The sequence below is a fragment of the Brasilonema angustatum genome (genome assembly GCF_059505445.1).
Window position 1 is genome coordinate 27,625 of record NZ_JCACKO010000125.1, and the last position, 115,343, is coordinate 142,967.

Genomic DNA, 115,343 nt, shown 5'->3' on the forward strand with positions numbered 1-115,343 from the left:
CAACCTCAGCGGTTCCAATCTGAGCGGTTCCAACCTCAGCGGTTCCAATCTGAGCGGTTCCAACCTCAGCGGTTCCAATCTGAGCAATTCCAATCTGAGCGGTTCCAACCTCAGCGGAGCCGACCTGAGCAATTCCAATCTGAGCGGTTCCAACCTCAGCGGTATCGACCTGAGCGGTGCTAACCTGAGCGGTGCTAACCTGATTAATGGCAATCTGCGTCGTGCTATTGTTGTGTATGCCTTATTTATAGGAAGTAAAGGTCTTACAGAGGACAACAAGCGTGACCTAAAGCAGCGAGGGGCAATTTTTGGCGATGAGCAGCGAAAGACTATCTTTAGCGATTCCTCTCCAGTTCCAAAACCAAAATAACTTAAAAATCTGTTAAGTAGGTCAACATGAAAAAACATAAAATACGATTCTTGCGATTACTTCGCTTCACTTCGTTCCGCTCGTAATGACATTTTATGTTTAATTAGGTTGAGCTAATTATCTACATCCCGAAGCGCGATACGCTTAACGTATCGCACTCACCCCACTACGTCAAAACCATTAAGGCTGTACCTCAACATCCCAAGGTCGAACCACTCTTGTCATTCCTTCAACATTCACTTGGACAAGCCAAGAGGTTCCTCCGCGCCGCACATCAGTTACAATTCCCTCTTTACTTTCACCAAAGAGTTTTTGGTTAATGACTTTAATTCTTGCTCCTATCTGAATTTCGTATGGCGGTGCGTAAGCTTTGGAAACTGGATCAACATTTTTATTAGGAATAGCCAATTTGCCCTCTTTGATACGCTCTAGAGCATCGGACATTTTTTCCAAAGCAAGCGTCTGGCGAAGTTGAAGTTGAAGCAATAAACTTATTTGATCTGATGTCATAATTTTTTATTGTAAGTTTGCTAATAATTATTAGATTTCCCCTCAGTGCTTCAGCTGCAGGAAAGAATTGTATTAGGCTCCACCAAAAAATAAATTCTCAGCCTTTAGTCATAAACAGAGACATAAAACTTACGCACGAGGTACAAAAGTAGGACTTATATCAAGTCCGGATGATCACTTGTCATTGCGAGCGGAGCGGTAGCGTAGCGTGGCAATCTCAAACCCCTGCGATTGCTTCACTCCACTTCGTTGCGTTCGCTGCGGACTTTTGATAACTAATTAACCGGACTTGATATTACGTACGCGCTACTAAAAACAGTATGTTGCGATTGCTTCCCTCCGGTCGCAATGACTATAGTTACGTTGTTCGTGCGTAAGTCCTAAAAAGAACAAGACAGTGAGATTGCTTCCTTACGTCGCAACGGGTGCAACTACATTTTCCTTGCGTAAGTCCTAAGATAATGTGTATCACTTAATTCTCACAAATCCAGCCTTTTGAATCAGTTCTTGACCTTGAGGTGTCAGCAGCCAGTTTGCATAAGCATCCCCTGCTTGTTGCTCTGTTTGATTATTTTGTTTTAAAATCACAAACAAATTGCGGGTAATTGGGTAGTCCCCACTACGAAATGCCAGAGCATTCAACTGATTATGTTTGCCAGGACATTGAGACAGAGGTATAAACGGTTCTTGGTAAGGAGGTACAAATTGCCCGGAAATACGCCCTACTGGCAAAGACTTAACTGTGCATTGGGGCACAACCTCTGGCGCTGAAGCATAGTAAATTCCACCAGGACTCGAAGCCAGTTTTCTCAGAGCTTCAGTAGTCGTGTTAATATAACTTACGTTATTCCCAAAATTCTCTTTATTTAGAATATTTTCGACAAAGAACTCCACTGTACCGCCAGCTTCTTTGCTGCGAGTGTATGGTATGATGGGTAAATCTGAACCGCCCACTTGTTGCCAGTTGGTTATCTTGCCAGTGTAAATGTCTTTGATCTGGGAGACGGTTAAACCAGGAATGTTAAGGCTTGGGTTGACGGCGATCGCAATACCATCAATTGCTACTGGAATTTCTTTAAGACTAAATCCTTTCTGTAGTGCTTTTTGGTTTTCTTCACCCTGAATTGAGCGAGAAGATTGAGAAAAAGCGAGTTGATTATCTATCAACATCCGAATGCCAGTGCCAGAACCTGGTTTTTCAGCAGCTGGTTGAACGTAGCGTAAAGTAAACTGAGGGCAGATGCTTTGAAGCACTGGGTCTACGTCTCTACGGATGGGTGCCCATGTTGTACTACCACCGTAGTTGAATGTCCCCGCTGGTAGATTTGGTACACTACAACTTGTTGTCGTAGGGTTTTGAATAGCAGAGTTATTAACTGGATTATTATTTACCGAAGGATTGACAACAAGATTAGAATTAACTTGGTTTGTATTACTTATTTTAGCCCAGCGTTCTATAAGAAACCATAAGCCAACAAAGGTTAAGCCAAGCGTTATAACAATGGCTAGGAAAAGGCTAAGCGTTTCGTTTTTCGGAGACATAAATGGGTGTTAGCAGCAGAAGAAGTTTATAGCAGCAGAGATAATAATTTGTAAATAAGACGAAATAGTGCTGTTACTGCGATCGCCATTAAAGCAGCTGCAACAGACAAAATAATAACTTGCTGAATGGTTAAACCGCCCCGTAACAAGAATAAAACAATCGGTAATGTGATTGCAGGAAAAATTAATAAATCAGATCCTCCAATCCATCGCCTCGATTGAGCAAAAATTAACCCTGATAAAATGACACAAGCAGCAGCTAGGGTTATTATTGGCGATCGCAGCAAACTGAAAAGACCAATTGTTATCAATGCTCCTTCAAACCCACTAAACGCTGCTCTAGCTAATAATTTAATTAAAGAAAATTGTTGTTTAACTGGTCCAGTCGCAGGAAGGGATTGCTTTTGTACTGGGGGTTGAGTCTGTATTTGCTGTGATTGTGGTTGTGGGGTGACAGAAGGCTGAGGGGGATTAACGTATGTAGAAGGTATATGCTTTTGAGGTGCTTTGAGGGCATCTAGAACCTCCTGGGCCGACTGATAGCGTTGATTAGCCGCGCTTAGAAGCATCTTATCTAAAATATCAGCAAGGTGTGGGCTGACACTCACATGACCCCGCCATTTCCACTGGTTACTATACGCATCGAACAGTTGAGTTATCTCTGTTTCGCCCGTTAATAACATCAGGATTGTCACAGCCAAAGCGTACAAATCTGTAGATGGAAATACTTGACCTCCGGACATTTGTTCGGGTGGAGCAAATCCCATAGAATATATATTAGTGGAAGGAGCAGATGCACCAATGGGAGTATTTGTAACCAGTTTAACTGCGCCAAAATCTAGCAAGAAAAGTTTGCCATAGCGATCGCGCATGATGTTAGAAGGTTTGATGTCTCTGTGGATAATATTTTTTTGATGAACAAACTTGAGTATTTTGAGAATTTCTTGCAGAATTTCTAAAACTTCTTGTTCTGAATACTTGCCTTTTTGGGCTAATTCTTCCTCTAAGTTTTGTCCGTCAATATATTCTTGTACTAAATAAAAGAACTGGTCTTGCTCTCCTGCTTGTAAGCTGGGAATGATCACTGGAAAGAAAGCGTATAAGTCTGGAATTTGGTCATGTTGACGTCCAATGTCCTCTAAGACGACTGCTTCTCGTTCAAATAGATCTTGTGCTAGTTGTAGTTGAGTTGGACTTAAATCTCCCGCAGGTTGAAATTGCTTCACTACACATTGGCGCATTCCAGGGGTACGGCGATCGCGTGCCAAAAACGCTGCTCCAAATCCGCCCCGCCCTAAAAGCTTTATTGGCAAATAGCGTCCATCTAGCATGAGCGGCATTCCACATGCAGTACAGTATTTCTGCTGCACTGTTCTGATGGTTCCATGATCATCTAAATCTGAAAAATAATTTTGTGGGCGGGGGCAGCGTGGACGAGTACAATAAATTTCCATACTCAACACTCAATACTCAAATTCCATACTCAACACTCAATACTCAATAGTCAAGAGCGCTTAACTAATAAACATCACTTGTGCGCCTCCTGCTGCAGCTGCCCACCACAGCTACAGCGTAAACATTGCTCTTGTACAGGAGGCACGCGAACAATGGGGAAACTCGGGGTTTCTTGTGCGGATGAGCAGCAAGGGGGGTTTTCCCCCCTGGGTTCGCCGGCAGAGCCGGTTCCCTCTGTCGTTGGGCGTTGGAAACCCTCCTCTGAACTGCTCGCTGGCTCACTTAGGACTTACGCAGGAACTCTCTAAAACTCTTATTCCTTTGTGTCCTTTGCGTCCTACCCTGCGGGAAGCCGCTCCGCGTCTATGCGGTTCGTTTTTTCATAATTTTGCGTAAGTCCTGTCACTAATAACTAATGAACGGCACATGCTACAAGTCGGGGAACCCGCCCAACGCAGTGCCTCCTAATGAACGGCACATGCTACAAGTCGAGGAACCCGCCCAACGCAGTGCCTCCTAATGACTACATCTTAATCATCGTCATCAAAATTATGCGCTCCTACATCCACTGTACTAACCATTACGGGTTTACGTGACGTTTTTAACATTTCTAGATTCCATCCTGGTGCAGCAAACAGGGGTAGAATTTCCCGACTAAACGCTTCTGCTGCCTTAGATCTGTAACGATTGGGATTAAAAACCAGCCTTAGCGTCCGCTTGACTATTACACCTTCGATGGAAGCACTGTGTAGCACCCCCATTTGTAACTCTTTAGCTATTGCCGAGGTCGAGACAAAGGCAGCCCCCAAACCAGATTGTACGGCATTTTTTATAGCTTCTATGGAGTTTAGTTCCATTTCGATTTTAAAACGCCGCGTATCAATGTCACAGCGTGATAGTACTTGGTCAATGACCTTGCGGATAGTAGATTGAGAATCGAGAGCTATGAACTCTAATTTATATAGGTCTTCTCTTTGAATCGTTTCAAGTTTGGCAAAGGGATGGGTCACAGGTATAATAAGTGACAATTCATCTTCTGCATATGGAATAATTTCCAAAGATTCCGCGAGTTCACCAGGAATTTCGCCACCGATGATTGCCAAATCCACCTGTCCGTTAGCTACACTCCAAGTGGTTCTGCGGGTTGAGTGGACGTGCAATTGCACTGCCACATCTGGATATTTTTGTCGGAACATCCCAATCATCCGGGGTAAAAGATAGGTGCCGGTGGTTTGAGAAGCACCAATAATCAAAGTACCGCCTTGGAGATTTTGTAAATCCTCAATAGCGCGGCAGGTTTCCTGACACAGGCTGAGGATTTTCTCACCGTAACTCAGAAGTAAATGTCCAGCTTCGGTTAGTTGTGCACGACGTCCTCCACGGTCAAATAATGGAACATCCAGCTGCCGTTCTAAGTTTTGCACTTGCAAGCTAACAGCAGGCTGGGATACATAAAGGCTATCAGCGGCACGCTTGAAGCTTCCTTCTGCGGCGATCGCTTTGAGAATACGTAACTGATCTAAAGTGAAAGGAAGGTCAGACATAAGGCTAAACCCACAAACTTTGAGCATGAGCGGCAGTCTTGTACAAACCAGTGTAAAAAAACTTCACAGCAGGGCACAATTTGTTGCATCTTAAATTTGGAGACTTTACTCGAAAAAGACAGTAGCATACCATCTTGACTAAAGTTCTCTTTTCTACAACTAACCCTAATAAGTAGTAGATTTTCTGGAGAATTCTGTCTAAACTCCACTCTGGGTTTCAAAAGCTTGAACGCTTTTTTGTTTTCGTTTCAAAATCCAATGCACCCCTCTACGCTTCCCCCAGCAAGGAGAGAGTATGATTTTGTTGCCCCGGAATAGAGAGATTTTCAGGGGGTAGGTTGTTACAATAATTTCCGTTTGACTTGCGTCTTGCCGGAGTAACAACGTTTTCATTGCCACATTTTGCCCTCCAACCAAATCTGCACATAGCTCAGATCCACGACTTCCACCACAGTGAACCGTTAATCCAAGGTTCGGGACAACTGTCTTTGTTTGTATGTCCCCCACAAGGATAAGATTGACTGCTACAGTCTGCATCCACTCTTATAGCTGAAGAATTATTCATGACTACTTTATAGTGGATGAAGCCATCTAATTCAGCATACGACCATTTGGACTGGGAGACTTTTGGTTTTTCCAGCGGATGGTCATAAAAAACAGGGGACAGATGACAGGGTTGTGCCCTGTTTTCTATCCTCTGCACCATGCCATTATATATTTTTTTACTGGTTAAATTGGGAAAGATACGCAAGTCCCAAGTCCATTTTTTCAGTTTAATAAAGTTCTTGCCAATGACAACTTCTTTCGTAATATGGTTATTAATATGAGAAGTAAATTGTTTAGCTGTTCCAGAAAGTGCCATTAATCTACATTTTCTTGAGGGAGTTTTTTTGTGCCTTACTGTTGTCAGAGGATGATCATTGCCACTGACTGCTTTGTGCTGTACCTCTTTTTCTGATGTGAGCAGAGCTAGATACTTTTGTAAGCTAATATCTGAAGATACTTTACCATTCTCAAATGCCATCCATGCTGTGTCGTTCAAACAACTTTGTTCAGTCAGATACACTTCCCCTAACAAATTTTCCTTTTCTGAAGTCCTAATTAACTTCAGTTTGTCAATGATAAGTGGCTTCAGTTCAAATGGTAGCTTTTTCATCAGATGATTCTATTTTATGGTGCGCGTGTTGGCACTCAACTTGAGTTCATCCAACGCACATTCTGTATGGTGACAGGATATCCTGCCTAAGATTTTTTTACATGGTTTGTGGTATTCGTTGTACTAAATTAGGCTTTCTTTAAGTTACTTCATTTGTGTGTATGATGCAGCCGAGTTGGTTGACCCTTAGTCATTTTGTCATGCTAGGACTACTATTTGGTTTTGCAATTGTCCATAGCGGAGGCGCAGCCCTGCGCCCGTGGGCAGAAAAGCATATTGGATGTAGGCTCTATCGCATTATTTTTGCATTTACTAGCCTGCCGGTGGCTGTCATCTTAATTATTTACTTTTTTAACCACCGCTACGATGGCTTGCAACTTTGGTACGTCCAAAATTTACCTGGAGTCCAGCCATTCGTATGGGTACTCTCAGCTATTTCGTTTTTGTTTTTGTATCCTGCTACTTTCAATCTCCTAGAAATTGCTGCAATCCAAAAGCCTCAAGTACATCTTTTTGAAACAGGAATTATTCGCATTACTCGGCATCCACAGATGGTGGGACAAATTATCTGGTGTGTTGCTCATACCCTGTGGTTGGGTACAAGTTTTACACTTGTCACTTCAATTGGTTTAGTGTTACACCATTTATTCGGAGTATGGCACGGGGATCGCCGTTTAAGCGATCGCTATGGAGAAGCTTATGCTCAAGTTAAACAGCGTACTTCCATCATGCCCTTTGCGGCTGTACTTGACGGTCGTCAATCTATCTTATGGCAGGAATTTTTGCGTCCGGCTTATTTGGGGGTTGCTATTTTTGTGCTATTACTTTGGTGGTCACACCCTCTATTGCTCGAAGCAACAAGTAAAATCGAATTATGATTTTAACAGAATCGCATTTATCTACAGAGGTTGATGAGATCAAATTAATATTTGATCTCATCAACTGCCACCAAATCAATGTAGGATGAATTGAAGTAGCTGTCAGTGGGGGTGCGCTTAGTCGTTTTTTAATTTTAAATTTGGTAGTTGCTAGTCAACGGCCAAAGTAGGGAAAAACTTGATAATTCGCTATTTTCTTTTCTATAATCAGCTTTAGTTGATAAAATTTAGTGAATAAAACAAGATAGCCAACAGCGACCAATACTTGAGAAAATCCTCAATACTTGTGCGAGAGCGTCTAGTTCCAGATCTAAGCCTGTGGCAATAATGGTACTATTTCTTTTTGCAGAAGCAGAAGAAAACTACCCACGCTTATTATAGGTGTCTGGAGGAAAGTTGTCGTACAGGTCAGGTCAATAGCAGATTGGTGTAAAGATACCCTGACAAAGACGACTATTAAAACCAAAAAGTTTGAGAGAGTTACCGTCTTGAATGTCTGACTGACTTTTTTGTCAGTTCTGCAATGGATAATGTTTACAAAATCCTGACAATGCACTCCCTCCAGTTGACAGTTAGTTTTGATATCAAAACCATATAAATTCCAGAGGCGTCATGGTGTTGTCGGTTAGTGAGCGGACATTTTCTCAAGAAGTTTTAGAATCTTCAATTCCTGTTTTAGTAAATTTTGAAGCACCTTGGTGTGGATTGTGTCGAATTATCCACCCTTTATTATTGCAATTTAAAGCTCAATGTGGTGACCAAATTAAATTAGTAGGGGTGAACGCTGATGACAATTTTAAACTCGCTACAAAATATAAGCTGAAATCACTGCCAACTTTATTGTTGATCGAAAATGGCATAGTCTGCCAGCGTTTGGAAAGTTTTCGTGGACGAGAAGATTTACTCTTAGCTTTGGAAGATATGAAAGTCTGTTATACCAACCGCCCTAAAACTTACCATCGGCAAAAAACAGCGGATTTAGGTTGTCGTTCTGCGTAAAAAGTGATTATAGTGAGCCAGCGCTATACACCCAGAGTATCCTGCTCTCACGACTAGTGTAAGCGCTTTGCTCACGGCTGGCTGTGGCGATCGCGCAAGGGTTCGTGAGCTCTGCGCATGAGCGCAGGATTATAACTCATCATCCCTTTGTCCGCTTGTCCTCTTAATTGACTGATGACCAAATCTAAAACCAAGCTTAATTACCCCACCCAATAACTATTGTGTGGGGTATTTTATCCTAAAGTGTGTGTGTCACAATTATTAACAGTTCCGACAAATTAGTCAAGAATTCTAAAAGTAGGCGTCAGTGATGGAAGTTATCTATCAGTATGCCTGGCTGATTCCGGTATTACCTCTTCTTGGGGCAATGCTGGTCGGTCTAGGGTTAATCTCGTTGAATCAGGTGACGAACAGCCTGCGACAGCTCAATGCGGCATTTATTATCTCCTTAATGGGACTCGCGATGGCGCTGTCGTTTGCTTTGCTGTGGAGTCAAATTCAAGGACACGCTCCTTACACCCGTACCTTGGAATGGGCAGCAGCAGGCAATTTCCACCTGAACATGGGCTACACTGTTGACCACCTAACAGCCCTGATGCTAGTGGTTGTAACAACCGTAGCTGTTCTAGTCATGGTTTATACGGATGGGTACATGGCTCATGACCCAGGCTATGTCCGGTTTTACGCCTATCTCAGCTTGTTCGGCTCCTCAATGTTGGGTCTGGTGGTTAGCCCCAACCTAGTACAGGTTTATATCTTCTGGGAGCTGGTCGGGATGTGCTCGTACTTGCTGGTCGGCTTCTGGTACGATCGCAAGGCAGCAGCAGATGCTTGTCAAAAGGCATTTGTAACCAACCGTGTGGGCGACTTTGGATTGCTGTTGGGCATTCTAGGGCTTTTCTGGGCAACAGGAAGCTTTGAATTTGATGTGATGGGCGATCGCCTGGCGCAACTTGTCCAAACAGGTGCTGTCAGCAATTTGCTCGCCATCGTGTTGGCGATTCTCGTATTCCTGGGTCCGGTTGCAAAATCCGCTCAATTTCCCCTGCACGTCTGGTTACCAGATGCGATGGAAGGTCCCACCCCCATCTCCGCCCTCATTCACGCAGCAACGATGGTGGCAGCGGGTGTTTTCTTGATTGCTCGGATGTACCCAGTTTTTGAACACGTTCCAGCAGCAATGAACGTGATTGCATTTACTGGGGCATTAACAGCATTTTTGGGTGCGACAATTGCCATTACTCAAAACGACATCAAAAAGGGCTTAGCTTACTCCACCATCTCCCAACTCGGTTACATGGTGATGGCAATGGGAGTAGGTGCATACAGTGCCGGACTTTTCCACTTAATGACCCACGCCTACTTTAAGGCGATGCTCTTCCTGGGTTCTGGTTCTGTGATTCACGGAATGGAAGGAGTTGTCGGTCACGACCCCAACTTGGCGCAGGATATGCGGTTGATGGGTGGACTGCGGAAGTATATGCCAGTTACGGCAATTACCTTCTTCATTGGTTGTGTGGCAATTTCTGGTATCCCGCCCTTTGCTGGTTTCTGGTCAAAAGATGAAATCTTAGGGAAAGTTTTTGCAGTAAACCCAGTTCTCTGGGCAGTTGGTTGGTTAACCGCTGGAATTACCGCTTTTTATATGTTCCGGATGTATTTCGTTACCTTTGAAGGCAAATTCCGGGGCAATCAAACTAATTTGTGGCAAAAACTCAAATCTCCAGCAGGAATGGGAATTGTAACAGGTTTTGATGCAGCCCCTGCTTTTGGTCCTGGTGCAATGACCAAGGGAGAATTGGAAGCAACTGAGGAACACCACCATGATGACCACAGTCACGGTCACGGTCACGGTCACAGTGAGTATCCTCATGAGTCGCCTTGGACAATGACCTTGCCATTAGCGGTTTTGGCAGTTCCTTCGATACTGATTGGTTTGCTAGGAACTCCTTTTGCCAACTACTTTGAGGAGTTTATTTTCCCACCCAGCGAAACTTTAGCCGAAGTCGTAGAAAAAGCTGCTGAATTTAACCCAGGCGAATTCTACACTATGGCAGGTGCTTCAGTTGGGATTTCCTTGATTGGCATTACCTTGGCTTCGTTGACGTATCTGCTGGGTAAAATCAACCCAGTGGCGATCGCAGCAAAAATCCAGCCGCTTTACGAGTTCTCCCTCAACAAGTGGTACTTTGATGACATTTACCATCGTGTTTTTGTTGTCGGTTTGCGGCGTTTAGCTAGACAAGTGATGGAAGTTGACTTCCGCGTTGTTGATGGTGCCGTAAACCTCACAGGTTTCTTTACTCTGATCACTGGTGAAGGTCTGAAATACCTAGAAAACGGTCGTGCTCAATTCTATGCCTTAATTATCTTTGGGGCTGTGTTGGGTTTAGTGATTGTTTTCGGTGTCACCTGATTTCTAGGCGGAGTCCGCAACGTCTCTACTACTGTTCACTAGGACAGTCAGGGATGAGCTAAATATTTGGTATCCGGATGAAGGATGAAGGATGTATTAACTTCCCTTCATCTTTCTTTATTTTTATTAAATAAACCTAACAATGAAGACCAATGCCTGCAAAAACTGCTAGTAAATAGCTAGTAGTTGATAGCCGACCATTATTATTGCTGACTAACAACCTGCGATGAATACAGCAAATTTTCCATGGCTGACGACGATTATTCTATTTCCGATAGCGGCGTCACTGCTGATTCCTTTCATTCCAGATAAAGATGGCAAAACAGTGCGCTGGTATAGCCTGATCATAGGGCTGATAGATTTTGCACTGATTGTGACTGCTTTTTATACTGGGTATGATTTCTCCAATCCAGATTTGCAACTCTTTGAGAGTTACAGTTGGCTTCCACAGATCGGTTTGAATTGGTCGGTAGGGGCAGATGGCTTGTCTATGCCCCTGATAATTTTGACTGGATTCATTACCACGCTGGCGATGCTAGCAGCTTGGCCGGTGACACTCAAGCCCAAGCTGTTTTACTTTTTGATATTAGCGATGTATGGCGGTCAGATTGCCGTTTTCGCCGTCCAGGATATGCTGTTGTTTTTCCTGGTGTGGGAACTCGAACTGGTGCCGATATACATTCTGCTTTCGATTTGGGGAGGCAAAAAGCGGCAATACGCAGCGACCAAGTTTATTTTGTATACTGCTGGCGGTTCGCTGTTTATTTTGCTCGCTGGCTTAACGATGGCGTTTTTTGGCGATACGATCACTTTTGATATGCAGGCGATCGCTGCCAAAGGTTTCAGCCTCAATCTCCAACTTTGGCTGTATGCTGCTTTTTTGATTGCCTACGCTGTCAAACTCCCCATCTTCCCCTTGCATACTTGGCTACCAGATGCCCACGGTGAAGCCACAGCCCCCGTGCATATGTTGCTGGCAGGTGTTCTGCTGAAAATGGGCGGTTACGCGCTTATTCGCATGAATGCCCAAATGCTTCCCGATGCTCACGCTTATTTTGCCCCGGTGTTAGTGATTTTGGGGATAGTTAATATTATCTACGCTGCCCTGACATCATTTGCCCAGCGCAACTTGAAACGGAAAATTGCCTACTCCTCAATTTCTCACATGGGCTTTGTGGCGATCGGTATTGCTTCGTTCACCGACTTGGGCTTGAATGGGGCAATGTTGCAAATGGTTTCCCACGGTTTGATTGGGGCAAGTTTGTTCTTCCTAGTAGGGGCAACATATGACCGTACTCACACCCTCATGTTAGATGAAATGGGCGGTGTTGGTAAGAAAATGAGCAAAATGTTTGCCATGTGGACAACATGTTCTATGGCATCCTTAGCCTTGCCAGGAATGAGCGGTTTCGTTGCTGAGTTGATGGTATTCGTTGGCTTTGCCACCAGCGATGCCTATAACCCCACTTTCAAAGTTATTGTGGTGTTGTTGATGGCAGTTGGGGTGATTCTAACTCCGATTTATTTGCTGTCAATGCTGCGGGAGATTTTCTACGGTGAAGAAAACAAAGAATTAGTTTCTCACCAGAAACTCATAGATGCCGAACCCCGCGAAATCTTCATCATCGCCTGCTTGTTAATACCAATTATTGGTATTGGTTTGTATCCCAAGATGCTGACTCAGATGTATGATGCCACAACTGTGCAGTTGACGACGCGGTTACGAAATTCTCTTCCTGCTTTGGCCGGTCAAAAAGCGCCAGCGGTGTCATTTAGTGCGCCGGAGATTGGAAATTAGGTTGCTGATTTCAAATCAATATTGCTTGATGGGCGGGTTTTATACCTGCCCTTTTTTGTATGGCGTGGTTGCTTCATTTTGGTGGATGCAGTTCAGCCATGAATAGTAGACGACGCAAGTTTACTACCCCTGGTCGATTTAAACGAAGTGCTTCTACTGTCGCTCGACCACAAGGAGTGTTCCCAATAACCTCCGTGAAATCGCTATTCCAGCTAAAATGCTCATTCCATGATTGCTGACGCGGGTTGAATAAAGATTCTTGTTGCCCTGTTGTAGGATCTGTACCGTAAATCTTGGTGTGTTTGTGACTGTTGCAGCCAAAGCAACTCCAAGCTAAATTTTCCAAAGTTGTTTCCCCACCCGCTTGACGAGGTTTTATGTGTTCGACGGTAAAACTTTCAGTTGCAAACTCACCAGAACAACGGCAATACTCACAGTAATTTTGTGCTCGTGCTGCAACAATCCGCCTCATCGCTTCCGTAACTCGCTTAGAGGGCATTAGGCTTTGTATAAACTGGTAAAAATTCGTTAAGTAGAGTTTTTAACTCAACATTGCGGAGTCGAGCTAATTGAATTAACGCTTCCGCTCTTTCAGCATCTTGACGTTCTACACGGTCTACATAGCCTAATAGCTCTTGATGCTCAGTTTCAGTTATTTCTCCTGTTTCGTTACGCTGACGTAAATAAGTTAGTCTGGTTTGGTCATCTGTAGGTAATCGGCGTTGGATTCTTTGCAACAAAGTTTCCTCTCCAAGAGTCACCACGCCATTATCAACGCATAAACTTTCTAATAAGTCAATAGCTTTAATTAAAGTTTCTTCTGGTAATTTTTCAATCAATGCGATCGCTCTTTGACGAATTTCTGTTGGTGCAGTCATGGAACATCTGAATTAACTTATGTCTAGCTCGATTGTACTCAATGGTATGATTTGGGTTTTTGTACCTGCCCTTTTTTGTATGCAGCGATAAGCGTTTGCGTAGCGCGCCCTTCGGCGCTAGCTTGCTGCCAAAGGCAGATCGCTGTATGATTTTGCTAATTTATGCTAATCCGTTGCAAAAAGCTTATATTCAACTCCAGTTTCTCTCCTAGCCACAGAGCATGTTCCGTATGGTCTTTCACATCATCGCCCGTCTCCGGGTGGATTAAAATATCCAACCCCTCACGATTGAGCATTAACCAGGGAACAACTTTCTCAAACTGATTCAGTGAGAACGCAACTTGATACATCGCTTTTGGATGTGGACCAATGGGTTTATCATGCCAGCGCCCAAGCCGCACGTCAAATCTAGCGCCTAATCCTTCGCGTACACGTTCAGCGACATCGCGGCTTGCGGTATCATAGTAGACATGAGCGTGAAAACCAGTGATTTCGATAGTATCTTGTGTCATTGCTCTAAACTCCAGTTTTCACCGTGGTAGTTGGGCATAAACATCATCGTCGGCGTTATCCCAAACTGCTTTTGGGTGAAATCTCCGACAGGACGAGTTTGCCCAGGGTTGACTTCTTCAAAGCCCTGCTGAATACCTGCAATGGTTTCGAGTTGGTCAATCAATTGGCGTAGTTTGGTATAATCGATTTTACTAGGATCAACAAAGGTGACCAGAACTTGGACGCGATCGCTCACATTCTGTGGTATCTCAGTGAGTTCAATTTGTCCATTTTGATAAATACCTTCGACTGTTTTTAGCATGGGTTGCTGCTGTAAAGGTAAGCGTTGTTTCAATTCTAATGGCTATCCTAATCTTAGATGTGCAAGCACTGTTCTTTGTGAATCGTCTAACAGCACAATCAATATTCAGTCATCCATCAACAACATCCGCTCCTCAATCGCTTCCCAAGTATTGGACGGCACCTTCTCGGCTGCTTCTTTGCACTGGATGATGAAGGCATTAGCATCAAGATAAGTATCCAGTCTACTGATTTCGTCCTGAGATAAATCAACTTTTTCCCGTGTAAGATTGAAGGCATTGAGCAAAGATTCTTGGAGATTTTCAGCAAATTTTTGATGTTCTTTCCGTGGCTGTTTCTCATCAGGAACTTGATACTTTAGTGCTTCGAGTTGCTTAATTAGCTCAGTAGAGTCAAAATTATTGAATATTTTTAATTTTTCAAGCTCACGAGTGATAGCTATGGCTATGGGTATGGTTTTAGCTACGGGTATGGCGTCGCCTTTAGCTATGGCTTTGGCTATAGGTATGGCTATGGCTTTGGCTATGGCTTTGGCTATGGGTATGACCATAGGTATGGGTATGGCGGATGTGGCTATGGCTATGGCTGTGTCTATGGGTATGGCTACGGTGTCGGCGTCGGGTATGGCTATGGCTGTGGCTATGGGTATGCCGTTAACTATGGCAAGCGCCAACGCACGTTTATCCACTGGCTTTACATCTCCAGCCGACCCAGATGTGACTTCATCTGCCCAGCGTAATAGTTCTTGCAATTTAGGTGTGTTAATGTACTTTTGCGCTTTTTGTTGCATTAACAACAACAAATCACCTGCACTCTTACCCATCAAATCTGCCACCAGCAAAAATACCTCTCGCCAGCGTTTATCTGTGAGGTGTTCTGCAACTAAGTTCTCAACTTGCTGATGGTCAATAATGTATTGGGCAGTTAAATATTCCTGAAATGTCAGATGCGAGAAAGAGTAAATGCCCTGCGCCCGTTCAATGAATAATCCATGCTCCGCCTCTATCGCTTTTAGCACCTGTTTACTGTCCGGAGTTGAAATATCCTTCAGATACTCAGCAATGTATGTTTGAAGTTCATTTTCTTCAAACAACACAAATTGCTTTTGCTCAAACTTACAATGAGCCACGTAACTCAAAAGTTTTTGCTTTTCTTGGGGTGATAACTTTCGATAACGTTCAGTGCCAAATTCCCGGTTGATTCCCCTTTGTTCATCCCACTGCTGCAATAATAAATTGAGTCCTCTTGTATACAATTGAGAACGCCTAGAAGGTAAATCTTTCAACTCACTAAAAACCCAGCAAGTCAAACTCAGCAGAATGGGGGTGACAGCTAGATCAGCTATTTGGTTGTTTTGGCGTAGCTTTTCTATGAAATCTTCTTTTAGCTTTTCCCCTTCCTCAGATGTCTGAACTGATGTAGCAAACCAGTTTTGAGCAAAGTTTTCGACTTGCTCTTGATTAAAATCAGCAACCTCAACGTAATCGAATGTTTGTAAAGTATATTCTGTTGTTTGCGTCCGGCAAGTCAGGATAAAGCGATTTTTGTAATACTGCTGGGAAAACTCAGAAATATGGTTTTGGACATCTCGTCGTGAGTGACTGGGCACTTCATCCAAACCATCCAGTAAAATTAAGATTTTACCTTGCTTCAAAATTTGTTTGGTTTGCTTCTCATCAGATAATTCAAATTCTTCATGAATGTGTTTCAGTAGGTTGAACTGACTGGCGGTTTTGATGGATCTCAATTCAATCAAAATCGGGATGAGATCAGGCTGAAACTTCCCCTTGCAACAGTCAACAGCCAAGTGTCGTAAAAATGTGCTTTTGCCGGATCCTGGTTTGCCCAACACCATCAGTCTGGAATATTTGTTTGCAACTTCAAATCCGGGCGAGCGCTCTCCACGCTGTCCCAATCCAAAGCGGTCAAAGTCATCTCGTAAGTTTGAGTCTTTCAGCAGTTCAGGAATCGTGGCTAAACACACACTAGAAAGCTTCTCTAGCACGTAGACATCTACGTAAAGCTTGTCTACATCAATCTGCTGGAGATTTAACAAGCGAATTTTGCTGTAGAGGTGTTGGATTTTTTCGCAGCAGTGCTGTCTTACCTGCTGGACTAATTTATTAATATCAGAATTTTTATCAGAACTCTTTTCCTGGTTCTTTTTCTCAGGCTGGGGTTCGTTTTTTGGGGCTGATTCTGCGATGATTTCTTGCCATTCCAGTTCTAGCGCTTCACAAATACCAATGAAGTATGGTTTATCAACTGTCTTACCAGTAAAAAACTTATGAACTGGTTGGAGAGTGATGCCTTTATTTTTACTGTTATTCGTTGTGCTTACTTGGGCTGCTAACCTTTCCCGACTTCCCTGAAATTTTGTGTTCAGCGCGGAATTTGCTTTTTCGATACCTGCTTGGGATGCTTTGAGCGATCGCCCCACCATACCTCAACCATAAGACTTGTCATCATTTTAGCGTTTGCACACAAAAGTCATATTGAACTCATTCCAAACTCATAGTGAATGAAAGCCTTGCTCAGACTGAACTTTAGAGGATTTTACCAGAAGATAGAGACTATAAACCAAAGCAAAAAAATTAACGATGAAAACTTCTAAAGTTTCAGCTTTCCACTTAGTCTTCTCCACTGTTCTGTCTTTAACTATCCTGTCTGGTGGTACATCCTTATGGCTGGCTTCTCAACCTAAATTATCCGAGTATCAGGTGCGAATTCTAGAAAACAGCACTGCAACTTGGCAAACAGGCGTCGGTGCTATCTTTGGACTGCTAGGTAGCAAAGCAACTCACCTTTTAGAAGCAGAAGAAGAAGAACAACAAGAGAATACTTCAAGTTGACCGATTTGTTAGCCTGCGCTGCTAATTCCCAGTGATTTCGACTAATGCTTCGCCTGATCGCAAAAGCTTTAGTGCTTCTGGCAATGTCACACTCAGAATCTCTCTCAATCGGGCATTTGAAGTATTACCACACGTTAACCAGATAATTTGTGGTGGTGTTCCAAGACGATCAACCAAGTCAACAAAGTCGTTGTCTTTGGTCATCAAGATAACTCCTTGAGCTTTCGCTGCCTGGAAAATCTCAGCATCTTCGGCATCTCTGAGTCCAAGATCACGCAAAGCTAATGCCGTTATGCTGAATGTGATGGTGATCCAAGTAGCGATTGCAGGTGAAAGATGTGCATCTACCCAGATCGTCATCATGCAACCAAAACCGCATGGTTGAGCTTACGTGAAGCGTACATAAGTGCTGCTTTAAGATCATCCGCCTCTAGATCGGGCATTTCTTCCAAAATCTGTTCGGCACTCAGTCCAGCCGCAAACAAGTCCAGCACATCTGATACCCGAATTCTCATGCCCCGGATACAAGGACGACCACCACACTGTTTGGGGTTAATTGTAATTCTTCTAAGTAAGTCCGACATACGATTTCACTGCCTTATTATTTCTTCACGACCCCATCCCATCTCTTATTGGGCAATCGCCAACTGATTTTCTTCAATCAGCTCATACCCATTCGCCAACTGCTCTATTGCCTGATCAATCAACTCTACACCTTTGTGCACATCTTCTATCAGGCTCAACTGTCCGCGCAAATCAGCCGCCCCTGCGAAGCCTTTTGCATACCAAGTCATGTGTTTGCGTGCTTGACGCATTCCCCTGTCACCTTTGTATTCGTACAAAGCTTGTAAATGTTCCTTAGCACATTCCAAACGTTGAATTGGTGTAGGTGATGGTAATTCTTCCCCAGTTTTCAGGAAGTAATCAATTTCTCCTGCCAAAAACGGATAACCCAGAGTTCCACGGGAACACATCACCCCATCCGCACCCGTTTGTTCCAAACACTTCACCGCCGCTTCAACCGAGAAAATATCCCCATTACCAATCACTGGAATATCAAGAACTTCCTTAACGCGAGCAATCCATTCCCAACGAGCATTGCCGTTGTAACCTTGGGCGCGGGTACGTCCGTGTACCGTAATCATTTGCGCCCCTGCATCTTGCATCCGCTTAGCAAAGTCGAGAATTGTGATTTCCTTGTCACTCCAACCAATACGGGTTTTCACTGTTACAGGCACATCAACTGCCTTCACAACTTCCCTAACGATTGCCTCAGCGACTTCCGGCTGACGCAACAGCGAAGATCCACCACCATTTTTGGTAATTTTATTTACCGGGCAACCCATATTAATATCAACTGTATCAGCTCCTTCCTCAACCGCCTTTACCGCTGCTTCTGCCAGAAAATCTGGACGACAGTCAAACAACTGAATACTAATTGGTCGCTCGTTGCGGTCTACCTCCATGATTTTCGGCAACTGTTTGACATAGTGTAATCCCGTTGCGTTCACCATCTCCGTGTACATCATCGATTCAGGCGCATAGCGACGCACCAGCCGACGAAAGACCATATCCGTCACGCCAGACAAGGGCGACTGGAGAACGCGGCTTTTCACCTCAAAAGAACCAATTTTTAGAGGAGTCGAAAGTTTGGCTTTTAGGTCAGGAGATAGCGTAACCATATATGATGTCGAGGCGTACAAGCTTTTCTATTCTACTAAGCTGTGGGCTAAAACAGCCCTAAGTAAATCGCTTGTGATGACTCAAGATTCATTGCAAAAGTACTGCTTTGACGGCAAACACCACATTAACGATACGGTTCACCCGAATTACTCCTAGTATTAATTCTCATACATTAGACAAAGTGAAAGCAAATTCAGTCTATGAACAAACAAGAAAAACTTTTGAGGCTTAACCGCCCTAACCAAGGTTCGGAAAACCACCCTTCATGGACTGGCTACACAGGCTCAGTATATATATCAGCAGTAAATTAAACCAAAGGTATTCATGCTGAACTGGCTGCTTTCTAAATCCAGTTGGTTCAAAAATTTACTTCTTTATACTCTCATTCATTTTTTGTAGTTCTTTTGTAGTTATACGGAGCCAGCACCTACAATGGCAAAAGTAGTTGGAATTGACTTAGGTACGACAAACTCTTGCGTAGCAGTTATGGAAGGTGGGAAACCCACAGTTATTGCTAACGCGGAAGGTTTTCGGACAACACCTTCAGTTGTTGCGTTTGCAAAAAATGGCGATCGCCTGGTTGGTCAAATCGCCAAACGCCAAGGGGTGATGAACCCGGAAAACACCTTTTATTCTGTAAAGCGTTTTATTGGACGTAAGTACGACGAAATCACTCACGAAGCGACTGAAGTTTCTTACAAGGTTCAGCGCGACAGCAACGGAAACGTTAAACTGGAGTGTCCGCAAGTCGGTAAGCCTTTTGCTCCTGAAGAAATTTCGGCACAAGTTCTCCGCAAGCTTGTAGAAGATGCAAGCAAGTACATTGGTGAAACAGTAACCCAAGCTGTGATCACCGTTCCCGCATACTTCAACGACTCCCAACGGCAAGCGACCAAAGACGCTGGTAAGATTGCTGGTATTGAAGTTCTGCGGATTATCAACGAACCTACCGCAGCTTCTCTGGCATACGGTTTCGACAAGAAGAGCAACGAAACGATTCTCGTGTTTGACCTTGGTGGTGGTACATTCGACGTATCAATCCTGGAAGTTGGCGACGGTGTGTTTGAAGTGTTAGCAACTTCTGGTGATACTCACCTTGGTGGTGACGACTTCGACAAGAAAATCGTTGACTTCTTAGCGGAACAGTTCAGAAAAGACGAAGGTATAGACCTCCGCAGAGACAAACAAGCTTTACAACGTCTTACTGAAGCTGGAGAAAAAGCGAAAATTGAACTTTCTAGCGTCACCCAAGCGGAAATCAACCTGCCATTTGTGACGGCTACCCAAGATGGTCCCAAGCACTTGGATACAACGCTGACTCGCGCCAAGTTTGAAGAACTCTGTTCCGACTTAATTGATCGTTGCCGAATTCCTGTTGAGAACGCGCTACGCGATGCCAAACTAAGCAAGAACGATATTGATGAAGTTGTCTTAGTTGGTGGTTCTACCCGTATTCCCGCAGTCCAACAAGTGGTGAAGCAGGTGTTGGGTAAAGACCCCAACCAAAGCGTCAACCCTGATGAAGTTGTGGCAGTTGGTGCAGCAATTCAAGCAGGTGTTCTTGGTGGTGATGTTACTGGTATCTTGCTGTTAGACGTAACACCATTGTCCTTGGGTGTGGAAACCTTAGGCGGTGTTATGACTAAGATTATTCCTCGCAACACAACAATTCCTACCAAGAAGTCAGAAGTCTTCTCCACCGCTGTGGATGGTCAAACCAACGTGGAAATTCACGTCCTCCAAGGCGAACGGGAGATGTCAAACGACAATAAGAGCTTGGGTACCTTCCGTCTCGATGGAATTCCCCCTGCACCACGCGGCGTACCTCAAATTGAGGTGGTCTTTGATATTGACGCCAACGGTATTCTCAACGTTACTGCTAAGGACAAAGGTACTGGTAAGGAGCAGTCCATCAGTATTACTGGTGCTTCTACCTTGGATAAATCTGACGTTGAGCGGATGGTTAGAGAAGCAGAACAAAACGCTTCAACTGATAAAGATCGTCGTGAGAAAATCGACCGCAAGAACCAAGCCGACTCTTTGGCATATCAAGCCGAGAAGCAGTTGCAAGATTTAGGTGACAAAGTTCCCGCTGCTGATAAGACCAAGGTAGAAGGTTTAGTAAAAGACCTGCGCGACGCCGTTTCTAAGGAAGACGACGAGCAAATTAAGAAGGTTATGCCAGAACTGCAACAAGCGCTGTTTGCTGTTGGTAGTAATCTCTATCAACAAGCGGGTGGTACTGAAGCTTCTGCAAGCGCTGGCGCTAACACCTCTGATGGTTCTTCCTCCTCTTCTGGCACTGGCAGTGGTGATGATGTGATTGACGCTGATTTCACTGAATCAAAGTAGTTATTCTTCCGGTGGGTACTATCCACCGATAATCAGGATTCCCATCCAGAATGATTCTTGGATGGGAATTTTTTTTGCAAAGATAATGTCAAGTTGGGTTTGTAGTGCAAGTCGGAAGTTGGAAGTCAATTGCCAGGGCACGCACTCGTGTTCGCGGCAGACAAAAGTTTTTCGTTTGTCAGTAACCTCGTGTTTTTATCTAGCCTGTTATAGTTCCATCAGTTATAGACAAATATAAACAGCCGTTTGATTTACGGCTTAGACCCAAGTAACCACGAAACGCTTTTAGAGCGCTGGATGTTACTTATTAGGCACAGTAGTAGCATGCACTTCCACACATCTTCTATGCCTCGACAGTTAATAACTGAATGAATCGACACTACTTGAATTGTTGTTTGAAGTCAAACCTCAAATATTTTTGAGTTGGAGCAATACTTGATTTTGCAATTGTATTATACCAGATTTCGCTAGTAGTGTCTATAACTTGATTTAATTTTAATAATACGTACTCTGTGCGACAAACGCATTTATTGGGAAAACTATTAACGTAAGATCTAGAACTCCTCCGCAGATTTTTGCGAAGCTAGGTAGATCTTTAATTGCTTCTTAAGCGTTAAGCGTTAAGCGCCCTGACTTTGTTAGTTCACCCTATGGCTAACGCCACGCCTTACGGCTATCGGGGAGAACCTCCGGTTCCGCTGCGCTTTAGACCTCTGGGCGTGCGCTTTGCGCATACGCAGTCGCCTAGGTCGGGAAAGCCGTCATTCGCGCTGTCTCACCAAATCAAACCGGATTGTTATATTGCAACCAAGCTAAATAATTTTATCGATAATTGACTGAGTTTACTGAAGAAGGTAACTGCTTGCAAGTAGTTAACAATTTGTTCAGTTCTTAACACTCAGTTAAAGAGAGTATGAATTAGCTTTTTTACACAAGTATTGGAAATAAAATAGGAATCAATACTAGGTATGTATTGGATGAAAAAGTTTATTTATTTTGTTATTCTGTTGTATTGTTTGTTTTTAGGCATACCACCTTCTAGTGCTAAGTCAAAAGCTTTAAAGATGTCTGAAGCTGGGCGCTTTGCTGACAACGGGAGTGAGGGACAAGGAGAAAGAGCAGCAAAGGAGGAAAAGAGTAACAGAGTCGGGAAAACAACTCTTGTTCCCTCATTCGTCTTGTGGTCATCACAATCACGTCAATCAAAATTAAAGAATGCTACTTTTTTGGAGAAACAGGGGTTATCAAAAGAGCAAGTCTGGGTGATTGATGGAAAGCAAGAAGCACAGCACGAATCTTTTAATTGGGTTGTTGAAGATAATAAAAAAGTTGAACAACCTTTTTTACAAGTAGAGAATATTGCAGAGAACCCTATTAAGCCAGAAGAAAAAACTGAGGCCATTGGCAAACCATCAAAAAAGGAGGAATTAGAGGCGTTTGATAAAGTTGTCAAAGATGCTGAAATCCTGCCAGGGCTGTTTAATTTGTATCGAGACAAGGAAAAGAATAAAATTTATCTAGAAATAAAACCAGAACAACTCAAGAAAAATTATTTAGCCACAGGAACGTTAGAATCTGGGATTGGTGAGGCTGGAATCTACAGTGGAATGCCATTGCACGATTTTTTATTTTACTTTCAGCGGGTGAATAATAAATTGCAATTTGTGGTTCGCAATGTGAATTTTAGGACACGTGAAGGAGATCCACAACAGCGATCGCTCGCCCGATCTTTTAGTGACTCAGTTCTCTACTCAGTATCCATTAAAAGTATTCATCCAGTACGCAAAACAATTCTCATCGACTTGGGAGATCTACTACTAACAGATTTAGCTGGATTATCTCTTAGTTTGGGAGTTGCGCCAGCGACGGATAAATCCTATTTTGGGACTGCTAAAGCTTTTCCCCTAAATATGGAAATTGAGTCGGTGTTGAACTTCACTAACACTCGTGCCAATAGTGATAAACTCCGTTTTGGTGGTACACTAGCAGACCTTCGAGGCTTTAGCTTGCGCGTTCACTACAGTCTGTCTCAACTTAGCGAAAACAGTTATCGACCGCGTTTAGCCGATGAGCGTGTTGGCTATTTTATCACCGCCTACCAAGATATATCTAACGATGAGCACAGAGATCCATTTGTCCGCTACATCAACCGTTGGAATTTAGAAAAGCAAAACCCTAGCGCAGCCCTTTCTCCACCGAAAAAACCAATTATCTTCTGGATTGATAACGCAGTACCCCTAGAATACCGCGATGCAATCAAAGAAGGTGTGCTGCTGTGGAATAAAGCCTTTGAAAAAGCAGGATTCAAAGATGCGATTCAAGTACAGCAAATGCCGGATAATGCAACATGGGATCCAGCAGATATACGCTACAACACAATTCGCTGGATTAACACAGTAGATGGATATTTTGCTATGGGACCATCCCGTGTTAACCCATTGACGGGAGAAATTTTAGCTGCAGACATTCTGGTAGATGGCAGTTTTATCCGGGCACTCAAGAATGATTATTCTAGAGTTGGACAGTTCAACCAAACACAAAATCAGACGTCGCTATCTGCGTTGATGCAAAATAACCTGCTTTGCACCAATAAAACACAGGCAGAAAGTAGCGACACTTCCGTTGAGAGTGTGGAAATGGACGGGTTAGCGAATCGTTTATCAAAACTGGCAGGTCAGTATGACCTTTGCTATGGTATGGAAGCTGCTAACCAATTTGCTTACGGTTCAATGGCAATGAAGCTTTTGCAAAACACCCCGCCAAGTCGTGAGCAAATGAAAGATTATATTCATCAGTATTTACGCTTAATTATTGCACATGAAGTGGGACACACCTTGGGGTTGAGGCATAACTTCCGTGGTAGTACTTTGCTTACTCCCCAAGAGATCAACAATCCGGATATCACTCGCCGCAAGGGTATGATTTCGTCAGTGATGGACTATATTCCACCAAATCTTGCACCCCGAGGTACTAAGCAGGGAGATTATTTCCCTAAGATGATCGGACCTTATGATGAGTGGGCAATTCAATACGGATACGCACCAATTCCAGCCGCAACTCCTACAGGAGAAAAACCATTTTTGGATAAAATTGCTCAGCAATCTGACAAACCTGAGTTAAGTTATTCCACAGATGAAGATATGTTTGACCTTGACCCAACTGTTAACGCATGGGATGACAGCAGTAATGTGCTGGTCTATTCTCATTGGCAGTTGGATAATGCATTGGTTATGTGGCAACGTCTCAACAAGGTTGAGCTATTGTCTGGCGAGAGTTTTAGCGATGTGAAGGAACAGTTTGGTACAGTCTTTAATCAGTATTTTCAACACATTTATTATATTACAAAATACATAGGTGGTCAGTCTTTCTACAGAGTTCAACCGGGCGATCCTCAAGGAAAATTACCATTTCAACCTGTGCCTGTGGAAAAACAACGGCAGGCGTTAGATCTTGTACAAAAGTATGTATTCGCTGAAGATGCTCTGAGTTTTCCCCCAGAATTGCTGAATAAATTAGCACCTTCGCGTTGGCGGCATTGGGGAAGTTCTCCGCGAACTGGTCGTCTGGACTTTCCAATTCATGATTGGGTATTGTATATGCAGAGTTCGGTGTTGTGGGATTTGCTGTCAAGCGATCGCCTCTCCCGTCTCAAGGATATCGAACTCAAAACTGGTCGCGATCAAGCCCTGAGTTTACCAGAACTATTTGATACTTTACAAAACGATATTTGGACTGAGGTACTAAAACCAAATGGCAAGCCCATCGTTATATCTAGTTTGCGTCGAGGCTTGCAACGACAATATGTTGACAAATTGACTGCGATGGTTTTACGGAAAGAACGTGTCCCAGAAGATGCTCGAACACTTGCTTGGTATAAACTAAAACAGCTAAATGAAAAGCTGGATGGACTGAGTTCAAATGACGAGTACACCAAAGCACATTTGCTAGAAACACGCGATCGCATTACTAAAATCTTGAACGCCGAAGTGCAAGCGAATTAGGAAAATCTGTGTCAAAGATAGCTCGCGATATCATCTTATTACTTATAGTTTGTCAACTACTTTATACAAATGGCAATTTACCAAGTCTGAGTTCTTACAGTAATGACTTATTAATGGGAAATGACTCTAATTGGTTGAAATCTGAGATGGAACTTGTTTTTTTTCCAAAGAAGCAGTTTGATATCAGCAAGGGAAATTTCCAAGATATGCTGGAAGCACTTGCAGTTCGTGAAACAGGGCTATCATCAGGAAATCCTAATCAGTACCAATTTGAAAACCCACTCTCATTTATTGGTAAGTATCAATTCGGAGAAATCTTGCTGATTCGTCTTGGTTACTACAAAGCCGACGTTTATTATGGACATGGTGCTGACAAGAATGACTGGCGAGGTACATGGACAAAAAAGAATGGTATTGATAGCAAATTAAAATTTCTCAATTCCCCTAATGTTCAAGAAGAAGCGATTCGTGAGGCTTTTAGGGTGTATTGGAAGGATATCAACGATATTCTGACTCAGCAAGGTAAGTCTATAAATAATTACCTTGGTCATAAAAAAACGTTTAATGATAAAGAGAAGTCAAAAACAATCACAGTTACTCTTTCTGGTATTTTAGCAGGAGCATACCTGAGAGGTCCTGATCAAGTGGTAGAGCTTCTGGTAAAAGGAAAAGTATCTCACGACGAATTTGGCACTTCTATTCTTGAATACATGGAGATATTTGGCGGTTATGACATGAGAATAGAAGATTTATGAATTTTTGCCAACAAAGTACTCAGAACGGGCTGCGCCCTTGCACTCTACAGAACTCAGAATAGTTGCTCCAATAGCTCATCACGAGTGAGACCAAAATGCTCCGCAACTTATCGTAATATAGCATTTAGCGTACCGATCTTTAGCGGATCGTGGGCAGGAATGGTAATATGGTGTTCGCCTTGAAGTTGAGTAGTTAAGCGAATATGACTACCAGTTTGTCGATCTACCGCATAACCAAAAATAGCTAATGCCTTAACCAAATCCTCACCCGACAAATCTCGCGGTAGCTTCACGATGCAATAACCTCATCCCGAACAAAATGTAACCGAATTACTTTTGGACGGGTATCCTCATCAGGGAAATGACATCGAACCGCATCACGAACCATTTCTTTTAAAGTCGTCATGTCCGAAGCCTGGGTGAAAATTGGTTCACCCAAGGCTGTTGCCACATAACCACTTTCAGGGTCTTCTTCAATCAGAAATACAATCTCTGACCTTGTGTTTTTCACTAATTATTCTGTCAGTAGCTAGTTACAACAATAATTTTACAGTAAATTTCATTCTCACTTACAACCTACAACAGCAACCTTCAGGTGAATGTCATTCTGTTAATGTAGCTCCTACAATCTCAGGATTCGCGAATAATTTCTCTTCTTTTATTTTTGCAAAATTGGGATGCTCCCTCAAATCTTCTCGTTGCATTTCCCAAGCGAGGGTAGTGAAAATTATTTGATCTAAGTTGTTATATTTGGGCTTCCAACCTAGAACTTTGTGAATTTTATCTGCACAAGCTGTAACGCAAGCTGGATCACCAAGACGACGTTCTAATTCAATGACGGAGAAATCTACTCCAGAAATTGCCTTCACCCTTTCGATCACCTGTCGGACGCTGTAACCCTGTCCATAGCCACAGTTAAATATTTGGCTATCATTACCCTGTTCAAGATAACGCAAAGCATCAAGGTGTGCTGTTGCTAAGTCCTCAACGTGAATGTAGTCTCGAATCCCTGTTCCATCTGGTGTGGGAAAATCAGTACCAAAAATTCGCACTTCCGGCTTGCGTTGGAGTGCTGCATCACAGGTGACTTTTATTAAGTGAGTAGCATTTTGCGACATTGAGCCTTGTCGTCCTTGAGGATCTGCGCCTGCAACATTAAAGTAGCGGAGAATGACGTACCGCAGAGGGTTGACTGCTCCATAGTCTTGGAGAATCCACTCGCTCATCAATTTTGAGCGTCCATAGGGGTTAATCGGTTGTGTAGGAGTTGATTCAGTAACTGGAATTTCCTTTGGTTCCCCATAGACTGCTGCTGTACTGGAAAAGATGAACTGGTTGACGCTCATCGCACTACAGCAACGGAGTAAGTTTAAGGTATTGCATGTGTTGTTGGCGTAATAATCAAGGGGATGAGCTACTGACTCTGGGACAATCAGACTGGCCGCAAAATGCAGCACTGCACTAAATTGATGCTTGGCAAAGACTTGGTAAAGATGATCAATGTCGGCTAAATCGCCAATGATCAACTCACCATGCAGTACTGCTTTTGGCGAACCTGTAGAGCAATTGTCATAAACTACGACATCATAGCCAGCTTCACCCAGCTGGCGTACGACGTGGGAGCCAATGTAGCCTGCACCTCCAGTGACTAAGACTTTCTTGTTCATCTGCCTTTACCCAGTAAAACGACTCGAATAGTCTTAAAGAAAATTGCCAAATCTAACCACAGAGAATAATTCTTGATGTAGTAAAGGTCATATGACAGCTTTTCGTAAGCATCCTCAATGGATGCTCCATAGGGATAGATAACCTGTGCCCAACCTGTGATTCCAGGTTTGACTAAGTAACGAATATCGTAATAAGGGATTGCTTCTCTGAGCTTGTCATCGAACTCTGGGCGTTCTGGACGAGGGCCAATCAGACTCATGTCCCCCGAAAGTACATTCCATAGTTGAGGCAGTTCATCAATTCGTACCAGACGTAACCAGTATCCTACCCTGGTTATACGGGGATCTCGTTGACTTGCCCACTGTGCTCCTCGTTTCTCCGCATCTTGATACATAGAGCGGAACTTGTAAACCCTAAATGCTTTGCCGTGTAGTCCTGTTCGTAACTGACTGTAGAAAACTGGGCCTCGACTATCTAATTTAATTGCTAGTGCAGCAATTAACATGAGTGGTAACAGGAGCATCAGTAGCAATGCCGTTGAAATTATGTCTACTAAACGCTTCAACTTTAAATTGATACTATCAGACATCAGGTAAAAGCCTGCATTAAAAGCAAACCATCTATCTTGGAGTAAGGAGGACGGAAGTTTATACCACAGCTTTTCATAACAATCTGGCAGTCTATAAACTGGAGTTCCTTGCAGTCGCAATTGCATCAATTGCTGCACTTGTGCATCAGATAATTTGACCTCCGTTTCTACCAAGACTCCTGACCAGGACTGGGAACTCCAGTTAGAGAAGTCTGAAAGATTTCCTACATAATTAACGCGATCTGGTAACTGAGTTGTATCTTCGGTGTTGTCACACAAAAGAACTAAGCGTCCTAGAGGATTAACCTGTAAAAAGTCTTGTACAAATTTGACAGTGCTCTCTCCTGCACCTAGAATTAGCCAACAAACTTGCTGAGCGTGTGATCGCACCAAGTTAACTACCCATATACGTAACATCACAGCCCAGATAGTAAATATTCCTAGAGTTGGTAGCACAACGCTTCGTCTTAAAAGGGGATTGTACTTCCAAGCATTAGTTAGGTAAATGAAGGCAGCAATCACTCCGGCAATGAAGATATTACATATGATGATGCGAGCTGGAACTCGCAAACCTGCAATTTGGCTATCTGGTTTGTAGGTGTCTGCCAAGTAAAGTGCTGAAAGAACTAATAGGATTAATCCATAACAAAAGGGATTCAATCCATGAATAAAAGAGTTTGTTCTCAACCAGCAAGTAAATTCCAAACAGATAATCAAGCCAAAGATATCTCCTGCTAAAAGCAGAACATTGAGATAATGGTTTCTATTTAATGGCTTGGTGTTTGTTAAGGGCTTGAAGTAAGTTTGAGTCATACGCATTGATGTGTGTGGGTTATTTTTTTACATCGGTGCGCTTGCTTTATTGCCAAATCTCATAGCAAAGCTAACAGCTAAATAAGTTGGAAACAGAAGTATTTGGTAATATATCCCCTGATTATTTTTCTTGAACTAGTAAGCTGTTTCACATAAAAGTTGTCTGATCTTCTATTAGGCAAGTAAAGAGATAATCTTGACGTCTTGACTTTGACCGCAACGCTATCGCTGCCTACGGCACTCTGCGCTAACAAGGGCATGCTTTTGAACGGCATTTGCACTAAACCAGAGAACCTCCAAAGGTTCACTGCTGCTTCCCATTGACAATCTTCACGGGGGTTTGTGTGCAATCCCTGTGTTTTAGCTTATCTTCCTTCCCTACACTAATAATGTTGATCTCTATTAGCCAACTTTCAGTCTTAGGCGATGTCCACAATTCGGGTAAGTATGGTTGCTATGGAAACCCGACCACAACGCTTTTCCTGACAGTATCAGAACTTACACATAGACACATAGACTATGTGTTTATCTATGTCATTGCGACGCAAAAAGCAATCTCTCAAAGCCTTATTTTTCGTAATAAGGGCGTAAGTCCTAAATACAAAGCTGTATGGAACATTGCTACTTAGAGCGGTACTGCTTTCCCTGGTTCACTAACAGTACAAGCGCATACACTGAACTAACAGTTATTTTTTATGACTAAATAAATTTAGTCAGCATCTATACAAAAAAATGCACAATATACTATACTTTTTACACCTTTCGCGAAAAGCTTCATTTTAAAGTTTTGAACGTTGTAGGTGGAGTATAGCTCTCGCTTTGCAAGTATTACTTTGTTCAGGCAAATTTAGTACGTTTACCATAAGAGTAATTTATCAGGGGATCTTATTCTTTGATAAAAAGAATACAAGATTCACTTTTTCTTTAAGAATTTATGAAAAAAATAAATTTTGCGTAAAATTTAACTGAAAGATATGTGTATTTTACGGATACGGTTTGAATAGGAAGAGAAAACAGTTAGTAGGGTAATTACATCGTTATGATGTCAATTCCCTAAATCTTTATTAACCTTTGTTTAAGAATTTATGAAAAAAATGAATTTTGCGTAAAATTTAACTGAAAGATATGTGTATTTTACGGATACGGTTTGAATAGGAAGAGAAAACAGTTAGTAGGGTAATCACATTGTTATGATGTCAATTCCCTAAATCTTTGTCATTGCAAGTGAAACGCAGCGTAGCGGTTCCTCTTAGGAACTAGTGGAACGTAAGCGCAAAGCCACGCTAAGAGCCTAAGCGCAAGCGCACGCAATCATGCGTTAGCCGTAAGGCGTGCCGTAGGCATACACGCAGCCTATCCCTTTGGAACTCAGCAATCGCAAGGGTTTGGAGAACTTTACTTTCTGTTACATAGTTAGGTTTTTTTGACTGACTTACTTACACCTCTGACTCTTAACTTGCTTATTTGCTATGCCTTCTGACCAAGAAGACCAAAACTCCTTAGATTTGCAACAATACTCGCTGATTTTTAAAAGGCGTTGGCTAGTCATAGCTACAGTGGCTGGCTCAGTCTTTGGATTGTCAGCTTTAACTGCTTTCAGGCAAAAACCAATTTATGAAGCAGAAGGCAAGCTGCTTTTTAATAAAACTGATCGCGTTTCTTCGCTGACAAGTCCCTCAGCATCAGTTGGAGAGTTAAGTGGTGTAACTCAACTAAGCAGCCCTTTGGATACAGAAGCAGAGGTAATTCGTTCTAACCCGATAGTTGAGAAAACCATTACTAACCTGAAGCTGACAGATAAGAAAGGAGTACCCCTAGAAATAGATGAGTTTCTCAAAAAACTCAAGGTTAAAAGCATGAAGGGTACGGACATCTTGTCGATTTATTACAACAGTACCGATCCAAAAGAAGCCGCAGCTGTTGTGAATTCGCTGATGACTTATTATCTGGAGAACAATGTTAGTGTCAATCAAACCCAGGCGACAGCCGCAAAAAGATTTTTGACCAAGCAATTGCCTGAGGTTGAGGGAAGGGTAATAAGAGCAGAGGCAGGTTTGCGTCGGTTTAAAGAAGAAAACAAAGTAGTTGCTTTAGATCAAGAAGCTACCACAGGCGTGGAAAGGCTTACAGCTTTATCAGACCAGATTACTCAGGCTCAGTCAAATTTGGTAGATGCCGAGACTCGCTCACAACTTCTGCAACGTCAATTGAAATTGAATTCGCAGCAAGCTGTGGATATGGGCAATTTAAGCCAATCAAAAGCTGTGCAGCAGGTACTAACAGAATACCAGCAAGCAGAAAACGAACTAGCAGTCGCACAGACTCGCTATACAAATGAGCATCCTCAGATCGCTAATTTGATGGCAAAAGCAGCAGCCCTGAGAAAGCAGCTAGAGGTGAGAGTTGGCGAAAATGTTGGCAAGCAGCCTGTGTCCCAGCAGAATTTGCAGATGGGAGAACTCAAACAAAGCTTAACTGCTCAGTTGGTGCAGTCGGATGTAGAACGTTCAGCACTAGCCAACCGAGTCACGGTTTTGAAGAATGCATACGCACTTTCGCAAAAACGCTTGAGTATCTTACCTCTACTGCAACAAAAACAGCAACAGCTAGAGCGACAGTTGCAAGTAGCTAGAACAACTTATGAAGAATTGTTGAAGCGATCCCAAGAAGTGGAGGTAGTAGTAAATCAAAATGTCGGCAATGCAAGGGTAGTATCTGGGGCTTTAGTTCCCAACAAAGCAAATTCCAACATTATACTCTACCTAGCGCTCGGTGGATTTTTGGGAATTTTGCTGGGTGTAGGGATAGCTTTGATGTTGGAAGCTATGGATCAATCCCTGAAAACTCTTGAACAAGCCCAGCAGCTATTTGGTTATCCTTTACTAGGTACAATTCCTCACTTTGGTCAAAAAGCGAAGGCTGGTAAAGAGTCTTTAGTCGAACTGCCAGTCAGAGATAATCCTCATTCACTAGCAAGTTCAGCCTTTGAGATGCTTCAAACAAACTTGGATTTTAGCATCTCTGATAAACCACTGAAAATAATTGCGGTGGTTAGTTCAACTCCAGGTGAAGGCAGATCATTTGTGGCAGCAAACCTGGCAGTAGCTAAGGCACATATGGGACGCAGGGTGCTGTTAGTAGATGCAGATATGCGTCACTCTTGTCAAGAGAAAATCTGGAAATTATCTAACCCAATCGGACTAAGTAATGTTCTAGTCGGTCAAGCAGAATTTCCCCTCACTACCCAAGAAGTACTAGTTAATTTGGATGTGCTAACCGTTGGCACAATTCCACCTAACCCAGCAGCATTACTAAACTCCCAGCGCATGGTGTCGTTGATTCAAGAGGCAGCTAAAAACTATGACTGTGTAATTATTGACACTCCCGCTCTGAGTTTGTTTGGTGATGCCTTGATGTTGAGCAAGGTGGCAGATGGGATATTGCTGGTTGTACGTCCGGGAGTGCTTGACACGACTGTTGCCAAGAACACGAAAACGATGCTAGAGCAATCGCGATCGCACGTTTTGGGAATGGTGGTGAATGGGGTTACGGGTGTGAGTGGTTATAGTTACTACTCTTCTAAGGAGTATTACCAAAATAATGGAAACGAGAATAAGGTAAGCAAAGAGAATTACCAAAAAGTTTGAACTTCTAATATGCCTTTTTCTTCATCTAATTCAGACAGCACCGCACTAATCGCGCTGACTTATGACACCAAAGTTTTCACAAAATCCTCAACCACTAAGTTTGCGCCGCAATTTTTCTTGGACTTTTGTCGGAAATCTTGTTTACGCAGGTTGTCAGTGGGGGATGTTGGTAGTGCTTGCCAAATTGGGAACCCCAGAGATGGTAGGACATTTTACCTTGGGGTTAGCAGTTACAGCTCCGGTTATTTTATTCTCAAATCTTAATTTACGGGCAATTCAAGCGACGGATGCCAAACAGCAATACTGTTTCGCGGACTACCTAGGATTAAGGTTGTTAACAACTATACTGTCACTTTTAGTTATAGCTGGGCTAACCGTTGCTGGGGGTTATAACGGTGAAACAGCCCAAGTGATTTTGATTATAGGGCTAGCAAAGAGTATTGAATCTATAAGTGATGTTTTCTACGGTTTGCTACAGCAGCACGAGCAAATGGATCGAATTGCCAAGTCGATGATTGTCAAAGGATTGCTTTCGCTGATTGCTTTAGGAATTGGAGTTTACTTGACAAAAAGTATTGTTTGGGGTGCGATCGCTCTCACACTAGCTTGGTTATTGATTTTATTGAGTTATGACATCTCCAGTGGCAAATTAATTGCCGCAAGTCAAAGAAAACCTCGCTGGGATATAGCAAAACTGATGAAATTGGCAGGTGTTGGACTACCCCTAGGTTTTGTGATGATGCTAATTTCTCTTAACACTAATATTCCTCGTTATTTCATTGAGCAAACATTGGGACATAGGGAACTAGGAATTTTTGCGGCGATCGGCTATTTGCAGGTAACGGGAACTACCGTTGTCTCGGCATTAGGACAGTCAGCTAGCCCCAGGCTAGCGAGATATTACGCAACCAAAGATATTTTAATGTTCCGTAATTTACTTCTGAAGTTGGTAGGTATTGGTGCTGTCTTGGGTGTCACAGGTGTAGTGATGGCAATGGTTGCTGGACAGCAAATCCTGACTTTGCTGTATAAACCTGAGTATGCTCAACACGCGGATATCTTTGTCTGGTTGATGGTTTCCGCTGGAATTGGCTACATAGCCTCATTTTTGGGATATGGCATGACAGCAGCTCAATATTATAGAACCCAACTACCGCTATTTATTTTAGTTACTGGTGTGATCGCTGTTTCGAGTTTTTATTTAATCGAGCCTTACAAGCTACAAGGTGCTGCCTTAGTATTTGCGATTGGAGCGATCGCGCAATTGATTGGCAGTCTGGCAGTTGTCATTTATGCAGTTTTAATTAATACACACACTAAAAAAGCATGAGAACTATTACTGAAACTAGAAAAGATAAAATTCGTATCCTTCATGTTGTTGGTTCCATGGTGAGAGGAGGATTGGAAACTTGGTTAATGCACGTTTTGCGAAATTATGATCGCCAATGTTTTCAAATGGACTTTTTAGTTGAAACTACAAAACACTGTGCTTACGACGATGAGGTATTAGCTCTAGGTAGCAAAATCATCCCATGTCTTGAACCATCTCAACCATTACTCTATGCACGTAATTTCAAACGAGTTTATCAGGAACACGGATCTTACGACATTATTCACAGTCATATCCACAACTACAGTGGCTATGTTCTGCGATTAGCTAAACAAGTTGGTATTCCTGTCCGCATTGCCCACAGTCATAACGATACTTCCTCTCTCAAGACTAAAGCCGGATTAAAGCGGCGCTTATATTTAGCTTTGACAGAATACTGGATTAAGCGCTACGCCACACTTGGACTAGCTTGTTCTGGTAAGGCAGCGGCTGCGCTTTATGGTGCAAATTGGAAAAATGATCCCCGCTTTTCTATCTACTATTGCGGAATTGATTTTTCTAAGTGGAAATTAGAGACTGATAATGTTGCTATCCGTACAGAACTGGGTATTCCTCAAGATGCTTTTGTTATTGGTCACGTTGGCAGGTTTGCAGAACAAAAGAATCACTCGTTTCTCATAGATATTGCGGCAGAAGTTATCAAACGCAAGCCTAAAACACAACTTTTGTTAGTAGGTGACGGTCCTCTGCGTTCAGAAATAGAAAAAAAAGTCCGTGAGGCGAATTTAACTGACCATGTAATTTTTGCTGGATTACGTTCTGATGTACGTCAGATTATGCAGGGTGCAATGGATATTTTTCTCTTTCCATCGCTGTATGAAGGGTTACCACTGGTATTAGTTGAAGCACAAGCAGCCAGACTTCCCTGTATTTTTTCAGATGTGATCGCGGAGGAGACAGATGTAGTCAAATTTATGATGCATCGCTTATCTTTATCACAGCCTGCATCAGTGTGGGCAGAAGCAATTCTTGAATTCAAAGCCTTTAAACCTAAGTTTACTCGAACAGATGCTCTTAAAACAGTCAAAGCTAGCTCGCTTAATATAGTCAATACTTTGGAAATACTACAAAAAATTTATGATAGTTCATACCAATCAAGTAACTATAAATAAACAAAAACAACTTTTGATCATCAGTATGAATTGTTTTGTTTTATTTTTGATTATTGTTGTCTTTCGATTGATCGCGACAGGAGAATTTATTGGAAAATATGATAACTTAATTTATCCAGTATGCTGGCTATTATTATTTACATTTATTTGGGCTGTAATTTCATGGAAGTGGTTAATAAACAGATTTTTTGATCCGTATATTTTATTTTTATTTTCATTCCTTTTATTTAATGGTGGACAAGGTGTTTTAGAAATATTACATCTTAATACATTTGGTATTTTGGCTAGTAATGATCCTCGTTCTCTAAACGCAAATTTTTCGTCAGAAATTTTGATAACCACTTTATTAATAGTTATCTTGTCACTAACTACATTACATACGGGTGCGCTCTTTAACATAGTTCTAAACAAAGATAAAAAAGTTATTTTCAAAAAAGATGATGTCAGCCCAAAAAAGTTCTTATTAATTCATAAATATGTTCTTTGGATCGGATGGGTATTACTGGGGATATCGCTTGTTCCGGCATTTTTTACTCTTGGCAGTGCTATTTCTAATGTTACTACCTATGGTTATTTAGCCCTTTATCAGGAAAACATTCCAGTAGGTGCCGAGGCTACACCACGGATTCTAGCTACTTTCCTGATTCCTGCTGCTCTTTTTTTACTTGCTGGTAGCAATAAAAAGCAAAATATCATCGCTATATCAATGATAGTAATTATTACTATATCGATAATTCAGCTTTTCTTAGGAGCTAGGTCGCAAGCAGTTATGCCTATGGTTGCTTATCTATGGTTGTGGCATCGTTGCATCAAACCGTTACCTAAAGTTTTGATTTTGATATCCAGCAGTTTAGTACTGTTAATTATATTGCCACTTGTTGGTTCAATTAGATTAATTAGTGGTGAAGATCGCCTGTCTCTAGATTTTATAATAGATGCATTTTTCTCAATTGATAATCCTGCCATAGCAATATTTTCGGAAATGGGCAGTTCTATGGGGACAATAGCCCACACTATTGAGTTAGTTCCGTCTCAAAGAGGTTTTGATATGGGAGCTAGTTACGGCTATGCCCTACTCACCCTTATCCCTAATTTGTTTTGGGATATTCATCCTACTATTGCCAGAGGTTTAGCTGAAAAATGGTTAGTTGATACTGTAAATCCATACATCTCTAGTATTGGGGGTACGATGGGATATTCCTTTATAGCTGAAGCTTATCTCAACTTTGGTTTGATTGGCACAGCAATTTTTATGGCATTTTTTGGTTTTTTATTTGCCAAATTGACATTATGGTCTGTCAAAGATAATCAGCCTGCAAAAATGGCAACAATGGCTAGTTTTCTAAGTTTTGTGCTATTTTATCCCCGCGCTGAATCAGCCTTACTAATTCGTCCCTTGGTGTGGTATTCTTTACTGCCTTATTTATTGACAAATGTGGTAAAATTAACACATAAAAAATCAGTAACTAGCAAATTAATCGGTAAAGTTTATAAAAAATATTAAAAAACTGCTAATTTCCCAATAAAAATTTATTAATTGTTTACACCTTATTTTTATTATTCAAAGCCTAAAATTAGTAATATTTTTTATAATTTTAATTTCTGGAGAAACTAAAGCGTACTGAATAACATTAGAAAATAGAGTTTGGAGGCTTCAATGGACGTAATTATATCAACAGACCAACGTTATGATGGTACACCCGATGGCGCTGTTTGGTCACCAACAAATGGTGCATATCCTTTCTGGCTGCGTTACTTAGAAGTTTTTGATAATGTGCGTGTAATGGCACGAGTGCGTCCAGTTTCTTCTGTACCATCTAATTGGCAACGTGTTGATGGTGAGAGAATTTCGGTTGTACCTATTCCTTACTATATTGGACCAGTGCAGTATTTATTAAAAGCGCTACAAGTTCAACAAGCTGTAAGTAAAGGAGCTAATTTAAATGATGCGATTATTCTACGAGTTCCATCAAACGTAGCTAATTGCATCGAATATTGGTTGCGCCATACAGGTCATCCCTATGGTTTAGAAGTTGTCGCCGACTCATACAATTTTTTTGCCCCAGGTTCTGTAAAACATCCTTTGCGTCCTTTTTTTCGTCGGTGGTTTACAAATCGATTACAAAAACAATGCGCTCAAGCTTCTGCTGTTTCTTTTGTTACAAAAGAAGCTCTTCAACGTCGATATCCTCCTGGTGAAAAAACTTATTCAACTTTCTATTCGGATGTTGAATTATCTAATGAAGCTTTTGTTTCTTCCCCGCGTTTACCTCATCCTGATTCAGATAAATTCACCCTCATTACCGTTGCATCTATGGATCATTCTTCTAAAGCTATAGATGTACTAATTGACGCTGTTGCTATCTGCGTTAAGCAGAAATTAAATCTAGAGTTAATCTTAGTTGGAGATGGTAAATACCGAGGAGAACTAGAAGCGCAAACCGCAAAGCTGGGAATCAAAGAACGTGTATTTTTTCGCGGTAAATTACCCGCAGGTAAAGCTGTATTTGAACAGTTAGATAAGGCAGATGTGTTTGTGTTGGCTTCCCGTCAAGAAGGTTTGCCTAGAGCAATTATTGAGGCTATGACGCGAGGATTACCCTGCATTGGCTCTAATGTAGGAGGCATTCCGGAACTATTGACAGCTGAAGATTTGGTACAACCAGGTGATGCAGTTGTATTAGCAGCGAAAATTCAGGAAGTAATTACAGTTCCAGAACGGATGATTCACATGTCAACCCGCAATTTAGAAGCGGCAAAACAATATAAAGACGATTTTTTGAGAGAACGTAGATTGGAATTTTATCATTATGTCAAACAAACGACAGAAGCATGGCTAAAAATCAATAATTGAATAAATGACATAAAGATATGCAAGGTAAAAGTTATCTTTTTCTAGATTATGAATAGCAAAAAAAAAAGAGTCATACTTTATTTAATCACTAAATCAAGTTTAGGTGGAGCACAGGGAAATGTTTATGATTTGATTGAAAATTTTCGTGCAGATTATGAAGTTCATCTTGGAGTAGGTAGTACAGGGCCGTTAACAGAAAATGTTAGTAAGTTGGGAGTAATTGTACACTTTATTTCAAATATGACCCGTGAAATTGACTTATTCAAAGATTTGCTAGCGATAAAAGGATGTATATCATTAATCCATAAAATCAAACCTGATATTATTCACACACATAGCAGTAAAGCTGGATTTGTGGGACGTGTAGCCGGAAGAATTTACAAAATTCCGACTGTATTTACAGCACATGGTTGGGGCTTTTCTCCTGGAACACCGAAGCAGCGTGGGAACATTGCGTTAATAGCGGAAAAATTATTAGCACCAATGACTGCAAAACTGATTTGCGTTTCTGAGAACGATCGCCACTTAGCTTTAAACCTTGGTGTTGGTAATCATGATTCCTTAGAAATTGTTCGTTACGGCATCAGCAATCAGTTAGTTCCAATTGCCAATCCCTCACAGCAGCCACCTCGAATGCTTATGGTAGCGCGTTTCAACGAACAAAAGGATCAGGCTACTTTACTCCAGGCAATTTCCTACTTGCCCACTTCTGTACACCTTGACTTAGTTGGCAGCGGTCCGTCTTTGGAATCTTGTAAAGCTTTGGCGCAGTCTTTGGGAATTGGTGATCGGATTTCTTTTTTAGGTGACAGAACAGATGTACCCGATTTATTAGCCCAATCTCAAATCTTTATTCTCAGTACCCATTATGAAGGTTTACCTATCAGTATTCTAGAAGCTATGCGTGCTGGTCTACCTGTTGTGGCAACTAGCGTCAATGGTATTCCTGAAGAAGTTGAGCATGGTAAAACAGGTTTACTAGTACCGCGCAAAGATGTACAAGCACTTGTTAACGCATTGCAAACTTTCATTGAGTCTCCTGATCTTCGTCAGCAAATGGGTGAAGCGGGTAGACAAAAATTTAAGCAAGAATTTACAGTTGAGCGAATGATAAATGAGACTAAAGCAGTATACGAGGAAATACTCAAAGAACAATCAAAGAAATTCTTATTTAGTATATTCCCATATTAAGTAATTAACGCAAGTTGCTAGTTAGTACCCTTTAATCGTAACATATTGATACAAAATTACAGGTTCTGCGTATTGATAAGCACTAAAATTTAAGACTTTGTACTTAAAGAGAGGCGCTTTTTTATAACTAGCAACTTGAGTTAATTAATAAAAGTGGGTTTAATACTAATTATTTTCCAACAACAAGTTTAATTTAGTCAAAAACTACCTATTATTCACAGCTTAAGATGACATGAAATTTTTAAAAAATAGTATTAAAGAAGTGCACTATACATTAGTGAATAGTTTGCCTATTTCCATAGTGAACAAACTGCCATTAGGGGCATTAAATAAGAGCGGAACCTGGTCGATTGGCATTTATTCTGGCGAATCTCCTTTTGATTTAGCTAATTTTACGGACGCAAAAAATCCGGTATTGACTCGTAGAGATGTATCAGATGCCAGAGCCGCATTTGTTGCAGACCCATTTATGATTAAAGTCGGGCTAACCTGGTTCATGTTTTTTGAGGTTTTAAATCAAAGTACACGTCGAGGAGAAATTGGATTTGCAACTAGTGAAGATGGAGCTAGTTGGAAGTATCAACATATTGTCATTGTTGAGCCATTTCACTTATCTTACCCATACGTTTTTGAATGGAATAATGAATATTACTTGATTCCAGAAAGTTATCAAGCAAACTCAATCCGACTTTACAAAGCATCAAAGTTTCCCACAGAATGGAGTTTCGTTGGCAATCTTCTTAATGATGGATTTTTTCTAGATTCGTCTATTTACCGTTATGCTGACAAATGGTGGATGTTTGCTGAAACTAATGCTGATCACAAATATGATACCCTGCGTCTTTACTATGCAGAGGATTTGCTCGGTTCTTGGTTAGAACACCCAAAGAGTCCAATTGTCAGTAACAATGCACACATAGCTAGACCAGCCGGTAGAGTTTTGGTGATGAATGATCAGATTTTTCGTTTTACCCAAGACTGTCAGCCAGCTTATGGTACTCAGGTAAGAGCATTTGAGATTACCGAGTTAACGACTACAAGTTATCAAGAAAGAAAAATTGAACAAAGTTTAGTGTTAAAACCGAGTAGTTATGGTTGGAATAGTGGTGGTATGCACCACATCGACCCTCATTTCATCCATGACGGAAAATGGATTGCTTGTGTAGATGGTCGAGGTTAAATCCTGATATTAATATGCTTTTTAATAGGTTCACATTCGCGGATTAAAACTAGCTCCCGTCCTCCGAGTAAAAATCCATACCACAGAACGCCCGCAATCTCGCAGCACTCGCACCAGGGTTTCTGACTTGTCCCCTCGCGAAGGAACCTCTACAGGTGTAACCGCAATTCCGTGACTGCCCAAAACTATGGATGCGATCGCCCTTGCCCTCCTCATGTGATAATCCGATGTAATCAGATAAATATGTTGTAACTTCTGAGCAACAAAATCTTCTACCAAACTCGTGAAATTAGTCACAGTATCCGTTGCTCTACCATCCAAGTGCAACTGCTGATTCGGAACACCAAACTTTTGAAAAATGCGGCGATTAATATCCAGGTTCCAAGCGTAATCAGAAACCCAAATATCTAAATCAGTGTGCTTTTGCCAAAACTCACCAGCAAACTCCATTCTCTGGGAAGCACTCCCCAATACAAAAATAGCTTGCGGTACAGGTGCTTGATGGAGTGCAACAGCAATTCTAACGGGAATAATACTAGTTAAAAAAAAGCTGGTGATCACAACCAGCCCCAGTAACTGGAGAAAAAAGTGACTTTTAGAAATTTTGTATCTCATCCAACAGCCTTTCAAATTCTTGGATAGAAGCGATTGTAATAGACTGTTTAAGTAACCTTTTGAGTACAGCAATATCCTTGATTTCTTCAAGGCGATTCTCGTTCCGAGACGCTGCGCTAACGCTCAATTGTGCTGGTACTACTTCAAACCGCGTCTCTAAAACCTCAATCACCGACTCACGAGCATTTTTCACCATTCCATCTCGCTCAAAACCTGTAATATAAGGCATCCGATTTCCCTCCTGAGTTCGCCTCAACTCTTCTTTAAAGCTACCCTCCAAAGCTTCCGGTAAAACCATCATCCACTCAATTAACCGGAGAAAAAAGTGACTTTTAGAAATTTTGTATCTCATCCAACAGCCTTTCAAATTCTTGGATAGAAGCGATTGTAATAGACTGTTTAAGTAACCTTTTGAGTACAGCAATATCCTTGATTTCTTCAAGGCGATTCTCGTTCCGAGACGCTGCGCTAACGCTCAATTGTGCTGGTACTACTTCAAACCGCGTCTCTAAAACCTCAATCACCGACTCACGAGCATTTTTCACCATTCCATCTCGCTCAAAACCTGTAATATAAGGCATCCGATTTCCCTCCTGAGTTCGCCTCAACTCTTCTTTAAAGCTACCCTCCAAAGCTTCCGGTAAAACCATCATCCACTCAATTAACCGGAACAACTCCAGAATCTGATTTCTAGTATAGCCACGCTGGTAAAGCCCCCGCACCAAGCTTAACTTTGTATGAGTTGTGTTGGCATAGCCTGCGCGTAGCGCATAAATTGCTGGAGTCCACCAAACCCGGTTTCTGTTAGAAACCGGGTTTCTAATTTTTCACAAATGATTTAGGACTACTATATATTCTTGAAAATCGGAGCGATCGCTTCGCTTGCCTCACGTGCAAAGCGCTCAGCATGAGCGTGAGGCAGATCGCTTCACAGCATGACTTCGTATTTGAGCGATCGCGCAGAGCGCAGACGCGCCTGAGCGTATCGCCATCCTCCAAACTACTCACTTACTGGTAGATAAACTTGCCGCAATTGTTCTACTTTAGCCACAGTTTCTGCTGTAACTCTTTATCTAAAAAATCTGGTTTTCGTGTCCAGTCTATTTCCTCATGTGCTTGAGGAAAAAAGAACAACATAAATTCTTCAAAATATAGTTGTAAAATGTCTTTCCAAGGTGAATCAAATTCGGTTTGAGGGTTGGTCATCTGATTTCATATTTTGGATTGTTTTGTTGATTGAATTTGGCAGCTTCCTGTAGCGATCGCTTAATAATAGCGTCGCGGTTCCTCTTAGGAACTAGGATGTGGCGAATGATTGTGTCTTTCCCCTACACCCTCAGCTTTAATCAACACTCCACCCGTTGCAACTGTGCAACTCTTGGATCGATAATTTTTTGCCCCAAACTATCAAATTTAATTGCCAAAGAAACTTTATTTCCCGCACCAAAAATGTGAGTAATCTCTCCAATACCAAAGGCTTTGTGCAGAACTTTTTCGCCGACTTGCCAACTAGCAGTAGTGTCTTGGTTTCGTTTGGTTGTACGTTGGGCTGTGCTACCACCAGTACCTTTTGTATAAGCTACACTCCTTTTTTGTTGAGTCATTAGTAATTCTTCGGGTAATTCGTCGAGAAATTGCGATCGCAAAGCAGGTTCCCGTGAACCATAAAGGCGGCGTTCGCGGGCGTGGGTTAAATACAGCCGTTCTTGGGCGCGAGTAATCCCCACGTAGCACAGGCGACGTTCTTCTTCCAAAGATGCTGGATCGTTCATTGAACGGTAGTTAGGAAATAGTCCTTGTTCCATGCCCACCAAGAACACAACAGGAAACTCCAGCCCCTTGGAGGCGTGTAAGGTTAACAGCGAAACTGCTGTTTCTCCTTCTTTTAAGTTATCCAAATCAGAACTGAGGGCGGTACTGGCGAGGAAGGCTTGCAGGTTCACATCTTCGTTCTCTTCTTGAAATTGCAGCACAGCGTTGAATAATTCTTGGACGTTTTGCAACCTGTCTTCTGCTTCATCTGTACTCTGAGTTTCCAAGTCTTTAATATATCCAGAGTTTTCCAACACCCCTTGCACAAGTTCAGAAATTGGAACCGTCTCTATTTGTTCTTGGAAATGACGAATCATCTGGGCAAAGCCATTAACAGCTTTAGCAGAACGTCCTGCCAATGTATTAACTGATGTTTCATCAATCAGTATTTCCCACAAAGTTGTGCCTAATTCTTGAGCGGCGTTTACGAGTGCGTCGATGGTGGCTTTACCAATTCCGCGCCGAGGAGTATTAATCACTCGCAATAAACTGAGTGTATCAGCTGGGTTGACGATCGCCCGCAAGTAAGCCAGGACATCTTTAATTTCTTTGCGATCGTAAAACTTTATCCCTCCGACAACTGTGTAGGGAATTCTTAATCGCACCAATAATTCTTCAAACGGTCGAGACTGAGCATTGGTACGATAAAGTATGGCAAAACTTCCCCAATTTATCTCTGGATGCTGATTTGCCAAAGAACGAATTTGATTAATCACAAAATCTGCTTCTGCAATTTCATCATCGGCTTTGTAAGAAAAAATCTCTTCACCTGCACCTCTTGTTGCTTTGAGGATTTTATCAATACGTTGGGTGTTGTTTTCAATCAGTTGATTTGCTACTTGTAGAATATTTTCACAAGAGCGATAATTCTCTTCCAACTTCACCATCGTGCGGGTATCGTCGTCTGGTAAACCATCGCCAAAATCTTGTTGAAAGTCCAACAAGATGGTGAAGTCTGCCATTCTAAATGAGTAAATCGATTGATCTGCATCACCTACCACGAAAGTGGAACGATTTGTCCAGTCCCAATCAGTCTTTTTGGTTTCGTTATTCGTCGTCAAAAGACGGATGAGTTCGTATTGAGTGCGGTTGGTATCCTGATATTCATCTACCAGGATATGGCGAAATTTATTATGCCAATAACCTAAGACTTGCTCGTTCTGCTGAAACAATTTTACAGGAACGAGGATAAGATCATCAAAATCGAGGGCGTTGTTCTGTGCAAGTCGGCTTTGATAGTGATTGTAAACTTCTGCAATCACCCGTCCGCGATAATTGGGTTGTTCTGTCTCAAAGTCTTTGGGTGATAAGCCTTGGTTTTTGGCGTTACTAATGGCGTAGCGCACAGAACGAGGTTCAAACTTTTTATTGTCCAGATTAAGTTGTTTGGTGACGATTTCTTTCACCAGGCTTTGGGCGTCGGACTCGTCAAAGATGGAAAAATTCCGCGTCCATTGGCGTCCTTTTTCGTCTTGGTATTTGTCGATGTCAAAGCGGAGAACGCGAGAAAGCAGACTGTGGAAAGTACCGCACCACATATCTTTGATGTAATTTTTCCAGACTTTCGACTTGAGCTTAGTTTGTTCGTATTCTGGCAATAAATCAAACCGCTCGTTGTATTCTGTTATTGCTAGGCGATCGGCAAATAATTTTTGAATACGTTCTTTCATTTCCCGTGCGGCTTTGTTGGTGAAGGTTACCGCCAGGATATTTTCTGGATCGACACGATGTTGCAAAATAAGATTAGCAATGCGATAAGTCAGCGCTCGTGTTTTGCCGGAACCCGCACCAGCAACAACGAGCAAGGGACCGCAGTGATGTTCAACAGCGCGACGTTGACTGGGGTTAAGGTGACTGAGGAAGTCTGTGGTTGTTGTCATGGGTATGAGAAGTTCGGAAGGACTGAGCAGCAGGTATCGCTTAGGTTTAAATTATAGAGAAAAGGTAGCTATTGCTTAGGCTACACTATCCTAGCCAAACTCAGTCAATATATTGTTTATAGCAGGGAACGCTTAACAGGGAACAGACTTGAAAGTCTCTTGATGAGCGTGTTTTCTCATTAGTTCGTGTCCTAATCTACCTGGCGACTGCTATATCTGTGTGCATCTAGGGATCTGCGAAGCCATCGCCCCTCCAGGGGAGATCTCACTTACAAAGCATTACCACTCACTTTGTATTCTCAGATACAAGAAAATTTAACACAACATCTATCAATCTATAGATAGTAGATGTATTGTTTCATACAGTTAAATGATTGAGAAAGCACGTCTTAACAAGGAATGTTTTGTCTCTCTCCTGTGTCATTTTTTATGACTACTTGGGAGAGAGCATTTTTTCTTTTGCCAAAAATCGCAGACGCTTCAATTCAACCTTCTTTGTTTGTCTAATAACAGTTGGTTGTTGGGATTTTGCAAGATTCATTCACCATTTCACTTGTATTCCCCAGCACGCAGATTCTTAATCTGAACTCTGACTTTTGGAGGGAGTAAAGCTAATTGGACGAAGATACGATGATTGCATAGAGCCATATCCAATAAATGAAGCGTAATAAATTCTGAGACGACTTGTTCATACACCCTTTACGGGTGTTTTTTATGGCATGGCAGATGATTTTATTTATCCACCACTCTTTTGCACAAACGATGCTTAAGACTCCTCTATCATCCCTCGCAGAATTGGCTTGTGAGGGTATTTTCTTTTTGGTGGGGAATTTCAGTAAAAAGTTTATTTCATTTTCAACTCGCCCGGAGGTTTTTGAACAGTTACAAACCATTACCAATTAAAATGAAAGGTGCCCAATAATAGGGATGACTCAGACGATTAGCGACTTTTGCTGGTAGATTCTGGCGTGTAGATTTAAGAATTCCTCTGTCTTGATCTTGAGTTATCCCTGAATAGTCGCCTGTAATCATTGCAACTTGCGCTTGACGTAAAGCCTCAGCTTTACTCATTTTCCCTTGGCTTAAGAAGGCGTAAAAAGCATCCATTAAAGCTTGTGTACCGCCATCACTCACAGACCATAAAGATGCGATCGCAGCTCTTGCTCCTGTACGCTGTACTTGATAGCCAAAACCTAAAATTTCTTCTCCCTTGCCTATTTTGTCACTGACTGCTGTTTCACAAGCACTCAACACAACCAAATCTACATTTGGCAAAGATAACTTTTGAATATCAGGTAGGGTAACTAAACCACCATCACCCATTAAAATAAAAGAGTCTTCCGGCTTACCGTTGACAAAAAAGGCGTGAGTCGCCATATGAATAATTGTATACACATTTAAATAAGGAATCATTGCTTGGCGATTAAATTCATTATCTAAAAGTGTTTTAGTTCCTGGCATCATAGTAGCAAGATTTTCAACCTCTGCTCCTGCATATTCTAGTGCTTTAAATGGTAATGAAGTAGACTCTAATTGTACGACGTGACGCTGTGTAGTCGCCCCAGCCAAAACTTTGATTTGCGGCAAAGGTTGAGTATCAAGATCTGTTAAACTCAAAGCAGTAATATTGTTAGTACGGAAGCGCTGCGCTAACCATTGTTTGCCGTCATATAAAGCAGCTAGGGGAAGATAACGTAATGCTCCATCCGGTGCATAAATAATTGTTTTGGCATCGGCATTTGCTAAGTCTTTTTCTATCGGTTGAATTAACAATTCATACAGCTTTTTGGCGGAAACTGTGGCGTTCGATTCGGGATTTTCTAAAGCACTACGAAAATCTACAATGAGCCGATTGAGTTCTTCTTTTTTAATAGGAACACTACGATGGATTGGTGGTGTATTTGGAGTCGTTAGTACGAGTTCCAGACGATTGTCTAAAACCAACGGATACAGCAAAACGGCGTTTTGGTTAAGACGCTGCAAGTTGTCGCGCAAGCTGTTAAGACTATCCAGTGGTATAATCTGTTGTGCCGTTTTTGGGGTAAGCTGTCCTAACCAAGCATTCACTTCTGGGCTATCAATAAATTGGTTAAATTCGGTGAGAAGATTTGCCTCCAGTGTTACGATTTTTTCTTTGTCTTGCGGTTTTCTATTAGTTGGTGGAATTTTTTGCAGTTCGCCGAGTTGTCTGCTGATTTGAATTTGTTTATCGGCTATAACTTTCAACCCTTGATTAATGGACTGTTCTGGAGACAGCGACTCAACTCCTTTAGCTGTTCTTTCATTACCCCGAACATCATGCAGATAATCGTCTAGTTCTTGGATTTTAAGTAAATCCAAAACTTGCTGTGCTTCTAGCACTCGATCTTGTCGCAGAAGTAAGTCAGCTAAACGTCGATAGATATCAGCAACGGTTGCTGTGTAAGATTGCTGTTGTTCTTGTGAAAGCGATCGCAATTGTGTGCGTATAGCTTCAGTCACATTCACAGATTGCTTGTAGAAAATAATTGCCAATTGTGGTTTGTTTTGCTGCGCTAGTAAATCACCAATGTTGGCAAGGGTAATTCTTTGGGCAGTTCTATCACCAATTTCTCGACTCAATAATAATGCTTGCTGATATGACGCTAATGCTTGCTGATACTTACGCATACCTTTGTAAGCGCTTCCCATACTATCAAGAGTACGCCCAACGACAGCACGATCACCCACTTGTTGCAGAACACTCAACGCTTGCTCAAGAGATTCTAGTGCTTGCGAATACTGTTCCAATTGTTGATAGACAAAGCCGATATTGTTAAGAGTACTGCCAATTTTTGGTTGATTACCAATCTCTCTAAAGTTGGCTAAAGCTTGCTGATAGTAATTTAGAGCTTGAGAATATTTATTCATCTTGTTGTAGGCGAACCCAATATTATGAAGAGTTGTGCCTTCGCCTAACTTATCGCCATTTTTTTTCCAAATTGTTAAAGCTTCCCGATAAAACTTGATGGCTTGAGGATATTGACCGAGTTCGCTGTAAACAAGTCCAATATTATTAAGGTTATTAGCTTCTTCTACAGGGTCTTTAGCTTTTTTAACATTAACTAAAGCTTGTTGAAAAAACTTGAGCGCTTGGGAATATTGTCCTGTTTCGTAATAAACTCCACCAAGACTATTGAGGGCAGATCCGACTCCTAGTTTATCTTCAATTTTTTCCATTAAGGAAAGGCTTTGCTGATAGTATCTCACTGCTTGAGAATACTGCCCCATAGATTGATAAACTAACCCAATATTATTGAATATACTTCCAGTTGTTTCCTGTTCTTCTTGGTTGGGAATTTTGCCAGCGCCTATTTCTCGATTTTTCGCCAATGCTTGCTGATAAAATTTTAGTGATTGCGGATATTGACCTAGCTCTCTAGAAACTGCTCCTAGACTATTAAATGTGTTACTAATATTTTTTTTGTCATCTATTTCTTGATAAATAATTAGCGCTTTTTGATAGATTTCTAAGGCTTTTTGAAACTGATCGTTATCATATTGGTCAGCTGCTTGGTTAGATAATCGATCTGCTTCTATCTTCAGGTTTTTAGATTTTTTGGTTTGTAAGAGTGTTTTAGAAGAATCACTCACAATTTGAGAACGAGAATCTACAAGTGATTGTTGTCCTTCGTAAACTGAAGCCTTTAACAAGCACAAAATAATTCCAATTGTACCAAAGCGAATTAAAAGAGATAAGTGCATGAATCAAGTTTTTATATATTTTAAAATAAAGAGTTGCTTATTAATCAAATAAGCAACTTCAACACTTAGTTATTAAATTTTTTATGGCAAAAGATTGAGATGCACCTGTAAAAACTTTCTCAAAATCGCATTCAGTCATGAAAATGTAGATTTATTAAGTTTTCCTTTACTTAGGACGTTTTATCTTTGAACGATTAGCCAATATACCACTAGCAGCAGTTAAGTTGATTTTAGAATTCCCAGACTTATCTGTGCCACTAACAGTCAGAATCTTGCTTTGAGAAATAAGATAGGAGATGAGAGTAGCAACAGTCTCTTCACCCACGTCCTGATAGAGTTCTTGTGCTTGTTGGTAAGATTTTAAAGCTTCTCCTAACTGTTGATTAGCTTGTTCTAGTAGTTTTTTGGCTTCCGCTTTACGAATATCTTGATTCGGGTGTAATGTTTGGTCAGTCATTTGTCATACTCCTGTTGTTGGGTGATTTATAGAACAGATTAAACTTCACCTAAAGACATATATGTATACCAACAGAAATCACACCATTCCGGATGCTAAGTTAAGTCAACGTTGAAAAAGGTAAATAGAGTCTTTGCAATGACTTGCTTATCTTTTTCTTGGAAACGCCAAGAGCGCGAACAGAAAGCCGCCTCCCTTGTCTACACTCAGTTTGCCTTGTATGCGTAGCCGCGCACTCGCGTTCCTAATTACATTTTACGCTTAATTAGATTGAGCTACTAATCAGTGTCTTAATTTCTAACTTACGCAGTAGGTTTGTTTGTTTTCAGTTGATTTATCTGCTCATCTAGTTCTTCTACTCTTTGCTTATTACCTAAAGTTTTGTAACTATCTCGTGCTTTATTGAACCAATTTTTACCTGCTTTTTGGTCCTCTATTGCTATATACAAATTTCCCAAAGCTTCCGCAATCTGTGCTTGCTGTAAGACATCCTTGTTAGCTAGTGCTAATTTGTGTGCATTTAAATAATTAGTCTCAGTTAGCACATTAACTCCTGTTTGCCAGTAGAGATAGCCAAGCTTTCGATAGACGGAAGTTTCTTTAATACCACTACTTATCAAGCCTTCTAGTGTCTCAATAGCCTCTGATTTTAAGTCAGCACCAATATAAAAAAAAGCACTTTGTAAACCTTTTACTTTGTCAGAAGCTTTTTGATTGTTTAGTTGCATCATGCTTGCTTTCACAACTTGTGCTTCTTCTTTGGAGAGAAGGCTAAAACCTCGTGCATTTGGTTTTTCATCTGTTGACAATTTACCGTTGTCTGCTTTAACAATCAGTAAATATTCCACACCTGTTTCTAGTCTTGGTTCTCCTGGATACACCACTTGATTAGTACTCACTTTTGTTTGCCAAAGAACCGAACCAGCTTTTTGTAAACTGACATCATAACTTTTGACACCTAAAACTTGATTCCAACGTAGCTTCGGCTTGTCAGTCAGTAGCAACGTTCGGCGGGGACTGATAATGTAGGGAATATCAGGGTTACTCGGACTGCGAGGATCACCACTTTGAGCGATTGTGCACTGAGCAATGGGTGTTTGACTAACTTCAGTGCTAAATGCTGGTGGTAAAATTGGTTTTACTAGTATCAAAAGCAAGAAGCAAGCAGCAACAAAACAAACGAAAATTTTCGTTTTTGTACTCTTTACTATCCTGTTTTTTGGTAGTGCACTTAACTTCATTATTGAGTCCTTTGGTTTTTAGAAGTGGAAGATAACTGTAATCTTTCCCTCATTTTTTTCCCGGTTCGTTAACTTCATAATTGTTATATTTCCTTGATTTTTTTTGCTGCTTCATCAACCCACTGTTTTTCTTCTATCGTTTTTGATTGGCTAGATATGCACTTTTTCCAAGCTGAAAGTGCTTCTTGCCTATTATTTTGCTTTTCTAAAACTTTACCTAGGAGACAATGCGCTGCAGCGCGATCGCCATTAATATTGATTGCCTTTTGAAGAGAGTTTTTCGCCTCTTGATAACGCCCAAGTTCTAAATATGCCCAACCTAAATTTTTCAACATAGCGTATTTCACTTGATTATCGTCAGCAATTGACAGTCCTTCTCGCAGTAGCATCACTGCTGTTGTATATTGTTTATTGAAAATCTGTAAACGTGCTAAATTGTTGTAAGCTTTATCGTCACGCTTATCCACCGCTTTTTGATACATAGTCCGAGCTTGCTCAAAGTTATTTTTATCTTCATAAAGCAAGCCTAAGTTGTAATCAGCTTCTGATAGTTTTGGGTTTAACAATAGAGCTAATCGATAATATATTTCGGCTACCTCAAAACTTTTCTGACTGTATTTCGTATAACCAAAATTGTTGAGACTCAATGCTAATTCGGGTGTAATTGTCCAGATTTTAATACCTCCACCAAGCAAAACTAAACACCCAGCAAGGAAAAATTTTAACCGATGTTTTTTATAAAATTTAGCCTGTGTTTTTTTCGGTTTTTCAACGAGTTTTTTATCCGATTTCTGTTGAGGATAAAATGTATTTTGTACTAAACGCTTCAGTCCTAAAGTACTGACTACAAACCCTGTTTCTGGTGGTAAGGTTTCTGGTGGTAAGGTTTGTGATCCATCTTCAGATAGTGGAAACTCGTGTTGATTGCCTTGAAGATAATCTAAGATTTCCTGGCAATTTTGAGGTCGCTGTCCAGGAAAAGGAGCTATGAGGCGGTCAATTAAGTTTACTAGTTGTGGCGAAACACTCGTTGCTTGGTCACGCCAAATCAGTTGTCCTGTTTGCGAGTTTGTAGGAAAATCGAGAGGAGATTTTCCTGTGAGCAAACAGACAAAAGTTCGCCCCAAAGCAAAAAAATCTGACTGTGGGACAGCGTGACCTTCAGCTTGTTCTGGAGGTGTAAATCCAGGAGAAACAAGTACAGTTCCAGTTTGTTTGCCTTGTTCTTTTTCTAAATAAGAATTTGTGAGTTCCCTAACAGCACCAAAGTCAATCAGCACCAGTTGCCCATCAGGTCTGAGCATGATGTTAGGTAGTTTTATATCTCGGTGAAGGTATTGATGCTGATGCAGTACCTTAAGTATTTCTACTAATTGAATTAACCATTCGTGAGCTTGTTCTGTGGTGAGTGGTTGATTTTCTCTGGCTTGCAACCACTGTTGCAAATTTGAACCTGGTATTTTTTCCATCACAAGACAGTGGAATGGTTCAGCATTACCATCAGACCAAGTAAAATACCCATCTGACTCTATACGCGGGATACCAGAGTGCTTTAAACGACGTAGTAATTCAGCTTCTCGTTGAAATAGGGCGATCGCCTTTTGTTTAATTGTTGGATTATGAAAGCGCTCTAAGCTCAAAACTTTTAAAACTTTGGAGGTACCGCCATCATCCACTTCAAACACTTTACCAAAACCACCGCCACCAATTAGAGAGACAACTCGGTAGCGTCCTTGAAGTAACATTCCTGGACGAATCATGGTGACTATCATCATGGCTCAGTCTTTGCTCCACAAAACTGAATTATCAATCCCCATACTCCAGGCCCGAGAGCACCGAAACAAGGACTGCATAACGCCCTTATTCACGCCTGGGCGCAGTGGCTTGTCCATCTGCGGTTCAAAAATTTCAAATTCGTTATGACTTTTGAATTTTAGCGCAGGGAGGGTTGACTGAGTTTACAGCTCATTAATTCAAAGAATAAACCATTTTCTTCTACAAGTTGAAATCGACTTATTACAGAAAACTAATCTTTAGCTATCAGTGGAAGGCGGACGGTGAAAATTGAGCCGACTCCAGGTTGGCTCGTGACAAAAATTTCACCACCCATCATCTGGCAAAAGTGACGGCTAATTGCTAATCCCAGTCCAGTACCACCATATTTTCTCGTGGTAGAAGCATCTCCTTGCGTAAAGCGTTGAAACAGCTGCTGCTGTTGATGATCGGACATACCAATGCCTGTGTCTTCAACAGTAAACGTGATCATTGCAGGAGTATGACTTCTTTGAACGTCTAGTATTTCTTTGTTGATTATAAATCTCACCCTACCGTTGGTGGTAAACTTGGCAGCGTTGCTGAGCAGATTGTACAGAACCTGTCGTAGCTTAGTTTGATCCGTGTACATGATGCCAAGTTCCCCATCAAAATTCACTTCTAAAAAATTGCCATTTTTCTCCACCAAAGGCTTGACTGTGAGAACAACGTTATTGATGAGCGGGGCGAGTTCAAATGTCTCTGGGTAGAAACTCATTTTCCCGTCTTCAATTTTTGATAAGTCGAGGAGATCGTTGATTAATATCAGTAAATGCCTACCTGCAGTGTTGATAGATTCAAGATCATCAATAAACTCTTCTGACATTCCAAAATCAACAGCATCATCGCGCAACAGTTGGCTTAAGCCAATAATGGCATTTAACGGGGTACGTAATTCGTGACTAACATTTGCCAGAAACTGACCTTTTGCCTTGTTAGCACCTTCTGCTAATTCTTTTGCTTGCTGCAATTGTTTAGTTCGCTCAGAAACCCCCTCAATCAAACGATTGAGAGATTTCGCCAGTGATCCAATTTCATCTTCTGTACTGATAGGAGCTCGCAAATCAAAGTTAGATTTTTTCGCGACTTGTTCGGCGACTTGAGTGACAAGAATGACTGGTTCGGCGATCGCCCGAGAAGTACGCCATGCTACAATTGCTGCGATCGCCACTGACACCAGCATACTCATTACAGCAATTAATCTCTCGACTTTTTTTGCGATCGTCAGATCTGTTGTAAATTTCTGCTCTCGCTGTTGAGCAATTTGCAAGTTGTCGGTTAAGCGTTTACGTATCTCATCCAGCCGCATGGCTGTTTTACCGCTCATAATTTCCAGCAACTCGTTTCTGACAACAAAAATCTGCTGTTGTTCTGGCTGCTGGTCAAACTGCTGCAAGATTAATTTAATTTGGTTAACGTAAGAGTCTAGGTTACGAGAGTAGTCATTTAATATAGCTCGTAGAGTATCTTCTGGTACTGCTAGTTTTCCAGGCTTGCTATCTATAAATTTTGTAATTTGTTGCTCAACGTTTTTAGCTTCTTCTACACTGCTTAACAATTCCTTTTTTTTGCGAGAACGGCGTTGTCGGTCTCCTATAACAGCTACCAAGTTAGAGCCATGCAATTGTGCATTTACTAAAGCATTCCTATAACTACCCAGCACTTGCGTTTGAAACTGAGCATGCTCTAATTGTTTAGTTTCTATCCCCAAATAAAAATTGGATATGACTAACCCAGTCAACGAGCCTAGAAAACCAATCCCAATTGCCAGAAAGTACCCATAGCCAATTTTCTGATGAATGCGCCAAGAACTGGCTTTGAGTTTCCTTCGAGAGGGAAATTCTATAGTGGGGAGTTCGTCAGTAGAAGGCTCTTGGGCTGACACTTGTGTTATTTCCAAATTGCTGTCAACAGCGGTTGGCTTTTGAGTTTGCATCCCTCAAATCTCCTTACCCTCCCGCAAAAATCACCATATTTTTTCCAAGCTAGAATTTTGTTCAATTTTCTATTAACTCTTCTTACATTATCATCTTCTTTTTAACAGGATTACTGCGTTTTTAACTAAAGAATATACATGGAAGTGTGAAATAAAGGCTAAGTTTTTCCCCCTTACTTATGAAGTTTTTATAAAGCTGCTTTCTTTCAGCTTATAGTGAGTTGCCAAGAAGGCATCTACATCTTTTATCCTTCTAAGTTCAGTTTATTTGCTGCAAACAAAAATCGCCATAATTAGCCAGTTAGCAACGTTTTAGAGTCAAACTGTATAGTTTATTTATACTCAAGGTAAGGTAGAATGTTATCACATATCCTGTGATCAAAAGAGTTGATGATAAAAAACTTTTCTATGTGGTAGAGAGGGAGCAAAGCCCCATCCACCACTGACTAGTACCGTACGGCGGAAATAGAGACTCCATTTTTTCGACCCAAACTTATGGTCAAAATTAGGTTGTCAGATGGGAACAGGACTTACGCGCCCCGTATACTAGCTACTTAGAAATTGTTCATAAAATAGCCCCCTAACGGGGGCTGGGCAAACAAAGAGGGCTAGAAGCTAAACTAATTTCGCCTCCAACTCCTGATTGTATTTATACAATCGCTGCCGACAGGAAATTGTTAGCAGCTTGCTGCAACAATTCTGCTTTGTCGGTGCGCTCCCAAGGTAAGTCTAAATCGTTCCGCCCAAGATGACCGTAAGCCGCGACGTCCTGATAAAAACGTCCGCCTCGTTCTTTGGGCAGGTTGCGTAAATTGAAGGCATGAATAATGCCTGCTGGACGTAGTTCAAAATGCGTTTTGATCAATTCGAGCAAAATTTGATCATCAATTTTACCCGTGCCAAAGGTATCCAACATCACGCTGACTGGTCGCGCTACACCAATGGCGTAACTGAGTTGGACTTCACATTTATCTGCCAAGCCAGCAGCGACAATATTTTTTGCCACATACCGAGAAGCGTAAGCTGCAGAACGGTCTACCTTGGTGGGGTCTTTTCCAGAAAAAGCTCCACCACCATGTCGCGAGTAACCACCGTAGGTATCAACAATGATTTTACGTCCAGTTAGACCAGAATCTCCCTGAGGACCACCGACGACAAACTTGCCTGTGGGGTTAACCAAAAAGCGAGTTTGCTCATCTGGCTTAACATCAATGTCTCCAAATACAGGTTCAACCACTGCTGACCACAGATCTTCTTTAATCTTGGCTTGCACTCCTGCTTCATCGGTGATGTCACCAATGGTAGCTGTATGCTGGGTGGAAACCAGAATGGTATCAATTCCTACAGGGCGTCCGTCTTCATATGCAATAGTGACTTGCGTTTTACCATCAGGACGCAGGTATGGCAAATCACCTGTTTTACGGACTGCAGCCAGTCGGCGAGCAATGCGGTGAGCAAGGCTAATGGGTAAGGGCATCAGTTCTGGTGTTTCGTTACAAGCGAAGCCAAACATGAGACCTTGGTCACCTGCACCAACAGAGTCGAATAGTTCTTCACTATTCTTCTCACGGCTTTCTTGAGCAGTGTTTACACCTTGAGCAATATCAGGTGATTGTTCATCCAATGCGACAATCACTGAGCAACTGTTGTTACAAAACCCGTTTTCCGCGTTGGTATAACCTATCTCAGCAATTTTTTTGCGAGCTAGATTCACATAATTCACATTCGCTTTAGTCGTAATTTCGCCAGTGATAAGTACCAACCCAGTGTTAACGACAACTTCAGCAGCCACACGACTACTGGGGTCTTGTGAGAGTAAGGTGTCTAGAATGGTATCAGAAATCTGATCGCAGATTTTATCTGGATGCCCCTCAGTCACTGACTCAGAGGTAAATAGATAACGATGAGACAAGTGTAGTTCCTCCATAGAACATTTTTCTGATTGACTAAACGCAGGCGTTTAGTTCAGCCACTTTAATCTGCAATCATAACAAGATTTTTACAATCAAAGTTCGTAAGTTATGTTACTTTATCTAAAATATGACCTAAGACTGATTATTTTAAAGATAAATAAAAGTTACTCTACTTGGTTATCGTTGTTTTCTGAAGAACAAACAGGGAACGCAATAATACTAAGCAAATCATAAAAGAATGGGGGGACACCCGTGAGCACCCCCAACACCACAAGACACAAAAACATCTACTTTAACTAAACTTTAGCAGCCAGTTTTGCTTGCTTAGATGTTAACCGCTCGTAAGCAGCACGCATTTTTAAACCTGTCAGCACTTGGAATAAACCAGTACCATTGTTGGAACCTGGGTACTCGCGGTGTTGCAGTAACAAGTGAGTCATCTCACCTTTGTAGTTTGTAGATGTGTTGCTCAAATGGGTTTCGATGTAAATGACTTCTTCTAGGTTGTCGAATTGACCATCTACCTCTAACACAGAGACATAACGACCGTAGTAGACATCCGAACCATAGTACAGTTGCATACCAGGATAAGAACAGGTCAGTTTACGTCCGCAGGGAGTCCACTGAATTGATGATCCTTCATCAAAGAGGTAGACTGGGGCAAAGCCTTCTTTCCCTTCCTGCTGGAGCATACGTACCCGCAGAACTTTGCGCTCTTTGTCGTCTTTGATTAAGTTTGTGGGCAATACTTGGAGAACCACATCAGCAAATTCTCTTTGGGGTTCAATGTACTTTGTAAAATCAGGTTTACGGGAATTGATTTGAGCTAAGACATCTTCATAGCGGTGACCACGTTCTGCCATGTCTCGCTGGATTTTCCAGGCAATTTTGACTTCATCGCTGATGTCAAAATAAACACTAAAGTCAATGAGTTCGCGCACCCGCTCATCATATAAGGGATGTAACCCTTCAACAACGATAATGTGATTTGGCTCTATTCTTTCTGGTGGATCGATCGCCCCAGTCTCATGGTTGTAAATCGGCTTATCAATTGCTTGACCTTCTTTGAGCGCTTTTATTTGCTCATACATTAGGTCAAAATTGTTTGCTCTTGGGTCAAGTGCAGTTATTCCTGTTTCTTTACGCTGCTTACGGTCTAATAAGTGATAGTCATCTAAGCAAATGACCGTCATGAAGTCTTCACCGAATAAATCTATCAGGCGACGCAAAAAAGTAGACTTACCGCATCCGGAGTCTCCGGCTACCCCAATTAATACTACGCGTTCCGGCTTAGTCATAAATCTCCTCTTGATACTAAAGATGAGTCAATCAATTATTTTTCTGACAGTTTTTTCTAGCCAGGAGTTTACCCCAATGGCTTCAGAATGCGTTTTCGCCCCCAGCTGTGCCAGAACAGACAAGATAGGTATACAATACTGTGTTAGTAGATACCTATCTGAGTAGTCTGAATCTGTTGCTGGTAAGTATTTAATCCTAGTGTTATATTGGATTGTAACAGAAGGAAGTACTGCATACAAGGCTTGCTAGTATTTCCTTTCAAGAAGTTATCTCCCTCTATGGGAGGTGGTGCTTCCAAAAAAAAGATTAAATTGATTCATGATTAACATTCTCCAAAAGACTTATCCTTTACCTTAGAAGGTGAACAGGTGTGTGTGTTTGCCATTCGGTGCGTGTCTTTGGTGAGTGTGCCTGACAAGGCATTGGCTAATGATCCCGGCCTTCCGAAAAGCGCCAGTTTTGTCAACAGAAAATCATGTAAACTAAAGCTGGCGCATTGTGCTGGGAAGGATTTTTAATTAAAGGTTAAGTAGACATCGGAGTGGTAAAACGAATGTATATTAAAGGTGCTGTTGAAGGTGCTGCCAACACAGAATCAGGTAGCCGTGTTTATTTATATGAAGTGGTGGGTTTGCGTCAGAGCGAAGAAACTGATCAAACAAACTACCCGATTCGTAATAGTGGCAGTGTATTCATCAGAGTGCCTTACAACCGCATGAATCAGGAGACACGGCGGATCATTCGCCTAGGTGGCAAAATTGTTAGCATCCAGCCTTTGAATGCTTTAGAGCATCTCAATGGAAATACCTCTACAGCAAAAGCTAACAGTGAAACCGAGACTGCAAGCAGTCAAGCAAATGGTAAAGCCACACCTGTCGCTGAGGAACAGCCCAAAAAAAAGGACAAAAAAGGCAACACCATGACTCAAGCAAAATCCAAAAAAGAATCACATGCTGACGTTCCTGTCAACATTTACCGTCCAAACGCTCCATTTATTGGTAAGTGCATATCCAATGATGCGTTAGTAGCAGAAGGCGGAATTGGTATTGTTCAGCACGTTAAGTTCGACATTTCTGGTGGTGATCTGCGCTATATAGAAGGGCAAAGTATCGGTATTATCCCACCTGGAGTGGATAAGAACGGTAAGCCAGAAAAAATCAGACTGTATTCGATCGCCTCAACTCGTCATGGCGATGATATCGATGATAAAACAGTCTCTCTGTGCGTCCGCCAGTTGGAGTACAAGCACCCAGAAAGCGGCGAAACAGTCCATGGTGTTTGCTCTACACACCTGTGTTTCGTCAAACCAGGAGAGGATGTGAAAATCACAGGTCCTGTGGGTAAGGAAATGTTGTTACCCAGCGATCCCGAAGCCAAAATTATTATGATGGGAACAGGAACCGGTATCGCCCCATTCCGTGCCTACCTGTGGCGCATGTTCAAGGACGAAGAAAAAGCAGCTAACCCAGAATACGAGTTCAAGGGATTTGCGTGGTTGATATTTGGTGTACCTACAACTCCTAACATCCTCTACAAGGAAGAACTGGAAGAATTACAACAAAAGTATCCTGATAATTTCCGCCTCACTTATGCCATCAGCCGGGAACAAAAAAACCCCGAAGGTGGCAGAATGTATATCCAAGACCGCGTCGCAGAACATGCAGATGAACTTTGGAATTTGATAAAAGATGAGAAAACCCACACATACATTTGTGGTTTGCGCGGTATGGAAGATGGTATTGATGCAGCGCTGACTGCTGCTGCTGAAAAAGATGGTGTGACTTGGAGTAGTTACCAAAAAGACCTCAAAAAAGCTGGTCGCTGGCACGTAGAAACATACTAATTTAGTCACGAGTCATGAGTCATGAGTTATTAGGCTTTTGACAAAAGACTATAAACTAAATAAGAAAAGTAATTAGTAGGGTGGGCATTGCTCACCCTACAATTGTTATTTATATTTGACAAAATAATCTAAAATCTAAGATTGGTGTAAAGCTTGTGGCTGTAAAGCTGGGAATATTGGGATTAGGCACTGTAGGGACGGGTACGGTGCAATTGTTACAAAATAGCGGTTTTCGTCACCCGTTGTTGGAGTTCGTAGAAATTTATCGTGTGGGAGTACGATCGCTCGACAAACCCCGCACAGTCACACTACCACAAACGGTATTAACAACAGACTTAGAATCTATTGTCATCGACCCAGAGGTAGATATTGTTGTTGAGGTAATGGGGGGATTAGAACCAGCGCGATCGCTGATCCTCAAAGCTATTCAAAATGGCAAGCACGTGGTGACTGCTAACAAAGCCGTAATTTCCCGTTTTGGTGATGAAATCTTTAGTGCGGCTAATCAAGCTGGGGTCTACGTTATGCTGGAAGCCGCCGTCGGTGGTGGTATTCCAGTGATTCAACCTTTAAAGCAATCTTTAAGTGTCAACCGAATTCACACCATCACTGGCATTATTAATGGTACGACTAACTACATCCTCTCGCAGATGCAAACCGAAGGCAGCAACTTCAGTGATGTGTTAGCTGATGCCCAGCAATTAGGTTATGCTGAAGCTGACCCAACTGCTGATGTCGATGGCTTAGACGCCGCAGATAAAATCGCCATCCTCGCATCATTAGCCTTTGGTGGACGCATTAGGCTGGAAGAGGTTTACTGTGAGGGAATTCGGCAAGTCAGCAAAACAGATATTGCCTATGCCGAGAAATTAGGATTTGTGATCAAATTGCTTGCTATTGGCAAACGAATTTCCTCCTCTGGTGCCATCTCAATCACAGTTCAGCCGACTTTAGTCCCGAAAGCACACCCCCTAGCCAGCATCAACGGCGTGAATAACGCCATTCTTGTTGAAGGTGAACCCATTGGACAGGTGATGTTTTTTGGTCCTGGTGCCGGTGCAGGACCAACTGCGAGTGCTGTGTCATCGGATATTTTGAACCTAGTAGCAGCACTCCAAACAGGTACATCAGTACCAAATCCGCTACTGACCTGCGGACATCAAGACTACTGCCAAATTGTGCCAATGGCAGAACTGATCACCCGATTTTATACTCGTTTTCTCACCAAAGACCAACCGGGAGTGATTGGCAAATTGGGAACTTGCTTTGGCAATCACGGAGTGAGTTTGGAATCAATTGTCCAAACAGGTTTTCAGGGAGAACTTGCAGAAATTGTTGTTGTCACTCACGATGTTCGAGAAGGTGATTTTCGGCAAGCGTTAGCAGAAATTCGTACTTTTGCAGAACTAGAAAGTATTCCTAGCTTGCTGCGAGTACTCTAAGATTATGGTTATAAGAGTTTTAACGAATCTGTAACCTGAAAACTGTAACCTATTACCTAATAACCTTAATCATGCACCTTGTCGTTTAGTCTTTAAAAGATGACAAATATGCGCCCTCCAGATCCGGAGTCATCTCCAAACAATACCCTTGGTTTTGATGAATTTATTGGTATTCTTGTTGCTTTTGTGACTATCGGGATTATTTTATTTTGGACATTCTCCCGTAAGAATTCTAATTGGAATTTCACTGGGTTGATATCTCCCTCGCTGACTTCTCCAGCTTCTCCAATCATTCCAGCAATCCCTGAACAACCAGCAATTCCATTTATTCTTCCTGGTGTCAAACCAACAGTCACTCCATCTCCAACTGATAAACACACCTTTTTGGACGATCTGTTCCCTCAAGTTTTGAATCCACCTCCAAACGAAGCGTGGTCACTACCAGAAGAGCCATCATCCTCTCCTCCTACCAAGACTACAGAACAATCTCGTGTCATCCCTAGGAGTGAAAAATTACCCACAATTCCCCCACCACTTGCTTTTACAGATGTACCTGCTGAGTTTTGGGGACGGCGTTTCATTGATATTCTCTCTTCTCGTGGAATGATCAAAGGCTTTCCTGATTACTCTTTTAGACCTAACCAGCCTGTAAACCGTGCTGAATTTGCTGCTATTTTGCAACAAGCCTTTAACAAAGCAGATGCTGGAAATTCAATAAGTTTCAAAGATATACCACCAAAATTCTGGGCAATTCCAGCAATTAACCGATCCATTGCGACTGGATTTTTAAAAGGATATCCAGACCAAAGTTTCAAACCAGACCAAAAAATTCCGCGAGTACAAGTTTTAGTTGCTCTTGTCAGTGGGTTGGATCTCAAAATACCTTCTTCCCCTGAAAAAGCTTTAAGTATCTATAAAGATGCCAAAGATGTTCCTAAATACGCCATTGATCAGATAGCAGCGGCTACAGAAAATCGTCTTGTGGTAAATAACCCAGATCCACAAGTTTTAGCTCCAAATCAAGAAGCAACCCGTGCTGAGGTTGCTGCTATGGTTCATCAAGCTTTGGTGCGAACGGGAAGATTGCAACCCATTGAATCTCAAAGCATTGTGAAAACACCTTGAGAAGGTTTGCAATGCAAATGCTCAACCAAAATTAATCAACTACTCATAAACCAAAGCCTGCTTACGCAGGCTTTGGTTTGTCAACTTCAGACAACGTTATGTAGTTTCCTTTGCAGCTACTTAGCTTTCTGAAATTTCCTTGCCAACAACTTGTGATTTGAGAGTTGTAATCTCATCAGTTAACTCTTGCCGAGTTGAGGCTTTAAGTAGATAGCGGTAAATAAACCATGTAGAGTAACCAATACCAATTAATTCAAAGGTTGGTGATACCAAAGGAATGTCGTTCAAGGCATCCAATATCGCCAAAACTATCTTGACCGCGACAATTGCTGCCACAATCAAACCAATGCTAACTAGGGGCTGTTTATATCTATTAAAGAAGCTTCCTAGATATTCAGGCAGTGTCGCTAAAAAGCCAGAAACTTGTTCTCCGTATTTTAGCCATTGATCTTGAGACTGCACGGTTGGCTGGAGTTTCGTTATGCTTCCTGTTTGATTGTTGATATTTGCCATCGTTGCTTCTGGAGACTTAGTTTCCACAATTTCCGGTTCTTGCATTTGGGCTTCCATAATTTTCAGACTTGAGTTACTTTTATCCGGACAGTTACAACCAAAAGGTTGTTGACTAGACAATGCACTGGTACGTTAGCACAACTGACTTTGAGGTACAACGCTCGTTCTAGTTACCTATAACCATAATTGCGCTTCTATGACCACTTCATCAACTACAAGGTAGAAAAGCACTAACAGGGCAGTAGCTATTACCTAATTAGTATGACTTAGAGGTAGCATTCTAAGTCGATTTTTTAATGGACTACACTCTCAAATGTATCGTTATCCCACCCTATGTAAGTTGCTAATCATGGTACTCGTCTAAATACAAATCATGCAAAAATTAGCCCATTTTATATTTAGACAAGTCTAAATGCCGATTTTACCCTATATTTAGCCTATCTTAAGCTCTTATCTTTGAGGAGGACATTTCACCAATATTTATACTTATTGACATTATTACTATCTTACATTTGGAGTTTGGGAAAAATTCTCGAAAGTTGCGTCTTTCTTAGGGTACTACAACGATTTGATAAACATCTTTACCTCCGGAAGCGGTTTAGCTCAGAGTGACATCGGGCGTGTCGTAGCTTTACGGAAGTGTAAATTTTCTCATAGGCTAAGCCGTACCCACCCCAGTTTAGACGAATCATTTCTAAATTAACAGTATGTTTTTATACAATATAAAACCCGAACTGTGCTTATCCCGTTAGGTGCAAGATATAAGATAGAGAAAATGGTAGAGTTAAGGGCTAAACAAAGCACGAAAAATATAAACCTAAGATATGGCTGACCAAAAAGATAAAGCTCAAGAAAAAAACCGCCTTGAACAGCTCCAAGAAGAACAAGGAAACACGGATTCTAAACACTCTGGCGGTGCTGGTGCGTCTGGCGGCAACTCCGGTGCAGGTAAATCTGGCACATCAAAAATTTCTGCCAGTGGTACACCTGATGATCTCGAAAAAGTTGATAAGGAATAAAGTTAACTACTCCGACGAGCCAAGGCTTAACTACATCGACTTTAATTAGTAACTCAACGAAACAATGGTGGATTGAATACCTTTATTATTCAGTTCACCATAGCGATACGCCCACTTGCGTCTGCTTTCCCTTGCGATACGCATAGATTGTGTCCGCCCTTTGGACAATCGCCTGCTTTAGTCTAAACTCCAGCAGTTTATAGTAAAATCCGGATTTCAATATGGCTAAGCATAAAAGTTTTTCACTACTTAAAATAAGTTCTAGATATACAAATCAAGTTATTGTAAATACTATTGGTAATAAGCTCCTCAGTGTATGAAGAAACACTTATCAACTTCTGCCGTTGAAGGCTTTATCTCGTTTCGTGATCATCAAGTGTGGTATCGTATCGTTAAACCGACTCAAGAAGCAGAAGGCAAACTACCTCTGTTGTGTCTTCATGGAGGTCCAGGAGTACCCCACGATTATTTGGAACCATTAGAAGCACTGGCTCACACGGGAAGGCAAGTTATATTCTACGATCAACTAGGATGTGGAAATAGCGATCGCCCTACTGACACAAATTTATATTCCATTGATTTATTTAAAGATGAACTCATAGCCATCCGCAGCACTTTAAACTTAGAGCAAATTCATCTTTTTGGACAATCATGGGGTGGTTGTTTGGCACTGGAACATACCCTTTCTCAAGCAACTGGTTTAGCAAGTCTAATTTTGGCTAATACACCTGCCAACATTCAGCAATTTGTGAGTGAAGCTTATAGCTTGATGAATGATCTACCAGCAGATATCAAAGAGATTATTTCTAAACATGAAATCGCAGGTACAACACAAGACCCACAATATAAACAGGCGATGGAAGTCTTTAACCATTCTTTTCTGTGTCGTTTAAACCCTTGGCCTAGTTGTTTGACTAAAGCCTACAGCAAAGTTGGTACAGAGTTTCGAGGTGCTGGCAAAATTATCGACTGGAATGTTGAAAACCGCTTGAGTGAAATTTTTGTACCGACACTGCTGCTTTCTGGTAGGTATGATGAAGTAACCCCAGCTTGTGTAGAAAAATTAAAGCAAGGTATTTCTAATTCAGAGTGGGTACTATTTGAAAACAGTTCACATATGCCTCACTTGGAAGAAACAGAAAAATTTCTGCAAGTGTTAGACGAATTTATGAGTCGAGTAGAACACAATCGCGGCTGTCCCCGGCTTCCGCAATAAGTAGCTGGACAAAAATAAATAATACTATTTGTCCAAGACTCTTTCTACGTAAACAGTAAACAGCTTAGCGTTTAGATCTCGAAATGAGTCCAAACTCCCGTCCCCAGTACCAAAGTCTAAATGACAACAGTGCAAGATGTCAGCTTTCCACAGGGACGATCAATTATCGCCCCATATAACCTCTTTCTCAGACTGTCCTAATTTAACGGAGTAGACTTAATCCGCAAAACCAACGAAACAAACAGAGAATTTGTGTGCAAGGAGTTTACCAATCCCTATTCTCTTGTTCCCAGAATCAATACTATCGTAAGCTTTATTTCCAATCAGGAATTGTTCCACCATTCAGGTCTTCACCACCGACACCTATACCTGTGTTAGATATTTCGGCATTAGTAATATTGAGGTCATTCATCGATGCCCCATACACATTAGAATCGTGAATCGTAGCACGAGTGAAATTCACTTTATTAAGATTTGCTTTCTTGAAATCAACATTCGTCGCTAAAGATGACGTCATGTTAGCGCCGGCTAAATTAGCACCTGTAAGATCAGCACCTTCAAGATTCGCCTTTGTTAAATTTGCCCCTTGAAGATTAGCATCTCTCAAGTCAGCACCGATTAAATGTGCACCGCTGAGGTTTGCTTTCGATAGATCACACTTCGCACATTCCCCAGTAGCAAGTAGCTTCTTAACATGCTGCGGATTCGCTGCATTCACTGAACTAGCCAAGACTAGGGGAGTCACTAAGGTTAGAAGTGCTATAAGTTTGGCTTTCATAATATTTTCCCCTTTCTGATACAAGTTGCTTCCGTTTTCTCCTCACAGTTATATTATCCCCTATATCTCGGTAATATAACCTAGCTGTGATACACGTCAGCTTTTTTTTGTGATGATAGACAAGTTTTTATAACTGTAAATGATTGGTAATCGATGCACTCTATTTTATCTTCACCCTTCGGGTTCGCAGTCGCCTACGGAGGGAGACCCTCCTGGAGCGCTGCCTTACCAGATGCCTCTGTCGGGAAACCCTCATCAAGCACTGGACTCACTGTTCTACCTTCACTTAATAAAATAATAACACCTGGTTTGAGTCGGAAATTCTGCCATTGGGCATTAACCGATATCTGCTATAAGACGTAAATTGCCGAAAAGGTTGCTTAGAAAAGTAGACCTCTTGCAAAAGTGACATTTTACGAGGTTCTGTTAAGCATTCCCTACAACTGCCACGAAGTCTAGTGTTATGACTCTAGAGGTACTTGCAAAGAAAAGAAACACCCTGACAGTATTGCTTAAAAACGGTACTAATGATTACTAACAAGAGACTATAGATTAACGCTTCGTGTACGCCTGTAGCACGCTAAGAGCCAACGCAAAGCGTGCTGCAGGCGTACGCACAACTTTGGTGTTTGTATGATACTCTCGTTTTTAGATATACTTTTTTAACAACAAGGTCAACTTCTCTTTAGTTGCTACGGGAGCCTTATCTAAGTTTGTCAAAATCGCATACTTTAGGGCTGAATGTGCATCACTTGAGGGTGGGTTTTCGCTCAAACGCCGCACTGCTTCTTGAATCACTTTCTGAGCGTTGAGTGCATTTCGCTGCAAATTCGCAACGACCATGTCCACTGTCACGCTATCGTGATCTGGATGCCAACAATCATAATCAGTCACTAAAGCGAGCGTTGCATAGGCAATCTCTGCTTCCCGTGCTAACTTCGCCTCTGGCAAATTAGTCATTCCAATCACCGTTGCACCCCAACTGCGGTAAAGATTGGATTCCGCCTTTGTTGAAAATGCTGGTCCCTCCATACACACATAAGTACCACCACGATGTACAGTGACATCCGGTAAGTTTTGGGAGGCAATCGCCTCTGCAACAACAGCTGCCAAATTTTTACAAATCGGATCACCAAAAGCGATATGAGCAACAATCCCTTCACCGAAAAACGTTGAAACCCGATTTTTCGTTCTATCAATAAATTGATCGGGAACCACCATATCCAATGGTTTTACTTCTTCTTTCAAAGAACCAACAGCAGAAGCAGAGATGAGATACTCCACACCCAGTTGCTTCATTGCATAAATATTGGCGCGAAATGGCAACTCGGAAGGCAACAGCGTGTGATTGCGACCATGACGCGCTAAAAAAGCAACTCGTGTACCCTCTAAAGTTCCCAGTATCAAAGCATCCGATGGAGAACCAAAAGGTGTCTGGACTTGTACCTCTTCGATATTCTTGAGGGCATCCATTTTGTATAAACCACTGCCACCAATAATTCCAATACGAGTTTCTGCCATTATTTTTAGATTTCCAAAACAAGTGAGGAATCAAGTTACACAACTCAACAGTGAGGAGTTATGACTCATAACTCCTCACTCTTAGCTCATAGCTCTTGACCATTAGAAGTATTCTACTCGTGCATCTAACCCACGTGAACGTAACCACTTAGACAAATCTTCTGCTTGTGAGCGTTCTCTAAATTGTCCAGCATTGACATAGGGACCGAGTCTAGATTCAGCGCGGAAAGCTTCCGGTATATATTGACGCACTTCATTTAAAGTGTCGTTTCTAGAAATCGGGATGAGAACAACATAGCGATTCTCTTTAGGGTTCAATCCTGTAGAGTTGTTCGGGTTGTTGGTCAAACCTAATGCTTGCCAAGTTTGAAAATTGACAGATCCTGTTGTTTCTAAGCGAGAGTTTCGCTGAAATTGAACGACAGCATCTCTGGTTGCAGGACCATAAAAACCAGTGACATCACCTCTAAAAAATCCCAAATTCTGCAAACGCTGTTGTACGATTGTCACTCGCTGACTTCTCTCACCCTGACAGATATCTCCGGTGGCTGTCGAACAACTATAATTTTGTCCATAATTTTGTCCATAATTTTGTCCATAATTTTGCCCATAATTTTGCCCATAATTTTGCCCATTACTTTGCCCATTACTTTGCCCATTACTTTGCCCATTACCTTGTTGTGCTAAAGCTGTGGTTATTGCTCCCAAGGTTTGTGAGTCAGCAATACCGTTGGGTGTGATTCCATGATCTTGCTGAAAACGTGCTACAGCTTCTTGAGTTGTTGGACCAAAATAACCAGTTGGATTCACCCTAAAGTAGCTCAGCTGCTGCAAATCCTGTTGCAATTCTCTCACCTGACGACTCGAATCACCCACATTCAAAGCATTTGGTAAGTTATCTCCACCAACGCCATCTTGGTAATTGCTAACACTGACTGAGGAATTAGAGGAATTATTTGTGTCTTGGTAATTGCTAACACTGACTGAGGAATTAGAGGAATTATTTGTGTCTTGGTAACTGCTAACACTGACTGAGGAATCATTTCTGTTAAAACTGGTGCGTATTGCTTCTTCTGTTCTCGCACCGACAACACCATCAGCACGTATTCCACGTGATTGCTGGAACCTGATGACTGCTTGCTGAGTTTCTAAACCAAAGTTACCTGTTACAGGACCATTAAAGAAACCTAAACGCCCTAAATTTTGTTGCAATCTAGTAACTGCTTGACCACTGCTACCTGGTCGCAAATCAGTGCTAACACTCCCAGCAGATCTTTGATTAGATCTTCGACTTTGACATTGAGATTGCAATAGTTGTTCAGTTCTTGCACCGACATATCCAACAGTTGGTAGTCCATTGGCTCGCTGGAACCGAATCACAGCATCCTGAGTTAAGGAAGCAAACTTACCTGTCACAGGACCTTTGTAATAGCCTAAATTGCTCAAACACCTTTGGATATTTGAGACTTGAGATCCAGTACTTCCACTTCCTACTTTCTGGAGTGCGATACGCGGAGCGTCAGCCCTTTGGGCTATCGCACGCTCGGCTATACTCAAGACTGCCAAAGTCAGTGTTACAGATAAAAGATGTATCGCTGCACGATTAGACAGTTTCCTCCAATTCAACCCAGCAAAAAGATTAAGAGAAACCCCCACAGCAGTATGCTCATTTCTTGTTGATGCTTCGTTTGCTGATGCAAGCTGAAGATAACCAATTCTTTCCATAGTAGTGATTTCGGTTTGTTATCTTAGATGATTCCCCTGTTGTGAAATTGACTTCAGACAGAGTATTAGTCAGTTTTTTTTATATGCAATTGTAGATACACTGCTGTGACACGTCATTCCTGACAACTTTTTTTGTAATAATTAAAATTTTATTTTTAAGTAAAATTACGGTAGTCTTGCAAAACTTTTGCTGCTTACACCCATTCATAAAGAAAACCTTAAAAAGGCTCTCTACTAAGGTTTCATACAGCAAGCAATCTACCCCCCTGATTGAACTTAATTGCACAAAGTGATTTCTATGAAGAATATACCAGGTTCTCAAGTCAATTGGTTTATCTGGCTCCAAACAAAAGGCATTTATCTTATGTAGCAAATCGATGGAGTAATTTCATCAAGGCTGATTTGGTAGTCAATTATGTTTTGAGTGTGACATTGAGATAGCAAACAGACAATATTCAGATGATACGTATGCATCACTTTTGAAGATTCGGTTGAAACAGTATGGCTAGTTCATGACGGTTACTTTATATTACTTGACATCAGTCATGATCAAATGCTCAGCTAGAATCTGCTTCACTGCATCCCGATGTGCTGATGGAATTCGTAAGCTCCAGAATCCTGTTAAAAAGCGATAGTGTAGTTGTTTGAAGTTAATGGTCACAATGTTGGGTTTCTCTTGGTTCCACCTGTAAGATCCCAGCTTCTCCCACTTCACCACTGAAAGCCCATAGCAGATGCCGTTTTCTCGAAACTCCAGTCTACTCAATCCCATTAAGAGGAAATAGATGGCTAACGACCAAAGGAAAACCGGTTGCGCTATAACTTCTAGCAGTTCAGTGTCATTCCCAAGCCCTGTTGAGATTTTATTAATCGCTGACCAAGTGTTGAAGACTGCGAACAGTGCTTCCAATACACCAACCCAAAGCATTAATTTGCTTCGTGAAAACTCTCCTGCATCAAGTAGTAAAGCACCAGCCTTTTTCTTTCGCCAGTTCCAGCTTAGGAGCCATAAGACCACAAAAGCTGCAAATAGAAAATTAAAGCTTATCGATCCATATTTGCCTAGGAATCCATGTTTGCCTAGGAAATGAAGCCCGAAGCTCACGAAGAAAGCAAGCAGTATGAACAAAGCAGTTCGACCCAAACGCCTTTGAGCGGCTTGACGCCCGATTGTGCGGTAGGAAATTGCGTATGCAATTGCCATAGCGGGCAGAATGACAATCAATAATAATATTAACTCTGTAAAAAAGGACCCAAGCATCATCATCTCCTTGTATCTACATAACCTATTTGTAGAATGCGTTAAGTTCTAATCTAGATATAGGAGCCAATTCTGTTAGGATATGCAGTCTCTATCCTGCTTGCTCGCTATGTGAGGTTCTTGCCAAAAACCCAGAATTGAACTTGAACAATTGCTTGAGGACTGGAATAACTATTCTCGGTTGAAACAGTGTCCCAGGTGGTTTAAGCATGTGCATCACTTCCAGCAGTGCTAAGCGTACATCAGGATGATTTGTCGTCAACTGCACAACTCTATCCATGTATCGGTGCATGAGTTGGGTAAGCAGACTAGGTGGTTTACCCTCGGTTCTTCGATAACGATAGTCCTCACTTGTTGCTAATAGCCAAGGTACAGCATTGATTTTGGCTAGTTTTTTCTGGAAGCGCCTTGCTAGACCTGTAAAATCGCCGTTAGGTTGGTATTGCCGTTGCTGATACAGACACTCATCCAAAGTCGAAGCACCTAAAACCGCAATTGTCATCCCTTGTCCATAGACCGGATTAAAAGCACAGGCTGCATCACCTAAAACCAAGAACCCTTCGAGATAACGGGGTAGTCGTTCGTAGTGACGCCAACGATTTCCAGTGCCACGATAACTGTAGATTTGAGAGAGTGGTTCTGCATTTTTGATTGCGTTATAAATTGAAGAGCAAGGCATACTACGAACAAATTCTAGTAAGCCAGCTTCATCAGTAGGTGGATAATCGCGATCGCCCCCATAAACCGTTAGTATCCAACGATTTTCTTCCAATAGCATAAATGCAGCAGCGCGTGTGCGTGTTGGGGGTGCTGCTTGCAATAAAACTACTTTCCAATCACTCTGAAAATCAGTGGGTAGTCGGTAAAGGCGACTGGTGTAACCTAAAAAGGCATTGAGTACGGTTTCCTGTGGGGGTTGATAACCCAAAGCTTTCAGCCATTGAGGACCTTTGGAAGCGCGTCCACTTGCATCAACGACCAAATCGGCGTGCAACTGCTCTTCTTCAGAGGTTCCTGAACGAAGGGATACACCAGTTACACAAGTTCCATCAGTATTTGACAGAAGTCCCGTAACATCACACCCTTCCAGAAAGCGGACGTTGTTGATGGTAGCTAGGCGGCGACGAATTATCCAATCTAGTAAATCGCGACTGAATCCCAACATAGGAACGTCGGAGGGAAAGCGAACTCCCCATCCAGCAGGGGTAAGCCACATGATATCTGCTGTCACGTCTATCAGATGAGCACCAGCAGCAATCATTTCGTCACAAAGTCCAGGGAAAAATCGTTCAAGTATGAGCTGACCTTGCTGCAATAGTACATGAACGTGACGAGACTGAGGAATTCCCTTGCGCGAAATAGCGCCTAAAGGAAATTGGTCTCGTTCTATAAGCGTGACTTGCTCAAAGCGATCGCTCAAAATGCGAGCGACTACCAGCCCAGCCATACTACCACCGATGACAATTGCATGATTGTTTGTCATTTTCGTTCTCATTACTCACGACTCCCCAGAAATTTGACAAAATACAGTCCTCTTACGTGGTCCATCTAACTCAAAAAATAAAACAGATTGATAAGTTCCCAAAGCTAATTTTCCATTTACAATCGGAATCACTTCACTCGTACTTAAAGTCATTGCCATTAAGTGAGAATGGGCATTCATTGGTTCATCTGGAGGAATATTTTCTCTTAAGTGTAGGTCGTTATGTAAGTATCGGTCTGATTCTGGTGCTAGTTTTTCCAAATAAACTTTGACATCTTTTAACAATCTTTCTTCATATTCATTAATAGCCAATGCCGTCGTTGTGTGGCGTGAAAATACCAAAGCTTGACCATTCTTAATTGAGGTTGATTCTATCAAATCTTGAATCTGTGACGTAATATTATGTATATTTATTCCTTGTTTTGTTTCGATTTCTATAAAATGATTAACAATTGGCATACAGTTAATTGTGTGTTTTTAATTTTGTAAGTTATTAAGATGAAAATTTTCCACAAAATACAAGTCTTGTGGATAGAGTTTATTTTTTAACCAATGATTCCTTGATGGTATAAGCCCCCGAACCCGTCCGTGGAATCAATTGTTTAATCCGTCTTGAAAAGCTTTGATTGGAGGAAACCTCCGCTCAAACTTTTCGCAAAATCAAAAATTCCCAAGAAAGCGCATCCGTCCGTGGGGTCAATCTAAAATCTAAAATCTAAAATCTAAAATCTAAAATTGTTTGACTGATTTCTAGTTTAAAGGTAGTGTGTCGCACTGCGTTAATGCACCTTACATATTTTTTGCAAACCCCTCACCAAGCGTTCAATTCCTTCTTTTGCTGTCTGTTTTTGTAGCGCACCGTAGGCGACGCGGAGATAGCATCCATCATCCATCCCAAAGGTTGTACCAGGAATCACTGCAACTTGATGTTCGCGGATGAGTCGTTCAACCAGCTTAAAGCTATCCAATTGAGTATGAACTTTTAGAAAAAAATAGAAAGCACCATCAGCAGGAGTAATGGTACACAAGTCTTGTAAGCTGTTGAGCGAATCAAGTACGACTTGTCTTACTTGGGCGATCGCCGCAATATGATTCTTCAAATAGTCGTCTTTGGCTTGCAACGCCCCCAAAGCTGCATACTGGGAAATCACAGGCGGACAAATCAGAATCGTGTCTTGAACTTTTTTGACGGGGACAAGCAGGTGTTTAGGGATAACCATGTAACCAATACGCCAGCTTGCAAAACCATAAGCCTTGGAAAGACTATAGAGAGAAATGGTATAGTCGCTACTTAGCGCAAATGCACCAGGAGAAATATGTTTCACTTTGTTGTAAGTAAAGTATTCATAGGCTTCATCGCTGATGTGGTAGATATTGCGATCGCAACAAATTTGATTCACTTGCTGCAACGCTTGTTCTGAATACACAGCCCCTGTGGGATTATTAGGGGAAATCGTCACCACTGCTCGTGTTTTTGGAGTGATAGCAGAGGCGATCGCCTCTGGACGCAGTTGGTAATTTTCATCACATTTGACGAGTACCGGACGACAACCCGCCATAGTAATCGCCATTTCATGGTTGAAGTAGTAAGGTGTATTGAGAATAACTTCATCTCCCACCGAAGTGATAGCAAGAACAGCATTCATAAACGCCATATTGCTACCTGCGGTCACAACGATGCAGTTTTCCTCATTGATTTCAATACCATTAAAGTCTTGTAGTTTTGCTGCAAGTGCAGTTTGTAATGGAGAAATTCCCTCAACCGCTTTGTATAAATGATTAGTTGGTTCAGCTAGGAATTTGGGCAAAAGTTCTATGGCTTCGGGTGGTGGACTATAGGAAACAACACCCTGTCCCAAAGAGATAGTACCAGGACAGCTTTTAATCAGTTCCGCGACAACTGGAATAATAGGCGACTGCACCGCCTGCATCCGAGAGACAAGAGATTCCATACAATATTACATTTAAGATAAGTTCAATTTTCTCTTAAAAGTTAATTTTATATGCGAGTCCGATTTGAGTTGTGAAATCAAGGATTGGATTTGGATCAGGATAATGAGGAAGCATCTGCCTCATCTCCTACCTTTATTCACGAACGCGAGTGCGTGCCCGTAGAACTTACTATTTAGAATGACGCTAAATAAAACTGGGGGGATACTTCTCAACGGAAGTATCCCCCCTTATCTGATTTGCTAAGTTTACTTACTTGTTAATTACTTTTTGGGTGAGATAAGCATCATCATGTTCCGCCCTTCTTTTTTGGGCATTTGCTGAACTTCGCCTAATGCTTCTAAATCTGTTGCCATTCGCTTGAGCAATTGTTCTGCCATGTCGCTGTGTTGAATTTCGCGACCTCTGAACATCACAGTTGCTTTGACTTTATCCCCGTCTTTGAGAAAACGCTCTGCTTGCTTAACTCGTACATTGTAGTCGTGTTCTTCAATCTTGTAACGCATCTTCACTTCTTTGACGTCAGCAGTGTGCTGCTTTTTCCGGGCTTCCCGGGCCTTCTTCTCTTGCTCAAACTTGTATTTCCCATAGTCCATAATCCGACAAACCGGAGGCTCTGCCTTATCACTCAGCAGCACTAGGTCAAGTTCTTTTTCCTCTGCTAGTTGTAGTGCTTCTTGTGGGGTCAGGATTCCTAACTGAGAACCATCAGTATCAATAACCCGAATTTTCGGGAAGCGAATTCGTTCGTTAATTTGGGGCAGGTCGCGATTTCTTTTTCTTTCAATCACTGACATGATGTGGGAGCTGTTTGTTAAGAAAGTGGCTTAGTTGTTTGTTGTATGCCTCAGAAGTGAAATACTAAAATCACTGAGGACTAGAAAATGAACCTATAGTTCTAGGGTAGCTAATCCCTAGAGCAGTTTCATTGTCTTCGTTGTATCTGCCATTCTACTAATTTTGAAAGGATTTCTGTCCAATCGTTAATCTAAGTTACAGAATAGTAGCAATTTTTAATGATTGTAACACTTTCTATGAAACCATTGACTTTTTTGCACTTAAATGTTGAAAAAAAGGGTTTGATTACGATACAGTATTTATCTGTTTACCTTATCCTTCTTGAGCGATATTTAATACCCTCCCACCATTCTGAGTAGAATCCACCTAGTACTCGACCAACCCAAAATTGCCGGGTTAAGGCAAGCAGGGGAGGCAGGGGAAGCAGAGGAAGCAGGGGGAGAAAGAGATTTTTCTTGCTGCTATTAACCAAGCATTGTTACCTTGGCAGACTACTAGTGCTTGACTAAAGAAACTTTGCTGGGTGAAAAATTTTTGTAATGCTTACTCTTAAAGAGTTTTACAAAAAATATACCTAGCAAAGTTGACTTGCCAGACTACTAGCGTAGCGAATCCCAAGGGTATGGCTAAGTAGGTCGGCGTAAATAATTCTTGTTGGAATAAAGCAGGGAGTAGGGAGTAGGGAGAGAAAGAGTTTGAGCCTTATTTACTTTTCTTTACACAGTTTGATTTTTTTGCACCGACTTACTTACACGTAAAGTAGCTACCAGGTAATCAGAGAAAAAGTTGAGATGATTCTTTAAACGCAGAGGTTCGTACAGGAAAGTCCAGAGGAACACAGAAAAATTTTTGCGAACCTCTGCGTTAAACCTCCGCGTCCCTGTGCGTTTCTACTCTTATTAGAACTTACGCACACTCTACGGATTCTTGGCGCTCTAGGCGACTGCGGAGCGCGTTAGCTCCGCAGTCGCCTAGGTCGGGAAACCCACCTGCAGCGCTGGATTCACCGCAACGCACTGGCTCCCCTACCAAGAGCGCTGGTCTCACCGTAAGGCGTGGCGGAGCGCCATAGGGTGAACCCCGTAGGGGCGGCTTCCGTCACGTTCAAAGTAGCGTCTGTGCAGGAGTTTGGGGGACTGGCGTTCGCCCTTCGGGTATGCGCTTTGCGCATACCCGAAGGGCGGTTCGATAAATTAAGCTTTGGGGCGATTTTTGCCTAAGTCCTGTCTTATCTCTCTTTCCACCGCGAGACTGACAGCAATAAACAACACCGTCAACCGTAATTTGGTGACCTAGAGGCGATCGCACTAACAACACCCATAAAATCCCTCCGGCAATTAACCCCAATAAAATCCCAGCATGGGCAAGACTCTGTAGTAAAATAATTGGTAACGGAGCAGATTTGGCAATTAATGGCGAATAAGGGCTAGGCGCACCTGGTGTCATCAACGGATAATGAAAAGTTTTTCTGTACGATAAATTGGAGAAAAGCGTGGATACTATCGTGCACTGGCAGCAACGGGTTGGCAATCAAAGAGACTGGGTTTGGAGAGGCTGGCAAACTCGCTACACATACATTCGTCCTGCTCAAAACAATCACAAGACAACTCCCTTGATTCTGCTACACGGATTCGGTGCATCTATCGGTCATTGGCGACAGAATTTAGAGGTACTAGGCGAACACCATACTGTTTACGCCCTTGATATGTTGGGTTGGGGCGCTTCTGAAAAAGCTCCCATAAATTACAGCGTACATCTTTGGGCAGAACAGATTTACGATTTTTGGAAAGCATTTATCTGTCAACCAGTTGTACTAGTAGGTAACTCTCTTGGTTCACTTGTTTGCCTGGCAGTCGCTGCTGCTCATCCTGAGATGGTGCAAGGTGTCGTAATGATGAGTTTGCCTGATCCGTCATTGGAGCAAGAGGCGATTCCTCCCATTTTACGACCTATTGTCATGGGAATCAAAAATCTTGTTGCTTCGCCACTGTTGCTTAAGCCTTTGTTCCAGGTTTTGCGCCGACCAAACATAGTACGTCGCTGGGCTAGTATTGCCTATGCTAACCCAGAGGCGATCACCGATGAACTGGTAGAAATTTTGGTTGGTCCTTCTCAGGATCGAGGTTCTGCCCGTGCCTTCACCGCCTTGTTGAAAGCAACCATTGGGATTAACTTTAGTCCTAGTGTTAAGACAGTACTGCCAACCTTACAAATTCCCATGCTTCTGATTTGGGGACAAAAAGACCGATTTATTCCCCCTGCGCTTGCGACTCAATTTGCTAATTTCAATGAAAAATTGGAACTGCTTAACTTAGAAAATGTGGGACATTGTCCTCACGATGAATGCCCAGATGTGGTGAACCGGGCCATTTTAGATTGGATGAAATCAGTGAACACTCAACAGTAAACAGTTATCAAATCAAGATTTCACTCCAAAGGATGCGATCACACAAGTGAAACATACCACATGCGCGAAGTCAGCGACTGGAGACTCCCAACGGCTATATTGGCGCTTTCAAAATGTGATAAAAAACCGTGGTTTGGAAGGTCAAACCACGGTTTTTTTAGCTGAGTTTCGCTCAAGGGTTCCAAATACCCTGCCCTGAAATCAGATTTTTGCAAGAAATCTAATCTACTTAATCACGGCTGTTAAAAGCAAGAATCAATCGCAAGATGAAAACAAACAAATTGATATATGTTAAGTACATTGATAAAGCCGCAGGCAGGTATTGGTCATTGCGGTAGGTGCGTGGCAGGATGTAGAAATCTACAACCGATGCACCCACGAAGAGAAACACACCCAAACCTGAGATGGCAATTTCTAGCCAGTTCGGTGTGTAAACACCAAAGATACTGAAGAGAAATTGCACACCGACTACGGCAACTAAGGCAATTAACCCCAGATTAATCGTTTTCGTCAATGCCATACCGTCTTGCTCAGAAAGATTTGAGCCAATTTGACGAGCAACGATAAAAGTCACACCACAACCAAGAGCTGCGAATCCAACACCTTGAATACCGACACCTTGGGTTCTCAGGGCGACGTAGATTAAACCACTAATTGTGTATCCAGAGAGAAGGCTGTATGTTGCTAATAGAGGTAGTGCAACTTTGTTATTGCCTTTTTCGGCAACATTCTGGGCAACGAAGAACAAAATCAACTCTAGAATGACTGCACCAAAGAAGGTGGGCAAGAACAATTCAGGATTAGTACGGATGACACTCAATCCACCGTATGCCCCTAATGCTGTTAGCACTAGTCCGCCGCCTACAAAAGGAAGAGCGTTGGCTATGACATTGGGACCCACCAGGGCTTGAGTTTGAGCCTGACGAATTGCGTCACGGAAGTTACTGGTATTGCTCATATTTCACACTTATTTTCTAGTTAGTTGAGCATTTGTGTTTCTTTCCATTTTTACTGATAACCAGAGCTAGTAGCCATAAAGATAATGCTTAGGAGTGAGTCAACGCCCAATATTAGGGGTGTAAGGGTGTGTTAGCGCAGCGTTAAGGAAGTGGACCGTAGGTCGCCGTAGGCTGGGTGTAAGGGTGTAAGAGGATGAAAATATAAGTGCATTTCCCCTATACCCCTATACCCTTACACCCCTTCTTGCAACGCCAGTCGCCACTCTCACAGGAAGCTCAAGAGTGCGTATACAACAAAACGGCAGTTTGCATCCACGAAGGGGAACTTTCACACGGCGCTGGCTTCTCAGTACTCACAACTCAGCACTTTGTTCATTTACGACAACTAAAAATTCGGAGGGCTTTTTCCGTGTAAATACTTATATTTTAAAAAGACGATTAACAATTTCAGTGAAACAACGAATGGTTTCTACAAGAGTTCCTAAGGAAAATAATAACAGCTGTAATGGAGATTTACACTACTTTATTTTTCCCAAAAAAGGACTTCTTAAAAAGGAATTTATATGGCAGCAAATCAGTACTCGATGCAATATGATGGTATAGAAGTTTTACGAGCATACTACCAGAATCCTTCTGTTAAACTTCGTAATGAACTTGTACAAATGCATACTGGCTTAGTGCGGAAGATGGCTCATAAATTCAGTTATCAATGCAACGAGCCTTATGAAGATTTAGAGCAAGTCGGTTATTTAGGTTTAATAAGAGCAATTGAGCGTTTTGATCCGAGCCAAGGATATGCTTTTAGTTCTTTTGCTGTGCCTTACATTCGAGGTGAAATGCTGCACTTTCTACGCGATCGCTGTACTCTCTTAAAAATTCCGCGTCGTTGGCAAGAACTTTATAACGAAGGGCAAAAGGTTCGCAAAGAATTGGCACTGACTTTAGGTCGTCCTCCCAAAGATTTAGAAATTGCAAGCAAACTCAAGGTCTCTCCTCAAGAATGGCAACAGACAAAATTAGCTGCTCAGAACCGTATGCCTTTGAGTTTAGATGCTACTGTTATTCAGTCTATTGATTGTCAAATCACTCTAGGTGAAGCACTTCCTTGTCACCGTTCTGCTAGTTTGCAACAACAAGACGAAGAGCGGCAACAACTTCAAGGGGCAATAAATATGTTGGAAGAAAAGCCCCGCATGGTAGTAGAAATGGTATATTTGAATGAATTTTCTCGCAAAGATGCCGCGAACAAAATTGGTACCAGTCCAATGACAGTTACGCGATATTTGCAAAAGGGAGTTCAAGATTTAGTCTCTATGTTAAAAACCCAAGCAGTGCCAGCAGGGTGATGATGTTTCTTTGAAAAAGTATGGAAGTGCTGACATCAACGAGATTTTAAATCAGCAATTGCTCCTTTTGTCATTGCAGCAATCGCTTTATCTGTGGCTTTGGGCAAATGGTAATATTTACCTCCAGCTGTCTTTGCTAACTCCTTAGCAAATCCAGTAGAAACAAATTTACTTTCTGTATCAATAACTAATAACTGCATTCCCAAAGCACGCATTCTAGCAGCAATTTCTAACAATTCTGCTTTGATATCTGGTTTTTGTCCACTTTCTTGCGGTTCACCCAAAGAACGCGACAAAGGAATATTGCCGCGTCCATCGGTTATCGCTACAATCACAACTTGTCCAATATCTCCGCTCATTTGGGCATTCAAACCGACGCGTACAGCTTGGGTTAAACCATGAGCCAGTGGTGAACCACCACCACAGGGTAATCTTTCCAGACGGTTACGTGCCAAAGCAATAGAACGTGTGGGGGGTAACAATACCTCTGCTTGTTCTCCTCGGAAAGGAATCAAAGCCACTTGGTCACGGTTTTGATATGCTTCTGTCAGGAGTTGCATCAGCGCACCTTTAGCAGACTGCATCCGGTTCAGCGCCATTGAACCTGAGGCATCTACCACAAATACTATTAAAGCACCCGCTTTGCGTACCAAGCGCTTGGCTCGAATATCACTTTCTTCTACAAAGACGCGCCGCCCTTTTGAGGATGAGGATGCATTATCTCTGCTACTCTCATACCGCTGCCGTCGTGCTTTCTGATACGGTGCTGCAGATCTCAGTGTGGCATCTACAGCAATGCGTTGCACTTTCCCTTTGGGCAACATTGGCTTGATGTAACGTCCCCGGTCTTCGGAAAAGATTAAACTACGACTGCCAGACTTACCTCGCCGCTGCGCCATCTGAGCAAAATAAAGCACACTGGGATCAAGAACGACTCCTTCAGGATCAAAGATAAACTCTTCAGGAATACCAGGCGGTTCTTGTTCTGGCTGTTCTTGGTTTTCCTCTTGTTCTTGTTCGGAATTATCTTCGGGTTCCTCCTGATCTTGCGGAGGGGGTGGAGGCGGTGGCGGTGGTTCTTCTTGGGGTGGTGGTGTTTGGACAACAGTCGCCCGTGGGACTATCACAAGTTCCACAGCACGCCGCAAATCCTCAGCATTCACTTGTGTGCGTCCATCCAAAGCCGCTGAGGCTTTAGCAACACGCACGGCGAATAACTCCGCGCGGTGTCCCTGCACGCCTCCACGAATTGCTTCTTCTACTAGGTAGGAAATTTGTTGGTGGGTAATGGAAACGTCTTTTAACCATTCCCGCGCCAGGATGATTTGGGTTTTGAGGTTGTCTAGGTCTTCGCTATACTGTTGGAGAAATTCTTGAGGCGATTGGGAGTAAGCAATAGCTTGCTCGACTGCTTGCACTCTTTGATCTAAACCGAGGACACCATCAGCGCTAAGGGCGATCGCAATTCTATCTAGTAAATGTTCTCGCAATGCTCCTTCTTCTGGGTTGTAAGTCGCGATAAATAAGGGTTTGCACGGATGCTGAAAACTAATGCCTTCCCGTTCAATTTGATTGCGTCCCTCAGATAATACTGTTAAAAGCTGATTGGATATTTGGTCATCTAATAAATTGATTTCATCTATGTAGAGAACGCCTCGGTGTGCTTGGGCGAGTAAACCTGGTTGAAAGATAGTTTCACCCTGTTTAACAGACTGTTCCACATCCACAGAACCCAAGAGTCGATCTTCTGTCACTCCCAAAGGAATTTGTACAAAGGGTGCGGGGATGATTTGGGTTTTTACCTGAGTGCTTCCATCTTCGCTTGTAGCCAGAGTCACAGAGGAATCTGCCAAAAGTTGGTCATCCCATTCTTCTGGACGATTGGGATCGCAATTGCTGATAGAACCAGACACAACTTCAATGGGTGGAAGTAGGCTATGAATAGCACGCGCCATCACAGATTTTGCCGTACCGCGACGACCGGCGATCGCCACTCCTCCCAACCCCGGATCTACCGCAGCAAGCAGCAAGGCTAATTTAATCGCTTCTTGACCGACTACAGCTGTCAGGGGAAAGGCTGTACTAAGAGGGATGATCGTAGGCGCAGGCATAGTTTAAGTCATAGCTAGTCCAGCTTTCTAGGATACCAAATAATAGCGCTGTGCACGTGCTCCAGTTACGCAAAACTGCTCAATTCCCTAGTCTGTCGGCACGTCTGGGCGATGAAGAATCACTCGAAATCCCAAATTGCCCTAGATAGGTGATATCCAAATCCCATTCATGCTGGCTGCGTTTTTGCCAAACTTGGAAGCATTCTTGCACATATATCCTTGCTTGCTGGATTGTCCAACCATTCACCTTCGCCAAATGATCAGTGGCGATACGCCTTTAGGCGTATCGCATCCCATTTCGCCCCTAGTTTCTTCGCTTCGTCTTTTTCTTGGTATGGAACATTTAGATAGGTTCGTGCCATTGTCTTACCGATACTAGTACCTATTTATCTGTCCGCCACCAGTATATTGTCCGGGAATCTGAGTAGAAGATGGAGCAAGATACTGCGGTATTGGAGCCGGCGCTTGCTGTAAGCCTACATTTCCATAATTATTGGACGTTGCAGGCGTATTGTTAATCACACTACCTTGATTGAGGGTGTAGTTGGGAGCATTGAGTGTATTGGAGGACGGGGGTACTGCTAATGTTGGTTGTGTTACATTAGACAATGGTTGAGCAGTATTTATGTTATTCAACTTATTGTTGATAACTTGGTTAAGAAGAATAGCTCTGCTATTAGGAACTGCACTTGGAGTTTGCGGTATGCCTACAGGTGCTAATTGAGGTTGAGGATAAGCTGTTCCAGGAATGGAAGTTTGCAGTTGGTTTGCAGTTCCTGGTTGTATATAACTTGTTCCACCAGATAAGTTTTGTGGTTGCAGATTATTTAAACTTGGTTGAGGATAAGCTGTTCCAGGAGTAGTTCCTGGTTGTATGTAATTGGTTCCAGAAATTGCTCCCGGCTGCGTAGAACCTGTTCCTATGTTCAGAGGATTGATTGTGTTTGTATTAAAGTTAGTGCTTGGAACAACAGTCTGACTGCTTCTGTTTTCGGTGGATAGTAAAGATGATGACTCAAAAGGATTTGTCTTAGTTGAGGTGGTACGATTTGAGTTTGTATATTCGTCCCTCTTTACCTGGTTAAGCGCTGTTTGCAAAGCACTTTGTGAGACGCCGTTTTGATTAGAAGTGGTTTGAGTAGCTAATCCCGTTCCCAAACCAGGAGCCAAGGCATTCACTCCTAGTGAATTACTACCATTTGGAAGATTTTTAAATTGTAATAAATTCTGTGCTTGTGCTAGAAAGGGATTTTCCAATTCTAGAACGGGTGTAGAATCACCGTCCTTGACATTAAGCTTTAATTTACTATCACTTGTAGAGGTCTGGGTGTTGCTATTTAAAGCTTCTAATAAACTTTTGCTGTTTTTTGCTTGAGTATTTTGTTTGGAGGCGAGATTTTTTGCTGGATACGGAACTGGTGGTAAATTATTAATGTCCGGTGTTATTGCGCTGTCTTCCTTTGAAACAGAGGAGTTGACAGGCTTGTTATCCGCAACTTGATTTTTTTGCCATTGAGTCAAAAAGTCGGGGTTTGTCCAGTATTCTTTGATGCCCAGCCCTACGACAGATAAAAAAATTGCTGTTCCCCAAAAACTAGGTCGTGCTAAATACCATAACCTAGCTTTGAGATAGCGTAAGTAGGCGGGAGGATAGTGGTGGCGTGACATGGGCAATAGAGTGTAAGTTTACAAAGAAAGTAGCAAAAGAAAAAAGGTTTAGACCAGCGGTTTACTAATGGAGTTTTTTTGATCCTACCTACTTGACAATTGTAATTTATTAACCGCAGGTGTGATTTTTGTCAAAAAACTATTTTTGTGCAACTCGCCTCAATAACAAGAAACCTACACCAAATCCCAGAAAGTTACACATCCAAGCAGCTACCAAGGGAGAAAGAATACCAGCTTCTCCTAAAGCACCAGTAATAAACCAAAGCAAATAATAACTAAAAATAACTATGACACTGATGCCAAAACTTGTCCCTTTTCCAGTACGCTGAGGTACGGTTCCCATTGCTGCACCGACCAAACCAAAAACGACACAGACAAATGGTAAGGAAATTTTTTGTTGAATCCTAACTTGGAGTTTGCGAATTTTTTGTTCATCACCACCGAGACGTTCAACCTCAAGTTGTTCGAGTGCTTGACCAATGTTCATCTCGCCATAGTCTCGGCTTTTCTGTGCCAAATCAAGAGCAGTCCGAGGCAATTTTATTTGTTGGTGTTCAAATCTGAGAATATTACGATAAGAGCGGTCAGGGGCAACCAAATAGATGGTACCGTTGTGAAAATCCCAGACATTTTGAGATGGATTCCACTCGCCTGATTCTGATACAATTATTTGACTCAAACCTTGTGTAGAACGGTCAATAATTGTCAAGCCTTTCATCTCCTTACCGTCAAATTCATCAGCGTAAAACAAGCGTGTTAAGATTTTTCTATTACCGCTACCATCCTCTTTTTTCACCTTCTGGTATTCGGGATAAAAAATATTTTGCCGCTTAACAAGAGTTGGTGTTTCGGACTTGAGAGCCGCATTCAATATTTGAGTTGCTCGGTATTTGGATGCTGGTGCAAGGTGTTCGTTAAACAAAAATGTCATTCCTGTAACGATCAGACTCAACATTACAGCAGTGAGTACCATGCGATACACACTAACTCCGCAGCCGCGTAAAGCTACAAGTTCGCTATCGCTGGAAAGACGACTGTAAGTCATCAAAGTAGCCAGGAGCGTGGACATGGGGAAAGCTAAAACGATAAACTCTGGCATCGTTAACATAAAAACTTGAACGGCGATGCTTATCGGTAGTCCAGATTCCACGATTTTCCGTATTAGCTCGAACATAGAATCTATTGTTACGCCGATTGAAGCGAAAGCCCCAACACCAAACAAAAATGTCGGCAGCAATTCCCTCGCTAGGTAGCGATCCATTATAGAAAAAGGTAGCAGCGAGTTGATGGTGTAGAAAGACTTAAATTTAGGCATTAGTTATTAGTTATTAGTTATTAGTCGTTAGTCATTAGTCATTAGTCATTAGTACTAGGTTTTTTATTACGAGTAACAAAAAATCTGGTATGCATCATAGCTATGCAAACTCAAGTAAGAAATCCTGGTTTAGGGTAGCAACAATTTCAGCCACAAGAAGATTTAAGCATCAAAAATGTAGCAGTTATCAAAATAAATCGTAAACAAAATAAAGCCAGATTACGAAAATTTAATTAAAAACAGTAAATATAAAAGATTTTTTATTTACGCCTGGAAGTTATCACCCAGATAGTATTGCCGCACCAGGGGGTTATTGTAGAGTTCTTTGGAGGTGCCTGAGGCAAGGATTTGCCCTTCACGCATAATATATCCGCGATCTGTGATGGCTAGAGTTTCGCGGACGTTATGATCGGTGATTAAAATGCCCATATCGCGATCGCGCAGTTGCGCCACAATTTGCTGAATTTCTGAGACTGCTATGGGATCAACTCCCGCAAATGGTTCATCCAAAAATAAAAATATTGGTCCTTCTCTACCAGCAGCCAAAGCTCTTGCCAATTCTGTCCGGCGTCTTTCACCTCCAGAAAGTTGAATTCCTTTGTTGTTGGCTACTTTTTCTAAACGAAACTCCCGCAACAAGGTGTCCACTCGCCTTGCCCATTCCCAGCTTGGCACATTCGTTTGCTCTAGCACCAAAAGAATGTTATCTCGCACGCTAAGCTGGCGAAAAACACTTGCTTCTTGTGCCAAATAACCAATGCCAAGTCGTGCCCTTCTGTGCATTGGTAGTGGAGTCATATCTATATTGTCTAACCAGACTTTTCCCTTGTCTGGTTTTTCTAAACCTGTGGCTATGTAAAAAGTCGTCGTTTTACCAGCGCCATTGGGACCAAGTAACCCAACGATTTCGCCTTGGGCGACTGAAAGGTTGACGCGATTGACTATGACTCGCTTGCCATAAGTTTTATGAATGTTTTCTAAGACAATTTTCACTCTCTGCCGTCCTTTATGAGTTATCTGTGCTAATTAGATTTCTTCACAGGTGGTGTTGCAGGAGCTTGGTTGTTAACTGGAGTGTCGTTGACCATGTAGATAGATTCTACCTGACTACCTTGCTTAGGTGTAGCAACAAATCGCGCTTCATCAATCAGATACGTTACTGAGTCAGCCTTTATACTATTGCTTCCCTGTTGCAAAACATAGACATTGCCACTGAGAATAATCTGACGTTCGCGGGTAAAGTATTGTGCTTGGGCAGCAGTTGCTTGAATACCTCGTGCAGGATAAGACAGTTCTACCTCACCGCGAATCGTTGCCACTTGTGTCTTAGAGTTATATTCTTGTACCTTTCCACGGATGTAAAGAGGACGATTTTGCTGAGCTTTTGGAGTTTGTGCAGTAGCTTTTTGCAGTTGGCTAGGAAACGTGATTGCGCCCAGAAGTACAACTGGTACTATTAAAGCTAGTGCCAAACGACGTATATGAAACTGAGGCAATTGATAGTGGGGCATGGTAATTAATCACTCATTTGTTTGGTTTTCTTTGCTAATTTGCGACGAACTAAGGCTAAGTAAAACCGAAATTCTTCATTCTGACTGCGATGCTGCAATTCACACCATTGCATCCAAATTTTTTTCCTCTTCACTCAGGCGAAATGTAACTGTCTCAGTAAGTTTAGCCATTGCTTTATACTGGATAATGCAGTACAATTATCGCATAAATGCTCGCTTGACTTTATGGCAGCTAGGCGCAAAAAAAATGTAATGACCCGTGCTTATCGAGTGTTCCTCGACGACTTAAATCAAGGCAAGTCAGAGGAACTCAAGCGTTTTTTGCGCCTGTGCCATGATGTCATGCAATACTTTATGGATTTGCATTGGCAACGTCAAGACTTTTCGGCAAGGCTGGGTGATCTGCCAACAATTCACTGTGCTGTTAAGCGGTTTGGTATCACAACTCGTTTGTCCCAAGCGTTGTGCAAACAGGCAAAAGAGTTCGTTGCAAGTACACGTAAGAAGTTTAAAAAACGCAAGCCCAGATTGCGTCGCCATGTTGTTACACTGTTCTATCATTTCGTCACAATCGAACCATTTAATGGTAAAGGGTTTGATTGGTGTATTAAATTTATTGGGTCTGGTGCTCCGAAGATGATTTGCCCCATTTTCTCCACCAAGCCTATGAATCAAAAGCTTGCGGACGGGTGGATTAGGAGCAAAACAATTCGTTTGGGATTGCGCAATTACAGAGTGTTTATTGACTTGTTGGTTGAGAAACAACGTCCGCAACCCAAAGCCGAAGGAAAGGTTGTAGGAATGGATTCCAACTACAAAAACGGATTGGTGTTTTCGGATGGACAGAACGTTGCAACCGAACTGCATCAAGTGATTCAGGGCTTTGCTCCTCACCAGAAACATACCCGCGTCGAAATGAAATCGATGATGGGTTGGGCGATCAAGCAAATTGATTTCTCTCAAATTAAGATGCTGGTCATCGAAGATTTGAAGAAAGTTAAGCACGGTAAACGGGGAACGTTTTCCCGCGTGTTTAATCGGCGGCTGTCTCATTGGCTTTATGCCTATACCGCGAGTTTGTTGGTCAGACGTTGTCAGGAGTTGGGGATTGAGGTAGAACGCAAAGACCCGTGGAAAACCTCCCAACGCTGTCACGCTTGCGGTAAATGGGACAAACGAAATCGTAGAAGTGATAGATTCTTGTGCGTAAATTGTGGTCATTTTGATCATGCGGATCTTAATGCCTCCAAGAATCTAGAGTTTCTAGGATTGGCGGGAATGTATGGTTTCCGTTTACGTCCAAGTTCAAAATGTCAAAGTTTTGGATAACCATGATAGCAATTTATAGTTTCTGATTTTTGATTGTTATTCCAATTTTCTCAACTACTTTAACCACAGATCATAAAATACGCATTTTGGGCTATTCGAGGATAGCTGCTGGCTAAAACTAGGAGTATTGACGCTGTCTCGACTTTTAAGGTTTCATCTGTTAAGGAACACAGGGAACAGGGAACGCTTAACAGGGAACAGGGAACTCTGAGGTGTTTGTTTCATCCATAACGGATTGCGATCCCTGCCCGTGGGGTGCTATAGCAGTTGCCAGGTAGATTAGGAGATCAACTAATGAGAAAACACGGAAACCACGGGACAATTCCCAGCCTGCTCCCCTATGGCTAACGCCACGCCTTACGGCTATCGGGGAAGACCTCCGGTCTCGCTGCGCTAACGCAGTCGCCTGCGGAGGAGCCAGTACTTGATGAGGGAGACCCTCATCAAGTACTGGCGTTGGAAACCCTCCCGCAGCACTGTCTCACCTGCTCCCAACTCCGGTGCTCCCTGCTATATCAGAGCACACAGATTTGCATGCACTGCAGCTAGGTTGAATCTACAGTATTTTAATAATTTTTAATATTAGTTTAAAAAAAATTTAATTCTTTACGTATTTTCATTATTAACTCTGATAATCCTAGGCAAGGGCAAGCCTTCATCTTGACCAAGGTTAAGAGCGGCAATCTTTTCTGGCTCTGTGAGTTGTAATGCCTTCAACAATGCCGCACTCTGAATTAATAATTCGTCTACATCAATGCCGCCATATTCTGATGGGTAACGTCGCAAGCGATTGCTACCCTCACCCAACAAAATGACTGCACCACGTAAATTTTTGTTGCCTAAATGATATAATGCTACGGCAATTTGCAAAATGCCTTGATAAAAAGTTTTGTCTGGCTCTGTTGCTTCAATCCACAGAGCCTCCAAGGTATCATGACAAGCATAATACTCCCCAGTATTAAACTGCTCTACACCTTGCCAAAACTCATCAGGCATTTCTTCGTTCATGCCATACCATCTCGTACTTGCTTAATTGTTTCTAAAGAAATTTCTTGCTTATCACCAGCGAAATCATTATCTGACGTAAGGAACAGCATGCAGTGACATTCTTTGCGCTCCCGCATTGGTACGCATGGACAGTTCCAAAAAGTAGCTTTGACTTCCGCTTGTTTGTCTTCATAATGGCGACATGGACACAAAGGAGCTCCGATTTCATCTTTGTGCTTGGCAAGTCCTTCAATCACAACTGCGGTAACAGAAGGTTCAGAACAGAAGTACGTTCCAGTACGCTTGGCGTATTGTTCCGAAAAATGCCGCATCGCCTCTAGGCTGTGTTCGCTGGATTTTGTTGTGTTAACATCTGGTGAAATCATGGGATCGGCTACTCATAATTTAAACATTTCTTTGCATTGTACCGCAGCCTATGGGAGCTAGAACTAGGGATGACTCCCCTTCTTTTGAGCGATTTTAAATTTTTTAAAGTACGTGTCAAGGCGCGAGTTCTCGACTTTATCCATTTACGCGGTGTAGCCCAAGGTATCGTCGGTCAAACGTTCAAACAAAGCACGAGGGATTTTTACCATATCACTCGATAAGTGCGATATTGAAAAAGTAAGTAGGTAGGCATGATTAAACCGAACTATATTAACTTATGTAAAGCGCCATAAACGCTTTAAAAATAGGCTTTTAAGCAATTTACATTTCTTAATCTAGTTGTGTTTTTTAGCGCCCACCTACTTACAAGACCATAGAAACTGACCAAGAAGTAATCAGGAGTCAGGAGACAGCGCTCCAGAATGATTCGTTTTGCGAGTGGAACGCTTCAGGGGTATCAAGCCCCCACTAATTGCATTCTGATTTCTGAATCAGGAATTGCTGAATTCTTCTTCTTTGACGGACAAGAGCGATAAGCCGGAGGCTTGACGCAAGTTGTTGGTACAAATCCCAGTAATTGTTAATAGATACATTCTTGAAGCACAACTAAGTATAGATTAATTCTTCATTTTGTAGAAAATCTACTTAATTGACTCAAGTAGTTCCGTTGTGTAGCTACACGATAAAAAAGCGTGCCAAAAACTACCTTATAATTGATAAAATTACAGTAATCATACTATAGTTTTGATTTTGTAGACACGCCCGATTTGCAAATCAGTTATAATTTTTTACTATTTTTTATAATTCTTTTTTTATTGTTTTAAATATCTGCTTAACTGTCTTAACTGTCTTAACTGTCCATTTAAATATCTGTTTAACTGTCTTAACTGTCTTAACTGTCCATTTAAATATCTGTTTAACTGTCTTCAATACTGTTAAAACACTGTTACATTTGTTTGTTCCTGTTGCTTTTCGTTGAAAAAGCTGAGATACTTCTTCAAGAGTTGAAATTCAAGACATTGCTTTTAACTACAGCCATTTTCAGGTAAATAGACCACAGTCATTCGTAGTGGAGCAGTTCTTTGCGTCCTTACAAACGGTGCGGTTCATTTAGATGAAAACTGCTGTAAGCAAACTTGTTTTAATTAAAAACGATACAACTATAGCAATCGTATTTGAGTTGTGAACAGTTCGTTTGGGATGTTGAGTCAAAATAGTTGACACTTAACACTCAACAGTTTTAACTCAATATTTACAAATCATTTAGGACTGCTATATAGGACTCAGATTCAGATTTTGAAAGCATACTGAGACTCAAAATCTTGTTTGACAAATCTTGTTTGACAAGGGTTATGTATAAAAATTTTTTCATGCAAAATCAAACGGAATACCTATAAACATACCGATGATAACAGATGATAAAAGTAAAATTTGTTAGCTATGGAACAATAGTTCATAGATGTTTAACGCAAAAATACGGGAATCCATAAACTGGAATCTATATATCAACGTAAGTTAGCAGAGCGGTTCCGAGTTGCCCCAAGTTTTATAGATAAACTCCTCGAACAATAATAACCAACCAGCTATGCTTTGAAATGCTAGAGACATTACGTACAATCTCACGGGGAAATAGTAGTATTTGTGTGGCTGTCTTGGACGGACCTGTTGACCTGGCTCATCCTTGCTTCCAAGGCGCGGATCTAAAGTCTCTGCCCAGCTTGGTTAAAGGAGACGCTCAGATCGGTGGTAATATGTCCGGTCACGGCACCCACGTAGCCAGCATTATCTTTGGGCAACCGGGCAGTCCGGTGGAGGGAATCGCTCCCCAATGCAAGGGGATAATTGTGCCAGTCTTCTCTGATGATCGCCGCAGGACTTCCCAGCTAGATTTGGCTCGGGGGATTGAGCAAGCAGTTAATGCTGGTGCTCACGTTATCAACCTCAGTGGGGGTCAGCTGACTGAACTTGGCGAATCGGATGGCTGGCTACAGAATGCTGTTCGTCTGTGCCAAGAGAACAATGTTTTGCTCGTCGCCGCAGCTGGCAACAATGGTTGTGATTGCTTGCATGTGCCCGCTGGTATGCCTTCTGTGCTGGCGGTTGGGGCAATGGATGCTAATGGTCAACCTATGGACTTTAGCAACTGGGGTGAAACCTACCAAACCCAGGGTATTCTTGCCCCTGGCGAGAACATCCTGGGGGCTAAAGTTGGTGGTGGTACGCACCGCCTTAGTGGTACGAGCCTCGCCACTCCGATTGTCTCAGGTGTAGCAGCTGTGCTGCTGAGTCTTCAGCTGGAGCAGGGAGAAACTCCCGACCCCCACAAAATTCGTCAAATATTGTTGCAGAGTGCTTTACCCTGCGATTCGGACTTGCCAGAAGAGACTAAGCGGTGTCTGGCAGGCAAACTGAACATCCCTGGAGCCATAACGTTAGTAAAAGGAGGAAAGATGGCTGAGACATTTACATCAGTCAGCGCATCAGAAGTAGAAGCTGCAGGCTGCGGTTGTGATGGCAGCTTAACCAACGCCAGTGAAGCGATCGCCGCCCACCAAGGGCAACCCGCTCCTACCTTGGTTACTGCAGCACCCAGTCCACCGGCTGGGACTGTCTCTAGCAACACTCCCAACTTGCAAAACTTGATCCAATCGTTCCCTAGTTCCCCTACTTCTGTAACCCAACAACCAATGATGCCCAACTTAAGTGCTAACTCTGTCACTGCCAGCCAAGCCCCCAGCGAACTTCCAGATCTAGGTCCGCTTGTCTATGCCTTGGGAACCCTGGGCTACGACTTCGGTTCTGAAGCACGTCGGGACTCGTTTAAGCAACTGATGCCACCGTATGACATCGGGGGAGGGGTGATGGTACCTGCTAACCCCTACGATGCTCGCCAGATGGTGGACTACCTGGATGAGAATATTTCGGAAGCGCTACCGTTGATCTGGACACTCAACATTGAACTGACTCCAGTTTATGCGATCGACCCCGCGGGTCCCTTTGCTGGCGATTCCTACCGTGCACTCCATGAACTGCTAGGCGGTCAAATCCTAGCTGAAAACAATGCTGAATATGTTGAGCGCGTCAGCATACCAGGTATCTTGACCGGGCGTAAGGTCAAGCTCTTCTCCGGTCAAGTTATCCCGGTACTTGAACCCCAAAGCACCCGTGGTATCTACGGATGGAAAGTCAATAACCTGGTGAATGCGGCGGTGAATGCGGTTCAAGCGGAAGACAGGACTGCTGACCAAGAAACGATCCGCAGCACATTGGATGGTTTCCTTAACCGGATTTACTACGACCTCCGCAACTTGGGAACCACATCCCAAGACCGCGCCCTCAACTTCGCGGTCACCAACGCATTCCAAGCCGCAGAAACCTTCAGCCAAGCGGTTGCCGTTGGTATGGAACTTGACAGTATTACAGTTGAGAAGAGTCCTTTCTGTCGGATGGATAGCGACTGTTGGGATGTGAAGCTGAAGTTCTTCGACCCTGAAAACAACCGCCGTGCCAAGAAGATTTACCGCTTCACGATTGATGTGAGTGACCTGATTCCGGTTACCTTGGGCGAAGTTCGTTCCTGGTCTTCACCGTATTAAAGGGCAACCCCATTTGGGTGAGAGTGCAACAACAACATGCATTCTCGCCAACACATTTAGATTTGTTCACTTTTTGTTAACTTTAATTCATACTATTCCATACGGAAAATTTTAAACCATGCGACTTCCGATATTATCTCCTCCAGTCAAACGGCCTGATATCATCCAGCCAGGGCTGTGCGTGGATCTGGAAAATGGTACTCCTGAGGATTTGATAGGTATCCGGATGGATCTGCTCCATGCCGCTAACTATAACGATCCGCCAGCTTTTGCCAACCGCAGTTTCAACCAAGTGATGCATTCAAGTGCTAACCAAAGTGCCAGCCAGGGCTGGGGCGGCTTTGCTAGCATGGGACGATTCTATTAATGAGCTACTGATCAGCGGCTAATCACAATGTCTGAGCAAACTGAAACCCTATGGCAAATTGGTCAACCAGGTAAAGGAAGTCAGGAGTTTATTCAGGTAGGCGACTGGCAAAAGGAATTTATCTACGTTGTTGGGTCAGATCAAGACCCCATTAACCAGCCGCAGATGCCATCGTTACTCGTGGTTCCAGGTCGCAAGACGAAACCACGGAGTAAAGGAAAGCAGCTTTTTTCCACCGACAAACTGAATATCCAGTTCACTCTTACCCAGAACTACAGTGTCGGTGAACTTACGCTCTTTTACAACTTTTTTGGTTCTGAAGTTGACACCCTCTTGGTTGATGGTGAGCCAGTGACCGAAATTGTCGGCGTGGGGTCAGGTAAGCCAACCAAAAGCCAGATTCCTTTGCCAGCCCTCAACGCTGGGCAACATACTCTGAGCTTAACCACCGCTGGTGGATCGGGAAATGGCTCACACCGGATCGACTACCTCAAGTTAGAGGCGGTTGTCGCTACCCAGCAACCACAAACACCCCAAACATCCCAAACACCCCAAACACCTAAGGAAACTCAGGAAACTATGGTTGAGAAGAAAACAGAAACAACACCCTCGGAAGTCTCCTCCACCCCTGAAAAGAAAAAGTCTTACGTGCCCACTTCCCAAACTGGGCTGCAAGATTATTCCTACTGGACCGCATACGCTAACAAGCATGCAAAAGCGCCCGATCAGCGGCGCAGACCGTTCCGACGGGGTCGCATTTGGGCTTAACCTCTAGCTCAGGGTAAGCCTTTTTGTCAATAAGAACACTTGAGTGTCAAGAAATTCCACAATAATTGCATTAACGCTTACCTCTTGACGATGATTAGGCGTAGATGTCTTGCGCCTTGCTGTAGGCATCACTTCCATCCTGGGAAAATCAATTTAAATAACAATACGGTTGCTGTTAAGGAGAATTGTAGGTTGGGTTGAACGTAGTGAAACCCAACAAAGTCGCGAAAATGTTGGGTTTCGTTCCTCAAACGCCAGACACCTACGGAGGGAAAACGCCAGGTGCTACAACGGGGGGAACCCCCAAGACCGCGCTGCCTCACCCCGGCACTGTCCTCCCCAACCTACAAAATTTAAGGTTTTTGGCTAACCCTCTTTTACCCCCTTTTTAAGGGGGTCGCCGCAGGCGGGGGGATCTTAACCGAACCATATTAATGCTGATTCTCTCGTTTATTTCTTAACAAATATTTTTGTCAATACTCATTTAGATACATTTTCTCTGACTTCTAGCCTGTCTTGTTCTCGTCCATTTAATGATCCACTGTTTGTTCTATGCAATCCACCGCACTGCTCCAAATTAAGCCCCATTTTCATGTAGAGGTAATCGAGCCAAAGCAAGTGTATCTCCTTGGTGAACAGGCTAACCATGCTCTAACTGGGCAACTCTACTGTCAAATTGTGCCCCTGTTGGATGGGCAACACACTATTGAGCAGATTATCGAAAAGCTGGATGGGGAAGTCCCAGCAGAATATATTGACTATGTGCTCAATCGCCTTGCAGAAAAGGGCTACCTCACTGAGGCTGCCCCGGATCTATCCCCGGAAGTAGCGGCATTCTGGAGCGAGTTAGGGATTGCACCCCCTATTGCAGCGCAAGGACTAAAGCAGCCGGTAACGCTGACAACGGTGGGCGAGAATATCAGTGAAGTAACAGTTGCTGCCCTGGCAACTGCCCTGCGGGACATGGGCATTCCGGTGCAAAACTCCACAGACGCGGGTTCCTCAGCGGCGCTCAACATCGTTTTGACTGATGACTATTTGCAGCCCGAACTAGCATCCATCAATAAGCAGGCTCTGGAGTGCCAACAAAGTTGGCTGCTCGTCAAGCCGGTGGGCAGTGTCCTCTGGTTGGGACCTGTGTTTATTCCCCAACAGACAGGGTGTTGGAACTGTCTTGCCCATCGGCTGCGGGGCAACCGCGAAGTTGAGGCGTCGGTCTTGCGTCAAAAACAAGCTCAACAAGAGCGCAATGGTCAGAGCGGGCGGGTGAGCAGCTTGCCCACGGCACGGGCGACGCTGCCGTCTACCTTGCAAACAGGGCTACAGTTCGCCGCCACCGAGATTGCCAAGTGGATTGTCAAGCAACACGTCAATGCCACTGCAGCGGGAACGGCTCTGTTCCCCACCCTCGACGGCAAGATTATCACCTTCAACCAGACGATTGTGGACTTGAAAAGTCATATCTTGATTAAGCGATCGCAATGTCCGACCTGTGGTGATCCAGGAATTTTGCAGCGGCGGGGATTTGAACCGCTGAAGCTAGAATCGCGCCGCAAGGAGTTCACCCATGATGGCGGACACCGTGCCACTACACCAGAGCAGACTTTGCAGAAATACCAGCACTTGATTAGTCCGGTGACGGGAGTGGTGACGGAACTGGTGCGGATCACTGATCCGGCTAATCCATTGGTTCATACCTACCGGGCGGGGCATAGCTTCGGTAGCGCCACCACCCTGCGGGGACTACGCAATACCCTGAAACACAAGAGTTCGGGCAAGGGCAAGACTGATAGCCAATCTCGGGCGAGTGGTTTCTGTGAGGCAGTGGAACGTTACTCTGGCATTTTTCAAGGGGACGAACCTCGTAAACGGGCAACCCTGGCGGAACTAGGGGACTTGGCAATTCATCCAGAGCGGAGTTTGTGCTTTAGCGATCAGCAGTATGCCAATCGCGAGGTACTGAACGAGCAGGCAACAGTAGCTCACGATTGGATTCCTCAGCGGTTTGATGTGAGTCAAGCCATTGACTGGACGCCGGTGTGGTCACTCACGGAGCAGACGCATAAATATTTACCTACAGCATTGTGCTACTACCATTACCCCTTGCCCCCAGAACACCGCTTCTGCCGAGGTGACTCCAACGGCAATGCGGCAGGGAACACCCTTGAAGAAGCCATCCTGCAAGGTTTTCTGGAACTGGTGGAGCGCGATAGTGTGGCGCTGTGGTGGTACAACCGCCTGAGCCGTCCGGCGGTAGACTTGACCAGCTTTGATGAGCCGTATTTTGTCCAGTTGCAGCAGTTCTACCGGGAGAATGACCGAGATTTGTGGGTGCTGGATTTGACAGCCGACTTGGGCATTCCGGCTTTTGTGGGTGTGTCGAATCGGAAAAGTGGAAGCTCAGAACGACTGATTCTCGGCTTTGGGGCGCATCTCGATCCAACCATTGCTATCATCCGCGCCCTCACTGAGGTGAACCAAATTGGCTTGGAACTGGACAAAGTATCTGATGAGAACCTGAAAAGCGAGGCGACGAATTGGTTACTCACAGCTACGCTGGCGGATCATCCCTATCTCGTTCCTGATGCCACGCAACCCCTCAAGACTGCCCAGGACTACCCAAAACCTTGGAGTGATGACATTTACACCGATGTCATGACCTGCGTAAACATTGCCCAACAAGCGGGTTTGGAAACTTTGGTTGTGAATCAAACCCGACCGGATATTGGGCTGAATGTGGTTAAGGTGACTGTGCCAGGAATGCGGCATTTTTGGTCACGGTTTGGGTTGGGGCGGCTTTATGAGGTGCCAGTGAAGTTGGGATGGCTAGATGAACCGCTTACTGAGGCGCAGATGAATCCCAGTCCGATGCCATTTTAAGTCTTTTAAAGTTTACGGGCGACAGGCTTCGCTACGTGCCAAATGTCGTCCTACAAGGCTTCTTTCATGAACGAAGAAGGGGGCTGACCCACCCCAACGGGTCAACAAACCAATCAAGACAATGAGGATTATTCTCATGGATAAAAAGAACATCCTGCCTAACCAAGGCAAACCCGTGATCCGCACCACCACCGGTCAACTCCCCAGCCACTTGGCTGAACTCTCTGAGGAAGCTCTCGGTGATGCTGGTGTGGATGCGTCGATTTGCCCCTGCATGTGCTCCTACGACGGTGTGGGTGCGTCGATTTGCCCCTGCATGTGCTCCTACGACGGTGTGGGTGCGTCGATTTGCCCCTGCATGTGCTCCTACGACGGTGATGAATAATCTAGCGTGCCTCAACAGCATGGCGTTTCATCGTCTTTGCCTTGAGACTACACCGCGCTAGATAGCGAGATGGAGATGAGGTTAAAGATAGATAGACAGCAATCAGAATCTTTTCTAGAGCTTGCGTTTTGAAATTTTCCTCATCTCCGTCGCGTGGATGTACTTTGTTTATCACGTTAATACCCTTTGGTTAAAGTTGGTTCGTAAGCATTCAACCGTCAGCAATTAGTGGGACTTAGCCAAAAAACACCTAAAAAAGAGCCTTAAACCTATACACATAAAGAATTTGACATTGCTTTGCTTAGTTTGTTGATATATCTGGGTTTGGGTTATTTTTGAGCATTTGGTGTATTATTGCGCATACCCTGCATGGGTTTGAGGCTTGTTTCTCCATCAAAAATGTTTAAGTTCCAGTAGCAATTAGCTGACCCAGCACTGTTGACTCTGAGAATTAAAATAGGGCGGAGAGGCTAACTGTCATTTAGGAGAAAGAAAATGTCTGTGAATTCTTCATTTCAACAGCTCAACTTACGAAAGCGTCGCCTTCAGTTTATGCGAGCTCATCAAGAAGCTTTTGATGTTGAGCCAGTTTTTCCTATCCCTCTTTTTGAAGAGGCAGTTCTTGAGATAGAAGGTTCTTGTGGTGTTGAACCCATGTGTCACGTTCAAGGAGACCAGTTGTTTGCAGTTGACTTTCAAGTTTCTAATGAAGAACATACATGGCCAAGCTCCTGGAGCAATGCTGTAAAATTTTTGGATCGAGTTGAAAGTAAAGTAGGTATTCGACTCAATCGTGGTTTGCTTGATCGGTTTGTAGCGGAACACATGGGTTCTCATAAAATATTAAACAATACAATAGGAATCGATTTGCGACCGAAACTGGAGCATTCTTGTATAAAAATATACATACACATTGAACTAGAAGAAGATCCTGAAGAATTAGTGAGGACAGCGATCAAGCTTGATGGTGGTAGCTATTCGGTTGAAATGCTACAGGTCTTACTCAAAAGTAGTATTATAATTGGGTTTAATATATTCTTGAATGGCTACACTAATGTTGAGTTCTGGGCCGCTTCTTTGGGAGAGCAATATAAAACCTCTAAATTTGATCGAGGCAAATATTTAAAATATTACATTCAGAAAAATTTGTCACCAAAAGTTAATTTGATATTCGGAAACTCGACTCTTTTGGCAGTCATTTTTTCTAAGGAAAAGAATGTAGAACCGCTTCTAGTTTTTCATTATGAGGAGCTTAAAGACATCCAAAAAAATTTTTCGTTCAACAGTTTAGGTGAGAGAATTTATAATTTTTGTCAGAGTCAAGATTGCATCACTTATGGTGGTGTGTATGTCACGGAGCGAGAATTGGAAAAAGACCGATTGGAAAACTTCAGTATTTTTTATAATAAACGCGATCAATGTCAACCTTTGCCCTTTCTTTCAACCTCCGATATTTAATTAACATCGCGTTCGATCAGTGTATCAAATCACGCATCAACAAGCTGAAGAAACTCAAAAATTTTGACATCACATTTGACGTAATACCAGATTGCATCTGACCAATTTTTAACATCAAACCACAGACGATACTGGAGAATTTTACTGCTCTGCAATGCGATCAAATCACCCACCCGATCATCGTTTTCCATTGTCCACCAGTATGAGCCATCACCCCTTCGCTGTTTCCCTCAACCCCGATATCCAAATCACAAGCACCGAAGACTACTACACCCTGCGCTTGGCAGAATCCGATCCGACCGCTTTGCTCACCCTGGCTACAACGCCCAGAATGGGTATGGCTCTTGATCGTCTCAGAGTAGGTAACACCACCCCCGAATCACTGGTGCAAGGGTTAGCCGAACTTGATGGTCACCCTGCCGGGGAACAGTTCGCCCTGACGCTACAACAATTGGATGAGCGGGGTTGGCTCAATTACGCTGTGTTGCCGCTCGCAGTGGCAATCCCGATGGTAGATTCTGCCGAGTTGAATGTAACCGAACCTTACCAAACACAAACCCGTCTCACCCTCTCCCGCTTTGCCTATCAGCATCTCTACGACGGCACTATGGTGCTGGAGTCCCCCCTCTCGAAATTTCGGATTAAACTCCTCGACTGGCGAGCAAGTGCGTTCCTGGCTCAACTCGCCCAGCCCCAAACCTTAGCAACACTTACACCACTCCCTAACCTCGGACCAGAAACCGCGTATCAGTTCCTCAATTTGTTGTGGGCAACGGGGTTTTTGACGGCTGACCCTGAACCCCCGTCGCTTCAGCTTTGGGACTTTCATAACCTGCTGTTCCACAGCCGCAACCGCAACGGTCGCCATGACTACCCAGTCATACATCATAACATTGAGCAGTGGTCGGATTTCCTAGTGGTGAAGCCGCCCATGAGCGACCGGATTGTGCCGCTGCCGCGTCCGAACCTGGGGGCGTTGAAGTGTAACGATGCCACACTTACAGAAGTGATCGAAGCACGAGAATCGGTTCGAGAATATGACGATAACTATCCGATCTCGATTGAGCAACTAAGCGAACTACTGTATCGTACTGCTCGTGTTAAGGAATTAGTTGGTATAGAAGAGTGGTTCGGTAAGAATTGGCGAGAAGTACTAAATTTTAAAGCAGATATTGACTATGGCGAGTTGAGCCGTCGTCCCTATCCCAGTGGCGGGGCAATGTATGAATTAGAAATTTATCCAGTGGTACTGCATTGTCAAGGTTTGAACAAGGGGGTGTATCACTACGACCCTCTCAATCATCAGCTAGAGCAGATACTCGAATCAAAGAACGATATTTTAGCTCTATCAGGTTATGGTCTTGTCAAGAATATAGTGGAGCCACGTCCACAAGTGCTATTGGTGATTACGGCACGGTTTAGTCGGCTATTTCGTCGGTATCGCTCTGTCGCTTATGCGTTGATACTTAAGCATGTTGGGGTGCTACAGCAAAACTTTTACTTGGTAGCTACCAATATGGGTGTAGCTCCCTGTGCCTTGGGGGTTGGGGATAGCGATGCTTTTGGTCGGGCGACGGGTCTAGACTATGTGGAAGAGTCGGCTGTCGGAGAATTTGCGCTCGGTTCATTACCCAACCGCAATGTCGAAGCAAGTGGATTGGAATCGATTGAGGTGGATGGCTCAGAAGGGCTGACTGAGGCAATGGTTTCAGCTAGTGAGGCTGAATTAGGTGGAGTTGAGGCTGAACCTGAGTCTGGTGAGACAGAAGTATTGGGAAATCAGCTTGAGTCGGTTGAGCTAGTAACAGAAATTCCGCCAGCTGAGGTGTGGGAAAGTCATGAAAATACCTCGGTGCAAGTTGAGGACACTGGATCTGAGGCTGTTGACTTGGCTCCTTCAGAGTTGATCGCTGAAACTCTAGATTCATCCAGTGTCGCTGAGGCTGAAAGTGAGTCGGCAGCAATTTTAACCAGTGAAGTTGAGAGTTCTGCAACCAAACTATCGCTGGCACTCCACCCCCATGACTTGGACGATCGCATCCCCGGACTAGCTGAACTCCACAACCAAACCCTCGGCGATCCCCGGATCACGATTGTAATTCTAGACGGCGACCCAGATCACACATTATCCTGTTTTGCCGGAGCTGAAGTATCCAAAGTTTTTCCCTACTGGCACGAACCAGCAGATCCAATCAGCCCAGAAGATTACGCCACCTTCCAAGCAATCCGGGACAAGGGGCTGAAGGGCAAAGAGAAAGAAGATGCGCTCGACGCTGCCCTCCCAGAAGATGTCAAGAAGCGGGTTGAACTCAATGACCATGCTTGCTTTATCACCAGTGTCATCGTGGGGCAAGAGCATAGTCCTGTTTTCGGCTTGGCTCCCAACTGTCGGGTAATCAATATGCCCCATGATGCCTTGGTGAACTATGACGATATGTTGTCACCCCTCAACTTAGCCCGTGCCTTCGACTTAGCCTTAGAGTTGGGTGCAAATATTATCCACTGTGCTTTTTGTCGCCCCACCCAAACCAGTGAAGGGGAAGAGATCCTTGTTCAAGCGATTAAGAAATGTCAAGACAACAATATCTTGATCGTATCACCGACGGGGAACAATTCAAACGAAAGCTGGTGTCTGCCAGCCGTGCTACCAGGAATTTTGGCAGTCGGAGCTGCAAAAGTCGATGGTACACCAGCCCACTTTAGCAACTGGGGCGGCAACAACACAGCAGAAGGTATCCTCGTTCCAGGTGAAGATATTCTAGGGGCGCAACCCTGCACCGAAAAACCCGTGCGCCAGACAGGAACCAGCATGGCTGCCCCCGTGATGACAGGTATTTCCGCGCTACTGATGAGTTTGCAACTACAAGAAGGAAAACCCGTAGATGCCGAAGCCGTCCGCACGGCACTGCTCAATACGGCGATTCCGTGCGATCCAAGTGTTGTAAAAGAACCAGAACGCTGTTTACGCGGCTTTGTCAATATCCCCGGCGCAATGATGGTGCTGTTTGGGCAACCCTCCGTCACCATTTCCTTTGCAGGCGACCAAGTGACGCGCACGGAACGTGCTGGATATGTCATGCCTACCGCTACGGTTGCCCCAGCAAGCATCACCCCTGCCATGATCGCTACGGATGCCAGCCCAGCCGTGCAACCCGCCACTCCTGCCACACCAACCGAGGCATCCGTCACCGCCGCCGCAGCTGCTCCCGCAAACACAAGCACCGTCGAAGCCAGCATCGCCTACTCTGGCAACGTTTACGCCCTAGGGACTATCGGCTACGACTTTGGGGATGAAACCCGCCGCGACAGTTTCAAACAACACATGGCTCCTGTCGAAGTCAACGGCATCATAGTTCCGCCAGATCCCTACGATGCCCGCCAGATGGTCGAGCATCTTGATCGCAATCCCGATGAAAGCGCTTCCCTAATCTGGACTTTGAGTCTCGATGGAGACACGATCTATGCCCTAGAGTCAACAGACGGGGATGTCCACGAGATGTTTTTGCTTATGTTGGCAGGGCAACTTGAGCCAGAAGCTAGCGATGAATTTGTAGAACGAATCAGCGTCCCCGCCCGACAAACCAGGCGCACAGTGGAACTCTTCTCAGGTCAGGTTGTGCCTGTAGTGATGGTAGATAACATACGGGGAATGTACGGCTGGAAAGTAAATTCCCTGGTGAACGCGGCAATGGCGGCAATTTCTCGTCAGCTGGATGAAGCCCAAGAACCCGTTGTGCGAGAGGCTTTGATAGCTTTCCTGAACCGAGTATACAACGATTTACGCAATGTGGGGCAGACTTCGCGCGATCGCGCCCTCAACTTCGCTGCTACCAACATCTTCCAAGCGGCTTTGACTTTTGCGCAGGCGATCGCCCAGCGTCGTCAACTCGACACCATTACAGTCGAAAAAAGCCCCTTCTGTCGCATCAACAGTGACTGTTGGGATGTTAAGCTTGAATTCTTCGACCCGGAAAGTGGTAGTCGAGCGCGCAAGGTCTTCCGCTTTACCCTTGATGTGATACTTCTGATGCCGGTAACCTTGGGTGAGGTGAAGAGCTGGTCATTGCCGTCTCAGGGAAAACGTATCTAATCTAATCATGTGGAAAAATCTAGCTTGTCTACCTCCTCTCCCCGTCTCCACTTTAATGATGGGATTGAAAATAACGTGATAAGTAGATGGACAAAAATATTTACAGTCATTGCGAGCGAAGCGAAGCAATCGCAAAGACTGGGATTGCTTCATTCCGCTTCGCTCCATTCGCAATGACATTGTGTAATTAATTCTGTCCAACTACTTATCCGGCTCAAGAAGTAAGAATATGGGAATAGAATTTAACCATTTATATGTTACTCTCGACACACAAACCCTAGAGTCAATCGCCAAATCAGAGTTCATTAGCCAAGAATTCTGCACAATATCCAGAGATACCGTAAAAACTGATACAGAAAGTTGGACGGGAACTTATCTCAAGGGAAAACATACCTGTCTTGAGCTTTTTCCTCCAGGAGGTGCTGAAGGGTTGAGGGAAGGTTTTTCTGGTATTGCTTTCAATAGTCAACAAGCAGGACAGATTGATATTGTAAAGGAAAAGCTCAGATCCTTATTAGGCTCCAAAGAAACACTTTCTTATTTGCGAGTTCGTCAAACCGAAGATGGAAAAGTTCCCTGGTTTCATTATTTGTCCATCAACCCATCCGAGAGAGAAGCGTTTGCTTCGTGGTTGATGGAATTTCATCAGGATTATTTAGATTATAAAAATATCAAACTTACCAGTGCGGGTTACTTTAACCGTGCTGCTTATCTAAAAAACCTTGGTAGTTCCGAAACCTCTTTATTTGACGACATATCAGAAGTTCATCTTGAATTGACTGCATCGGAACACGAGGAGCTAGCATTACTACTTCAAGCTTTCGGCTACGAATCATCTTGCGTAGGAGATATTACTACATATTATTCTCATCGTTTTATTGTACAAGTATGCCAGAAAGTTACTCCCCGTTATCGAATTCGCCAGGTTGTTTGCACGCTCAAGGATCAACCTGATCAGGAAAGAACATTCACGTTCGGTAAAAATGCACAGTTAAATGTGGGTAGCTTGTTGGCAATTTGGAAGTTTGGATAACTCAAGCAATCAGTTAAGCCATTTTTCATCATTTCACTGATCGCTGTTTTCATTGCCGTCTCGCTCAAGAGAAAGTCAAGTCTGATAGTCCACATTCCGCACCCCAACGGTCACCAATTCACTGTTTAAAATAGAGTTACTTTTGTCAATCCGTTAAAATACTCAAAACAGACTTAAATAAATGATAATCGTGCGTGAGCTTGGGAAAGAAGGCGAGCTACGCTCGCCTCCTTGATTTGGTGAGGGAATATGTTACCGTTTCGCTAACTTCTTCGTCAACTTCCGCAGACGAATTGACTGAGGAGTCACTTCAACCAATTCATCTGGTCCAATGTATTCTAAAGCACGCTCTAGACTCATATCGACTGGTGCTTGCAGCTGTACCAGTTCATCACCGCCGGATGCACGGTGGTTGGTCAGTTGCTTCGTCTTGCAGACGTTCAATTCCAAGTCTTGGGGACGATTGTGTTCTCCTACAATCATGCCTCTGTAAACTTTCGTACCTGGAACAATAAAGAATACACCTCTATCTTCGGCGTTCTTCATAGCGTAGAAGGTAGAAACACCTTCCTCAAAGGAGATTAAGACACCTTTGTTACGGGCTTCAATATCACCAGAAATAGAACGGTAGTCAAGGAAACTGTGGTTCATGATACCTTCACCACGAGTCATACGCATGAATTCACCGCGAAAACCGATTAATCCACGGGCGGGGATGACAAATTCTAGCTGGGTGCGTCCGTTACCACCCACTTGCATATCTTGCATTTCGCCTTTGCGTTGTCCCAGTCGCTCAATGCAACTGCCAACGGCATCTTCTGGAATGTCTAAAACCAGAAGTTCGTAAGGTTCGCAAGGTTGGCCGTTGACTTCGCGGTAAATCACCTGTGGCTGGGATACTTGAAACTCATAACCTTCGCGGCGCATGGTTTCGATTAAGATACCTAGGTGGAGTTCTCCACGACCGGAAACCAGGAATTTGTCGGGGGAGTCGGTTTCTTCAACGCGTAGGGCGACGTTGGTTTCTAGTTCGCGAAGGAGGCGATCGCGCACTTGTCGTGATGTCACCAACTTTCCTTCTTGACCTGCAAAGGGCGAATCATTCACCCAGAAGGTCATTTGCAATGTTGGTTCATCTACCTTAATCAGTGGCAATGCTTGGGGTTCGTTCGGGTCAGTAATCGTTTCCCCAATGTTGGCATCAGCAAACCCTGCCACAGCTACGATATTGCCAGCGGATGCTTCTGTAATTTCAATCCGCTTCAGCCCTTCAAAGCCCATCAACTTAGTGATTTTTGCCTTGACAACTTCACCGTTTTCTTTTACCAAAGCCGCTTGCTGTCCCATGCGGATAATGCCATTGTGAATTTTACCAATGACAATCCGTCCCAGATACTCAGAATAATCTAGGGTTGTGACTTGTAGTTGCAGTTGCTTGTCGGAGTCACCCACTGGTGCTGGTACATGGCGTAGGATAGCTTCAAAGAGTGGCTGCATATCCTTGGCTTCATCTTCTAGTTGTTCTTTGGCGTAGCCACTTATACCAGAAGCAAACAGATAAGGAAAATCACACTGGTCATCATCTGCCCCTAATTCCAGAAACAGATCCAGCACTTTATCTGTGGCACCATGTGGATCTGCTTGGGGGCGGTCGATTTTATTGACGACAACGATGGGGCGCAGTCCTTTTTCCAAAGCTTTTTTCAAGACAAAGCGTGTTTGGGGCATGGGACCTTCGTTGGCATCAACAATCAGAATGCAACCGTCAACCATACCGAGTACACGTTCTACTTCACCACCGAAGTCAGCGTGTCCAGGCGTATCAACAATGTTGATTAGCGTTTCTCCATAGTGAACCGCAGTATTTTTGGCAAGAATTGTAATTCCCCGTTCCCGTTCAAGGGCGTTGGAGTCCATGACGCAATCCGGAACGTCTTCTCCTTCACGGAAGATGCCGGATTGTTTGAGGAGAGCATCAACAAGGGTTGTTTTGCCGTGGTCAACGTGGGCAATAATAGCGACGTTACGGATTGGGAGCGTCATAATAGCGCGTTTGGATAAAATTAGCGTGGGGATTTTAGAACTTACATCTAGTGGAGGAATGTTGTAACAGAATTCCGGTAGTTTGATAAATTCTGTAAACAAGCCTTAACAATTCTATATTAACTCTTTATGGTTGAAGTGTTTTTTTGAGAGGAAGCGAACCGCGAAAACAACAAAAGATCCACAGACATGATGTACTGACAACCTTTTTTGAGCTTATGCCACAATTAATACGAATGTTTTTAAAGTGTCAGAGATGATGTGGATACCTGGGCAGAAGTTGCAAGGCGGTAAGTACACTCTTGAGAAGAAATTAGGGCAAGGCGGTTGTGGTGTAACTTATCTTGCCAAGAACACAAATAACAATCAAGTTGTTATCAAAATCCTTAAAAATACAGATACAGACACTTGTGATTTTGACAAGTATCAGCAAGATTTTGTCAATGAGGCACTAAAGTTGAAGGGATGCCAGCACCCTCATATCGTGAAAGTATACGAACTGATTAAACAGGGTGACTTGTGGGGCATGGTGATGGAATACATTGAAGGAGAGAATATAGGTAATCAGGCGTTACCATTACCAGAGTCTGAAGCTTTGCTCTATATTCATCAGATTGGTGATGCACTAAAAGTTGTTCATAACAATGGGTTGTTGCATCGGGATGTAAATCCGAACAACATAATGGTAAGAGCAGGTAAGTCTGAAGCTGTGTTGATTGACTTTGGTATTGCTCGTGAATTTACGCCTGATTTAACACAGACTCATACAGTCATTCGCACACCTTTTTATGCACCCCCTGAACAAGAAAATCCTCGTGCTAAACGTGGCGCTTATACAGATGTTTATAGTTTAGCAGCGACATTGTACAAACTACTCACAGGAAACGAACCCGAAAGCGCAATTTCTAGGATGTTTGGTGAGCCACTAAAACCTCCAAAGGAACTGAATTCAAACATTAACGACAGAGTGAATCAGGCGATTTTGCAAGGAATGGAGTTAAGACCAGAAAATCGTCCTCAGTCTATGCAAGAATGGTTGGCATTGTTGGATATTAAGTTTCCTTCTACACCTCCTGTCAATCCATCTCCTCCGATTTCAACTGTGGGTATAGATTACAGTAACCTAAATAAGTTATTGGCAACAGGCAGATGGAAAGAAGCAGATGAGGAAACTAAGGCTATTATGCTTAGGGTATCTGGTCGAGAAACAGAGGGTTGTCTGGATAATGAAACCATCTTAAAATTTCCTTGTCAAGATCTCCTTACCATCAACCAACTTTGGATGAAATATAGTAATGGACATTTCGGATTTAGTGTTCAAAAGAGCATTTGGCAGAGTGTTGGAGGAAAACCCGGAGAATTTAACCTAGAACACTGGGTTAGTTTTGGAGAACATGTAGGTTGGAGAAGCACAAGGCATCATCAGATTTTCTTTGCTAGTTGGACTTCTAGAGAATGGTCTTATTATTCTCAAATAAACTTTTCTCTTGATGCTCCAGAAGGTCATCTACCCCGAATATGGGACGAATGGAGGGGTGGGTTGGAATTATCTGCCATAGCTTTGAGGTTATTAAATTGTGACATCTAGTCGTGAGAGTTTGATTATCAGGGAAAATGCAAAAGGCTCATTTTATAGCTGATGAACACAGGTAATTTATCTATGTCTTTTGTGATTACCGATAATAAAGTATGATGATACCAGTCGAATTTTGCATTTATTATGTCTATTGAGCAAATTTTCAACGTTGCTAATATTTTCGTTTTACCATTTTGGACATTAATGTTTCTCCTACCCAAATGGAAAGTGACACAAAGGGTTATGGAGTCTTATCTTCCTTTTGTGCCGTTGGCAGGCGTGTATTTGTATTTGTTTGTTACTAGCATCACACCAGAAAATGCCCAAGCTTTATCAAATCCTCAATTAGCAGATATTGCCAGATTTTTTGGTGATGAGAAAGCTGCTGCAACAGGTTGGATTCATTTCCTGGTTATGGATTTATTTGTTGGGCGCTACATTTATTTAGAAGGACAGAAAACAGGAGTTTGGACAATCCACTCGTTGGCGCTTTGCTTATTTGCTGGTCCAATGGGATTACTTTCTCATATTTTCACGACTTGGATAACAAAGGCAGTTTCCCCAACTGTTAAGAACGAAGCGGCAGAAGTTGCCGAGAAAACAGTATCTTCTTAAGGTGACTTGATTTCACTATACTACTCCCTGACTCCCTGTCTCAAGCGTGTCCTACGGGTATATTTTGAATTTTGAATTCTTTAGTGCTGCTGCTTCCTCTGGTGCTTGAGCGACTAATTGATTTGTGCTACACAAGAAGAAGTAAAAAGTCCCGACAATCAAAACAAGTGCAATGCCCTTGATACCAGGTTGATACGCAGGTATAAAATAACAAGCAATCAGGGCAAAAATTGCCAGGATAGACCCTATAGTAGCCCCTAAGATACCCAATGGGCTTTCGTAAGGTCTTGGTAGGTTAGGACAACTGAACTTGAGCTTGATATAGCTGAGCATCACGAGAATATAGGAGAGGCTGCTCTAATATCGTGTTCGGTTAAAGACTTATCATTAAGACCGCAGGGGGGCAGAGGTGCAGAGGGGCAGAGGGGAAGGGTTTTTAAGCTTAATGCATAGATTCGGGAATTATAACTAATTAGCCGAACTTGATATAACGTCTCAAAGATGTTCAAGTCGTATATAGTTGCAAACATTCCATGAAATTGAAAAGACGGAAAACACTCTATTTGCTGACTAGTATGTTTACATTAGTCGGTTTCAAAAATAGTATCCAACGAGCTCAGGCACAGTCTAGCCCAGTGATCGGTGTCAAGAAAAATTCACTTGCAGCTTTGGATTTGCGACCAGACAATACAACCTATTCTTCAGTCATCGATTACAGTTTGGATGGTAGAGTTCAATTACAGAAAAGTTCTGATCAAAAAGTTGTACTTGACAACTTGGGAATAGGCTTTAAAAACAATCCAGAACAAATTTATCAAACATTTCTTCAGGCTGCGGCAGGTGGCATTGAAGACAAACCAGTGCTTATGTATCAAGGTATTAATACCTCACCATACTCTGAACAAATTAAGGATTACCACACTCGTTTAATGCAGAGACCTAATGGTAAAAATCTAGTTAGTGGAACTCAAGTTAATGCTACATTTAGTCCTTATCCACAAATAGGAAAACTTCCTAACATTAATGAGCAAGGTCTAATTTTTATTCATGAAGATATTAAAGAAGCCTGTGTTTGCATTGGTAATTTCGATAATCAAGGAAAGTTCCGGACTAAATGGTTGGGGAGAAATGCACTCGCGTGCGATGAATTTTGGAGTAGTACTAAAATAATTGCGTTACTTAATCTTGTTTCTCGCATCAACAAAAAAAATCCGGAAGTAGATTTTGATTCTTATAGTGTTAGAGGTATAGACACATCCGGAAATCAAAATAGTTTTCGCTTCCAAGATTTAGCTAGGGATATGGTCAGCTATGAACAAAAAATCGCGACCTCAAATTCCTTGGGTGCAATGTTCAAGAGATTTTCTCTCCCACTGGATTTAGAGAAGTGGCTTAAACTCATCACGGGTAATCAGGACTTGATATTTCGCGATACATACGGGGAAAAACCTTTTATCGAACAACCAGAGTTAGTTGAGACCACTACAAACAAAGTGGTTTTGAATGCCGATCAACAGCTTCCTAGATTGCAGTGTAACGCGGTATCTGCCTATGATTTAACAAGGATAGTATCCATGTTGGGTTGGCATAATTACATCCCAAGACAATCGCGTCTACCATATGCAGAGTATTCAAGTCTTAAAACTGTCATCACCGCGATGGGAGCAGATTCAGCTCGTTTAACTGATTTAGCCATTCAAGTATTGGGTTTACAAAATGACCTTGAATCTGTTGCGATTATCTCAAAACTCGGCAATGGAAATACTTCTATTAGGGAGAGAACTGAAGCTGTCTACGTTGCACTCGTACATTTTGTAGATAGTCGTCCAAAAGCATTAGGAAAGCCAGCCAAACTGTTCACATTTACTATGGCTTTACGAGGAGGAAAGGCGCTTCAACCAAGAGACCCCAACCGAGAAGTGATAGAACTTGATGCCAGGATGGCAACGGAAGTTACCGAGATTGTGCGGAGAGTATTGGCATTGGAATTAGATCTAGTGTAGTCCATAAAATTTTGAGAGTTTTCACAACGGTTATAGCCTACAAAAAGTGCTCGAAAAACTCAACCTGTCGGGTTTTTTGAGCAAAATGAGTTAGTCATTATTAATAATTAATCTTATTAAATATATTTTTTTGATTAAGATAATTGTTTATAGATTTACCTTGCCTATTGAGGATATCATTGATATCCTTCCAATACACTCCAAAAGCCTCGCGAATCGCTTCTTCTTAAACATTAGGCGAGTTGAGAAATTTTAATTTGCTATCAATACCTTTCTTTTGTGTCCATCTATCCCGCCAGTAATTCTTGTCAGCACCATGTCCATAATAAATATTCGCTTTGTAGTAAGCAAGACGAATCAGCAGGATTTTCCCAAATTGGTACTTACCAATGAATGAGAGTGGGTTTTCAAATTGGTACTGATTTTGATCTCCTGATAATAGTTTACGCATTGACAAAAAATATCATCCATGTATGCTAGGCAGCACAAGTCTTGGTGATATTGTCCACAATCTACTCACGCACAACGAAAGTGAATAAGTCCTACTTCCGATAATGAAATTCCTTCTTCTAAACCAGTTGTAGCGAAGCGGTTCGCAGCACGTTGCGAGTCAATATGTTTTTTTGAGGTATCGTGAACAGCGCTCGGTCAACAACTGGTAGCATCGGTCAATATGGTCGTTTTTCAAAACCTTATTGCAGCTACTTTTCGGCAACTTTTATGCTTTCTGTTTTTAACAGATGAAATGTGCATTGGTCTCACCTTCCTTTGAATACACAAGCTCGAATATTTGTCAATGCGTAAGTTCTAACTCACAGAAAAAATGCCTAACACCAGCATTGCTGCTAAAGTGAGAAAAACGCTGACATTGAGAGTCAATTCCAAACTCTGGATAGCGATTGCGCGGAGCGCAGACGCCAAGGGCGTATCGCCACAAAAATCGTGTAGGCAAGCAGCCACACAAGGTAGCTTGGTACGTTGGGTATCAACGATTTCAGGTAGTTACTCATACTAAAGACAATCGCAGCAGTCGTTAGCACATACTCAATCGTAACGGTTACGCCGCAAATAAACCCCCAAAACGGACCAAAGGCGTTACGAGTGAAGGAGTAAAAGCCGCCTGTATGGGGTAGGGCTACTGACAGTTCCGCAAGACTGTACATCATGCATAAATACATGATTGCGATCACAAAGGTAGCAATCGTTAAACCCCAGAACCCACCTGCTGCCAAACCATAGTTCCAACCAAAGAAATCACCAGAGATCACAGCACCAACACCTAAACTCCACAAAAGGAAAGAATTAGCCCCTCTTTTTAGTTGCCGCTGCCTTAAATAATTTTTGTCAACATTTTTATACGAGACAATCCCTCTTTATTTTTGCATGAATACACTTATGCTAATCATTAACACATGTATTCTATTGTTTGACTTGTTCTCCGGATTTTTGTTATGAACTATTACAATTGCTGTAGGATTAGTTAGGACTTAAATCATTATGTAAGGTAACATCAACAAATATTTTTCCAAAAAAAATTCCGAAAAGTTCAAGTTAGCAGTTCAATAAATAAATGTGCCCAAAAGCACAGGGTTGATTGAAATAAAAAATCCATATGCCATCCAATAATTTTACTCTTGTCTACGGTTTTAGGTAGGAAGAAGTCATTTTTCAGAAAAGGCACTACCTTTTCTACTGCATAAGTTAATTTCGCCTACATCTATATAGAAATTAGACCACTGTATATTTTGCACCCCCTTTAGCAGCGGATGAAGGGGGGCTTTTTTTGCACCTGATGACATCAGGTGTGGGGTTGCTGTTAAAACTCACCGTCAACGCCGCAACGGGTGCGGGTGTAAGGGGGTAAGGGTGTAGGAACCCCATCAATAAATCGCGCAGCACCGCGATTTCGGAGTGGCGGTCTGGGCCTTACTTGCGGACGCATCAACTTCAGTACTACCTATCGAGATCAGACTTTTCTTTTCTTTCCAAGATTAAAATAAGGGGCTTGTATCCTTGTTCCGGGGTAGGGGTATACCACAAAAAAAATTTCTCTTCCCCTTACACCCCCATACACGCCAGATACCTACGGAGGGAGACCCTCATCAAGTACTGGCTCCCCTACATCCCTTTTTTGGTCACGTTAAAAGGGGCACAGCATGCCGTACCCCAAAAAATGTTGAAACTTAATGAAAAAAGCTGTTTTTCGCTACGAACTTCTGGAATCTAGTACTAAGTCGCTCAAGCCTACCATTGCTAATTTTAGGTATTTGTCCGTCCCGCCTCGCACGTTGAGTGACCTTTACGCTCCCGATACTGTAAGATTACGTATCTTGCTGAAATCTTTTTAAAATATCTACTAAGTTGGCTTGGGATTGCTGCGGTAGTAAATCAATCAGAGGAAGCTCTTTTCTGCCACCACCAATTTTAACTGGAATAGATTCTAAAACTTGTACAACTTCATCTTGATCCACTGATTTCCCAGCAGTAATTAAGGGATACACTTTTTCTGCAACTATAGTATGTAACTTGGCATTCGATAAGTAAAGGTGCCATTTGGCAATATCTATATAAATGTTTTCGCCTATTTCTGCTGCTAGGGCTTCTATTGACTCTGTAATGTTAGTGTTAGCCATAAAGATAATCCTACATAAAGCGATAACTTTCATTTTATATACATTATCTCTCAAATCTTGAGACTGACTCTACCACCGCAAGTTACAATCGCCCTAGTCTGTCTGGTCAGTCTTCAGGTGGATGTAGGTGGTATTTCGGAGTAATTGGCGATCGCCGAAATATAAATCAAATGTCCCAATACCACGACCATCCAACCTACTGTTAACCAAGGAAGCCACTCCCAAGTAACCATATTCAAGTTATGGAAAAACCACAAACCGGAATTAGACAGGGCAAATATCGCCACATGAATGGCAAAATTCATGCGGTCATCTAATTTCCGGTAAGCAGGGTCTTTGCGATCGGGTTTACGAGGCCAACGAGGAGGCATAAGTTATTGTTACAGATATTAACAAAAGTGCTTTCTCACTCATTTTATGATTTTTGGGAGTAAGGTTGACTACCTTTTGAGAACTTGATTAACAAACGCTACAGCCAATTGTGTATTTAATTTAGGGTGGAGTGTACTTAGACACCCAGACAAAATAAAATACTTACTATGGAAAAAGTTTTATTTTTTTGTTGCTGGTTCGCAACGCTTGGCACCACCGCCTTGCTCCTTTTCTGGTCGTTGCCCCTCTCCCCATTTACACACCCTGGAATCACTGCTAATGAAGCCGTGATCATCTTCTTTCCTGTCATGCTTATGCGCTGGCTTGCTCTCGCCGCCGCACTCATACTGATTGTTATTGCTTGGGGGCGACGGCTGAATATGGCTATGCGCTGGATTGTCGGTCTGAGTATCGTCGTACTAGTCCTACACTTCGTGCTTGGGGTGATTAATATTGGCGTGATGAATGCTTGGATGAGTATTGACCACACAAAAACCCGCGCTACTAACGCCGTTTACGCAGCAATCTACTTTGGTCTGCCCACGCTTTTGCTGCTACTCACAGCGCCCCTAATGCTGAGTGCGGCTCGTTTTTTGCGCTGATCGTCGAATCGGCGGTTACTGAAAGTGGCGATGGGGGAAGAGCGATCGCCCTTGTTCGCGAGCGAGGATTTTCCTTCAGAAAACCCTCTCCCCAAATCGAAGACTTGGGACACCCTGCGAAGCTTGGTTGGGGCATAGGGCAGCTCCGCGCAATCGCGAGCAGACGCATTAACCAAAAGATACATCAATCTGACTGGCTATAATCTCCTGATTTCCCGCCAGTTTTACTAATCAACCTAATCGATTCTATTTGAATCGACTTTTCCAAGCCTTTCGCCATATCATACAAGGTTAGAGCCGCAACAGAAACGGCGGTTAAAGCTTCCATTTCGACTCCTGTTTCTGCTTTGGTTTTCACTGTTGCTTGAATTTGGTAACCAGGTAATTCTGGCTCAGGTGTCACCTGTACTTCGATTTTTTGTAATGGTAAGGGATGACACAGGGGAATTAAAGAAGCTGTTTGTTTGGCTGCCATAATTCCGGCTAGTCTCGTGGTTCCCAATACATCCCCTTTTGGAGCATTTCCTGCTTGAATGGCGGCGAAAGTTTCTGGTAGCATCCTGACTCTGGCTGCGGCGACAGCTTGGCGAACGGTGGACGCTTTTCCAGACACATCCACCATCTGAGCCTGACCCAGATTATCCAGGTGGCTCAAGTTTTTGGAGAAAATTTCAAAATCTTCTTGCGTCATTTAGAAAAGGTGTGCTATTATTAGATGTCGGTAAGGGCGTGTAGCTCAGTGGACTAGAGCACGTGGCTACGGACCACGGTGTCGGGGGTTCGAATCCCTCCTCGCCCGTTATTTTAGAGACACGAACTTTCGTGTCTCTATCTGTTATATATCTACGTGTCTTTCAATGCATAAACATCTCGACCGCGCCCAAAAGCAAAGCGGACGGAACTAGGTAAATCTTTGCCAGAAAAAGTAATAAAGATGATAACGCCTAAGAATGTTAAACCAGCGCATAGACCAAACAAATCTCTATAGCCAAGATATTCGGCAACGTAACCAAAAACTGGACCTGCGATCGCAATCCCTACGTCTAAGCCCATCAGACAGATAGCGAATATCTGCCCCCGTTCATAAATGTGCGCTCGATCCACCATCAAAACTGCAATAATAGGAATCAGAGTGCCAGAAGCAGCCCCCTCAATCATTGATGCAAATAAGAAAGCTGCAGGACTATTTGCTAGCCATAGAACTGATAATGCTAACGTGTAAAGAACTAGACTGATAGTAATAAGCAAACCACGACCAAAGCGATCGCTTGCCTTTCCAGTAAATAGCCTGATGCCAAAACTAGCAACTGCGGCGGCTGTATAAAACAACCCTGGATTTAAATTTACCCCAGTTGATTTAATGAACAGCGGGACAAAAACGTGTAAAGCACCAAAAGCAAAACCAATCAGCAACATGATGAGAGCTGGAATTCTCACTCTCGGACTAAACAAAACTTGCCAAAATTGACGATTTTTGATGTCCCCTTGGTGGTGCGTTAGCAATGGTGGATTGACAATTGTCAACAAACCCAAAAACGCCACAAAAGCTAATTCAGCAGTAATCAAAAATAAAATCTGGTTACCGACTCCGGCTTGCAAATATCCGCCTAAAGCTGGTCCAATTGCTATTCCGATAGGATTAACCAAGCTCATGTAGCCAATGATTTCACCCCGCTTTTGCGAGGGAGCTATGTCAGCCACCAACGCATTAAAACCAGTGCTGAAAGCAGCTATGCTAATACCATGAAAAGCACGCACTACTATCAGCAGGGGAATAGATTTGACTGACAAGTAGCCAAGCGGTGCTATAGCAGCCACGAGTGTACCAATCAGCAAGACAATTTTACGACCCCGCCAATCCGCCAAGCGTCCTAACAAAGGGCGAAAAAACAACAGTCCGATGGCAAAACTACCCATCACAATCCCAATTTGCTGCTTTGTTGCACTTACAGACTCAACATACAGTGGTAGCGTTGGCAGCAATGAACCAATGCTGGACCAGAATAATAAACCTGCTGCAAATAAAATCAGCAGCTTGCTTTGCAATTGGATATTGATTGTGCCAGACATATTCACAGCAAATGCTTATTAATTGTGTCTTTGTTTAATCTTTTACCAGCAAATTCAATGAAATACAATGATGACTCGTTCTTATAAAGAGTAAAAAATTCAGTAAAACCCGATAACCAGGCTTTTTTATGGTATCAAAAAAAAGAAAAGATTGGTTTAGGGGTCGGGTACTATATAAAGATTGATTTAGTTATTTGATAAATTAGTAGCATTTATTACTATCTAACGCTTAGTAGGTCTATTTGAAAATCTTTCTAAAGATGCAACTCAAACAGTGATGCTCTCCATCTGTGTCAACAACGCGCGGGTGTAAGGGAGCCAGTACTGAAGGAGGGTTTCCCTCCGTAGGTATCTGGCGTGTGTAAGGGTGTAAGGGTGTAATACCATTTCACGAAATTCGTGATACAAATTCTTTTTCCTCATCTCCCCCTACTTCCCTTACCCCCGCTGCTCCCAAGCGCTGCCCATTTGTATTAACCTTAAAGTGAAATGGTATAAGGGGTAAGAGTTATTGGTGGGGGTTTGGATCCACCACCAATAAAAGACCACGCTTATTAAAAATTTAGCGGGGGCGCCGGCTCCTTTTGGTTCCGGGGCAGGGATGCACCACATCCGAGAGTGCGCCCCTCTTAGGGGCTAGAAAAATCTCTCTTCTGGCCTACACCCCTAGACCTTAAGCCAAAACTTTTTCAAATGCTGAGTGCATTAGCGAACGCTTACGCGTAAGCGTTCGCTAACTTGTGTCCGGAGGACATAGGGCACCTGCTTGAATTGCTTATACCCGCGTCTTTTGCTTTAACGCAAAATTTAAAGAGACTGCAAAATCTCTTCATCCATAGAAAAATCAACTTCTACTTGATCTCGCCCAGAAGTGAGAAAATCATTCTCAAAGGAGTCTTTGAGTCCAGAAATTAAATCATACTCAGGCTGCCAGTTTAATTCTGTTTTCGCTTTACTCACCGAGGCAAAGAAGTGCTGCACCCGTAAAGGAAAAGCTTTGCGCTTCTTGCCGAAATCAAATTTT

The 115,343-nt window shown here is 42.8% G+C and carries 94 protein-coding genes, 1 tRNA gene and 2 pseudogenes (1 of these 97 running past the window's edge); 36 read left to right on the forward strand and 61 right to left on the reverse strand.

All coding sequences use genetic code 11. The features are described from left to right. Positions 1-370 (forward strand): pentapeptide repeat-containing protein (locus tag AC5JM2_RS21075; protein ID WP_495836789.1); only part of this gene is annotated, 370 nt, incomplete at its 5' end. A 180-nt stretch (positions 371-550) separates the two neighbouring features. On the opposite strand, the gene AC5JM2_RS21080 is transcribed toward AC5JM2_RS21075, so the two are convergent. From AC5JM2_RS21080 to AC5JM2_RS21100, 5 genes are all read right to left on the reverse strand, one after another. Continuing rightward, complete coding sequence (locus AC5JM2_RS21080; RefSeq protein WP_495836790.1) at positions 551-880, reverse strand: hypothetical protein; 330 nt, start codon at positions 878-880, stop codon at positions 551-553. 468 nt (positions 881-1,348) lie between these two features. Continuing rightward, entirely contained in the window at positions 1,349-2,422 is a 1,074-nt protein-coding gene (locus tag AC5JM2_RS21085; protein ID WP_495836791.1) for a PstS family phosphate ABC transporter substrate-binding protein, read from the reverse strand. Positions 2,423-2,448: 26 nt separating this feature from the next. Then, the gene (locus AC5JM2_RS21090) at positions 2,449-3,876 is read right to left on the reverse strand and encodes a protein kinase domain-containing protein (RefSeq protein ID WP_495836792.1); all 1,428 of its coding nucleotides are present in this window, start codon (positions 3,874-3,876) and stop codon (positions 2,449-2,451) included. Between the two features lie 531 nt (positions 3,877-4,407). Then, positions 4,408-5,421 (reverse strand): LysR family transcriptional regulator, encoded by a 1,014-nt coding sequence (locus AC5JM2_RS21095; protein ID WP_495836793.1) that lies wholly within the window; start codon positions 5,419-5,421, stop codon positions 4,408-4,410. Between the two features lie 430 nt (positions 5,422-5,851). Continuing rightward, entirely contained in the window at positions 5,852-6,577 is a 726-nt protein-coding gene (locus AC5JM2_RS21100; protein ID WP_495836794.1) for a hypothetical protein, read from the reverse strand. A 161-nt stretch (positions 6,578-6,738) separates the two neighbouring features. Between AC5JM2_RS21100 and AC5JM2_RS21105 the strand changes: the two genes are divergently transcribed. From AC5JM2_RS21105 to AC5JM2_RS21120, 4 genes are all read left to right on the forward strand, one after another. After that, the gene (locus tag AC5JM2_RS21105; RefSeq protein ID WP_495836795.1) at positions 6,739-7,455 is read left to right on the forward strand and encodes an NnrU family protein; all 717 of its coding nucleotides are present in this window, start codon (positions 6,739-6,741) and stop codon (positions 7,453-7,455) included. 612 nt (positions 7,456-8,067) lie between these two features. Further along, entirely contained in the window at positions 8,068-8,454 is a 387-nt protein-coding gene (locus AC5JM2_RS21110; RefSeq protein ID WP_495836796.1) for a thioredoxin family protein, read from the forward strand. A gap of 310 nt (positions 8,455-8,764) precedes the next feature. Continuing rightward, positions 8,765-10,870 (forward strand): NAD(P)H-quinone oxidoreductase subunit 5, encoded by a 2,106-nt coding sequence (locus tag AC5JM2_RS21115; RefSeq protein ID WP_495836797.1) that lies wholly within the window; start codon positions 8,765-8,767, stop codon positions 10,868-10,870. A gap of 226 nt (positions 10,871-11,096) precedes the next feature. Continuing rightward, the gene (locus AC5JM2_RS21120) at positions 11,097-12,668 is read left to right on the forward strand and encodes an NAD(P)H-quinone oxidoreductase subunit 4 (RefSeq protein ID WP_495836798.1); all 1,572 of its coding nucleotides are present in this window, start codon (positions 11,097-11,099) and stop codon (positions 12,666-12,668) included. A 73-nt stretch (positions 12,669-12,741) separates the two neighbouring features. On the opposite strand, the gene AC5JM2_RS21125 is transcribed toward AC5JM2_RS21120, so the two are convergent. The 5 genes from AC5JM2_RS21125 to AC5JM2_RS21145 all read right to left on the reverse strand — a co-directional run bounded on the left by AC5JM2_RS21125 (position 12,742) and on the right by AC5JM2_RS21145 (position 16,802). Then, the gene (locus AC5JM2_RS21125) at positions 12,742-13,167 is read right to left on the reverse strand and encodes an HNH endonuclease (protein ID WP_495836799.1); all 426 of its coding nucleotides are present in this window, start codon (positions 13,165-13,167) and stop codon (positions 12,742-12,744) included. After that, positions 13,157-13,546: a hypothetical protein gene (locus tag AC5JM2_RS21130; RefSeq protein WP_495836800.1), complete on the reverse strand. Its 390-nt coding sequence runs from the start codon at positions 13,544-13,546 to the stop codon at positions 13,157-13,159. Before AC5JM2_RS21130 ends, AC5JM2_RS21125 begins: the two co-directional genes overlap by 11 nt. Positions 13,547-13,701: 155 nt before the next feature. Further along, positions 13,702-14,058: a DOPA 4,5-dioxygenase family protein gene (locus AC5JM2_RS21135; RefSeq protein WP_495836801.1), complete on the reverse strand. Its 357-nt coding sequence runs from the start codon at positions 14,056-14,058 to the stop codon at positions 13,702-13,704. After that, positions 14,055-14,393 carry a hypothetical protein gene (locus tag AC5JM2_RS21140; RefSeq protein WP_495836802.1) on the reverse strand — a complete coding sequence of 113 codons (339 nt, stop codon included), beginning with the start codon at positions 14,391-14,393 and terminating at the stop codon, positions 14,055-14,057. The genes AC5JM2_RS21135 and AC5JM2_RS21140 overlap by 4 nt, the downstream gene beginning before the upstream one ends. A 72-nt stretch (positions 14,394-14,465) precedes the next feature. Continuing rightward, on the reverse strand, positions 14,466-16,802 hold the full coding sequence (locus tag AC5JM2_RS21145) for an NACHT domain-containing protein (protein ID WP_495836803.1): 2,337 nt from the start codon (positions 16,800-16,802) through the stop codon (positions 14,466-14,468). 157 nt (positions 16,803-16,959) lie between these two features. Here AC5JM2_RS21145 and AC5JM2_RS21150 point away from each other — a divergent pair, with 157 nt between their 5' ends. Beyond that, complete coding sequence (locus AC5JM2_RS21150; RefSeq protein ID WP_495836804.1) at positions 16,960-17,211, forward strand: hypothetical protein; 252 nt, start codon at positions 16,960-16,962, stop codon at positions 17,209-17,211. A 21-nt stretch (positions 17,212-17,232) separates the two neighbouring features. On the opposite strand, the gene AC5JM2_RS21155 is transcribed toward AC5JM2_RS21150, so the two are convergent. From AC5JM2_RS21155 to dusB, 3 genes are read right to left on the reverse strand one after another with little or no spacing between them, the layout of a single operon-like run. Continuing rightward, positions 17,233-17,574 carry a DUF5615 family PIN-like protein gene (locus AC5JM2_RS21155; RefSeq protein ID WP_495836805.1) on the reverse strand — a complete coding sequence of 114 codons (342 nt, stop codon included), beginning with the start codon at positions 17,572-17,574 and terminating at the stop codon, positions 17,233-17,235. Continuing rightward, the gene (locus tag AC5JM2_RS21160; protein ID WP_048869928.1) at positions 17,571-17,795 is read right to left on the reverse strand and encodes a DUF433 domain-containing protein; all 225 of its coding nucleotides are present in this window, start codon (positions 17,793-17,795) and stop codon (positions 17,571-17,573) included. Before AC5JM2_RS21160 ends, AC5JM2_RS21155 begins: the two co-directional genes overlap by 4 nt. A gap of 45 nt (positions 17,796-17,840) precedes the next feature. Continuing rightward, complete coding sequence (gene dusB / locus AC5JM2_RS21165; RefSeq protein WP_495836806.1) at positions 17,841-18,893, reverse strand: tRNA dihydrouridine synthase DusB; 1,053 nt, start codon at positions 18,891-18,893, stop codon at positions 17,841-17,843. Between the two features lie 433 nt (positions 18,894-19,326). Here dusB and dnaK point away from each other — a divergent pair, with 433 nt between their 5' ends. The 3 genes from dnaK to AC5JM2_RS21180 all read left to right on the forward strand — a co-directional run bounded on the left by dnaK (position 19,327) and on the right by AC5JM2_RS21180 (position 26,002). Continuing rightward, the gene (dnaK, locus tag AC5JM2_RS21170; protein ID WP_495836807.1) at positions 19,327-21,246 is read left to right on the forward strand and encodes a molecular chaperone DnaK; all 1,920 of its coding nucleotides are present in this window, start codon (positions 19,327-19,329) and stop codon (positions 21,244-21,246) included. A gap of 977 nt (positions 21,247-22,223) precedes the next feature. Then, the gene (locus AC5JM2_RS21175; RefSeq protein ID WP_495836808.1) at positions 22,224-25,247 is read left to right on the forward strand and encodes a zinc-dependent metalloprotease; all 3,024 of its coding nucleotides are present in this window, start codon (positions 22,224-22,226) and stop codon (positions 25,245-25,247) included. An 8-nt stretch (positions 25,248-25,255) separates the two neighbouring features. Next, positions 25,256-26,002 carry a hypothetical protein gene (locus AC5JM2_RS21180; protein WP_495836809.1) on the forward strand — a complete coding sequence of 249 codons (747 nt, stop codon included), beginning with the start codon at positions 25,256-25,258 and terminating at the stop codon, positions 26,000-26,002. Between the two features lie 107 nt (positions 26,003-26,109). Here AC5JM2_RS21180 and AC5JM2_RS21185 read toward each other — a convergent pair whose 3' ends face one another. The 4 genes from AC5JM2_RS21185 to AC5JM2_RS21200 form a co-directional block, all read right to left on the reverse strand. Further along, the gene (locus AC5JM2_RS21185; RefSeq protein WP_495836810.1) at positions 26,110-26,295 is read right to left on the reverse strand and encodes a type II toxin-antitoxin system HicA family toxin; all 186 of its coding nucleotides are present in this window, start codon (positions 26,293-26,295) and stop codon (positions 26,110-26,112) included. Then, the gene (locus AC5JM2_RS21190; protein WP_495836811.1) at positions 26,292-26,513 is read right to left on the reverse strand and encodes a 2-oxoisovalerate dehydrogenase E1 subunit beta; all 222 of its coding nucleotides are present in this window, start codon (positions 26,511-26,513) and stop codon (positions 26,292-26,294) included. Before AC5JM2_RS21190 ends, AC5JM2_RS21185 begins: the two co-directional genes overlap by 4 nt. 91 nt (positions 26,514-26,604) lie before the next feature. Beyond that, positions 26,605-27,669 carry a UDP-glucose 4-epimerase GalE gene (gene galE, locus AC5JM2_RS21195; protein WP_495836812.1) on the reverse strand — a complete coding sequence of 355 codons (1,065 nt, stop codon included), beginning with the start codon at positions 27,667-27,669 and terminating at the stop codon, positions 26,605-26,607. Beyond that, the gene (locus AC5JM2_RS21200; protein WP_495836813.1) at positions 27,666-29,078 is read right to left on the reverse strand and encodes a sugar transferase; all 1,413 of its coding nucleotides are present in this window, start codon (positions 29,076-29,078) and stop codon (positions 27,666-27,668) included. The genes galE and AC5JM2_RS21200 overlap by 4 nt, the downstream gene beginning before the upstream one ends. 1,463 nt (positions 29,079-30,541) lie before the next feature. On the opposite strand from AC5JM2_RS21200, the gene AC5JM2_RS21205 reads away from it, so the two are divergent. The 7 genes from AC5JM2_RS21205 (at position 30,542) to AC5JM2_RS21235 (ending at position 40,446) form a co-directional block, all read left to right on the forward strand. After that, entirely contained in the window at positions 30,542-32,719 is a 2,178-nt protein-coding gene (locus tag AC5JM2_RS21205; RefSeq protein WP_495836814.1) for a GumC family protein, read from the forward strand. A 61-nt stretch (positions 32,720-32,780) separates the two neighbouring features. Beyond that, positions 32,781-34,049, forward strand: coding sequence for a lipopolysaccharide biosynthesis protein (locus AC5JM2_RS21210; protein ID WP_495836815.1), 1,269 nt, complete (start codon positions 32,781-32,783; stop codon positions 34,047-34,049). Beyond that, the gene (locus AC5JM2_RS21215; RefSeq protein ID WP_495836816.1) at positions 34,046-35,221 is read left to right on the forward strand and encodes a glycosyltransferase family 1 protein; all 1,176 of its coding nucleotides are present in this window, start codon (positions 34,046-34,048) and stop codon (positions 35,219-35,221) included. Before AC5JM2_RS21210 ends, AC5JM2_RS21215 begins: the two co-directional genes overlap by 4 nt. Then, positions 35,187-36,725, forward strand: coding sequence for an O-antigen polysaccharide polymerase Wzy (gene wzy, locus AC5JM2_RS21220; protein ID WP_495836817.1), 1,539 nt, complete (start codon positions 35,187-35,189; stop codon positions 36,723-36,725). Before AC5JM2_RS21215 ends, wzy begins: the two co-directional genes overlap by 35 nt. Positions 36,726-36,878: 153 nt before the next feature. Then, complete coding sequence (locus AC5JM2_RS21225; RefSeq protein WP_495836818.1) at positions 36,879-38,075, forward strand: glycosyltransferase; 1,197 nt, start codon at positions 36,879-36,881, stop codon at positions 38,073-38,075. Between the two features lie 48 nt (positions 38,076-38,123). Then, complete coding sequence (locus AC5JM2_RS21230; protein ID WP_495836819.1) at positions 38,124-39,266, forward strand: glycosyltransferase family 4 protein; 1,143 nt, start codon at positions 38,124-38,126, stop codon at positions 39,264-39,266. Positions 39,267-39,528: 262 nt separating this feature from the next. Continuing rightward, positions 39,529-40,446: a glucosamine inositolphosphorylceramide transferase family protein gene (locus AC5JM2_RS21235; RefSeq protein ID WP_495836820.1), complete on the forward strand. Its 918-nt coding sequence runs from the start codon at positions 39,529-39,531 to the stop codon at positions 40,444-40,446. Between the two features lie 30 nt (positions 40,447-40,476). Here the strand turns inward: AC5JM2_RS21235 and AC5JM2_RS21240 are convergent, their stop codons facing one another. From AC5JM2_RS21240 to AC5JM2_RS21295, 12 genes and pseudogenes are all read right to left on the reverse strand, one after another. Further along, positions 40,477-41,061, reverse strand: coding sequence for a YdcF family protein (locus tag AC5JM2_RS21240; protein WP_495836821.1), 585 nt, complete (start codon positions 41,059-41,061; stop codon positions 40,477-40,479). Continuing rightward, positions 41,042-41,413, reverse strand: coding sequence for a hypothetical protein (locus tag AC5JM2_RS21245; RefSeq protein WP_495836822.1), 372 nt, complete (start codon positions 41,411-41,413; stop codon positions 41,042-41,044). Before AC5JM2_RS21245 ends, AC5JM2_RS21240 begins: the two co-directional genes overlap by 20 nt. Further along, positions 41,394-41,783, reverse strand: a complete 390-nt coding sequence (locus tag AC5JM2_RS21250; protein ID WP_495836823.1) for a hypothetical protein — start codon at positions 41,781-41,783, stop codon at positions 41,394-41,396. Before AC5JM2_RS21250 ends, AC5JM2_RS21245 begins: the two co-directional genes overlap by 20 nt. Before the next feature lie 334 nt (positions 41,784-42,117). Then, positions 42,118-42,267: pseudogene (locus tag AC5JM2_RS21255) on the reverse strand (cytosolic protein); the annotation flags it as partial. A 140-nt stretch (positions 42,268-42,407) separates the two neighbouring features. Further along, the gene (pcrA, locus tag AC5JM2_RS21260; RefSeq protein ID WP_495836824.1) at positions 42,408-44,753 is read right to left on the reverse strand and encodes a DNA helicase PcrA; all 2,346 of its coding nucleotides are present in this window, start codon (positions 44,751-44,753) and stop codon (positions 42,408-42,410) included. A gap of 882 nt (positions 44,754-45,635) precedes the next feature. Further along, a complete protein-coding gene (locus tag AC5JM2_RS21265) occupies positions 45,636-48,476 on the reverse strand; it encodes a CHAT domain-containing protein (protein WP_495836825.1) in 2,841 nt (946 codons plus the stop codon). A 166-nt stretch (positions 48,477-48,642) separates the two neighbouring features. Further along, positions 48,643-48,933: a hypothetical protein gene (locus AC5JM2_RS21270; RefSeq protein ID WP_495836826.1), complete on the reverse strand. Its 291-nt coding sequence runs from the start codon at positions 48,931-48,933 to the stop codon at positions 48,643-48,645. Positions 48,934-49,235: 302 nt separating this feature from the next. Continuing rightward, positions 49,236-50,174, reverse strand: coding sequence for a hypothetical protein (locus AC5JM2_RS21275; RefSeq protein WP_495836827.1), 939 nt, complete (start codon positions 50,172-50,174; stop codon positions 49,236-49,238). Positions 50,175-50,257: 83 nt separating this feature from the next. Then, a complete protein-coding gene (locus AC5JM2_RS21280) occupies positions 50,258-51,949 on the reverse strand; it encodes a protein kinase domain-containing protein (protein ID WP_495836828.1) in 1,692 nt (563 codons plus the stop codon). Positions 51,950-52,200: 251 nt separating this feature from the next. Further along, positions 52,201-53,922 carry a sensor histidine kinase gene (locus AC5JM2_RS21285; protein ID WP_495836829.1) on the reverse strand — a complete coding sequence of 574 codons (1,722 nt, stop codon included), beginning with the start codon at positions 53,920-53,922 and terminating at the stop codon, positions 52,201-52,203. Between the two features lie 649 nt (positions 53,923-54,571). Beyond that, positions 54,572-55,834: a methionine adenosyltransferase gene (gene metK, locus AC5JM2_RS21290; protein ID WP_495836929.1), complete on the reverse strand. Its 1,263-nt coding sequence runs from the start codon at positions 55,832-55,834 to the stop codon at positions 54,572-54,574. Between the two features lie 297 nt (positions 55,835-56,131). After that, positions 56,132-57,133 carry a phosphoribulokinase gene (locus AC5JM2_RS21295; protein WP_495836830.1) on the reverse strand — a complete coding sequence of 334 codons (1,002 nt, stop codon included), beginning with the start codon at positions 57,131-57,133 and terminating at the stop codon, positions 56,132-56,134. A 554-nt stretch (positions 57,134-57,687) separates the two neighbouring features. Between AC5JM2_RS21295 and cpcD/petH the strand changes: the two genes are divergently transcribed. The 3 genes from cpcD/petH to AC5JM2_RS21310 all read left to right on the forward strand — a co-directional run bounded on the left by cpcD/petH (position 57,688) and on the right by AC5JM2_RS21310 (position 61,544). Then, positions 57,688-58,977 carry a bifunctional rod-capping linker CpcD/ferredoxin--NADP reductase PetH gene (cpcD/petH, locus tag AC5JM2_RS21300; RefSeq protein WP_495836831.1) on the forward strand — a complete coding sequence of 430 codons (1,290 nt, stop codon included), beginning with the start codon at positions 57,688-57,690 and terminating at the stop codon, positions 58,975-58,977. Positions 58,978-59,132: 155 nt separating this feature from the next. Further along, entirely contained in the window at positions 59,133-60,419 is a 1,287-nt protein-coding gene (locus AC5JM2_RS21305; protein ID WP_495836832.1) for a homoserine dehydrogenase, read from the forward strand. Positions 60,420-60,518: 99 nt separating this feature from the next. Further along, complete coding sequence (locus AC5JM2_RS21310) at positions 60,519-61,544, forward strand: S-layer homology domain-containing protein (RefSeq protein ID WP_495836833.1); 1,026 nt, start codon at positions 60,519-60,521, stop codon at positions 61,542-61,544. Between the two features lie 120 nt (positions 61,545-61,664). On the opposite strand, the gene AC5JM2_RS21315 is transcribed toward AC5JM2_RS21310, so the two are convergent. Further along, positions 61,665-62,114, reverse strand: coding sequence for a CAAD domain-containing protein (locus AC5JM2_RS21315; protein ID WP_495836834.1), 450 nt, complete (start codon positions 62,112-62,114; stop codon positions 61,665-61,667). 767 nt (positions 62,115-62,881) lie between these two features. On the opposite strand from AC5JM2_RS21315, the gene AC5JM2_RS21320 reads away from it, so the two are divergent. Together AC5JM2_RS21320 and AC5JM2_RS21325 are read left to right on the forward strand one after the other, a co-directional pair. Then, positions 62,882-63,076, forward strand: coding sequence for a hypothetical protein (locus AC5JM2_RS21320; protein ID WP_210611866.1), 195 nt, complete (start codon positions 62,882-62,884; stop codon positions 63,074-63,076). 316 nt (positions 63,077-63,392) lie between these two features. Beyond that, positions 63,393-64,292, forward strand: a complete 900-nt coding sequence (locus AC5JM2_RS21325; protein ID WP_495836835.1) for a proline iminopeptidase-family hydrolase — start codon at positions 63,393-63,395, stop codon at positions 64,290-64,292. A gap of 313 nt (positions 64,293-64,605) precedes the next feature. Here AC5JM2_RS21325 and AC5JM2_RS21330 read toward each other — a convergent pair whose 3' ends face one another. The 9 genes and pseudogenes from AC5JM2_RS21330 to AC5JM2_RS21370 all read right to left on the reverse strand — a co-directional run. Further along, positions 64,606-65,070 (reverse strand): pentapeptide repeat-containing protein, encoded by a 465-nt coding sequence (locus AC5JM2_RS21330; protein WP_495836836.1) that lies wholly within the window; start codon positions 65,068-65,070, stop codon positions 64,606-64,608. A gap of 648 nt (positions 65,071-65,718) precedes the next feature. After that, complete coding sequence (locus tag AC5JM2_RS21335) at positions 65,719-66,591, reverse strand: S-methyl-5'-thioadenosine phosphorylase (RefSeq protein ID WP_495836837.1); 873 nt, start codon at positions 66,589-66,591, stop codon at positions 65,719-65,721. Positions 66,592-66,693: 102 nt separating this feature from the next. Then, positions 66,694-68,316 (reverse strand): peptidoglycan-binding domain-containing protein, encoded by a 1,623-nt coding sequence (locus tag AC5JM2_RS21340; RefSeq protein WP_495836838.1) that lies wholly within the window; start codon positions 68,314-68,316, stop codon positions 66,694-66,696. Between the two features lie 529 nt (positions 68,317-68,845). Next, on the reverse strand, positions 68,846-69,520 hold the full coding sequence (locus AC5JM2_RS21345; protein WP_495836839.1) for a DUF5673 domain-containing protein: 675 nt from the start codon (positions 69,518-69,520) through the stop codon (positions 68,846-68,848). 148 nt (positions 69,521-69,668) lie between these two features. Then, the gene (locus tag AC5JM2_RS21350; protein ID WP_495836840.1) at positions 69,669-71,060 is read right to left on the reverse strand and encodes an FAD-dependent oxidoreductase; all 1,392 of its coding nucleotides are present in this window, start codon (positions 71,058-71,060) and stop codon (positions 69,669-69,671) included. A 15-nt stretch (positions 71,061-71,075) separates the two neighbouring features. Beyond that, entirely contained in the window at positions 71,076-71,519 is a 444-nt protein-coding gene (locus AC5JM2_RS21355; protein ID WP_495836841.1) for a secondary thiamine-phosphate synthase enzyme YjbQ, read from the reverse strand. A gap of 320 nt (positions 71,520-71,839) precedes the next feature. Beyond that, positions 71,840-73,012: a pyridoxal phosphate-dependent aminotransferase gene (locus AC5JM2_RS21360; RefSeq protein ID WP_495836842.1), complete on the reverse strand. Its 1,173-nt coding sequence runs from the start codon at positions 73,010-73,012 to the stop codon at positions 71,840-71,842. A gap of 261 nt (positions 73,013-73,273) precedes the next feature. Further along, positions 73,274-73,807: a translation initiation factor IF-3 gene (gene infC, locus AC5JM2_RS21365; protein WP_210611858.1), complete on the reverse strand. Its 534-nt coding sequence runs from the start codon at positions 73,805-73,807 to the stop codon at positions 73,274-73,276. A gap of 1,270 nt (positions 73,808-75,077) precedes the next feature. Continuing rightward, positions 75,078-75,260, reverse strand: a pseudogene (locus AC5JM2_RS21370) (ABC transporter permease); the annotation flags it as partial. A gap of 40 nt (positions 75,261-75,300) precedes the next feature. Here AC5JM2_RS21370 and AC5JM2_RS21375 point away from each other — a divergent pair. Further along, positions 75,301-76,215 carry an alpha/beta fold hydrolase gene (locus AC5JM2_RS21375; protein WP_495836843.1) on the forward strand — a complete coding sequence of 305 codons (915 nt, stop codon included), beginning with the start codon at positions 75,301-75,303 and terminating at the stop codon, positions 76,213-76,215. A gap of 229 nt (positions 76,216-76,444) precedes the next feature. Here the strand turns inward: AC5JM2_RS21375 and AC5JM2_RS21380 are convergent, their stop codons facing one another. After that, positions 76,445-77,173: a Bax inhibitor-1/YccA family protein gene (locus tag AC5JM2_RS21380; RefSeq protein ID WP_495836844.1), complete on the reverse strand. Its 729-nt coding sequence runs from the start codon at positions 77,171-77,173 to the stop codon at positions 76,445-76,447. A 564-nt stretch (positions 77,174-77,737) separates the two neighbouring features. Between AC5JM2_RS21380 and AC5JM2_RS21385 the strand changes: the two genes are divergently transcribed. Continuing rightward, entirely contained in the window at positions 77,738-78,520 is a 783-nt protein-coding gene (locus tag AC5JM2_RS21385) for an RNA polymerase sigma factor SigF (protein WP_495836845.1), read from the forward strand. A 35-nt stretch (positions 78,521-78,555) separates the two neighbouring features. Here the strand turns inward: AC5JM2_RS21385 and bchD are convergent, their stop codons facing one another. The 7 genes from bchD to AC5JM2_RS21420 form a co-directional block, all read right to left on the reverse strand. After that, complete coding sequence (bchD, locus tag AC5JM2_RS21390; RefSeq protein ID WP_495836846.1) at positions 78,556-80,631, reverse strand: magnesium chelatase ATPase subunit D; 2,076 nt, start codon at positions 80,629-80,631, stop codon at positions 78,556-78,558. A gap of 79 nt (positions 80,632-80,710) precedes the next feature. Beyond that, positions 80,711-80,878 (reverse strand): hypothetical protein, encoded by a 168-nt coding sequence (locus AC5JM2_RS21395; RefSeq protein WP_495836847.1) that lies wholly within the window; start codon positions 80,876-80,878, stop codon positions 80,711-80,713. Between the two features lie 13 nt (positions 80,879-80,891). Next, complete coding sequence (locus tag AC5JM2_RS21400; RefSeq protein ID WP_495836848.1) at positions 80,892-80,993, reverse strand: DUF5710 domain-containing protein; 102 nt, start codon at positions 80,991-80,993, stop codon at positions 80,892-80,894. Positions 80,994-81,006: 13 nt separating this feature from the next. Beyond that, positions 81,007-82,299: a hypothetical protein gene (locus AC5JM2_RS21405; protein WP_495836849.1), complete on the reverse strand. Its 1,293-nt coding sequence runs from the start codon at positions 82,297-82,299 to the stop codon at positions 81,007-81,009. Positions 82,300-82,438: 139 nt separating this feature from the next. Continuing rightward, positions 82,439-83,614: an LptF/LptG family permease gene (locus AC5JM2_RS21410; RefSeq protein ID WP_495836850.1), complete on the reverse strand. Its 1,176-nt coding sequence runs from the start codon at positions 83,612-83,614 to the stop codon at positions 82,439-82,441. Between the two features lie 264 nt (positions 83,615-83,878). After that, positions 83,879-84,607, reverse strand: a complete 729-nt coding sequence (gene lptB / locus AC5JM2_RS21415) for an LPS export ABC transporter ATP-binding protein (protein WP_495836851.1) — start codon at positions 84,605-84,607, stop codon at positions 83,879-83,881. 29 nt (positions 84,608-84,636) lie between these two features. Continuing rightward, positions 84,637-85,125 carry an LptA/OstA family protein gene (locus AC5JM2_RS21420; protein ID WP_495836852.1) on the reverse strand — a complete coding sequence of 163 codons (489 nt, stop codon included), beginning with the start codon at positions 85,123-85,125 and terminating at the stop codon, positions 84,637-84,639. Between the two features lie 252 nt (positions 85,126-85,377). Between AC5JM2_RS21420 and AC5JM2_RS21425 the strand changes: the two genes are divergently transcribed. Continuing rightward, a complete protein-coding gene (locus tag AC5JM2_RS21425) occupies positions 85,378-86,454 on the forward strand; it encodes a zinc ribbon domain-containing protein (protein ID WP_495836853.1) in 1,077 nt (358 codons plus the stop codon). 606 nt (positions 86,455-87,060) lie between these two features. On the opposite strand, the gene AC5JM2_RS21430 is transcribed toward AC5JM2_RS21425, so the two are convergent. Beyond that, positions 87,061-87,462 (reverse strand): DUF309 domain-containing protein, encoded by a 402-nt coding sequence (locus AC5JM2_RS21430; protein WP_210611849.1) that lies wholly within the window; start codon positions 87,460-87,462, stop codon positions 87,061-87,063. Beyond that, positions 87,459-87,827: a ferredoxin thioredoxin reductase catalytic beta subunit gene (locus tag AC5JM2_RS21435; protein ID WP_495836854.1), complete on the reverse strand. Its 369-nt coding sequence runs from the start codon at positions 87,825-87,827 to the stop codon at positions 87,459-87,461. The genes AC5JM2_RS21430 and AC5JM2_RS21435 overlap by 4 nt, the downstream gene beginning before the upstream one ends. A gap of 1,596 nt (positions 87,828-89,423) precedes the next feature. Here AC5JM2_RS21435 and AC5JM2_RS21440 point away from each other — a divergent pair. The 4 genes from AC5JM2_RS21440 (at position 89,424) to AC5JM2_RS21455 (ending at position 95,439) form a co-directional block, all read left to right on the forward strand. After that, the gene (locus AC5JM2_RS21440; protein WP_495836855.1) at positions 89,424-91,424 is read left to right on the forward strand and encodes a S8 family peptidase; all 2,001 of its coding nucleotides are present in this window, start codon (positions 89,424-89,426) and stop codon (positions 91,422-91,424) included. Between the two features lie 118 nt (positions 91,425-91,542). Beyond that, positions 91,543-91,791 (forward strand): cyanobactin biosynthesis system PatB/AcyB/McaB family protein, encoded by a 249-nt coding sequence (locus AC5JM2_RS21445; protein WP_495836856.1) that lies wholly within the window; start codon positions 91,543-91,545, stop codon positions 91,789-91,791. A gap of 27 nt (positions 91,792-91,818) precedes the next feature. Then, a complete protein-coding gene (locus tag AC5JM2_RS21450; RefSeq protein ID WP_495836857.1) occupies positions 91,819-92,559 on the forward strand; it encodes a cyanobactin biosynthesis PatC/TenC/TruC family protein in 741 nt (246 codons plus the stop codon). A 552-nt stretch (positions 92,560-93,111) separates the two neighbouring features. Continuing rightward, entirely contained in the window at positions 93,112-95,439 is a 2,328-nt protein-coding gene (locus AC5JM2_RS21455; RefSeq protein ID WP_495836858.1) for a TOMM precursor leader peptide-binding protein, read from the forward strand. 64 nt (positions 95,440-95,503) lie between these two features. Here the strand turns inward: AC5JM2_RS21455 and AC5JM2_RS21460 are convergent, their stop codons facing one another. Both AC5JM2_RS21460 and AC5JM2_RS21465 read right to left on the reverse strand, forming a co-directional pair. Further along, positions 95,504-95,845 (reverse strand): hypothetical protein, encoded by a 342-nt coding sequence (locus tag AC5JM2_RS21460; RefSeq protein WP_495836859.1) that lies wholly within the window; start codon positions 95,843-95,845, stop codon positions 95,504-95,506. After that, entirely contained in the window at positions 95,826-95,999 is a 174-nt protein-coding gene (locus tag AC5JM2_RS21465; RefSeq protein ID WP_495836860.1) for a hypothetical protein, read from the reverse strand. Before AC5JM2_RS21465 ends, AC5JM2_RS21460 begins: the two co-directional genes overlap by 20 nt. Before the next feature lie 320 nt (positions 96,000-96,319). On the opposite strand from AC5JM2_RS21465, the gene AC5JM2_RS21470 reads away from it, so the two are divergent. After that, positions 96,320-97,282, forward strand: a complete 963-nt coding sequence (locus tag AC5JM2_RS21470; RefSeq protein ID WP_495836861.1) for a LynF/TruF/PatF family peptide O-prenyltransferase — start codon at positions 96,320-96,322, stop codon at positions 97,280-97,282. Between the two features lie 29 nt (positions 97,283-97,311). Here AC5JM2_RS21470 and AC5JM2_RS21475 read toward each other — a convergent pair whose 3' ends face one another. Then, positions 97,312-97,473, reverse strand: a complete 162-nt coding sequence (locus tag AC5JM2_RS21475) for a hypothetical protein (RefSeq protein WP_495836862.1) — start codon at positions 97,471-97,473, stop codon at positions 97,312-97,314. Between the two features lie 11 nt (positions 97,474-97,484). Between AC5JM2_RS21475 and AC5JM2_RS21480 the strand changes: the two genes are divergently transcribed. Continuing rightward, positions 97,485-101,372 carry a PatA/PatG family cyanobactin maturation protease gene (locus AC5JM2_RS21480; protein WP_495836863.1) on the forward strand — a complete coding sequence of 1,296 codons (3,888 nt, stop codon included), beginning with the start codon at positions 97,485-97,487 and terminating at the stop codon, positions 101,370-101,372. Between the two features lie 229 nt (positions 101,373-101,601). Continuing rightward, on the forward strand, positions 101,602-102,405 hold the full coding sequence (locus AC5JM2_RS21485) for a DUF5829 family protein (RefSeq protein ID WP_495836864.1): 804 nt from the start codon (positions 101,602-101,604) through the stop codon (positions 102,403-102,405). 252 nt (positions 102,406-102,657) lie between these two features. Here AC5JM2_RS21485 and typA read toward each other — a convergent pair whose 3' ends face one another. Further along, a complete protein-coding gene (gene typA, locus AC5JM2_RS21490; protein WP_495836865.1) occupies positions 102,658-104,448 on the reverse strand; it encodes a translational GTPase TypA in 1,791 nt (596 codons plus the stop codon). A gap of 256 nt (positions 104,449-104,704) precedes the next feature. Here typA and AC5JM2_RS21495 point away from each other — a divergent pair, with 256 nt between their 5' ends. Both AC5JM2_RS21495 and AC5JM2_RS21500 read left to right on the forward strand, forming a co-directional pair. Then, on the forward strand, positions 104,705-106,036 hold the full coding sequence (locus AC5JM2_RS21495) for a protein kinase domain-containing protein (protein ID WP_495836866.1): 1,332 nt from the start codon (positions 104,705-104,707) through the stop codon (positions 106,034-106,036). Between the two features lie 132 nt (positions 106,037-106,168). Continuing rightward, the gene (locus AC5JM2_RS21500) at positions 106,169-106,639 is read left to right on the forward strand and encodes an ABA4-like family protein (protein WP_495836867.1); all 471 of its coding nucleotides are present in this window, start codon (positions 106,169-106,171) and stop codon (positions 106,637-106,639) included. Between the two features lie 51 nt (positions 106,640-106,690). Here the strand turns inward: AC5JM2_RS21500 and AC5JM2_RS21505 are convergent, their stop codons facing one another. Next, entirely contained in the window at positions 106,691-106,972 is a 282-nt protein-coding gene (locus AC5JM2_RS21505; RefSeq protein WP_495836868.1) for a hypothetical protein, read from the reverse strand. Positions 106,973-107,214: 242 nt separating this feature from the next. On the opposite strand from AC5JM2_RS21505, the gene AC5JM2_RS21510 reads away from it, so the two are divergent. Beyond that, on the forward strand, positions 107,215-108,642 hold the full coding sequence (locus AC5JM2_RS21510) for a hypothetical protein (protein ID WP_495836869.1): 1,428 nt from the start codon (positions 107,215-107,217) through the stop codon (positions 108,640-108,642). A gap of 226 nt (positions 108,643-108,868) precedes the next feature. Here the strand turns inward: AC5JM2_RS21510 and AC5JM2_RS21515 are convergent, their stop codons facing one another. From AC5JM2_RS21515 to AC5JM2_RS21530, 4 genes are all read right to left on the reverse strand, one after another. After that, positions 108,869-109,093 (reverse strand): hypothetical protein, encoded by a 225-nt coding sequence (locus AC5JM2_RS21515; protein WP_495836870.1) that lies wholly within the window; start codon positions 109,091-109,093, stop codon positions 108,869-108,871. 424 nt (positions 109,094-109,517) lie between these two features. Continuing rightward, entirely contained in the window at positions 109,518-109,934 is a 417-nt protein-coding gene (locus tag AC5JM2_RS21520) for an amino acid permease (protein ID WP_495836871.1), read from the reverse strand. Positions 109,935-110,963: 1,029 nt separating this feature from the next. After that, complete coding sequence (locus tag AC5JM2_RS21525; RefSeq protein ID WP_495836872.1) at positions 110,964-111,275, reverse strand: DUF3181 family protein; 312 nt, start codon at positions 111,273-111,275, stop codon at positions 110,964-110,966. 113 nt (positions 111,276-111,388) lie between these two features. Beyond that, positions 111,389-111,646, reverse strand: coding sequence for a 2TM domain-containing protein (locus AC5JM2_RS21530; RefSeq protein ID WP_495836873.1), 258 nt, complete (start codon positions 111,644-111,646; stop codon positions 111,389-111,391). Between the two features lie 288 nt (positions 111,647-111,934). On the opposite strand from AC5JM2_RS21530, the gene AC5JM2_RS21535 reads away from it, so the two are divergent. Further along, complete coding sequence (locus AC5JM2_RS21535; protein WP_495836874.1) at positions 111,935-112,249, forward strand: hypothetical protein; 315 nt, start codon at positions 111,935-111,937, stop codon at positions 112,247-112,249. A 184-nt stretch (positions 112,250-112,433) separates the two neighbouring features. Here the strand turns inward: AC5JM2_RS21535 and moaC are convergent, their stop codons facing one another. Beyond that, positions 112,434-112,940 (reverse strand): cyclic pyranopterin monophosphate synthase MoaC, encoded by a 507-nt coding sequence (moaC, locus tag AC5JM2_RS21540; RefSeq protein ID WP_495836875.1) that lies wholly within the window; start codon positions 112,938-112,940, stop codon positions 112,434-112,436. Positions 112,941-112,974: 34 nt separating this feature from the next. Here moaC and AC5JM2_RS21545 point away from each other — a divergent pair. Then, positions 112,975-113,048 (forward strand) — tRNA-Arg (locus AC5JM2_RS21545). A gap of 44 nt (positions 113,049-113,092) precedes the next feature. On the opposite strand, the gene AC5JM2_RS21550 is transcribed toward AC5JM2_RS21545, so the two are convergent. Together AC5JM2_RS21550 and AC5JM2_RS21555 are read right to left on the reverse strand one after the other, a co-directional pair. Continuing rightward, positions 113,093-114,319, reverse strand: coding sequence for an MFS transporter (locus AC5JM2_RS21550; RefSeq protein ID WP_495836930.1), 1,227 nt, complete (start codon positions 114,317-114,319; stop codon positions 113,093-113,095). Between the two features lie 807 nt (positions 114,320-115,126). Continuing rightward, a protein-coding gene (locus tag AC5JM2_RS21555) for an NAD-dependent epimerase/dehydratase family protein (protein WP_495836876.1) crosses the window boundary here: on the reverse strand, positions 115,127-115,343 show its end. The gene runs 722 nt beyond the window's last position; only the last 217 of its 939 coding nucleotides appear in the window; its start codon lies beyond the right edge, outside the window — the gene reads right to left on this strand; its stop codon occupies positions 115,127-115,129.

Coding starts and splice junctions, on each gene's coding strand:
- AC5JM2_RS21080 (WP_495836790.1), bottom strand. CDS start 880: ATGACATCAGATCAAATAAGTTTATTGCTTCAACTTCAACTTCGCCAG.
- AC5JM2_RS21085 (WP_495836791.1), bottom strand. CDS start 2,422: ATGTCTCCGAAAAACGAAACGCTTAGCCTTTTCCTAGCCATTGTTATA.
- AC5JM2_RS21090 (WP_495836792.1), bottom strand. CDS start 3,876: ATGGAAATTTATTGTACTCGTCCACGCTGCCCCCGCCCACAAAATTAT.
- AC5JM2_RS21095 (WP_495836793.1), bottom strand. CDS start 5,421: ATGTCTGACCTTCCTTTCACTTTAGATCAGTTACGTATTCTCAAAGCG.
- AC5JM2_RS21100 (WP_495836794.1), bottom strand. CDS start 6,577: ATGAAAAAGCTACCATTTGAACTGAAGCCACTTATCATTGACAAACTG.
- AC5JM2_RS21105 (WP_495836795.1), top strand. CDS start 6,739: ATGATGCAGCCGAGTTGGTTGACCCTTAGTCATTTTGTCATGCTAGGA.
- AC5JM2_RS21110 (WP_495836796.1), top strand. CDS start 8,068: ATGGTGTTGTCGGTTAGTGAGCGGACATTTTCTCAAGAAGTTTTAGAA.
- AC5JM2_RS21115 (WP_495836797.1), top strand. CDS start 8,765: ATGGAAGTTATCTATCAGTATGCCTGGCTGATTCCGGTATTACCTCTT.
- AC5JM2_RS21120 (WP_495836798.1), top strand. CDS start 11,097: ATGAATACAGCAAATTTTCCATGGCTGACGACGATTATTCTATTTCCG.
- AC5JM2_RS21125 (WP_495836799.1), bottom strand. CDS start 13,167: ATGCCCTCTAAGCGAGTTACGGAAGCGATGAGGCGGATTGTTGCAGCA.
- AC5JM2_RS21130 (WP_495836800.1), bottom strand. CDS start 13,546: ATGACTGCACCAACAGAAATTCGTCAAAGAGCGATCGCATTGATTGAA.
- AC5JM2_RS21135 (WP_495836801.1), bottom strand. CDS start 14,058: ATGACACAAGATACTATCGAAATCACTGGTTTTCACGCTCATGTCTAC.
- AC5JM2_RS21145 (WP_495836803.1), bottom strand. CDS start 16,802: ATGGTGGGGCGATCGCTCAAAGCATCCCAAGCAGGTATCGAAAAAGCA.
- AC5JM2_RS21150 (WP_495836804.1), top strand. CDS start 16,960: ATGAAAACTTCTAAAGTTTCAGCTTTCCACTTAGTCTTCTCCACTGTT.
- AC5JM2_RS21155 (WP_495836805.1), bottom strand. CDS start 17,574: ATGATGACGATCTGGGTAGATGCACATCTTTCACCTGCAATCGCTACT.
- AC5JM2_RS21160 (WP_048869928.1), bottom strand. CDS start 17,795: ATGTCGGACTTACTTAGAAGAATTACAATTAACCCCAAACAGTGTGGT.
- dusB (WP_495836806.1), bottom strand. CDS start 18,893: ATGGTTACGCTATCTCCTGACCTAAAAGCCAAACTTTCGACTCCTCTA.
- dnaK (WP_495836807.1), top strand. CDS start 19,327: ATGGCAAAAGTAGTTGGAATTGACTTAGGTACGACAAACTCTTGCGTA.
- AC5JM2_RS21175 (WP_495836808.1), top strand. CDS start 22,224: ATGAAAAAGTTTATTTATTTTGTTATTCTGTTGTATTGTTTGTTTTTA.
- galE (WP_495836812.1), bottom strand. CDS start 27,669: ATGAACAAGAAAGTCTTAGTCACTGGAGGTGCAGGCTACATTGGCTCC.
- AC5JM2_RS21200 (WP_495836813.1), bottom strand. CDS start 29,078: ATGCGTATGACTCAAACTTACTTCAAGCCCTTAACAAACACCAAGCCA.
- AC5JM2_RS21205 (WP_495836814.1), top strand. CDS start 30,542: ATGCCTTCTGACCAAGAAGACCAAAACTCCTTAGATTTGCAACAATAC.
- AC5JM2_RS21210 (WP_495836815.1), top strand. CDS start 32,781: ATGACACCAAAGTTTTCACAAAATCCTCAACCACTAAGTTTGCGCCGC.
- AC5JM2_RS21215 (WP_495836816.1), top strand. CDS start 34,046: ATGAGAACTATTACTGAAACTAGAAAAGATAAAATTCGTATCCTTCAT.
- wzy (WP_495836817.1), top strand. CDS start 35,187: ATGATAGTTCATACCAATCAAGTAACTATAAATAAACAAAAACAACTT.
- AC5JM2_RS21225 (WP_495836818.1), top strand. CDS start 36,879: ATGGACGTAATTATATCAACAGACCAACGTTATGATGGTACACCCGAT.
- AC5JM2_RS21230 (WP_495836819.1), top strand. CDS start 38,124: ATGAATAGCAAAAAAAAAAGAGTCATACTTTATTTAATCACTAAATCA.
- AC5JM2_RS21240 (WP_495836821.1), bottom strand. CDS start 41,061: ATGAGATACAAAATTTCTAAAAGTCACTTTTTTCTCCAGTTACTGGGG.
- AC5JM2_RS21245 (WP_495836822.1), bottom strand. CDS start 41,413: ATGAGATACAAAATTTCTAAAAGTCACTTTTTTCTCCGGTTAATTGAG.
- pcrA (WP_495836824.1), bottom strand. CDS start 44,753: ATGACAACAACCACAGACTTCCTCAGTCACCTTAACCCCAGTCAACGT.
- AC5JM2_RS21265 (WP_495836825.1), bottom strand. CDS start 48,476: ATGCACTTATCTCTTTTAATTCGCTTTGGTACAATTGGAATTATTTTG.
- AC5JM2_RS21270 (WP_495836826.1), bottom strand. CDS start 48,933: ATGACTGACCAAACATTACACCCGAATCAAGATATTCGTAAAGCGGAA.
- AC5JM2_RS21275 (WP_495836827.1), bottom strand. CDS start 50,174: ATGAAGTTAAGTGCACTACCAAAAAACAGGATAGTAAAGAGTACAAAA.
- AC5JM2_RS21280 (WP_495836828.1), bottom strand. CDS start 51,949: ATGATGATAGTCACCATGATTCGTCCAGGAATGTTACTTCAAGGACGC.
- AC5JM2_RS21285 (WP_495836829.1), bottom strand. CDS start 53,922: ATGCAAACTCAAAAGCCAACCGCTGTTGACAGCAATTTGGAAATAACA.
- AC5JM2_RS21295 (WP_495836830.1), bottom strand. CDS start 57,133: ATGACTAAGCCGGAACGCGTAGTATTAATTGGGGTAGCCGGAGACTCC.
- cpcD/petH (WP_495836831.1), top strand. CDS start 57,688: ATGTATATTAAAGGTGCTGTTGAAGGTGCTGCCAACACAGAATCAGGT.
- AC5JM2_RS21310 (WP_495836833.1), top strand. CDS start 60,519: ATGACAAATATGCGCCCTCCAGATCCGGAGTCATCTCCAAACAATACC.
- AC5JM2_RS21315 (WP_495836834.1), bottom strand. CDS start 62,114: ATGGAAGCCCAAATGCAAGAACCGGAAATTGTGGAAACTAAGTCTCCA.
- AC5JM2_RS21320 (WP_210611866.1), top strand. CDS start 62,882: ATGGCTGACCAAAAAGATAAAGCTCAAGAAAAAAACCGCCTTGAACAG.
- AC5JM2_RS21325 (WP_495836835.1), top strand. CDS start 63,393: ATGAAGAAACACTTATCAACTTCTGCCGTTGAAGGCTTTATCTCGTTT.
- AC5JM2_RS21330 (WP_495836836.1), bottom strand. CDS start 65,070: ATGAAAGCCAAACTTATAGCACTTCTAACCTTAGTGACTCCCCTAGTC.
- AC5JM2_RS21335 (WP_495836837.1), bottom strand. CDS start 66,591: ATGGCAGAAACTCGTATTGGAATTATTGGTGGCAGTGGTTTATACAAA.
- AC5JM2_RS21340 (WP_495836838.1), bottom strand. CDS start 68,316: ATGGAAAGAATTGGTTATCTTCAGCTTGCATCAGCAAACGAAGCATCA.
- AC5JM2_RS21345 (WP_495836839.1), bottom strand. CDS start 69,520: ATGGCAATTGCATACGCAATTTCCTACCGCACAATCGGGCGTCAAGCC.
- AC5JM2_RS21350 (WP_495836840.1), bottom strand. CDS start 71,060: ATGACAAACAATCATGCAATTGTCATCGGTGGTAGTATGGCTGGGCTG.
- AC5JM2_RS21355 (WP_495836841.1), bottom strand. CDS start 71,519: ATGCCAATTGTTAATCATTTTATAGAAATCGAAACAAAACAAGGAATA.
- AC5JM2_RS21360 (WP_495836842.1), bottom strand. CDS start 73,012: ATGGAATCTCTTGTCTCTCGGATGCAGGCGGTGCAGTCGCCTATTATT.
- infC (WP_210611858.1), bottom strand. CDS start 73,807: ATGTCAGTGATTGAAAGAAAAAGAAATCGCGACCTGCCCCAAATTAAC.
- AC5JM2_RS21380 (WP_495836844.1), bottom strand. CDS start 77,173: ATGAGCAATACCAGTAACTTCCGTGACGCAATTCGTCAGGCTCAAACT.
- AC5JM2_RS21385 (WP_495836845.1), top strand. CDS start 77,738: ATGGCAGCAAATCAGTACTCGATGCAATATGATGGTATAGAAGTTTTA.
- bchD (WP_495836846.1), bottom strand. CDS start 80,631: ATGCCTGCGCCTACGATCATCCCTCTTAGTACAGCCTTTCCCCTGACA.
- AC5JM2_RS21400 (WP_495836848.1), bottom strand. CDS start 80,993: ATGGCACGAACCTATCTAAATGTTCCATACCAAGAAAAAGACGAAGCG.
- AC5JM2_RS21405 (WP_495836849.1), bottom strand. CDS start 82,299: ATGTCACGCCACCACTATCCTCCCGCCTACTTACGCTATCTCAAAGCT.
- AC5JM2_RS21410 (WP_495836850.1), bottom strand. CDS start 83,614: ATGCCTAAATTTAAGTCTTTCTACACCATCAACTCGCTGCTACCTTTT.
- AC5JM2_RS21420 (WP_495836852.1), bottom strand. CDS start 85,125: ATGCCCCACTATCAATTGCCTCAGTTTCATATACGTCGTTTGGCACTA.
- AC5JM2_RS21425 (WP_495836853.1), top strand. CDS start 85,378: ATGACCCGTGCTTATCGAGTGTTCCTCGACGACTTAAATCAAGGCAAG.
- AC5JM2_RS21430 (WP_210611849.1), bottom strand. CDS start 87,462: ATGAACGAAGAAATGCCTGATGAGTTTTGGCAAGGTGTAGAGCAGTTT.
- AC5JM2_RS21435 (WP_495836854.1), bottom strand. CDS start 87,827: ATGATTTCACCAGATGTTAACACAACAAAATCCAGCGAACACAGCCTA.
- AC5JM2_RS21440 (WP_495836855.1), top strand. CDS start 89,424: ATGCTAGAGACATTACGTACAATCTCACGGGGAAATAGTAGTATTTGT.
- AC5JM2_RS21445 (WP_495836856.1), top strand. CDS start 91,543: ATGCGACTTCCGATATTATCTCCTCCAGTCAAACGGCCTGATATCATC.
- AC5JM2_RS21450 (WP_495836857.1), top strand. CDS start 91,819: ATGTCTGAGCAAACTGAAACCCTATGGCAAATTGGTCAACCAGGTAAA.
- AC5JM2_RS21455 (WP_495836858.1), top strand. CDS start 93,112: ATGCAATCCACCGCACTGCTCCAAATTAAGCCCCATTTTCATGTAGAG.
- AC5JM2_RS21460 (WP_495836859.1), bottom strand. CDS start 95,845: ATGCTGTTGAGGCACGCTAGATTATTCATCACCGTCGTAGGAGCACAT.
- AC5JM2_RS21470 (WP_495836861.1), top strand. CDS start 96,320: ATGTCTGTGAATTCTTCATTTCAACAGCTCAACTTACGAAAGCGTCGC.
- AC5JM2_RS21475 (WP_495836862.1), bottom strand. CDS start 97,473: ATGGAAAACGATGATCGGGTGGGTGATTTGATCGCATTGCAGAGCAGT.
- AC5JM2_RS21480 (WP_495836863.1), top strand. CDS start 97,485: ATGAGCCATCACCCCTTCGCTGTTTCCCTCAACCCCGATATCCAAATC.
- AC5JM2_RS21485 (WP_495836864.1), top strand. CDS start 101,602: ATGGGAATAGAATTTAACCATTTATATGTTACTCTCGACACACAAACC.
- typA (WP_495836865.1), bottom strand. CDS start 104,448: ATGACGCTCCCAATCCGTAACGTCGCTATTATTGCCCACGTTGACCAC.
- AC5JM2_RS21495 (WP_495836866.1), top strand. CDS start 104,705: ATGATGTGGATACCTGGGCAGAAGTTGCAAGGCGGTAAGTACACTCTT.
- AC5JM2_RS21500 (WP_495836867.1), top strand. CDS start 106,169: ATGTCTATTGAGCAAATTTTCAACGTTGCTAATATTTTCGTTTTACCA.
- AC5JM2_RS21505 (WP_495836868.1), bottom strand. CDS start 106,972: ATGCTCAGCTATATCAAGCTCAAGTTCAGTTGTCCTAACCTACCAAGA.
- AC5JM2_RS21510 (WP_495836869.1), top strand. CDS start 107,215: ATGTTTACATTAGTCGGTTTCAAAAATAGTATCCAACGAGCTCAGGCA.
- AC5JM2_RS21515 (WP_495836870.1), bottom strand. CDS start 109,093: ATGCGTAAACTATTATCAGGAGATCAAAATCAGTACCAATTTGAAAAC.
- AC5JM2_RS21525 (WP_495836872.1), bottom strand. CDS start 111,275: ATGGCTAACACTAACATTACAGAGTCAATAGAAGCCCTAGCAGCAGAA.
- AC5JM2_RS21530 (WP_495836873.1), bottom strand. CDS start 111,646: ATGCCTCCTCGTTGGCCTCGTAAACCCGATCGCAAAGACCCTGCTTAC.
- moaC (WP_495836875.1), bottom strand. CDS start 112,940: ATGACGCAAGAAGATTTTGAAATTTTCTCCAAAAACTTGAGCCACCTG.
- AC5JM2_RS21550 (WP_495836930.1), bottom strand. CDS start 114,319: ATGTCTGGCACAATCAATATCCAATTGCAAAGCAAGCTGCTGATTTTA.